Source organism: Cobetia sp. 3AK, assembly GCF_029846335.1.
In the GTDB taxonomy this organism is placed as follows: domain Bacteria; phylum Pseudomonadota; class Gammaproteobacteria; order Pseudomonadales; family Halomonadaceae; genus Cobetia; species Cobetia marina.
Map to the genome: position 1 here is coordinate 288,215 of NZ_JARWKR010000005.1, position 92,736 is coordinate 380,950.

69 protein-coding genes and 1 riboswitch (1 of these 70 running past the window's edge) are annotated in these 92,736 nt (G+C 62.1%); of the genes, 31 read left to right on the forward strand and 38 right to left on the reverse strand.

The window, feature by feature from the left end; genetic code table 11:
- The 6 genes in view from QD228_RS09435 to QD228_RS09460 are tightly spaced (at most 50 nt apart) and all read left to right on the forward strand, a layout consistent with a single transcriptional unit that may run on beyond the window.
- Window positions 1-1,012, forward strand: partial view of a pilus assembly protein N-terminal domain-containing protein gene (locus QD228_RS09435; protein WP_279875338.1) — the 3' portion only. Its footprint begins 971 nt before the window's first position; only the last 1,012 of its 1,983 coding nucleotides appear in the window; the start codon falls outside the window, past its left edge; its stop codon occupies window positions 1,010-1,012.
- A gap of 10 nt (window positions 1,013-1,022) precedes the next feature.
- Complete coding sequence (locus QD228_RS09440; protein WP_077371270.1) at window positions 1,023-1,790, forward strand: hypothetical protein; 768 nt, start codon at window positions 1,023-1,025, stop codon at window positions 1,788-1,790.
- Complete coding sequence (locus QD228_RS09445; protein ID WP_279875340.1) at window positions 1,787-3,223, forward strand: ATPase, T2SS/T4P/T4SS family; 1,437 nt, start codon at window positions 1,787-1,789, stop codon at window positions 3,221-3,223. The genes QD228_RS09440 and QD228_RS09445 overlap by 4 nt, the downstream gene beginning before the upstream one ends.
- Window position 3,224: 1 nt before the next feature.
- The gene (locus QD228_RS09450; RefSeq protein WP_167592994.1) at window positions 3,225-4,088 is read left to right on the forward strand and encodes a type II secretion system F family protein; all 864 of its coding nucleotides are present in this window, start codon (window positions 3,225-3,227) and stop codon (window positions 4,086-4,088) included.
- Window positions 4,085-4,966: a type II secretion system F family protein gene (locus tag QD228_RS09455; protein ID WP_279875341.1), complete on the forward strand. Its 882-nt coding sequence runs from the start codon at window positions 4,085-4,087 to the stop codon at window positions 4,964-4,966. The genes QD228_RS09450 and QD228_RS09455 overlap by 4 nt, the downstream gene beginning before the upstream one ends.
- Window positions 4,967-5,016: 50 nt before the next feature.
- Window positions 5,017-6,183 carry a hypothetical protein gene (locus QD228_RS09460; RefSeq protein WP_279875342.1) on the forward strand — a complete coding sequence of 389 codons (1,167 nt, stop codon included), beginning with the start codon at window positions 5,017-5,019 and terminating at the stop codon, window positions 6,181-6,183.
- Window positions 6,184-6,249: 66 nt separating this feature from the next.
- Here the strand turns inward: QD228_RS09460 and QD228_RS09465 are convergent, their stop codons facing one another.
- Entirely contained in the window at window positions 6,250-6,672 is a 423-nt protein-coding gene (locus tag QD228_RS09465; protein WP_136939296.1) for a VOC family protein, read from the reverse strand.
- A gap of 255 nt (window positions 6,673-6,927) precedes the next feature.
- On the opposite strand from QD228_RS09465, the gene QD228_RS09470 reads away from it, so the two are divergent.
- The 4 genes from QD228_RS09470 to QD228_RS09485 all read left to right on the forward strand — a co-directional run bounded on the left by QD228_RS09470 (window position 6,928) and on the right by QD228_RS09485 (window position 11,869).
- Window positions 6,928-7,599 (forward strand): SCO family protein, encoded by a 672-nt coding sequence (locus QD228_RS09470; RefSeq protein ID WP_279875343.1) that lies wholly within the window; start codon window positions 6,928-6,930, stop codon window positions 7,597-7,599.
- Entirely contained in the window at window positions 7,596-8,069 is a 474-nt protein-coding gene (locus QD228_RS09475) for a hypothetical protein (RefSeq protein ID WP_279875344.1), read from the forward strand. The genes QD228_RS09470 and QD228_RS09475 overlap by 4 nt, the downstream gene beginning before the upstream one ends.
- Window positions 8,070-8,180: 111 nt before the next feature.
- Window positions 8,181-9,698: a PepSY domain-containing protein gene (locus QD228_RS09480; protein WP_176494089.1), complete on the forward strand. Its 1,518-nt coding sequence runs from the start codon at window positions 8,181-8,183 to the stop codon at window positions 9,696-9,698.
- Between the two features lie 74 nt (window positions 9,699-9,772).
- Entirely contained in the window at window positions 9,773-11,869 is a 2,097-nt protein-coding gene (locus QD228_RS09485) for a TonB-dependent receptor (protein WP_279875346.1), read from the forward strand.
- A 161-nt stretch (window positions 11,870-12,030) separates the two neighbouring features.
- Here the strand turns inward: QD228_RS09485 and QD228_RS09490 are convergent, their stop codons facing one another.
- The 4 genes from QD228_RS09490 to QD228_RS09505 all read right to left on the reverse strand — a co-directional run bounded on the left by QD228_RS09490 (window position 12,031) and on the right by QD228_RS09505 (window position 16,036).
- Window positions 12,031-12,615: an NAD(P)H-dependent oxidoreductase gene (locus QD228_RS09490; RefSeq protein WP_176503883.1), complete on the reverse strand. Its 585-nt coding sequence runs from the start codon at window positions 12,613-12,615 to the stop codon at window positions 12,031-12,033.
- A gap of 133 nt (window positions 12,616-12,748) precedes the next feature.
- Window positions 12,749-14,167 carry an amidase gene (locus QD228_RS09495; RefSeq protein WP_279875350.1) on the reverse strand — a complete coding sequence of 473 codons (1,419 nt, stop codon included), beginning with the start codon at window positions 14,165-14,167 and terminating at the stop codon, window positions 12,749-12,751.
- A gap of 92 nt (window positions 14,168-14,259) precedes the next feature.
- A complete protein-coding gene (locus QD228_RS09500; RefSeq protein WP_279854681.1) occupies window positions 14,260-15,786 on the reverse strand; it encodes a sodium:solute symporter family protein in 1,527 nt (508 codons plus the stop codon).
- Window positions 15,787-15,796: 10 nt separating this feature from the next.
- Complete coding sequence (locus tag QD228_RS09505) at window positions 15,797-16,036, reverse strand: hypothetical protein (RefSeq protein ID WP_077371300.1); 240 nt, start codon at window positions 16,034-16,036, stop codon at window positions 15,797-15,799.
- A gap of 345 nt (window positions 16,037-16,381) precedes the next feature.
- Between QD228_RS09505 and QD228_RS09510 the strand changes: the two genes are divergently transcribed.
- Window positions 16,382-18,574, forward strand: a complete 2,193-nt coding sequence (locus QD228_RS09510; RefSeq protein WP_176494083.1) for an OsmC domain/YcaO domain-containing protein — start codon at window positions 16,382-16,384, stop codon at window positions 18,572-18,574.
- A gap of 136 nt (window positions 18,575-18,710) precedes the next feature.
- Here the strand turns inward: QD228_RS09510 and QD228_RS09515 are convergent, their stop codons facing one another.
- Complete coding sequence (locus QD228_RS09515; protein WP_077371304.1) at window positions 18,711-19,652, reverse strand: LysR substrate-binding domain-containing protein; 942 nt, start codon at window positions 19,650-19,652, stop codon at window positions 18,711-18,713.
- Window positions 19,653-19,821: 169 nt separating this feature from the next.
- Between QD228_RS09515 and QD228_RS09520 the strand changes: the two genes are divergently transcribed.
- Together QD228_RS09520 and QD228_RS09525 are read left to right on the forward strand one after the other, a co-directional pair.
- Window positions 19,822-20,526 carry an SDR family oxidoreductase gene (locus tag QD228_RS09520; RefSeq protein WP_240704314.1) on the forward strand — a complete coding sequence of 235 codons (705 nt, stop codon included), beginning with the start codon at window positions 19,822-19,824 and terminating at the stop codon, window positions 20,524-20,526.
- Window positions 20,527-20,834: 308 nt separating this feature from the next.
- Window positions 20,835-21,518, forward strand: coding sequence for a type 1 glutamine amidotransferase domain-containing protein (locus tag QD228_RS09525; RefSeq protein ID WP_279875354.1), 684 nt, complete (start codon window positions 20,835-20,837; stop codon window positions 21,516-21,518).
- A gap of 173 nt (window positions 21,519-21,691) precedes the next feature.
- On the opposite strand, the gene atzF is transcribed toward QD228_RS09525, so the two are convergent.
- The 7 genes from atzF to QD228_RS09560 all read right to left on the reverse strand — a co-directional run bounded on the left by atzF (window position 21,692) and on the right by QD228_RS09560 (window position 31,947).
- Window positions 21,692-23,524, reverse strand: a complete 1,833-nt coding sequence (gene atzF / locus QD228_RS09530) for an allophanate hydrolase (RefSeq protein ID WP_279875356.1) — start codon at window positions 23,522-23,524, stop codon at window positions 21,692-21,694.
- Window positions 23,524-27,345: an urea carboxylase gene (uca, locus tag QD228_RS09535; protein ID WP_279875358.1), complete on the reverse strand. Its 3,822-nt coding sequence runs from the start codon at window positions 27,343-27,345 to the stop codon at window positions 23,524-23,526. The genes atzF and uca overlap by 1 nt, the downstream gene beginning before the upstream one ends.
- A 194-nt stretch (window positions 27,346-27,539) precedes the next feature.
- Window positions 27,540-28,250, reverse strand: coding sequence for an urea amidolyase associated protein UAAP2 (locus QD228_RS09540; RefSeq protein ID WP_279875360.1), 711 nt, complete (start codon window positions 28,248-28,250; stop codon window positions 27,540-27,542).
- A 90-nt stretch (window positions 28,251-28,340) separates the two neighbouring features.
- Window positions 28,341-29,099, reverse strand: a complete 759-nt coding sequence (locus QD228_RS09545; protein WP_176494078.1) for an urea amidolyase associated protein UAAP1 — start codon at window positions 29,097-29,099, stop codon at window positions 28,341-28,343.
- Window positions 29,083-29,964 carry an ABC transporter ATP-binding protein gene (locus QD228_RS09550; RefSeq protein WP_279875363.1) on the reverse strand — a complete coding sequence of 294 codons (882 nt, stop codon included), beginning with the start codon at window positions 29,962-29,964 and terminating at the stop codon, window positions 29,083-29,085. The genes QD228_RS09545 and QD228_RS09550 overlap by 17 nt, the downstream gene beginning before the upstream one ends.
- Window positions 29,961-30,785: an ABC transporter permease subunit gene (locus QD228_RS09555; RefSeq protein ID WP_077371317.1), complete on the reverse strand. Its 825-nt coding sequence runs from the start codon at window positions 30,783-30,785 to the stop codon at window positions 29,961-29,963. The genes QD228_RS09550 and QD228_RS09555 overlap by 4 nt, the downstream gene beginning before the upstream one ends.
- Window positions 30,786-30,894: 109 nt before the next feature.
- Window positions 30,895-31,947, reverse strand: coding sequence for a putative urea ABC transporter substrate-binding protein (locus tag QD228_RS09560; protein ID WP_279875438.1), 1,053 nt, complete (start codon window positions 31,945-31,947; stop codon window positions 30,895-30,897).
- Window positions 31,948-32,096: 149 nt separating this feature from the next.
- Window positions 32,097-32,203, reverse strand: a riboswitch (guanidine-I (ykkC/yxkD leader).
- 530 nt (window positions 32,204-32,733) lie between these two features.
- On the opposite strand from QD228_RS09560, the gene QD228_RS09565 reads away from it, so the two are divergent.
- On the forward strand, window positions 32,734-34,029 hold the full coding sequence (locus QD228_RS09565; RefSeq protein WP_279875365.1) for an ATP-binding protein: 1,296 nt from the start codon (window positions 32,734-32,736) through the stop codon (window positions 34,027-34,029).
- Window positions 34,026-34,445, forward strand: coding sequence for a helix-hairpin-helix domain-containing protein (locus QD228_RS09570; protein ID WP_279875367.1), 420 nt, complete (start codon window positions 34,026-34,028; stop codon window positions 34,443-34,445). Before QD228_RS09565 ends, QD228_RS09570 begins: the two co-directional genes overlap by 4 nt.
- 1,010 nt (window positions 34,446-35,455) lie before the next feature.
- Here the strand turns inward: QD228_RS09570 and QD228_RS09575 are convergent.
- The 5 genes from QD228_RS09575 to QD228_RS09595 form a co-directional block, all read right to left on the reverse strand.
- Window positions 35,456-36,265, reverse strand: a complete 810-nt coding sequence (locus QD228_RS09575) for an ABC transporter ATP-binding protein (protein WP_279875369.1) — start codon at window positions 36,263-36,265, stop codon at window positions 35,456-35,458.
- Complete coding sequence (locus QD228_RS09580; RefSeq protein WP_279875371.1) at window positions 36,262-37,419, reverse strand: iron ABC transporter permease; 1,158 nt, start codon at window positions 37,417-37,419, stop codon at window positions 36,262-36,264. The genes QD228_RS09575 and QD228_RS09580 overlap by 4 nt, the downstream gene beginning before the upstream one ends.
- The gene (locus tag QD228_RS09585) at window positions 37,416-38,468 is read right to left on the reverse strand and encodes an iron ABC transporter permease (protein WP_279875373.1); all 1,053 of its coding nucleotides are present in this window, start codon (window positions 38,466-38,468) and stop codon (window positions 37,416-37,418) included. The genes QD228_RS09580 and QD228_RS09585 overlap by 4 nt, the downstream gene beginning before the upstream one ends.
- Window positions 38,428-39,492, reverse strand: coding sequence for an iron-siderophore ABC transporter substrate-binding protein (locus tag QD228_RS09590; protein WP_279875375.1), 1,065 nt, complete (start codon window positions 39,490-39,492; stop codon window positions 38,428-38,430). Before QD228_RS09590 ends, QD228_RS09585 begins: the two co-directional genes overlap by 41 nt.
- A gap of 130 nt (window positions 39,493-39,622) precedes the next feature.
- Complete coding sequence (locus tag QD228_RS09595; protein WP_279875377.1) at window positions 39,623-41,815, reverse strand: TonB-dependent siderophore receptor; 2,193 nt, start codon at window positions 41,813-41,815, stop codon at window positions 39,623-39,625.
- 573 nt (window positions 41,816-42,388) lie between these two features.
- On the opposite strand from QD228_RS09595, the gene QD228_RS09600 reads away from it, so the two are divergent.
- The 3 genes from QD228_RS09600 (at window position 42,389) to cydB (ending at window position 46,708) form a co-directional block, all read left to right on the forward strand.
- Window positions 42,389-43,672, forward strand: coding sequence for a histidinol-phosphate transaminase (locus tag QD228_RS09600; RefSeq protein WP_279875379.1), 1,284 nt, complete (start codon window positions 42,389-42,391; stop codon window positions 43,670-43,672).
- 626 nt (window positions 43,673-44,298) lie between these two features.
- A complete protein-coding gene (locus QD228_RS09605; protein WP_141392484.1) occupies window positions 44,299-45,705 on the forward strand; it encodes a cytochrome ubiquinol oxidase subunit I in 1,407 nt (468 codons plus the stop codon).
- A gap of 4 nt (window positions 45,706-45,709) precedes the next feature.
- Entirely contained in the window at window positions 45,710-46,708 is a 999-nt protein-coding gene (gene cydB / locus QD228_RS09610) for a cytochrome d ubiquinol oxidase subunit II (RefSeq protein ID WP_077375744.1), read from the forward strand.
- 1 nt (window position 46,709) lies between these two features.
- Here cydB and QD228_RS09615 read toward each other — a convergent pair whose 3' ends face one another.
- The gene (locus tag QD228_RS09615; RefSeq protein WP_279875382.1) at window positions 46,710-46,949 is read right to left on the reverse strand and encodes a hypothetical protein; all 240 of its coding nucleotides are present in this window, start codon (window positions 46,947-46,949) and stop codon (window positions 46,710-46,712) included.
- Here QD228_RS09615 and cydD point away from each other — a divergent pair.
- Together cydD and cydC are read left to right on the forward strand one after the other, a co-directional pair.
- Window positions 46,851-48,500 carry a thiol reductant ABC exporter subunit CydD gene (gene cydD / locus QD228_RS09620; RefSeq protein WP_279875440.1) on the forward strand — a complete coding sequence of 550 codons (1,650 nt, stop codon included), beginning with the start codon at window positions 46,851-46,853 and terminating at the stop codon, window positions 48,498-48,500. The genes QD228_RS09615 and cydD overlap by 99 nt on opposite strands.
- Entirely contained in the window at window positions 48,481-50,196 is a 1,716-nt protein-coding gene (gene cydC / locus QD228_RS09625; protein ID WP_279875384.1) for a thiol reductant ABC exporter subunit CydC, read from the forward strand. The genes cydD and cydC overlap by 20 nt, the downstream gene beginning before the upstream one ends.
- A 122-nt stretch (window positions 50,197-50,318) precedes the next feature.
- Here the strand turns inward: cydC and dkgB are convergent, their stop codons facing one another.
- The 6 genes from dkgB to trxA form a co-directional block, all read right to left on the reverse strand.
- Entirely contained in the window at window positions 50,319-51,125 is an 807-nt protein-coding gene (gene dkgB, locus QD228_RS09630) for a 2,5-didehydrogluconate reductase DkgB (protein ID WP_141392489.1), read from the reverse strand.
- A gap of 175 nt (window positions 51,126-51,300) precedes the next feature.
- Complete coding sequence (locus QD228_RS09635) at window positions 51,301-52,311, reverse strand: alcohol dehydrogenase catalytic domain-containing protein (protein WP_279875386.1); 1,011 nt, start codon at window positions 52,309-52,311, stop codon at window positions 51,301-51,303.
- A gap of 73 nt (window positions 52,312-52,384) precedes the next feature.
- Window positions 52,385-53,299 (reverse strand): TIGR03571 family LLM class oxidoreductase, encoded by a 915-nt coding sequence (locus QD228_RS09640; protein ID WP_279875388.1) that lies wholly within the window; start codon window positions 53,297-53,299, stop codon window positions 52,385-52,387.
- 108 nt (window positions 53,300-53,407) lie between these two features.
- Window positions 53,408-54,589, reverse strand: a complete 1,182-nt coding sequence (locus QD228_RS09645; protein WP_279854659.1) for an MFS transporter — start codon at window positions 54,587-54,589, stop codon at window positions 53,408-53,410.
- Window positions 54,590-54,801: 212 nt separating this feature from the next.
- The gene (locus QD228_RS09650) at window positions 54,802-55,920 is read right to left on the reverse strand and encodes an L-dopachrome tautomerase-related protein (protein ID WP_279875390.1); all 1,119 of its coding nucleotides are present in this window, start codon (window positions 55,918-55,920) and stop codon (window positions 54,802-54,804) included.
- A gap of 192 nt (window positions 55,921-56,112) precedes the next feature.
- A complete protein-coding gene (gene trxA, locus QD228_RS09655; RefSeq protein WP_077375765.1) occupies window positions 56,113-56,436 on the reverse strand; it encodes a thioredoxin in 324 nt (107 codons plus the stop codon).
- Between the two features lie 400 nt (window positions 56,437-56,836).
- Between trxA and QD228_RS09660 the strand changes: the two genes are divergently transcribed.
- The 4 genes from QD228_RS09660 (at window position 56,837) to chrA (ending at window position 61,186) form a co-directional block, all read left to right on the forward strand.
- The gene (locus QD228_RS09660) at window positions 56,837-57,286 is read left to right on the forward strand and encodes an ArsR family transcriptional regulator (protein ID WP_279875392.1); all 450 of its coding nucleotides are present in this window, start codon (window positions 56,837-56,839) and stop codon (window positions 57,284-57,286) included.
- 104 nt (window positions 57,287-57,390) lie between these two features.
- On the forward strand, window positions 57,391-58,494 hold the full coding sequence (locus QD228_RS09665) for an ArsJ-associated glyceraldehyde-3-phosphate dehydrogenase (protein WP_279875393.1): 1,104 nt from the start codon (window positions 57,391-57,393) through the stop codon (window positions 58,492-58,494).
- Window position 58,495: 1 nt separating this feature from the next.
- Window positions 58,496-59,815: an organoarsenical effux MFS transporter ArsJ gene (arsJ, locus tag QD228_RS09670; protein WP_279875395.1), complete on the forward strand. Its 1,320-nt coding sequence runs from the start codon at window positions 58,496-58,498 to the stop codon at window positions 59,813-59,815.
- A gap of 162 nt (window positions 59,816-59,977) precedes the next feature.
- A complete protein-coding gene (gene chrA / locus QD228_RS09675) occupies window positions 59,978-61,186 on the forward strand; it encodes a chromate efflux transporter (RefSeq protein ID WP_279875398.1) in 1,209 nt (402 codons plus the stop codon).
- A 91-nt stretch (window positions 61,187-61,277) separates the two neighbouring features.
- On the opposite strand, the gene QD228_RS09680 is transcribed toward chrA, so the two are convergent.
- The 7 genes from QD228_RS09680 to QD228_RS09710 all read right to left on the reverse strand — a co-directional run bounded on the left by QD228_RS09680 (window position 61,278) and on the right by QD228_RS09710 (window position 68,372).
- Window positions 61,278-62,570 carry a GAK system CofD-like protein gene (locus QD228_RS09680; protein ID WP_279875400.1) on the reverse strand — a complete coding sequence of 431 codons (1,293 nt, stop codon included), beginning with the start codon at window positions 62,568-62,570 and terminating at the stop codon, window positions 61,278-61,280.
- Between the two features lie 91 nt (window positions 62,571-62,661).
- Complete coding sequence (locus QD228_RS09685) at window positions 62,662-63,363, reverse strand: HAD family hydrolase (RefSeq protein WP_191237133.1); 702 nt, start codon at window positions 63,361-63,363, stop codon at window positions 62,662-62,664.
- Between the two features lie 7 nt (window positions 63,364-63,370).
- On the reverse strand, window positions 63,371-64,570 hold the full coding sequence (locus QD228_RS09690) for an ABC transporter ATP-binding protein (protein ID WP_176503906.1): 1,200 nt from the start codon (window positions 64,568-64,570) through the stop codon (window positions 63,371-63,373).
- A complete protein-coding gene (locus QD228_RS09695) occupies window positions 64,570-65,535 on the reverse strand; it encodes an ABC transporter permease (protein ID WP_218015083.1) in 966 nt (321 codons plus the stop codon). The genes QD228_RS09690 and QD228_RS09695 overlap by 1 nt, the downstream gene beginning before the upstream one ends.
- Complete coding sequence (locus QD228_RS09700) at window positions 65,519-66,367, reverse strand: ABC transporter permease subunit (RefSeq protein ID WP_176494211.1); 849 nt, start codon at window positions 66,365-66,367, stop codon at window positions 65,519-65,521. The genes QD228_RS09695 and QD228_RS09700 overlap by 17 nt, the downstream gene beginning before the upstream one ends.
- Entirely contained in the window at window positions 66,367-67,191 is an 825-nt protein-coding gene (locus QD228_RS09705) for an alkaline phosphatase family protein (RefSeq protein WP_084208519.1), read from the reverse strand. Before QD228_RS09705 ends, QD228_RS09700 begins: the two co-directional genes overlap by 1 nt.
- A gap of 92 nt (window positions 67,192-67,283) precedes the next feature.
- Complete coding sequence (locus tag QD228_RS09710) at window positions 67,284-68,372, reverse strand: extracellular solute-binding protein (RefSeq protein ID WP_240499713.1); 1,089 nt, start codon at window positions 68,370-68,372, stop codon at window positions 67,284-67,286.
- Between the two features lie 574 nt (window positions 68,373-68,946).
- Between QD228_RS09710 and QD228_RS09715 the strand changes: the two genes are divergently transcribed.
- On the forward strand, window positions 68,947-69,717 hold the full coding sequence (locus QD228_RS09715) for a UTRA domain-containing protein (protein WP_279854648.1): 771 nt from the start codon (window positions 68,947-68,949) through the stop codon (window positions 69,715-69,717).
- 150 nt (window positions 69,718-69,867) lie between these two features.
- Here the strand turns inward: QD228_RS09715 and QD228_RS09720 are convergent, their stop codons facing one another.
- Both QD228_RS09720 and QD228_RS09725 read right to left on the reverse strand, forming a co-directional pair.
- The gene (locus QD228_RS09720) at window positions 69,868-70,362 is read right to left on the reverse strand and encodes an NYN domain-containing protein (RefSeq protein ID WP_279875408.1); all 495 of its coding nucleotides are present in this window, start codon (window positions 70,360-70,362) and stop codon (window positions 69,868-69,870) included.
- 418 nt (window positions 70,363-70,780) lie between these two features.
- The gene (locus QD228_RS09725) at window positions 70,781-71,215 is read right to left on the reverse strand and encodes a hypothetical protein (protein ID WP_254696500.1); all 435 of its coding nucleotides are present in this window, start codon (window positions 71,213-71,215) and stop codon (window positions 70,781-70,783) included.
- A gap of 18 nt (window positions 71,216-71,233) precedes the next feature.
- Here QD228_RS09725 and QD228_RS09730 point away from each other — a divergent pair, with 18 nt between their 5' ends.
- Window positions 71,234-72,304 (forward strand): NAD(P)-dependent alcohol dehydrogenase, encoded by a 1,071-nt coding sequence (locus tag QD228_RS09730; protein ID WP_077375804.1) that lies wholly within the window; start codon window positions 71,234-71,236, stop codon window positions 72,302-72,304.
- Window positions 72,305-72,454: 150 nt separating this feature from the next.
- Window positions 72,455-73,318 carry a PA4780 family RIO1-like protein kinase gene (locus tag QD228_RS09735; protein WP_084208521.1) on the forward strand — a complete coding sequence of 288 codons (864 nt, stop codon included), beginning with the start codon at window positions 72,455-72,457 and terminating at the stop codon, window positions 73,316-73,318.
- Window positions 73,319-73,426: 108 nt separating this feature from the next.
- On the opposite strand, the gene QD228_RS09740 is transcribed toward QD228_RS09735, so the two are convergent.
- From QD228_RS09740 to QD228_RS09750, 3 genes are all read right to left on the reverse strand, one after another.
- Window positions 73,427-73,927: a DUF1456 family protein gene (locus QD228_RS09740; protein ID WP_279875413.1), complete on the reverse strand. Its 501-nt coding sequence runs from the start codon at window positions 73,925-73,927 to the stop codon at window positions 73,427-73,429.
- A 182-nt stretch (window positions 73,928-74,109) separates the two neighbouring features.
- Window positions 74,110-75,216 carry an endonuclease/exonuclease/phosphatase family protein gene (locus QD228_RS09745; protein ID WP_136939351.1) on the reverse strand — a complete coding sequence of 369 codons (1,107 nt, stop codon included), beginning with the start codon at window positions 75,214-75,216 and terminating at the stop codon, window positions 74,110-74,112.
- Window positions 75,217-75,310: 94 nt separating this feature from the next.
- Entirely contained in the window at window positions 75,311-76,240 is a 930-nt protein-coding gene (locus tag QD228_RS09750) for a DMT family transporter (RefSeq protein ID WP_084208522.1), read from the reverse strand.
- A 386-nt stretch (window positions 76,241-76,626) separates the two neighbouring features.
- Here QD228_RS09750 and QD228_RS09755 point away from each other — a divergent pair, with 386 nt between their 5' ends.
- Window positions 76,627-77,466 carry a cation diffusion facilitator family transporter gene (locus QD228_RS09755; protein WP_279875415.1) on the forward strand — a complete coding sequence of 280 codons (840 nt, stop codon included), beginning with the start codon at window positions 76,627-76,629 and terminating at the stop codon, window positions 77,464-77,466.
- Window positions 77,467-77,653: 187 nt separating this feature from the next.
- Here QD228_RS09755 and QD228_RS09760 read toward each other — a convergent pair whose 3' ends face one another.
- On the reverse strand, window positions 77,654-79,036 hold the full coding sequence (locus QD228_RS09760; RefSeq protein WP_279875416.1) for an NAD-dependent succinate-semialdehyde dehydrogenase: 1,383 nt from the start codon (window positions 79,034-79,036) through the stop codon (window positions 77,654-77,656).
- A 345-nt stretch (window positions 79,037-79,381) separates the two neighbouring features.
- Between QD228_RS09760 and QD228_RS09765 the strand changes: the two genes are divergently transcribed.
- The 3 genes from QD228_RS09765 to QD228_RS09775 form a co-directional block, all read left to right on the forward strand.
- Window positions 79,382-79,822 carry a low molecular weight phosphotyrosine protein phosphatase gene (locus QD228_RS09765; protein ID WP_254696498.1) on the forward strand — a complete coding sequence of 147 codons (441 nt, stop codon included), beginning with the start codon at window positions 79,382-79,384 and terminating at the stop codon, window positions 79,820-79,822.
- Window positions 79,823-80,264: 442 nt separating this feature from the next.
- On the forward strand, window positions 80,265-92,396 hold the full coding sequence (locus QD228_RS09770) for a VCBS domain-containing protein (protein WP_279875418.1): 12,132 nt from the start codon (window positions 80,265-80,267) through the stop codon (window positions 92,394-92,396).
- 34 nt (window positions 92,397-92,430) lie between these two features.
- The coding region (locus tag QD228_RS09775) for a VCBS domain-containing protein (RefSeq protein WP_279875420.1) at window positions 92,431-92,736 on the forward strand (306 nt) is incomplete at its 3' end.

Below are 92,736 nucleotides of genomic sequence, written 5' to 3' on the forward strand. Positions count from 1 at the left end.
AGGCTCGATCACCTCCAGCAGTGGTGTCGGTGGTGGCGGCAGCCTGAGCAACAACATTCGCAACAATATCGCCCGCTCCAAGGTGCTTTCCATCGCGGGCGGGCGCCTCATCTCGATGATCGAGGTCCGTGACGTGCCGCAGGTGCGGGTGGCGATCCAGATGCATGAGGTCAATCGCTCGCGCATGAAGGCCTGGCGTCCGGACCTGAGCATCATGACCAACGGCTACAACGCCAGTGGTCCGCTGGCGCTGGGCGAGACCGGCGCCGCCGGTGCCTCGGGGCTCGAGAATGCCCTGCAGATTCTGGATGGCACCCTGATCAACAACCTGCAGATCGGCGGCAGTGACATCGCCTTTGACCTGCTGTTCAGCCTGATGGAGAACGAAGGCATCTCGCGCACGCTGTCACGCCCGACCTTGACGGTGCTGGCCGGCGAGAGCTCGGTCTTCCAGGTCGGTGGCGAGATTCCGGTTCCCTCCGCCTTCGCGCCCTCCGGCGTGGGCCAGGATGACACCCTGGGCGCCAACACCAACGGGGTGTTCAGCGGGACTGACTTCAAGTCGTTCGGGGTCCAGCTCAGCGTGCGTGCCCTGGTCGACGAGAATGATCGCATCACGCTGGATGTGCTGCCCACCATCTCGACGCCGGACACCCTGCTGACTCAGCAGATTGCCGACAGCACCGGCTCAGAACTCAACAGTACCGCCTTTAATGTGCGTAGCCTGCGCACCACCACACGCCTGCGCGACGGGCAGCCGCTGATTCTGGGCGGGCTGGTCTCGCGTGACATGAGTGGCCAGGAAGATCGCGTGCCCGGCGCCAGTGATGTCCCGCTGCTCGGCTGGATGACACGCTCCTTCAATCGTTCCGATGTCGACAAGGAGCTGGTCATCATCGTGACCCCCACCTTGATACGGGAGCCGATCAATGAAGTCGCCCAGTGGAGTTTCCCGGATGGTGCCAGCCGTCTTGCCGACATGCCGCTGAGTCGTCTGCCATCTTCGCGTTGAGGAGTCCGTCATGAACATTCGTGAATCCGTGTGTCGTCTTGGGGTACTGGGCGTGATGGTGGGGTGGTTGGCTGGCTGTGGCTCCATCGACAGCATGCGGGAATCCCGCCCGGATGCCGGAGATCGCCTCGAGTACCTCAACGAGCGCTATCAGCAGTTGATGGTGCAGGGCCGGACCTGTCTGGAGCTTGAGGATGTGGCGAGCCCGATGGTGGATTGTCAGCGCCTGCTGCGGGAAGCGGAGCGGCTGCACGTCGAGTACCCGCGCAATCCCGAAGTCCTGTACTTCAATGCCTTGCTGAGTCATGCGGCGGGGCGTGGAGACAAGGCCCAGTTCTTCCTCGATCAGATGAGCATCGGGCCCTCGCACCCGCCGGAGGCCTTCGTGCTGCGCAGTCAGTTGGCGCTGGAAGAGGGCAACACGACCCTGGCGCGCAACGTGCTTGAACGTGGCATGTTGCTGCACCCGAATTATGCCGGTCTCTATGAAGGGCTGGCGGCGGTGGGCTATGTCGAGGGGCGTTATGACGATGCCGAGCAGCAGTTGACGCTGGCCTCGCGTCTCGGGGCGCCTGCCTGGCGGGTGGAGTATCACCGCGGCTTGATCAATGAGGCGCAGGGGCATCTGGCGGACGCCTGCCGTCAGTTCGATGCCAGTCTGGCCCGCAGGCAGGACCATCAACCGGCACGTGCCCATCTGCTGCGCCTGGCCACGGCAGGGCATTGTCGGGGCGATGCCCTGAAGGCAGCGGCTGGTGGGATGAGGATCTCCTCATGAACGGCGCACTGTCACGCATGCGACGTGGCCGAGCGTCCTCACAGGATGCTGAACGCCTCGCGGTGAGCGAAGTGGAGGAGGTCTCAGTTGCTGAAACACGTGTCTTGATCGCGCCCGAGATCATGGATCGTCTCAAGCGCGTACTGGTCACGCGTCTGGCCGATGAGCAGGGACAGGCCGTGCGTTATCGTCGCCTTGCGACTCGCCAGGGTGACCTGGAGGGAGATCATCAGACTGCCATGGAAGGGGTGCAGCAGCGTCTGGCCTCCTCGCTCACCGTGCTCTGCGAGGAGTACCAGATCCAGCTCGATGGGCCCAGTCGCGAGCGACTGCTGGCCAGTCTGACCAATGATCTCTGTGGTTTCGGTCCGCTCACCGAGTTGATGAGTGATGAGAGCGTCAGTGACATCCTCGTCAATGGCGCTGATGAGATCTGGGTGGATCGCGGCGGGCGACTGGAGGCCACCTCACTCAGTTTCGACGACGAGGCGCATCTGCAGCGCTTCGTCGCGCGCCTGATCACGCCGCTCGGCAAGCACCTGGATGCCTCAAACCCCATCGTGGATGCACGTCTGGCCGATGGCAGTCGTCTGCATGCGGTCTGCGCACCCCTGACCCCCGATGGCATCCTCGTCTCGATTCGCCGGTTCCGCCGGCACCATCTCACCGGGGCGAGGCTCGTGGACAGCGGATTTTTGAGTCCGGGCCTGCTGGCGTTGCTGGAAGCGGCCGTGATCGCTCGGCTCAACATCGTCATCAGTGGCGGTGCCGGGGCCGGCAAGACCTCCTTGCTCAACCATCTGGCCGGTTACATCAATGCGCGCGAGCGGCTGGTGAGCGTGGAGGAGTGCGCCGAGCTGGATCTGCAGCATCCGCATGTCGTCAGGTTGGAAAGCTATCCCGTCGCCGGAGATACGCCGCGCCCACAGGGGCTGGGGGAGCTTCTGCGCGCGGCATTGAGGATGCGCGCGGACCGCATCATCGTCGGCGAGGCACGTGGTGGTGAAGTCTTCGAGATGCTGCAGGCCATGACGGTGGGGCATGACGGCAGCCTGACCACCCTGCATGCCAATGGCGCGCTGGATGTGCCGGTGCGCATGCTGGCACTGGCCTTGATGAGCAGTGCTCACCCGGACCGTCAGGTGATCGAGGAGATGGTGCGTCTGAGCGGGGCGCTGATCGTGCATCTCGAGCGCGATGCCGACGGCCACCGTCAGCTTGCCAGCCTGGCCTGGCTGGGTGAGGCGCGTCCTCGTGAGCTGTTGCAGCGTCGTGCAGGCATGCCGGCCGGTGAGGCATGTGATGAAGACGCCTATCAGGCCGACCCGGAGGTGCTGGATGCCTTCCTCGCGCATCTGGCATCGCGCGGGGCCTCCCTGGCAAGCGGTGTCAGGGATGGCTGGTGCCAGGGCCCGTCACCGCAGGGGAACTGACATGCTGATCCTGCTGCTGGTCTGCATCGCGCTGTCTGCCCTGTGGTTGATCATCAGCATGATCAGGGCGCAGCGTTTCATGGGCGCGGATACCACGCTCGGGCTGATGCACCGCCGAGAGATGCCGCGTCTCGAGCGCCTGCTGGCGTTGCTGGACATCAGCATGCGGCCGGTGCTGTTCGTGGCGGGCGTGTGGGGAAGCAGCGTGATGATCTTCGTGATCTTCCTCGGCTGGTTCCCCGGCAACCTGTTGCTTGCCTCACTGGCATTGATGACGAGCCTGTTGCTGGTCGGCTTCCTGCTGCATGAATTCGCCAGTCGGCGCATCTTCCGCTTCGAGGGGGATCTGATCCAGGCGCTGGACATGCTGGAAGCGAGCCTGAAGTTGGGAGACAACCTGCGCAACGGGCTGCGCCTGGCGGGGGCATCGTCCCTCAAGGCCTCACGCCGCGAACTGATGCAGCTTGTCTATCGGCTGGACATGGGACTGTCACTGAACGAGGCCTGCGAGCGGATGCTGCGCCTCTACCCCTGCGAGAGCGTCAGGCTGTTCACGGCGGCGATGATCAGCGCCGAGCGGCGTGGCATGAGCTTCGCAAGCCTGCTGCCCTCTCTGCTGCCCACGCTGCATGAGCGTTACCAGATGCGCCGTCAGCTGCGTACCGAACTGTCCGGTGCGCGCTACTCCCTGCTGGTGATCGCCTTGCTTCCCTACGCCATCGTGCCCTTCATTCTCTGGAAGGAGCCGGACTGGCTGAGATTGCTGCTGGAGCACCCGCTGGGCAGCGTGCTGTTGCTGGGCGCCGTGTGCTGCCAGATTCTGGGCTTTGCCTGGCTGCGTCACATGATGAGGAAGCAGCCATGAATGGCCTTGCCTCGCTGCCGTCATGGTCGCTCCCCGACGCCTACCTGCCGGACATCATCATCCTGTGTGTGCTGGGCGCGCTGCTGGCGCTGTATCTGGCCCTGCAGAGCACCTTCAAGGTTCGTCTGGAGCAGAGCGGCATCGCGCAGGTGCTGCAGGAGCTGTTGCGCAATCCCGATGACATCCGACAAGGCCGCTCACTCACGCCATGTCGGCGCATGCGTCAGGCCGGGCTGGAGTCGCGTCGCGTGATCTGGTGGTGGGTAATCCAGCTGATGTTGCCCGTTCTGCTCGGCTTGCTGGTTCTGCGCGTGACGGGTACGGGGCTTGGTGGCCTGGCGGGCCTGCTGATGGGAATCCTCCTGCCGCATCTGTGGCTGGGGCAGCGTCGGCGTGAACGCCAGACACGCATCGCCGCGGCGCTGGGCCATCTGCTGGCTGTCTCGCTGGCGTATCAGCGCCATGGCCTGTCGCTGGCCGCATCGTTGCGGGAGGCTGCTCGTCAGGCACTGCCGCCTGCCCATCCGCTGGCCTTCGAGCTCGAGCTGTTCAGTGCAGAACTGGAAGGCGGGTTGTCGCTCAAGGAAGCCGCCTCGCGAATTTCCAGGCGCACTGGCAGCCGCGAATTGCACCAGTTCGCCATGTTGCTGGTGGCGGGCAACCGGATGGGCAACCCCTTGCATGATGTGCTGGAAGCCTTTGCCGCCCAGCTGGCGCGCCAACAGAGCGAGCGCCAGCGCAAGGCGATGCAGCAACGCAGTGTCAAGGCGCTGTTTCCGATGTTGCTCGTCGGCGGCCCCTTGTTCTTCGTGCTGGTGATCTTTCCGGCCAGTCTGCGCGTTCAGGAGGTTCTGATCCTGATGAGAGAGCTGTGGTAATGCGGCGAGGCCGACAGCCTCGCCAGCACAATCATCTCGGGGGAAAGCACATGGCGGCAGATAAGAGGTCGGTCACTCACGCATGCCATTCGCCTGGCAGACAGGGCGGTTTCATCATTACCATCGAGCTGATCCTGATCACCTCGATCCTGATCATCGGCTCGCTGGTCGGGCTGGCGGCGATACGGGATGCCCTGTTCAAGCATTACATGACCCAGCAGTCACGCGAGCTGGTGGTCGAGGATGCCAACGGGCGTGCGCTGGGTGAGGTCTTCGATGTCGATGAGCATGACGCCCCCCGCATTCTGTATTTCGATCGCAGCCAGCCTCCCGTGGTCAGTCGCGCCTTGATCGGGATACGGGATGACCGCTTCTCCAGTCGTGAGCCACTCTATTACGCCACTGCCAACTGCAGTGGTGACCCTTGTCTCAAGTCCGCCAGTGATGAAGCGACCGACAGCCGTGATATCGCCGGTGACGTGAATGCCGGCAGTGTCAGCTATCTGCATGCGCTGCAGGGCGGATCTGTCTATGCCATCGGCCCTGGCGAACCTGCCGCCTTGCCGGGATTTCTCTATCGCGGAACACCCCAGCAATGTCCTTTCAGCGGCAGAGACGTGCAGTCGCGCTGGATATCGCAGAAGGTGATCGCGGGGACGCCTTGCGAGACGTTCACGCTGGAAGAGCAACAGAATCCGCCGGCGGATACCAGCTGTCTGTTGAGCACCGGGGTGCTCGACCTGTGCACGCCACCCCCCGGGACCGTCGCGCAGAATGACATTCTCACCAACTACCTCGGCCCGGTGGATGCGTTGGTGGATGCGACCCTGGGCACGGTGAATGCATTGCCCACCTGTAGTCTGCTGGGGGTCTGCGTTCCAGAAGTGGAGGTGGGAACCTTGTACTGTCCCGTGGGGACGCAGCTTCAGGAGGACGGTGACCTGGTGACCGCACTGGTACGTTCGCTGTTCGATCAATTGCGAGCTACCACTGACCTGGGACTGATCGAGCCCTTGCTGCAGGAGGTGACGAACCTGCTCCCCGGCACGCTTGAATGCTCCGCGGAAGGGGGGTTCCAGCTGGCGGAAAGCGTGCCCTCTGCGGAGAATTCCTCCGACAATGCGCTCGAAGGACTGGCAGCGCCCTTCCAGTTGCGGTCACCAGGCAGCGCAGGCAATGTCTGGTTCAGAACCTCGCCGGATGGAGAAGGGCGCTAGCGGCATCAGTCATCGGCGCGTCTTTCACTGAGCGCCTTTTATTTCGTGTCTTTCACTGCGCGTCTTTCACTGAGCGTTCTTGACACCTCGGCTGATCATCGGCGCGCAGCGCTCGGGGTTGATGCTGACCACGCGCAGGCGATGCCCATCAGGCAACACACAGTCCAGGACCTGCCAGGCACAGCCCGGGGCGCTGCTGCCGTGGCTTTCCATCAAGTGTGCACCGTGGGCCTGCAGCAGGTACCTGACATGGGGGAAGTCATCGCGATCCACCTCCAGGGTCAATTTGCGGCTGTCCGGTTGCTCTGCGCTCAACTGCAACAACAGGACGCTGGTCTGCCCATCGGGTGCGTGATGCAGCTCGAGCGTCGCGCTGGTCGCGTTGCGCAGCAATGTGGGCAGGGCGAGAGTCTCCTGGAAGAAGCGGCAGGCGGCTTCCAGATCGCGCACCTCCAGAATGGCTGGGTGCAGGGACAGGCGTTGAATCATGGGGGACCTCATGACAAGAGGGAGGGAATGAGCCTAGTGTCGTGGCAGTCCGTGGGCGGCGCACTTTGAATCTGATGATGGTCATGATGGCTTGTCGCTATCGCAGCGTGCACCGAGCGTGGCGTGGCAACTTGTCGCATTTGTCGCATCTCGCGACTGAACCGTTAGCATCCGTGCAACTGACAGAGTCAGGACCCATCGTCCAGGCGCACCGCATCGTGCGGTGACGCTCATTGCCATGCTTCCGGGGCTTTCATGTCGCTGCGCAAACTGGCCCTCATGGGGCTCAGTGCTCTCGCTATCATGTTGATCGTGCTGGTGATGGGGTTCAATGCCTCCCATCAACCGCGCGAGGCCTGGCCGACGACGCTGGAACTGTCTTCAACGCGCGGCACCTTGACTCCCGGCACGCTGGCCGGTGATGAATCCGGGCATCTGAGCCTGTTGATCCCCGGCTTCACCCATTGCCCGGATATCTGCCCGCTGTCTCTGGCGCGTCTGCAGATGGTCTGGCAGCGCCTGGACCTTCAGGATCAACACAGGTTGCACCCGCTGTTCCTGACCCTGGACCCCGCCCGCGACACCCTGCCTGTCCTCACTCGCTATCTTTCCGCCTTCCACCTGCCGGTGACAGGCCTTCGCACGGCCCCGGACGATGAGCAGAGTCTCAAGACCCTGACGCAGCGATTGGGCCTCCAGTTTCATGTGCGTGAGCACGGTCCAGCCGTTCATCCTGCTGACGACTACATGATCGACCACAGCGTGGCGATTCTCGTCCTCGATGATCAGGGCCGTCTGCGCGATACCTTGCCGCTCAGTCAGACGCCGGCCCAGCTGGCCGATCGCATCGAACAGCTGCTCGACTCGGTGCACGACTCGATAGATCAGGGCGCGGGGCATGATATGCCTGCGGAGTCGGCCTCATGATGTCGGCTCCATGCTCGCGCCAGACTCGAGATGAGTCCGTCTCCTTCCACCGTGCACTGTCACGCCTGACGGCGGCCAATGGCCACGCGGTCTTCGTGATGTTGCTGGCGCTGGCCGCGATGCTGGTGATGCCACTGGCAGCGCCGCGTGTGGTGATGGTGAATGATCACGCTGTCTTCGAGAGTCCCGGTGCCGGGCATTGGGTCAGCGGGGATAGCGACTGGATCACTCGCGCGGCACGCGAGAGTGGCTCCCAGGCGCAGATCACCCACAGTTCTGCCGCCTCGGATTGCCCATTGGCCAGCATGGCCGCCTTCACGCTGGCATTGATCGCTGCCGTGCTGGTACTCATGCTGGCAGTCCTCGGGCGAGACGCCACGCCTCGCCCATTGCCGGTCTCCCGACGGGAGATCGATGTCCATCTACGTCCTCCCGGGCGGGCACCTCCTTTCCCATCAGTGTTTGCGTGAACGCTTCCGGGGCCGTCGTGACGGCTCCAGACCATGTTCGGTGACCCCGCGTTGACCGACGGACCCTGGATCCGTCGCACGTGGGGCGCCTGCTGATGGGTAATTTGTGCAATGAAGACCGCAACAGACACTGGAACCGCCAGCCGCGCCGGGCGGGGGTTCAGCGATATCTACCGGGCAGTATGGCGCTGGCACTTCTATGCCGGCCTGTTGGTGCTGCCGTTTCTGGTACTGCTTTCCGTGACGGGAGGCCTGTACCTGTTCCGCGATGGCATCGATCAATTCGTCCATTCCGACCTGATGAAGGTCAACACGCCCGTCACGCAGAGTGCTCAGAATCCGGCAGTGACAAGCCTGCCGTTGAGCGAGCAGGTGGATCAGGCGCTCGCGAGTCTTCCGGGCACGCCGGTGCGCGTCGTGCCATCTCCCGCCCGTGACCTGACCACGGAAGTCGATATCGTGGCAGCCGATGGCAGTGGCAAGCAGGCCGTCTACGTCAATCCTTACAGCGGCGAAGTCCAGGGGCAGATGGCCTACCGCGACAGCATCATGTGGACGGTACGTCGTCTGCATAGCCTCGCGATCACGGGGCCGATCGGTAACGCGGCGCTGGAGATCGCTGCCGGGTGGTCGATCCTGCTCGTGTTCAGCGGGCTATATCTGTGGTGGCCGCGGGGGCAGAAAGGGGGGGTGGTCACGCTGCGGACCACGCCGGCGCGCCGGCTGTGGTGGCGGGACCTGCACGCCGTGTGTGGCATCATCGCGGCCGGCTTCATCGTGTTTCTCGCCGTGACCGGCATGCCGTGGTCGATGGTCTGGGGGGCCAAGGTCAACGAGTTGGCCAATGGGCATAACTATGGGTACCCCGATGGCGTGCGCGTGAACACGCCGATGTCGGATGCCCGCCTGGTGGATCAGGAATTGACCAGCTGGTCGCTTGAACAAGCCGTTATCCCGTTATCTTCCTTGCCGGGTGACGCCGCTGATCCCATTGTCGACGAGGGTGAGCACGCCGGTCACGGCGGCTCTGGCGCAAGTTCCGCGCCGGTGAAAGCGGCTGTGCCACTGAGCGCTGCCGCGATTGCCCACGCCGATATCGGTCTCGACGAGGCAGAACGCATCTTCGCTCGCGAGGGCCTGGCGCCGGGCTATGCCATCAATTTGCCGAGCACCGCTCAGGGCGTCTATACCGGCTCCGTGTATCCGGATGCGCTGGAGCGCCAGCAGGTCGTGCATGTGGATCGTTACTCCGGCGATGTGCTGCTCGACATGCATTACGCCGACTACGGGCCGCTGGGACGGGCGCTGGAGTGGGGCATCAATGTGCATCTGGGGCAGCAGTACGGCCTGATCAATCAGCTGATTCTGCTGATGGCGTGTCTCGCGATGGTGATGATGAGCGTCGGGGCAGGCGTGATGTGGTGGAAGCGTCGTCCGGTGGGCGGTATCGGTATCCCGCCGCTGCCCAGGGAGCGCAAGCGTATCGCCGGTGTCTGGGGCTTGATGATGATCATCGGGGTGATCTTCCCGCTGGTCGGCCTCTCGCTGATCGTGATGGGCCTGCTCGATTGGCTGTGGATTCGTGTCAGTGCCTCTCGTCACCACGATGCGGCGGAGGCCAGCGCATGAAGCCGTCATCCGTCTTCCCATCACTTCCGTCAACTGTCTTTTCATCACTTCCGTCTTCTCCGCTCGCGCAGGTAATGAGCGGTCTGCCCAGTCGTCGGCGTCTGCCAGTGACGGTCGCGGCGGTATTGGCGAGCAGTGCCTCATTTGGCGTCCACGCCGAGAAGAGCTCCGTCTCGCAACTGCCTCTGGTGCATGTCGAGGCCGAGGCACCCATGGCCAGCCCCATCGTCGAGTCAAGCCAGGGGCATGCCAAGGGCAATCTGGATATCGGTGAGCAGTTGCGTGAGGTCAACGGCGTCAGTGGCTCTCGTCTGGGCAGTCATGGTGTCTCGGCCATCTTTCGGGCGCAGGGCGGTGAACGCCTGATTCAGGAGGTCGATGGGGCGCCGCTCTATCCGGCCTGCCCCGGCGGCATGGACACCACGCTGGGCTATGCGACCACCGGCAGTCAGTCGGATCTCACCCTCTACAAGGGCGCGCAGAGCGTCAGTCGTGGTCCCAGCTTTGCCGCAGGCACCGTCGAGGTGACGCGTCACACGCCATCACGCACCGACGATGACGGCGTGCATGGCACCTTGGGGGCCGGCTGGCGCAGCAATGATGATGCCACCAGCGAGACGCTGTCGCTGACCGCCAAGCAGGGCGATGTCTGGGCTGCGCTGGACGTCGAGCATTCCGAGCGCAACAACTACGAGGATGGCAATGGCGATACCCAGTCTGGTGCCTATCGCAGCGACAACGGCAGTATTCGTGTCGGGGCCTTCGCCACCGAGGATGTCGCCATCGAAGCGGGGGGCGCCGTGGTGCGCATCGATGATGCCTTGTATCCCACCATGGATGCGCCCCGCAGCGACATGGACCGCCAGTACCTCAAGCTGACCATCGACAACGTCGGGCCTTTCTCGCATACCGAATCGCAGATCAACCATGCTCGCGTCGTGCACGACATGGACAACGTCACCCTGCGTGACGTTGACGATTCCAGATCGAGCATGGACATGAGTTCCAGCATGGACATGAGCTCGGGCATGGACATGGATATGAGCGACATGGCCATGTTCTCCAGCGCGACCACCGAGACCTGGTATGCCAGCACCCAGGGCGATATCCCGCTGACCGTCGCCGGGCGTGACGCGACACTGACATTGGGCGCTGACGCCGAGCGTCTGGAAAGCAATGCCGACTCCCGGATGGGCATGTCGCTGGACAGCCTCTCGGACAGTCAGACCTGGCCGGATGTCGTGCGCACGCGCGGTGGCGTATTTGCCGAGCTGGATACCACGCTGGATCAGGACAATCGTCTGGTGACTGGCGCGCGCTATGACGTCTCCCTAAGCGATGCGCGAGATGCCGATGAGGTGGTGGGCAGCAATGCCTCGGCCATCTCCGCCTGGCGGGATCAGTACGGAGAGGATGTCGAGGCCAGTCAGCGGGATGGGGAATTCAGTGCGCTGGCGCGCCTGGAGCATCGCGTCAATGATGAGGTGAAAGGCTACGCGGCGCTCAGTCGCAGCGTGCGCTTCCCTACCGCCACCGAGCGTTATTACAACCGCCAGTCCGAGACTGACGGTTGGCTGGGCAATCCCGAGCTTGAGCCCGAGATCCATCAGCAGCTCGAACTGGGGGTGGCGGTCAGGCAGGGCGCCTGGCGTTATTCGGCGGACACCTACTACAACCGGGTGCATGACTGGATCGAGCTGACCGAAGGGGACTCGCTGACCACCTATGACAACGTCGAAGCCGAGATCTATGGTCTCGAGCTCGAGGCCAGCTGGCAGCAGCATGGCTGGCGGCATTCGGCAGGCGTCGCCGCCACCCACGGCACCAACCTGAGCGATGGCACGCCGTTGTCCCAGGTGGCACCGTTCAATGGCTATCTGGCGACACGCTATGACGCCGATGCCTGGTGGGCCGGTGCACGTCTCGATACGGCAGCACGCCAATCACGCATCTCCGACAGCGAACAGAAGACGGCAGGTTTCGGCATCGTCGGGCTGGAAGGGGGCTATCGTGTCACTGACGCCATCGAGCTGAGCGCCGGTATCGCCAATCTGTTCGACAAGGCCTACGCCTACCACGTCAATCGCTTCTACGATGATCCGTTGCAGGGCGACGTGCGCGTCAATGAGCCCGGGCGGATCTTCTGGACGCATGCCCGCTGGAGTTTCTGAGGTCCGCGTCACTGCAACAGTGAGCGCTGGACGCTGGTCGTTATCCGCAAGAGTGCGAGAAGCCCGCCATCGGTCGTCAAACATGACCGATGGCGGGCTTCTTGTTCAAGGCAAGTTACAGCTTGATGGCTCTCAGCGCTGGTGGGTTCTCCTCTGAGCCTTCAGGCGCGGCCGATATGCTCGCGCAGATGCTCACGATAGGCCCGCGTGTAGGCCTCCAGATCGGGATTCTTGATCACATCAGTGGCCAGATAGGTCGGAAGTGCCGACATGCCCAGGAATTCCATCGCCTTGTGCACGGGATAGTAGACGGCGTCGATGCCTTTGCCTTCGAAGAAGTTGCCCGCTTCATCAAAGGCTTCGAGGGGCGCATTCCAGGTCAGTGACAGCATGTAGCTGCGGCCCTGCATCAAGCCACCCGTGCCGTAGCCCTGGGTCGGGTTGGTGCGGTGACGGCCATCGCTGGCATACAAGGCACCATGGCCTTCTGTCAGGACATCATCGAGATACTGCTTCACGGTCCACGGCAGGCCCATCCACCAACCCGGGGTCTGATAGATGATCAGGTCCGCCCACAGCTGTTTCTCCACCTCCGCCTTGGCGTCAAAGCCTTCCACGATGACGGTTTCGCGCACCTCATGGCCCAGCTCGGCCAGCTCACCGCGTGCCAGCTCATGCAGGGTCGCATTGAGCTCGCCATTGGAATGGGCAAAGGCCTTGCCACCGTTGATCAATAGAATCTTCATGCCAGGTACTCCAGAACTGTTGGCTTTTCAGCAATGGAGCGCAGCATGAGCGTTCGCAAGTCATTGATAAAGCGGCGCTGGCGTAAAACACCTTTGCTGTGGGTGCAACAATCTTGGCGCTTTACCCTTTATGTCATGAATTCAAACCGGCGTAGTCCAGTCTGGGCATGACGCGCTCCAGCAACATGGCGGCATGCATCACCTTCATGTCCTGGAATTTTCCTCCGACAATGTGCAGGCCGACAGGCAGTCCCTGGTCATCCAGCCCACAGGGGAGGGAGGCTGCGGGTTGTTGAGTGAGGTTGAAGGGGTAGCTGAAGGGGGTCCATTCCATCCAGTCGTGATATCTCCCCTCCGGCGGTACGTTGTGGCCGGCAGTGAAAGGTGAGATGGGCAGTGTAGGAGTGATCAGCAGGTCCCATTGCTCGTGGAAGGATTGCATGTGTGTGCAAAGCGCAGTTCGCTCTCGTCTTGCCGCCAGATATTGCGACAAGGAAATGTTGCTCCCGCGCGCTGCAATGTCCAGCAAGCCCGGGTCCATCTGATCTCGCTGGCTGTCGGTCATCTTCTCGAGCACCTGGGTGGCACCCGCGAACCACAGGGTATTGAAGGTCTCCAGCGGGCAGGAGAAGCCCGGATCTATCTCGATGACCTCCGCGCCCAGTCGGGACAGCTGAGCGACGGCGTTATCCACTCGCCTGCGTATGTCTGGCGCGACTTCCACGTAACCCAGGGTCGGGCTGTAGGCGATCTTCCAGCCTTGCAGCGAGACTGGCGTTCGGGTGTCCATTCTGAGGCTGTCCGGATCGCCAAGCAGACCATCACGGCTATCGGGCTGCGCCATGCTCTCGAGCATCAGGAGGCTATCGGAGGCCGTGCGCGTCATTGGTCCCAGGTGTGAGAGGGTCGACATGGCACTGGTCGGCCACTGGGGAATCCAGCCAAACGTGGGTTTCAGGCCGAAGGTGCCGGTAAAGCTGCAGGGAATGCGGATCGAGCCACCTGCATCACTGCCCTGATGGAGCATGCCCAGGTTGAGCGCGGCCGCTGCTCCAGCTCCACCCGAGGATCCACCTGAGGTCAGCGCGGTATTCCAGGGATTGCGTGTCACGCCGTGCAGCGGGTTGTCCGTCACTCCCTTCCAGCCGTACTCCGGTGAGGCTGTCTTGCCGAGAAACACGGCGCCTGCCTTGCGAAGACTCGCAGCCACCGGGGCATCGACATCACTGCCTCCGTCCGGGGATGTGGTGGCGGAGCCGTACCGGGTCGGCATGCCGCGCGACAGCGTGAGGTCCTTCAAGGTGGTCGGGATGCCATCCAGTGGGCCGCAGGGCGTGCCCTTCATCCAGCGGGTTTCGGCGTCTTTCGCCGCCTTCATTGCCCCATCATGGGCGATGTGCACGAAGGCATTGATCTTGGGGTTGAGCGTGTCGATACGTTCCAGGCAGTCTCGGGTCAGCTCGACGGGGGAGAGCTCGCCTCGTCGAAACAGTGCCAGGGCATCAATCGCTGTCAATTCAGGTAATTGCGTGGGAGTAGAGACTGGGTTCATGGCCGATCCTGTCCATTGGGTAGCAATCAATCGAGTGGCTGAATGTGTTCGGAAACGAAAAGGGCCTGCGTGATGCAGGCCCTTTGTTCTGGTCAGCGGGCTTCGATCACCCGAGATGGACCAGCCTCGGCGTCTTCCAGCTGCTCCGGGTGATACTCGGCGGTGTAATCCCGACGCGCCTGGGCGAAGCGTTCCACCACCTCGGCATCCTTGCGCTGCAGGGCGAGGCTGAGGATCACGAAGGCTGACGCATTGAGAATCAGGCCCCAGATGCCGGCATGCAGGCCAAGCGGGTTGCTGACACTGGCGCCGTAGGACAGCCACAGGACGGTCACGATGCCCAGGCTCAGGCCCCAGAAGGCCGCTTGCGGGTGCGCCTTGCGCCAGGTGATGGCGCCCAGTGTAGGCACGATCAGCTGAGCGGTGCCCGCCAGTGCCGCGATGCCGATGGTGACCAGCAGTCCCGGAACGGTCAGGGCCAGGATGTAGGCTGCGAGAGAGAAGCCCACCAGGGACAGGCGCCCGATATGGACGATGCGTTCCTGATTCGCCTGCGGGTTCACGTAGCGCTTGTAGATATCCATGGTGACGACGGTCGATACCGCATGGATCTGGGAGTTGGCCGTGGACATCGCCGCGGCGGCCCCAGCCGCCATGATCAGCGAGGCCAGCAGGTACGGTGCATAGTTCATCAGCATGACGGGCAGAATCTGGTCAGCATTCTCCAGGCCCGGCTCCAGCAGTACGCCCGTATAGCCCGTCAGTACCGAGCCGAAGTAGGCGAAGGCGGCAAGCCCCAGCAGGAAGGGCATCAAGCCGAACAGCTTGCCGCTTTTCACCGAATACATGCGCAGCCAGATCTGGGGGCCCATGAAGGCGCCGATGGCGACGATCACGAACAGCGAGAACCACATGGAGTAGCCCATGTTGCCATTCGGCCCCGGCAGGGTCAGATGCGCGGGCGAGTCGCTGGCAAGCTGCGCGAACATGCTGGTCGGGCCACCGGCCTGGCCGGCGATGTAATAGCCCGCATACATCATGCCGAAGAACAGCAGCGCCCCGTAGATCACATCCGTCCAGGCGATGGCGCGGATCCCGCCGACCCACACATAGACGATGATGATGAAGTAGAACAGCAGCGCGGCCAGCCAGAAGGGCACGACGCCACCCGAGGCAACCTCGATCAGATACGCACCGCCGGTCAGCTGGATCTGCAGATACGGCACGGTGAAGATCAGCGTGATGACGGCGACGAGAATTCTCAGCGCTTCACTGTTGTAGAAGTCGCCCATCAGGTCTGACGGCGTCAGGTAGTCGAAGCGCTTGCCGAGATACCAGACACGCTTGCCCACCCAGTAGTACATGAAGCCGAAGAGCAGGTTCCACGCCAGCGCCGTGAGATAGATGGGGCCACTGGTATAGAAGGTGGCGTTGGAACCGAGGAAGGCAAAGGCGCTCCACCAGGTGGCCGCCACCGTGAAGAACACGGCAATGCTGCCCATGGCCCGCCCTTGCACGAAGAAATCTTCACTTGTCGTCTGGGACTTTCGCGCGGACACGAGCCCGACGATCAAGGGGATGATCATGAAGGCCGCGATGATCAAGATACTTCCCGTCATGATGAGCTCCTCAGCGCTTGCCGCCGGTGGAAGGGGCCTTGGCGCTACCCCAGTTGGTCAGGTAGGCATACAGGAACACGGCGGTCAGGAAGCCCCACCACACCAGGTTCCAGACGAGGAAGAACGGGATTCCCATCACCATGGGCTCGATCTTGTTGGCCATCAGGATCATCGGGCTCTCGAGCATGAAAAACCCGAACAGCATGCTGCCGTAGATGGCGACCTTGCGGGTCGTGAAGCGCTTCATCATTGCATACCCCTTTATTGTGGTTGGTGGGGGGTGTTGTGACCTGTCGTGGACAACGACAGGGGGCGGAACATGGCAATGCATCAATTATTGTATTTATGCGTATAAATTAACCAATAGGTGACAATCCCCGTACCGTCAAGAAAGTGGCGGCGATTGCACCGGATGTTTCAGGAAGTGAAGAAGATCCGCCGGCCTCCCTCAGAGGCTGGTGACAGCAGGAGTGTGCAAGTCTTCCGCTTTTCGTCTCACCCGCGACGCAGGCCCCCAAAATCTGGATAATGGCGCCCATCGCGTAGCCGCCTCCGGCGTGCTGGCGCCCATACTCTTCACAGCGGTGCATCGTTCATGGAAATCAAGGTCAACTTTCTCGACAACCTGAGGCTCGAGGCGAAATTCGACGACTTCACGGTCATCACCGATCAGCCCATCCGCTACAAGGGCGATGGGTCGGCGCCGAGCCCGTTCGACTACTTCCTGGCGTCGTCGGCGCTGTGCGCGGCCTACTTCGTGAAGGTGTACTGCGTGGCGCGCAACATCCCGACCGAGAACATCCGTCTGTCGCAGAACAACATCGTCGACCCGGAAAACCGCTACAACCAGATCTTCAAGATCCAGGTGGAGCTGCCGGAAGAGCTGTCCGACAAGGATCGCCAGGGCATCCTGCGCTCCATCGAGCGTTGCACGGTGAAGAAGGTCGTCCAGACCGGCCCGGGCTTCGAGATCGAGACGGTCGACAACCTCGACGAGGACGCCCAGGCCCTGCTGATGGCGGAGCCGCCGGAAGGACAGAGCACCTGGATCGAGGGCAAGGACCTGCCGCTGGAGCAGACCATCGCCAACATGACGGGCCTTCTGAATGATCTCGGCATGAAGATCGAGATCGCCTCCTGGCGCAACATCGTGCCCCACGTCTGGTCGCTGCACATTCGTGATGCCGCCTCGCCGATGTGCTTCACCAACGGCAAGGGCTCGACCAAGGAGAGCGCGCTGTGCTCGGCGCTGGGCGAGTTCATCGAGCGTCTGAGCTGCAACTTCTTCTACAACGATCAGTTCTTCGGCGAAGCCATCGCTGACAGCGATTTCGTGCATTACCCGAACGAGAAGTGGTTCCAGCCGGGCCCGAACGACGAGATCCCGGAAGGCGTGCTGGACGATTACTGCCTCGAGATCTTCAATCCGGACGGCGAGCTGGGTGGCTCCAATCTGATCGATACCAATTCCGGGCGTGCGGACCGTGGCATCGTGTCTCTGCCGTTCACCCGTCGCTCGGATGGCGAGACGATCTACTTCCCGTCCAACCTGATCGAGAACCTTTACCTCAGCAACGGCATGAGCGCCGGCAACACCTTGCCGGAAGCCCAGGTGCAGTGCCTGTCCGAGATCTTCGAGCGTGCCGTGAAGCGCGAGATTCTCGAGCAGGAACTGACCCTGCCGGACGTGCCGCAGGAGGTGCTGGCCAAGTACCCGGAAATCGTCGAGGGCATCGAGGCACTGGAAGCCCAGGGCTTCCCGATTCTGGTCAAGGACGCCTCGCTGGGCGGCCAGTTCCCGGTGGCCTGCGTGACCTTGATGAACCCGAAGACCGGCGGTGTCTTCGCCTCCTTCGGCGCGCATCCGAGCTTTGAGGTTGCCATCGAGCGCAGCCTGACCGAGCTGATGCAAGGCCGCAGCTTCGAGGGGCTCAACGACTTCATGCCGCCCACCTTCAACTCGCTGGCCGTCTCCGAGCCGAACAACTTCGTCGAGCACTTCATCGACTCATCAGGCCTCGTCTCCTGGCGTTTCTTCAGCTCGAAGACCGACATCGAGTTCGTCGAGTGGGACTTCTCCGGCAGCAATGAAGAAGAGGTCGCCAACCTGTTCGGTATCCTCGATGAGATCGGCAAGGAATCGTACATGGCGGTGCACGAGGACCTCGGCGCGCCGGTGTGTCGTATCCTGGTGCCGGGCTATTCCGAGGTCTATCCGGTCGAGGACCTGGTGTGGGACAACACCAACATGGCGCTGGATTACCGCGAGGACATCCTCAATCTGCATCGTCTCGATGACGATCAGCTGGCGGACCTGGGCGAGCGTCTCGAAGAGAGCCAGCTTGATGAGCACATGGACATCAAGACGCTGATCGGCATCGAGTTCGACGAGAACACCATCTGGGGCCAGCTGACGATTCTCGAGCTGAAACTGATGATCAATCTCGCGCTGGGTCAGCACGAGGATGCGCTGGATCGTGTCGAGATGTTCCTGCAGTACAACGACAACACCGTCGTGCGCGGCCTCTATTATCAGGCCATGAAGGCCGTGCTGGAGATCACCCTCGACGATGAGCTGGAGCTCGAGGACTACCTCTACAACTTCCGCCGCATGTTCGGTGAAGACACCATCGCTGCCGTGGTCGGCTCCGTGCAGGGTGAGGTGCGCTTCCATGGTCTGGAGCCCACCAACATGCAGCTGGAAGGGTTGGATCGCCACCTGCGCCTGATCGAAAGCTACCAGAAGCTGCACGCCCATCGTGCTGCCTTGGCGGCCGAGCAGGCCTGATGCTCGCCTGCTGAATCCTGTGGCATGACCTGTGGCATGACCTGTGGCATGACCTGTGGCATGAAAAGAACGGCCCCTCACTGGATGGTGAGGGGCCGTTTTCGTTTCCGGGTGCTTGCGTATGCGTACCAGTGGCTCAGGACAGCACCTTCTGACCCTCTGCCAGACGCTGACAACACGCGATGATCTGCTCCCTGATCCAGCGGTGCGCCGGGTCCTTCTGATAGCGGCGATGCCAGCTCAGATGGAAGGGGAAGGAGGCGAAGGCCACGGGTGGCGGCACGAGGGTGACGGCGAACTGACGACAGAAATGCTGGCACAGTCCGGTGGGCAGGCTCGCGATCAACGGCGAGCGTTCCAGCAGGGAAGGCACGGCCATGAAGTAGGTGACGGCCAGCGCCACCTCGCGCTTCAGCCCCTGACCCTCAAGCTGCTTGAAGATGCCGCTTTTCAGGCGGGCATGCGGTTGAACCAGCACATGGGCGTGGTGCTCGAAATCCGCCTTGGTCATGCGGCCCTCGCCATCCAGCCGCTCCAGCAAGGGATGCCCGTTGCCGACCAGGCAGTCGATGCCTTCCGTGATCACTTCCCTGACCACCAGATTCTCGGGCGGATCGACCTGACGCCCGAAGGCGAGATCCGTCGTGCCGCTCATCACGCCAGCCTCGCTCATGTCCTGTGACAGTCTGCGTACCTGCAGCGTGATGCCGGGGGCCTGCTCACGCAGGATCGTCGCCAGTTGCGGCAGGATCAGCACCTCGAAGTAGTCGTTGGCGGCGATCTCGAAATGACGGCTCTCGGTGGTGTGGTCGAAGTGTCGCTCGCTGTTGATCAGGCCATCGAGGTCGGTCAGCGCCGCCTCGATGGTCGGGAACAGGTGGTCGGCCTTCTCGGTGGGGCGCATGCGCTGGCGGTCGCGAATGAACAGCGGGTCATTGAACAGTTCGCGCAGTTTCGACAGCGCCGCGCTCACCGAGGGCTGACTCAGGTGCAGACGCTCGCCGGCGCGCGTGACGTTCTGCTCGAGATACAGCGCATGAAAGGTGCGCAGAAGGTTGAGGTCGTAATTGAGCTTCATGATGACTACCAGAGCAGGCGGAGTGTCGCGGCTGCACTCGGACGAGTGAGCACTATTTGTCTGGATGATAGCAGCTATCCGGACTATCGATTATCACGATGGGAGGCTCAGGCGGTAGGGTGGTCTCAAGGACACGGCGAGAGATCAATGCGACCCACAGGAGCGATCCATGAGTGATGTGAAGCAGATGCAAGCCGAAGGGCAAAAGATCATTCTGATCACCGGTGCCTCCAGCGGTATCGGTGAGGCCACCGCACGCACTCTGGTGAAGGCCGGGCACAAGGTCGTCGTGACCGCCCGCCGCAAGGAGCGCCTCGATGCGCTTGTCGAGGAGCTGGGCAGCGACAAGGTGCTGGCGATCGCCGCGGATGCGACGGACTACGATCAGCTCGCCAAGGTCGTCGAGCAGGCCGTCGCCCATCATGGCCATCTGGATGTGGCGTTCGCCAATGCCGGTACCGGCGTCAGCCAGGCTGGCACCGAGAACGGCGATCCCGAGGAGTGGAAGCGAGTCGTCGACATCAACATCAATGCGCTGCTGTGGACCGCCCACGCGACCCTGCCGCATCTGAGAGAGCGCAAGGGCCACTTCATCCTCACCAGTTCCGTGGCCGGGCGCGCCAATCATGCGGGCTCCATCTACAGCGCCAGCAAGTGGTTCGCCTACGGTTTCGGCCAGAATCTGGCGATGGAAATGGCCGAATGGCAAGGCCGCTGCACCACCATCACGCCGGGCATGGTCAACACCGCCTTCTTCGATGAGCCCAAGCCGGACAAGCTGGACCCGCAGGATGTGGCGGATGCCGTGCTCTACGCCATCAGTGCCTCACCCCGTGCCAATATTCGCGAAGTGCACCTGGTGCCGACCTGGTGAGCCGGTTCGCTCGACAGCGGGCTTCCGCCTTCGCTGAGCAGACCTTCGCAGGACAGCTATTTGTATGAGCGATAGTGGCTATCTGGACTATCGATTATGACGATGGTGACGTGAGCCGTAAGCTTGATTCAACACGTGCCGAGCATCACGTGGTGACCATCACAGGGCGAGCACCACGTGCCGATCGTCACAGGGCGAGCATCACGTGCCGATCATCACAGGGCGAGCATCACGTGGTGACCATCACCTCGCCGACAAATTTCGTGAAGTGACCGTTGCGGGCTATCCCGCACGTAAAGGAGAGCATCATGAGCAAGGTTCTGGTGGTAGTGACATCCCACGATACGCTGGGTGACACGGGCAAGAAGACAGGCTTCTGGCTGGAAGAGCTGGCGGCTCCCTACTACGTGCTGAAGGATGCCGGTGTCGAGGTGACACTCGCGTCTCCCAAGGGCGGTCAGCCGCCGCTGGACCCGGCAAGCCAGGGCGAGGACTTCCAGACGGATGCCACTCGCCGCTTCGACAAGGACACTGCCGCTCAGCAGGACCTCGCCACCACTGCCGTGTTGGCAGACATGAAGGTCGAGGACTTCGACGCCATCTTCTACCCGGGTGGCCACGGCCCGCTGTGGGATCTGACCAATGACGCCGATTCCATCCGTCTGATCGAGCAGTTCCACGCGGCCGGCAAGCCGGTCAGCTCTGTCTGCCACGCCCCGGCCGTGCTGCTGAATGCCCGCAAGCCGGATGGCACTCCCTTCGTGGATGGCGTGCATGTCACCGGTTTCACCAACGGCGAAGAAGAAGGTGTCGGCCTCACTGACGTCGTGCCGTTCCTGGTGGAAGAGGCGCTGCAGCAGAAGGGCGGCATCTATGAGAAGAAGGACGACTTCACCTCCTACGCCATCCAGGATGGGCTGATCATCACCGGTCAGAACCCGATGTCGTCTGAAGGTGTCGCGGAACTGCTGCTCAAGAGCCTCGAGCAATAAGCGCCCTGAGCGACAAGCACTTCGGGACACAAGCACTTCAAGACACAGGCATCTCATGATTCGGGCGCTGCCTGATCTGACGAGTGCATGAAAAAAGCCGCTACCGGTCATCCGGTAGCGGCTTTTGCGTGTCTGGCATCCAGCTTCGACGAGAGGTTGTCAGCGAGTGCGGATCACCCGCGCTCCATCCACGCCTTCCAGCCGCCGTACTCGCTGATGTCCGTCATCGGTACGTCGCTGTCAGCGAAGACCGAGCAGATGAAGCCCGCGACCCAGCGGCCGTCTTCGAGCTCGATCTGACCCAGACCCAGCGGGAAGGGGATGCCGGCGAGGAAGCTGCCGACACTGGCGATGGGCAGTGACCAGACTTCCAGCGCGATGCTGGTGCCGCCCTCTGGCGCGCGCAGCATGGCCGGTTTGGCGGGTGTGGCGTCATCCAGTTGATACAGGCGGTAGCGGGGGGCGCTGTGAGTACGGGCGACCAGGCGGGCATCGCGCTGGGTGAGCTGGTGATTGAGCGGCATGCCAGTGAGATGCGCACCGCAGACCGCGATCTCGAGCCGGCCATTCTTCGCCATCGGCAGATCGCTGTCGGCGAGGCGTGCCTGGGGACGGGCAACGGCGCTGGCCCCCAGTGGCAGCGAGAATTCCTTCTCGAGCAGCCGCGCGATGCTCAGCAGTTGCAGGTCTTCGAAGGCGGGCGCGAACAGCGTCACACCGCCGGGCAGGCCTTGGCTGTTGAAGCCGACCGGTACGGCCAGTGCGCTCAGATCCAGCAGGTTCATGAAGTTGGTCCAGGTACCCAGCTCCGAATTGACCGCGATCGGCGCCTCGGCCAGCTCCGCCTTGGTCGGCAGGCGCGGCGTGGTCGGCGCCAGCATCACGTCCACCTGCGCGAGCAGGGCATCGGCCTGACGGCGGTATTCGGCCAGCTGATAGCGGGCATCGAAGGCATCCACGGCCAGCGGCGTGGCACCGCCGAGGGTGATCTCGCGCGTCACCGGATGCAGTGCCTCGGGGTTGCGCTCGATCAGCTCGCGCACCGCGTGATAGCGCTCCGCCACCCACGGGCCTTCATAGAGCAGGCGCGCAGCGGCCAGCAGCGGGCTGCAATCCAGCTCGACCAGCTCGGCCCCCGATGCCTTGCACTGACGCATCGCCGCTTCCATGTAGCCGCTGTAATCGGCGTCGGTATGCCACTGGGTACGCGGCGGCACGCCGATGCGCAGGTCGGCGAGATCCGGCAGGAGGCCGTAGGCCTGGCCATGCACGGCGAAGTCGTGCTCGCGCGCCCAGCGGTTGTCGGCATCGAACTGTGCGGTGACGGACAACACCCGCGCGGCATCATCGCAGCCGAGTGCGAAGATCGAGATGGTATCCAGGGTGGCGCAGGCCGGCACCACACCGCCTGCGCTGAGCAGTCCGAGGGTCGGTTTCACGCCCACCAGATTGTTGAAGCAGGCCGGCACACGCCCGGAGCCCGCCGTGTCCGTGCCCAGCGCGAAGCTGACCTGCCCCTGGGCGGTGACGACGGCGGAGCCACTGCTGGAGCCGCCCGGGACATAGGCGGGGTCGAAGGCATTGGCCGGGGTACCGTAGACCGCCAGGGCGCGCTCCCCGACCAGACCGGTGGCGAACTGATCCAGATTGGTCTTGCCCATCGGGATGGCACCGGCCGCGATCAGCTGCTTGACCACGAAGGCGTCATCGTCTGGCGTATAGGCGAATTCCGGGCAACCGGCGGTGGTGGTCACGCCGGCGAGATCGATGTTGTCCTTGATCGCGAAGGGGATGCCGTAGAGCGGCAGTGACTCGGGCGCCACGTCGTCCAGACGCGCCAGATAGGGTTCCAGCTGATCTGCACTCAGGCGGGTGATCCAGGCGGCGTCTTGTTCGGGCTGCGCGGCCAGCAGTTCATTCACCAGCTGGCGTGGCGTCAGCTCTCCGGCCTGATAGGCCTTGCTCAGCGCCGTGATGCTCAGGTTGTGCGGGGTATGGGTCATCATCACAGCGTCTCCTCGGAGGACAGGGTCGATTGGGCGTTGTCTGTTGCGCTGGCACCAGCTGGATCAGTGGCTTCCACGGCGGTCGACAGCACGATCAGCGGCTGGCCGGGGGCGACGCCGCTGCCTTCCTTGATCGGCAGGCGAACGACACGGCCTGCGGTGTGGGTGCGAATCTCGACTTCCATCTTCATCGACTCGACCAGCGCCACCACCTGGCCGGCCTCGACGAGATCGCCCTCGGCGACCTCCAGCTTCCACAGGCTGCCGGTGACCGGCGTCTCGATGCCCAGCTCGTCGTCGCTCAGGCTGTCGGCTTCCTGCACCTCGTTGATCTGATCCTCGAAGGTGAACTGGCCGCGTGCATGCCAGTCGTCGATTTCCTGCTGGAAGGCGGCCTGACGGCGTTCACGGAAGGCATCGGTCTCGGCCTGATGCTCGGCGATCTGCGCCTGATAATCGGCGAGGCGGAAGCGGGTCTTCTCGATCTTGAGGTCGTAACGCCCCTGAGGGTGATCACGACGGATCTGCTCGAGCGCCTCATGGCTGACCGGGTGGAAGCGCAGTTGATCGAACACGCGCAGCAGCCACGGGCTGGTGAAGTGTTCGGTGCGGCGATAGCGATTCCACATCTGCAGCGTGCGGCCGACGAACTGATAGCCGCCCGGACCTTCCATACCATAGACGCACAGATAGGCGCCGCCGATACCCACCGAGTTCTCGGCGGTCCAGGTGCGTGCCGGGTTGTACTTGGTGGTCACCAGGCGCTGGCGCGGGTCCAGCGGCGTGGCCACCGGCGCACCCAGATACACATCGCCGAGGCCCATCACCAGATAGCGGGCGTTGAGTACGGTCTCGCGCACGGCGGCTTCATCCGCCAGACCATTGATGCGGCGAATGAATTCCAGATTGCTCGGGCACCAGGGGGCGTCCGGGCGCACCGAGCGTTGGTACTTGTCGATGGCCTGCTGACACGCCGGGTCATCCCAGGACAGCGGCAAATGCACGGTGCGCGCCTCGATCTCGATGTCCTCGACATCCTTGAGCGCGACTTCCGCCTGTTCGAGGTGCGTCATCAGCGTGGCGAGGGCAAGCTTGCGCGGGTCGTAATGCAGCTGCAGCGAGCGGATGCCCGGTGTCATCTCCATCAGGCCGGGCAGCGGATGCTCCTTGAGCCACAGCATCCAGGCGTGGGCGCGGAAGCGCAGCGCGATATCCAGCTCCATCTGGCCGAATTCGATCAGCAGGAAGTCATCCCCGGCGCGGCGATAGACGATCTGCTCGCCGCCTTGCTCGGCGCTCAGGCGCTTGAGTACTGGGGAGTCGTCCGGACGCGGACGTTGCTCGGCGATGGCGCTCAGCGTGGTGCTGGTCGCCGCCGGGCGCTGTTCCAGAGTGTCGAGCTGGCCACTGGCGAGGGCGGTGATCACGGCGTCCTGCTGCACCTCGATGGTGCGGGCTTCGTCCAGAGTCAGCGCGACGAAACGGATGCGATCACCGGCGGCCAGCTGGCCCAGCTTCCAGCGCTCGGCGCGGACCACGGTGGCCGGACATACGAAGCCGCCCAGTGACGGGCCGTCCGGGCCGAGGATGACCGGCATGTCGCCGGTGAAGTCGATGGTGCCGAAGGCGTAGGCGTTGTCGTGAATGTTGGAGGGGTGCAGACCGGCCTCGCCGCCGTCGGCACGCGCCCACTGCGGACGCGGGCCGATCAGTCGCACGCCGGTACGGCTGGAGTTGTAGTGCACTTCCCAGCGGTGGCCGAAGAAGGTGCTGATGTCGTCTTCGGTGAAGAAGTCAGGCGCACCGTGCGGTCCGTAGAGCACGCCGATCTGCCATTCGCGGCCTGCGGTCTTGCCTTGCGCCTCATTCACTGCGCCAGCGCCCTGCGGGATCAGCGCCTCGGGCAGCCGGGTCAGGGCGGGCTGGGGGCACTCGGCGAGATCAGCCAGCGGCAGGGTGTCGCCACTGCGCAGGGCACGTCCGGCATGGCCGCCGAACTGGCCCAGGGTGAAGGTCGCGCGCGAGCCCAGATACTGCGGGCAGTCGATGCCCCCGGCGATCAGCAGATAGCTGCGCGCGCCGGCGGCGACCTTGCCCAGGCTCAGGGTGCTGCCAGCGGCGATCTCATGCACCTGCCACAGGGCAAGGTCGTGAGTCGCGGTGTCATCGGAGCCGCCTTCAAGTGCTGGAGCGGAAAGCGTGGCGGGCAACGGCGCACCGGCCAGCACCACGCGCGTGGCGCGGTGGAAGTGCAGCGTCGGGCCGTTGAGGGTGATCTCGAGACCTGCGGCATCGGCCGCGTTGCCCAGCAGCGCATTGCCGAGACGGAAGGCGTAGTCATCGAAGGGGCCGGAGGGCGGCACGCCCACATCCCAGTGGCCCTGGCGACCCGGCATGTCCTGCACGGTGGTCAGGGTGCCAGGGACGATCACTTCAAAGGTCGGTGCGGCCCACTCGAGGCCTTCCAGCCAGCGGGTATAGATCTCGACATTGCGGAAGCGCGGGTCTTCCAGCAGGTGCGACAGCCACTGGCGGTTGGTCTCGATGCCGTAGAGGCGAGAGGCGGCCAGTGCCCTGGAGAGATCGCCGCGTGCCTGCTCGCGGGTCGGGGCGTGCACCATCACCTTGGCCAGCATCGGGTCGAACCACGCGGGGACCTCGAAGCCGGCCTCGATGGAGTGATCCACCCGCAGCTGGCTGCCCTCGGCGAGGGCGGCGGTCACGGCGTCATTGGCGAACTCCACCTCGGTGAGCAGGCCGCTGGAAGGGCGGAAATCGTGCTGCGGATTCTCGGCATAGACGCGTGCCTGCATGGCGTGGCCGCGGGGCGTCAGCGGCGCGACCCGCTCGCGCAGGTTGCCCAGCTCACCGGCACCCAGCTTGAGCATCCAGGCGACGATGTCCACGCCCCACACTAGCTCCGTGACACCGTGCTCGACCTGCAGGCGCGTGTTGACCTCCAGGAAGTAGAAGGCCTGACGCTCGGCGTCATAGATGAATTCGACGGTGCCGGCACTGCGGTAATTGACGGCTTCGCCCAGGCGGATGGCGGTGGCGATCATCTCTTCGCGAACGCGCTCGGGCAGGTCGGGTGCCGGGCATTCCTCGATGACCTTCTGGTGGCGGCGCTGACTGGAGCAGTCGCGCTCGCCCAGCGCGATCACCGTGCCTTCACCATCCCCGAACAGCTGCACTTCCAGGTGACGGGCGCGGGCGATGTACGCCTCCAGAAAGACACCGCCATCCCCGAAGTTGCGCTCGCCCAGACCCTTGACCGAATCGAAGGCACGGCTGAGGGAGGCGTCATCCTCACACACCTGCATGCCGATGCCGCCGCCGCCGGCGGTGGACTTGAGCATCACCGGATAGCCGATACGGGCGGCCTCGCTCAGTGCGCTCTCGACGTCGTCCAGCAGGCCGGTACCGGGTACCAGCGGCACGCCGGCATTCTCGGCGATGGTGCGCGCCTCGTGCTTGAGGCCGAAGGCGTGGATCTGCTCAACGGTCGGGCCGAGGAAGACCAGGCCGGCGGCGTCACAGGCCTGGATGAAGCGGGTGTTCTCGGACAGGAAACCATAGCCCGGGTGCACGGCCTGGGCGCCACTCTCGCGGGCGATGGCGATCAGCTTGTCGATGTCGAGATAGGTATCGGCGGCGGCACCTTCGCCGAGGCTGTAGGCGTCATCGGCCTCGCGCACGAAGGGGGATTCACGATCGGCTTCTGCGTAGACGGCGACGCTCTGGACACCGAGGGCACGCAGCGTGCGCTGGATTCGGGTGGCGATGGCGCCACGGTTGGCAATCAGGACCTTGTGGAACATGACGGAGTCATCCTTCCGGCGGCGGGTCGTCCCGCCTTCAAACTGTGAGCTGCCGGTCGTCCGGTAGCCGGGCAGAGCCTTGAGGGCTGACGAGTGATGCAAGAGAGATGACATCGTCAGGTATGGCTCGGCCGTTTCTTGTCGTATGCGTGTTCGAAAGCGTCGCTGTCAGCTCGGCGGCTCAGCTCAGTGGCTCAGCTCAGCGGCGAGTCGCTGATGCGGATGGCGACCGGTGTCGGGTCATAGCCGTTGCAGGGGTTGTTGAGCTGCGGGCAGTTGGAGAGCAGCACGTAGACGTCACGTTCGGCGACCATCTCGACGTACTTGCCCGGGGCGGACAGTCCGTCCTCGAAGCTCAGGCCGCCATCGGCGGTGACCGGCACGTTCATGAAGAAGTTGATGTTGTGGCCGATGTCGCGCTTGGTCAGGTCGTATTTCGGGTAGCGGGCGATGGCCAGCATCCAGTTGTCACGACAGGAGTGCATGTGACGCTTTTCCAGGTCGTAACGCACGGTGTTGGACTCGCTGGAACAGGCACCACCCAGGGTGTCATGACGGCCACAGGTATCGCCGGTGATGGTCAACAGCGCACGGCCACGGGTGGAATAGAGCACGCTGCCGGTGGTCAGGTAGACCTTGCCCTGCTCGCGCACGGTGTCCATCGCGCTGTAGCGCTCGGCGGTGTCGTCGGCCGAGAAGAACAGGGTGTCGGCGGCCTGATTGCCGTGCAGGTCAGTGATGCGCAGGTGCTGACCGGCGCGCACCAGCCCGATGAAGTGATCGCCGGCCTCGACGGTGCGCTCAAGCTCGCGCGGCTGCTGTGCCGGGTCTGCGTAGCTCAGCGGGGCGTCGTCCGTCGTGGCCGGGGTGTGGGCATGGGGGTGTTCAAGCGTCGAGGTGCACATGGGATTGTCCTTTGTCCTTGTCATCTTGGGCGTCGTTTCCAGTTGCCACTAGCCCGTCGCCGTGGCGTCAGTCTGCTGTCGGGGAATGCCTCAGCCCGCCAGGTGATAGAGCTGATTGTTGGCGTAGGCGCGGGCATTCTCGGGGCGCGACAGATAGCAGGCGTCGTGCTCATCCATCGGTGTCGCGGTGCCGAAGGTCATGTCCACGCCGCGCAGCGGATATTCCTCGGCGGGGTCCAGCGGATGCGGACAGGTGTGCAGCAGGACGAGGGTGTCCATCTCGAAGCGCAGGGTGACGCTGTCGCCGGCGGCGCAGTGGTCGGTGACGTAGTGCAGGTTGGCGTCTTCATCGGCGCGCACGCGGGAGAACAGATTGAGGTTGGCGCACAGGTCGCGCTCGCTCAGGCCGTACTTGGCCATCTCGATCAGCAGGCTGTCGTGGCCGGTGGGCGTGAAGTCATTGAAGGCTTGCTGGTAAGCCTTCTTGTGCCAGCCCTTGGCGGCGAAGTGCTGCTCCATCAGGTTGCCGCTGGCGCTGTCATGCCAGCCGAGATCATCCTGGATGATGGAGGCGAAGATGCGGCCCATGTCGGAATACAGGCAGTGCCCTTCGGTGAGGCGGAAGGTGTGCTGACCCTTGAGGGTATCCGGCAGATTGAGGCGCTCAAGCAGATCCAGCGGGTTGTACATCACCAGGCCGACATTGGCGTTGGCCTCGCGGGCGGTCAGCTTGAGCGCGCTGCCACGCGGCATGCGCATCGACCAGTGATGGCCGCCGGGCAGATGGGTCTGATACTTCGCGGTGAAGCTGGCGCGGGCGGTGGTTGCGGCATCAAGCGGTATGTTCATTGATTTGGCCTCCGGTGAGAGTGGCTTGGGAAACGGAGTGGGCTGGCGTCGTCAGCGTTTCGTGCTCGGGCGTCGGTTGGTCAGCGCCCGCTTGGACAGAGCTCGTTTGGACAGAGCCCTGCTGCTGAGACGACGCCTTGGCCTTGCTGCGCTCTGTGGGCAGGTCGTAGGTGATGGTCGAGCCATAGGCCTGCGGGGCCTGCGGGTCGACACGCACCTTGTCGAACACCCAGACGCGTGAGCCCAGCTCGAACGCTTCCTTGAGGTCGTGGGTGATCATGAAGATGGTCAGCTGCTGTTCTTCCCACAGACGCAGGATGAGCTGGTGCATGTCCTTGCGGATGCCCGGGTCCAGCGCGCCGAAGGGCTCATCCAGCAAGAGGATGCGCGGCTTCATCATCAGCGCCTGGGCGATGGCGAGACGTTGCTGCATGCCGCCGGACAGCTCATGCGGGTACTTGTCCAGCGCGTGGGACAGGCCGACTTCTTCCAGGCGTTTCTCGGCGGCGACCCGTGCCTCGCGACGTTTGGCCCCGAACAGCTTGCCGGTCAGCGGGGCACGCGCCAGCTCCTCGGCCATGATCACGTTGCCCAGCACCGTGAGATGCGGGAAGACGGAATACTTCTGGAAGACGATGCCGCGGTCCGGCCCCGGCTCGCCGGGGATGGGCTTGCCGTCCAGCAGCAGCTCACCGCGCGAGACGCCCTCGGTGCCCAGCAGCAGCTTGAGGAAGGTGGTCTTGCCGCAGCCGGAGGCGCCGACCAGGGTGATGAATTCCCCGGCCTCGACGGTCAGGTTCATGCGTTCCAGCACGACCTGCTGGCCGTAGTGCTTCTCGAGACCCTTGGCGTGGATGAGGCTCATGATTGGCTCTCCTCAGCGTGGTACCAGGGGAAGGCGCGGGTCGAGACGAGCACCAGCAGACGGTCGAGCAGGAAGGCCAGCAGCGTGATCCAGGCCACGTAGGGCAGGATGACGTCCATCGCCAGATAGCGGCGCACCAGGAAGATGCGATAGCCGAGGCCGTCCTGGGCGGCGATGGCTTCCGCGGCGATCAGGAACAGCCAGGCGCTGCCGAGTGCCAGGCGCGTGGCGCTCAGAAGGCGCGGGGTCAGCTGGGGCAGCAGTACGCGGGTCAGCACCTGCCAGGAGCTGGCGCCCAGCGTCTGGGCCTTGATCAGCTGCTCATCGGGCAGGCGCAGGGCCTGATTCTGCAGGTCGCGAATCAGGAAGGGCGTGATGCCGATGACGATCAGCGCGATCTTGGCCAGCTCACCCGTCCCGAAGGCGATGAACAGGATCGGCAGGATCGCCATCGGCGGAATCAGGGACAGCACGGTGATCAGCGGGGACAGCTTGGCGCGCAGCAGCGGCAGGCCGCCGGTGAGCAGGCCGACGCTCAGGCCGATCAGCGCGCTGATCAGCACGCCGGCCAGCAGGCGTTCGAGGCTGGCGAAGGTGTCGGTCCACAGCGGCAGGTCACCGGTGCGCACGTTGACCTCGGTGGCCAGCTTGGCGAAGGACTCGCCCATGGACGCGAAGGACGGCAGCAGGCGGTCGTTGGGGTTGTCGAGCAGTCGCTGGTTGGACTGCACGATGTAGAGGATGGCCAGCAGCGCGAAGGGCAGGCCACCGAGCAGCCAGCGGCCACCACGGGAGGGTGTCAGATTGATCAGGCGTTTCATGCGCGGGCTCCACGGGTGCGAACGAGAGGTGCGGTCGAGGGAGGCGGTCGGTTCACCAGCCACAGAGACAGCTTTCCTGCGGCTGGTGCGCGGCATCCACCGCGTGGCGTTACTGGCTGTCGGCCAGTGCGGCGGTGTAGCTCGGGTCGAAGCGCAGCATCACGTTGCCCTCATTGCCGACGATGCCGGCAGGCGTCTCGATACCGATGAAGCCGGCATCCGGCGCGCCTTCGCCCAGCAGCCCCTGCGCGAAGCTGAAGTCGGCGATGTGCTGCATGGTGTCCTTGAGGCTCGGCGCATTGAAGGCGGCCACGGCCTCGGCGGGGGTGTAGTACATGTGGGTCGCGGCCAGCTGGGCCTGATAGCCGGCGAGGTCGGTGCCGGCGGCATCGGCCATCTGGGAGAGCGCGGCTTCGTCACCGGCCTTCATCTTCTCCATCACCTCATACCAGGCGCCGACCAGCGCGTGGCCGAAGTCCGGGTTGTCCTTCAGTGTCTGGGTATTGACGACCATCAGGTCGAGAATCTCGCCGGGGATGTCACTGGAATTGAAGACTTCGGTGTAGCCGGGCATGTCCTTGAGCGTGGCCAGCTGGGGGTTCCAGGTCACCACCGCCTGGGTATCGGTGTTGCTGGCCAGCGCCACGATGTCGGCATCGCCGGTATTGGTGGTGGTGAGATCGCGCTCGCTCATGCCGACGCTGTCCAGCGCACGTGCCAGCAGGTAGTGGGAGACACTGAACTGCACCAGATTGACCTCGCGGTCTTTCAGGGACTCGATGGAATCGCCATCGCGTACCATCACGCCGTCATTGCCATCGGAGTAGTCACCCAGAATCAGCGCGGTGGAATCCACACTGCTGGCGGCGGGGAGGGTGAGGGCGTCCATATTGGTCATGGCGCAGCCATCGACATTGCCGGAGGTGTACTGATTGATGGACTCGACATAATCGTTGACCTGTACCACATCGATATTGATGTCGTACTTCTTGGCCCACTTGTCGACGATGCCCTGGGTGTCCGCGTATTCCCACGGCATCCAGCCGGCATACACCGACCAGCACACGCTGAAGGAATCCTGCGCCATGGCCTGCGGGCTCAGCGATGCGCCAAGCAGCAGAGCGCCGGCCAGCGCAGCACGTCTGGAAGCGTTTCTGGAAATGGTAGATGAAGCAGATGAGACAGCAGCGGATGACACCTGGGCGCTGGCATCCGAGAGGGAAGTCGTAGACGGGGAAAGGCGAGTGGGCTGGGTCATTGTCGTTATCTCCGGCGGAAAAAGTGAGAGGCGCCGACCTTTTCAGGCGTTGCGTCTCCCGGGCTTTTGTCCCGCCGTGTAACCCCCAGCTTGGAGGTCGAGTGCTCTCGGACCAGTCGTGACGGCAATGCCGATCACCGGAACCCTAGCGCTCTATTGGTCTAGATTTTCGATTGTTGTATGCCTATCGGTGCCTCGGTGAATTCTTAGCAAGAAATATGACCGTTGTATTTTAGATTATTAAAAACAGTTAGTTAGCGTGATTTTCTGCTTGTGGTTAGCCGCGAAAATCGTATCTTGCGCACCAATCGAGAAGATCTAATTCATATTTGCACCAAATCAATGCATATGGTTTTTTTGACAGCAAGATAACCTTAGTCATCACTAAGTTATATTTAGTGTTTGGTTTATTTGGTTGTTGAAAATTAGTTGAACGGTGTGCCTGAGAGGAGGGGATATCATGAGCTTCATATATCGATGTAGTATGCTAGCCAAACCATTTTTATTGCTTTCGACCATTGTATATAAAAATATAGAGATTGGACTCTTCTGGTGTCATACTAAATGACGAGCAATTAAATGTTGACTTTCTTTTCTCTGATTTATATTTTCTAAAAAGTGTAATGTTTAGGGATTCGCTTGCTAGGACTAATGTAAGCGTATGTTTGCTCTAAGGATGGGGTTCCGATTATGCATGAAAAATTATCTATTCAAGATTTTTTGGTTATTAAGTCTGCCGTATTGGAAATAAAAGAGCTAAATATTATAGTTGGACCTCAAGCTCATGGTAAAAGTATTATTGCTAAGCTTGAATTCTTTTTTAAAGCTATTTCTAAAGATTTTCTCGAGTCAATAAGAAGTAATACAACAAAAAAAGAATTAGATCGCAGTATATTGGATAGGTTTGAGTTATATTTTCCAAGATATGCATGGGAAGGAAAATCCTTCAAGATAAGCTATACAATCGATAACATCGATATTTCTCTTTCGGGGGAAGTTAATTCTAGGGGTAAGACGAGTGTCAAAGTAAGATACTCGGATAATCTTTACAAAATCTATAGTGCAAAGAAAAGGGGTTACAAAAAGAAAACTGACACTGAAGACGATTCGTTTACTGCTAAAAATGAGTATGATAACTTTATGAATGATAGAATCATATTCCATGAATATGTGTTCTTAGAGCTTATTAAAGGAGAGTTCTCGCATTTCTTCGCAAATAGCATCTTTATACCCGCTTCTAGATCTTTTTTTGCTAACTTGCAAAAAAATATTTTCACATTCATGGCTTCGAATCTTGAAATCGATCCATTCCTGAAAGAGTTTGGTAGCTTGTATGAGAGCTCTAAGAAAATACAGCGATCAAGTTTCCATCGTCGTAATGCGAAGTATGCGCCTTCTCTTGAAAAAATAGATCGTGCAGTGGGCTCTATAGTCGGCGGTACCTATGACTACGATAAAGATCAAGATTGGATAGTTAGCAAGCGTGGCAAAATTAATTTGGCTAATGCTTCTTCAGGACAACAAGAAGCATTACCTATGCTGCTATCATTACTAGTATGGCCTTTCCGAAATAGTAGCGGTGAGGGTAGCATGCTCTTTATTGAAGAGCCTGAAGCTCATCTATTCCCAACCTCTCAAGCTCATATGGTTTCAGTGTTTTCAATACTGAGGAAGTGCCCAGGATCTAATTTTTTCATTACTACACACAGTCCCTATATACTCACTGCAATAAACAACCTCATGCTAGCGCATGACGTTATCGAGTCAGGTAAAATTTCACGCAAAGATTTTGACAAGATGTGTGAGATTGGTGACCCAGAACCAATAGATTATGACTCAGTATCTGCTTATACTATTGTCGATGGCGTGTTGAAATCTATTAAGGATGATGAGTATAGAATAATTGGTGGTGAAATATTAGATCGTGTTTCAGATAGCTTTGAGTCTATCACAAACACTTTGCTTGAAGCGAGGTACATGGCATGAGTTATAGTTCATGTACTGAAGAGTGTTACGATTCTAAAGTTACAGTAAAGGAGAATAGAAGTCGATTTGTATTAAATAATGAAAGCCGTTATAAAGTATTGAGGACTAAGGTTGATGGTTGTTTTATACAAGGCCATGAAGAGCGCTGTGATTGGTTATTGAGCACTGATCAGCCAGAAAAGATGGCTTATCTTGTTGAGTTGAAAGGTAAGGATATAGATAAGGCTATATCTCAATTATCTGCCACGTTAGATAAGCTACCCCAGTCATTAGCGAGTCACAAAAAAATATGTGTTGCGGTGACTACTAGAATTCCAAAGTACGGTCCTTCTATGCGGAAGAAGTATGAAGACTTTATGAGAAGAAATGGAGTAAAGCTAACTGTTAAGAATTCAAATTACGAAGTGTCTTTGTGATTTGTAATGTTAGACAGAGGGCGGATGCCTTGCTATTCGCCCTTTTGATAGTTATTTTATATGGTTTTATCATGTCACATATGACTTACACCTTGTGATTAATTATATTTTTTTTGGTTTGTGGGGTAATTGTTTTTATAATAAGTATTTGAGTGTAATTTTGTTTATGAATATTGGTTTGCAAATGGTAGGTAAAGGTATTTTGACGGTTTAGTAAATAGAGGGTTGCCTGTTGACCTGTTTGTTTTATTAAATTAAGTAGAGTGTGTTTATAAGATTGCTTGGAATGTCGGCCGTAATATCTCTGTCAGTGATGACGGCCTGTCATAGTCAGTGGAACGTGGTTAAGTCGTGAGGTAGGGTACTAAGAGCAGCTGATTTTCGTATTCATCATAGAAACGAAACATCGGGAAGGATGGGCTTTTAAAGGTTATGTGCTTTCCCAGCTTCTAGTATACATATCACCTTAGTCTTCAGAAGTATTTTGGGGGGCGACTCGAATGTGTCGCTCCTACCTTACCAATCCCTCTCAATACATCGCAGGACTATCCACGGGGTTGCCCTTGCCGCGGCGCATGGTTGCGCCATCCGGCGCGTCGTTTCATTGTGCCTCTCACCAAAGTCTTATACGTTTGTGGTGCTTTATTAGCACATACAAAAACAACGGCTGGCTCCCGATTCCCCGTGTGGCTTCATATGAGACGGAAGGGCAGCAGCGACAGCCAGAGGACACATGGTGCCAGTCAGAGTCGAGAAGAGTCTTCTAATGTTCAAGCGGTTGAGAAGGGCTCTCCATCATCGCGTTCGCGTCGTGGTGTCCTGGGCATGAGTGGGGCGGCAATTGCCGGGGCGGCGTTGGATCACTTCCTGCCGGGTATTCCCAGTGTTTAGCTGATGAAGTGCCGCTTGTAGCTGGCGCTCTCAAGTACCGGACAATGGACTTCCATGACCTGCCCCTTTTACAGGGGGCAGGTCACTTTTCTTTGCCCGCGAGCATTGCGACTGAGTTTTCAGTATTTCTTCGCTTTCATCCCATGACGCCCGACGGGCACCATCATCGGCTTGCCGGTGACGGGGTCCGGGGTGATGTGGCTTTCCAGCCCGAACACCTCCTTGACTATCTCGCGTGTGAGTACCTGCTCGGGCAGGCCACTGGCATGAATCTGGCCGTCTGACATGGCGATCAGTACATCCGCGTAACGTGCGGCCAGGTTCAGTTCATGCAGCACCATCACGATGGTGGTCCCGCGAGCGTGGTTGAGGTCCGTCAGCAGGTCGAGCACTTCCACCTGATGATTGATGTCGAGGAAGGTGGTGGGCTCATCCAGCAGCAGAATGTCCGTCTGCTGGGCGAGCGCCATGGCAATCCAGACACGCTGACGCTGGCCGCCGGAGAGTTCATCCACCGCGCGTTCGGCGAGTGCGGCGGTGTCGGTGGCGTTGAGGGCTGCCAGCACCGCGGTGTCATCGTCACGCGTCCAGCGCTGGAATAGCCCTTGATGCGGATGCCGCCCTCGGCTGACAAGATCCAGCACCGTGATGCCTTCCGGGGCGATCGGTGACTGGGACAGCAGCCCCAGCTGGCGGGCCAGTTGACGTGCTGGCAGGCGGTGGATCGACCTGCCATCCAGCAGCACCTCGCCTCGCGAGGGAGGCATCAGGCGCGAGAGCGTGCGCAGCAGGGTGGATTTGCCGCAGGCATTGGCGCCGACGATCACGGTGATCTCGCCCGGAGCGATGTCGAGGTCTATCGACTCGAGCACCGGACGCTCGGCATAGCCTGCCGTCAGGCCATTCACGCACAGGGAAGGGTGGGTCATGAGGAAACGACTCGCTGAGATGACGGGCGGTGAGGGGGGGAGGAGGAAGATGGCGGCGTCGGCTGCCTGCCGCGTCGTTGTCTGCGCCCTGAGGGGCCGGGCCCTTGATGTTCCCGCATCAGCAGCAACAGCAGCACCGGTGCGCCCAGCACGCCTGTCACCACGCCCACCGGATAGCGCGCAGGCAGCAGGAACTGGCCGATGAAGTCGGCGACCAGCATCAACAATGCCCCGATCAGGGCGGCCGGGATCATCATGGAGCCGCGCCGCCGGAACAGGCGCGTCGCGATGGGCCCGCTGACGAAGGCGACGAAGGCCACCGGGCCGACCACCGCCGTGGCGCAGGCAACCAGCCCGACCGCCGAGAGAATGATGATGAAGCGCGTGAGCGAGAGCCGCACGCCGAGACCGCTGGCCATGTCATCGCCCATGCGCATGACGTCCAGATGCCGACTCATCATCAGCAGCAAGCTGCCCAGCAGGCCCAGCGCCAAGGCAAGTGGCGGTAGCTGATTCAGGGTGATGCTGTTGAGGCTGCCGGTCATCCAGCGCAGCGCCTCCTGCAATGACCAGCTGGGCGCCTGCGTCAGCAGATAGGCGGTGATGCTCTGCAGCATGGCGCCCAGTCCGATACCGACCAGAATCAGCCGTGCCCCGGCCACTCCCTTGCGCCAGGAGAGGGTGTAGATCAGCAGCGCCACGCCAAGCGAGGCGGCAATCGCCAGCAATGACACCAGCGTGCCGCTCAGCGACAGCATCACGATGGCGAATACCGCCGCTGTGCTGGCGCCGGCACTGATGCCGATGATGTCCGGGCTGGCCAGCGGATTGCGCAACATGGCCTGGAAGGCGGCGCCGCCCAGTCCGAAGCAGCAGCCCGCGAGAATCGCGACCAGCGCACGCGGCAGGCGCAGCTCGGTGATGATGAAACAGGCCCCCGGCACGTCCTCGCCCAGCAGTACCTGAAGCACCGTGAGTGGGGGAATGAAGCGCTGTCCCTGCATCAGGACCAGGCTGAAGACGGCGAGCACCACGGCCAGCAATCCCCAGAGGGTGAGGCGGCGCTGACGCTTTCGGGCACGCCGCAGGCGCGTCAGGGTGGCACGCGAGGTGGGGTGCGTCGCAGACGAGGCGTCAGGCAGGAGAGGGCTCACAGTGATTTCACCTTGTGGCGACGGACGATCCAGATGAAGAACGGTGCGCCGACCAGTGCCGTCATGATGCCCACGTCCAGTTCGGCGGGGCGTGCGATCAGACGTCCGAGAATGTCCGCCGAGGTCAGCAGTAGGGCGCCGGCCAGCGCCGAGAGCGGCAGAATCCAGCGGTAATCGCTGCCCACCATCAGGCGACAGACATGCGGCACCACCAGCCCGACGAAGGCGATGGGGCCACATACCGCGGTGATGCCACCACATAGCAGAATCGCGCCCAGTGCCGCCATCACCCGCACCCGCGCCACGCGTTCGCCCAGCCCGCTGGCCATGTCATCGCCGAGCGCCAGCAGGTTGAGTCGGCGCGCCGAGAGCCCGCAGATCAGCAGGCCGCTGAGCAGGAAGGGCAGCGCCGGGGTGATCTGTGCCCAGGTCGCGCCGCCGACACCGCCGATCAACCAGGACTGGATCAGCCCGCCGATGTCGGCGCGCGGCAAGATGATGGCCGTGCTCAGAGAGCTCAGCGCCGCGGAGATGACGGCCCCGGAGAGTGCCAGGCGCAGCGGGGTCGCTCCGCCACGCCCGAGACTGGCGATCAGATAGACCACCACGGCGCTCAGTCCCGCCCCGAGAATGGCCAGCCACAGATAGTTGCTGGCCTGCTGGATGCCGAACCAGGCGATGCCGATCACCACGGCGAGTGCCGCCCCGGCATTGACGCCGAGCAGCCCCGGGTCTGCCAGCGGATTGCGGGTCAGGCCCTGCATCACGGCGCCCGACACGCCCAGCGCCGCCCCGGCCAGCATGGCCAGCAGGGTGCGCGGCAGGCGGCTGGCCACGGCGGCCTCGGCCATCGAATCCAGCGAGCCGTCCAGCAGCCCCGTGATGTCGGCCCAGTGGGTCACCCGCGCACCGAAGGCCACCGACAGGGCGAGGCTTGCACACAGCGCCAGCCACAGCAGCAGAGTGCCTAGCCAGCGCCGCTGACGGCTGGCCGACAGCGGCGTGAGATCACTCGCCCTTGCGGGCGGCGACGGACAGCTGGTCAACATAGTCGTCGAGTACCCAGGGAATCGAGAGAGGTGTGGGGTTGGCGGCAGTGCCCATCGGGCCGTTCTCCAGCAGCACCACGGCGTCCTGCTGGATGGCGGGCAGGCGGGAGGTCAGCAGATGCTCGTTGAGGCGGTCGATCAGCGGCTGGCCACCGTAGGTCAGCACGATATCGACATCGGCCAGCTCATCGAGGCGCTCGGCGCTGATCTGACCGGCAAAGCGACCCTCGACGGCGGTCTCGCTGACGAATGGCGGCGAGACCATGCCCAGCTCGTGGAAGAAGCGCACTCGGGCATCGTTGTCGTTGTAGAAGGCGATGCGGCTCAGATTGGTGGGGTCGATGTGGCTGATCACGATGATCGACTTGCCCTGGATCTCGGGATGATCCGCGATGTTCTCGGCGATCCGGGCCTCGAGACGCTCGATCAGCGCCTCACCCTCGGTGGCCATGCCCATGCCGGCACTGTCGTGGCGGATCATGTCGCGCCAGCTGGAGGACCAGCGCGGCCCCGGACGTGCCACCACCGGCGCGATCTTGCTCAGTGTCTGATAGTCGGCTTCGCTCATGCCGGAATAGGCCGCCAGGATGACGTCCGGCTGGCTGGCGGCCACCGCTTCGAAATCGATGCCATCGCCCTCGTCGAACAGCGTGTACTCGCCGGCGTCAAGCTCCTCCAGGCGCGCCTTGACCCACGGCATCATGCCGTCATCGTCATCATCCCCGAAGGCCTGGCGCGGAAAGCCCACCGGTACCACGCCGAGTGCCAGCGGCACCTCATGATTGGCCCAGGCGACGGTGGCGATGCGCTGCGGCTTTTCCTCGATGATCGTCGTGCCGAAGGCGTGCTGTTGGGTGATCGGGTAGTGCTGGGCGTGTCCTGTCGCTGCCGAGGCGTCAGACGCGGATACCGTGGAGGGGGTGTCAGCGTGAGATGTCGCTGATGCCTGTGCCTGGGCGGCAGGCACGAGACTGGCGGCCATGATGGTCAGGCCAATGGCGCAGGAAAGTCGTGTGAGTCGCAAGGGAGAATCCTTTTTTCAATCGGGTCGCGGATGACAGCCCCTGCACCTGAGGGGCTGTCCAGAGGAAAGGCTGTCCGGAGGAAAGGCTGGCCATCGGAAGGGCTGGCCATGAGAAATGATGCGCCTGTCCTCAGAAGTCGTAGGTCATGCTCAGCAGGGCACTGCGCGGCGCACCATAGAGGTACTGGCTGTAGAAGCCTTGCTGGGTGTAGTACTCCTCATCGAAGAGGTTGGAGACGTTGAGCTGGGTGCTGAAGTGGTCATTGATGCGATAGCGCGCCATGGCGTTGGCCAGGAAGACATCGCCCTGACCGACCTTGTCGGTGCCGGTCGGGGTATCGGCGTCACGATAGGTGTCGCCCTGCCAGGTGCCGCCGGCACCCAGGGTCAGACGTGACCAGTCACCGGGCAGCTGCCAGGTGGCGTAGACCTTGGCCTGCTGGCGTGGATAGCTGGTATTGAGCTGGGTGCCATCGGAATCCTCGGCATCCACCAGCGCGTAGCTGGCGGAGAGGTTGATGCCCGGGGCGACTTCACCGGCCACTTCCAGCTCGAACCCTTCCACCACCGCGCCGTCGGATTCGGTGTAGGCCTGATCGGTGGTGCCCGCGACATAGACGCCGGGGATCTCGACGGCCAGATTGTCCTGCTCGCTGCGGAAGACGGCGAAGGACACGTCAGCGCGATCATTGAACAGCTCGGCCTTCAGGCCTGCTTCATAGCTGGTGCCTTCCAGCGGATCGAGCAGGGCGCCATCGGGGGCGCGTTCGCTCTGGGTGTTGAAGATCTGCGTGTAGCTCGTGTAGGCGGTGAGGTTGTCGGTGATGTCGACGATCAGGCCGGCATAGGGCGTGAACTCGTCGTTGTACTCATAGCTGCGCTCACCGCGGTAGTCCTGGTCGATCTCCCAATCCGTCAGGCGGGCACCGAGGATCAGATGCACGGGGTCTGCCAGCGAGAAACGCGTAACGGCGTAGAAGCCTTCCTGCCTGGTCTCGGTGTCATCGCTCAGGCCCCATTCGCCCCATTCGGGCTCGGCCAGCGCCGGGTCGTCACGATCGGTGAAGCTGCCCAGCGCCGGCACGCTGCTCGCCGGAGTGCGACTCCAGATCTCGTACTCTTCCTTCAGCTGCATGTAGCCGAAGCCCAGTTGATGCTCGCGACCGAACAGCTCGAAGGGACCTTCGGCGCTCAGGTTGAGGTTCTTCTGGGTCCGGTCTCCGCGGTAGTCCAGCAGATAGGAGCCGGTGGGCACCTGGCGGTTGGTGTCGTAGTAGAGGATGCCGTTGTCACGGTCGACGTAACCGCCACGGTAGTTGTAGGTCAGCCCGTAATTGGCGTCGCCGTGGCTGTAGGCGGCGGTCGCCTTCCAGCCATTGGCGAAGTAGTGGGTCAGGTCCGCGAAGCCACGCGTATTCTCGGTAAAGAAGTGGGCCCACTCGGTATTGTTGGCGACTGACTGATCGAAATCGGTCCGCGAGCCGTCGGTGTAGTAGAGCGGCACGCCCAGATAGGCGCCGTCCTGGTCGTAGCGCTGGTATTCGACGCCGACATTCAGTTCGGTATCCGGTGTCAGTTCCGCGGCGATCACGCCGTAGAGGGTCTCGCGGTCATTCTCCACGTCATCCATGAAGCTGTCGGAGCGGTCCTTGGCGACCACGAAGCGTACGCCGACCTTGCCGGCGTCATCCAGCGGCGTGCTGACATCCACCACACCACGGCGGCGGTCCCAGCTGCCCACCGCGCCTGTCACGCTGGCGGCGGCTTCCTCCAGCGGCTTCTTGCGCACGAAGTTGACGGTGGCGGAGGGATCGCCCACCCCGGTCATCAGGCCGGTGGCCCCGCGAATCACCTCGACGCGATCATAGATGGCGGTGTCCCACTCGGCGTCACCGAAGGGCCAGAAGCTGCTGGTGTTGCTCTGCTGACCATCGAACTGGAAATTGCGGATCGAGTAGCCGCGCGACTGGAAGTTGGTGCGCGTGCCATCGAGACGATTGGAGGACACCCCCGGCAGGCGGTTGACGGCTTCCGTGGTGCTGGTGAGCGCCTCATCCTCCATCTGCTGGCGGGTCAGGAAGCTGATCGACTGCGGTGTCTCGCGCGGTGACAGCGTCAGGCCATTGGCGCGGGTGCTGGCGCCGACCGTGTAGTCACGGGTCAACTCGGTGGTGGAGGTCTGCGCTTCACCGACGATGGTCATGGCTTGCAGCTCACGCGTCTCGTCAGCCGACACCAGGCTGGGAGATGCAGCGCTAGCCAGCGCGATGGCGAGGGTCAGTCGTGACAGTGGCAGTGCAGATGGCGCGGATGGATGTGACACGTTGGCGTTCCCTGAGTGCTTTTATAAGAATGATTATTATTCACTGTGAGGGGCGGCCGATGTTTTGCGAAATGCCAGAAAACCTTTGCGCAGCGCCAGACTTTGCACGAATCGAGGAACTTTTCGCACGTCGATGCCCATGCTGCCGGCGTTGGTGAGAAGAACTGCTGAGAAGAACTGCTGAGAAGAACTGCTGAGAAGAACTGAAGGGAGGCATTGAAGAAAGGCGCTGGAGAGAGGCGCTGGAGAGGTGCTGGAGAGAGGCGCTGGAGAGAGGCGCTGGAGAGAGGCGCTGGAGAGGTGCTGGATAGGTACTGAAGAGAAGTGCGAGGGAAGAGCCGGCGAAAAGCGGCCGGCGAAAAGCGGCCGGCGAAAAGCGGCTCGCTGATAACGGGCAAGGGAAAAGGGGCAAGGGAAAGACATGCCCGCCGGCAGTGGCCCCTGGCGGCGTTGCGAGAAGCGGGGCATCGGGTTACGGCGGCGCAACCGCGTGATGGATTGTGAGGCTTACGAAAGTCTTATATGTTGGTTTTGCTCATAAAGTATCAATAAATATAACGACAAGGACATGACATGACTGACGTTTCAGAGGCGGTGGTAGCAGAGGCGGTTGGGCCACAGCAGAGCCTTCATGAGCAAGGCATGACAGGGCAGGGCGCCGGCGAGATGGCGCGCAAGGCGCGGCCGGCGTCTCCCTCACGGCGCGGCTTTTTGGGCATGAGTGGCGCAGCGCTTGCCGGCGCGGCCCTCGGACAGTTCCTCCCCGGCATTCCGCAGGCCTTCGCCAAGGAGGCCCCCGCGACGGCGGCCACGCTCACGCCTTCCGCCAAGGCGCCGGTGCGACTCAACTACAACGAGAATGCCCTCGGCATGGCCCCCTCGGCGCAGCGTGCGGCCTCGGCGTCCATCGCGCATTCCAATCGTTATCCCTTCGCCCACATGGGCAAGTTGCAGTCACTGGTGGCGACGCATCACAAGGTGACCCCTGAAAGCGTGCTGTTCACGCCGGGCTCTTCCGATGCGATTCGGGCCAGCGTGCTGGCGCATGCGACCCCGGACACTCAGCTGGTCATCCCGGAACTCACCTACGGCGATGGTGCCTTGTACGCCGGCTTCTATGATCTGGCGATCAACAAGGTGCCATCCTCGCGTGAGGACTGGTCGTTCAAGCTCTCCGACATGCAGCAGGCCGTGGCGGACCACGCCGGCCCGTCCATCGTCTATCTGGTGAATCCCAACAACCCGACCTCGACCATCATCTCCAGCGATGCGCTCTACGCCTGGGTCAATGCCAGCCGCTCCGACACGTTGTTCATCATCGATGAGGCCTATGCCGAGTTCGTCAATGACCCGGCCTTCCGCTCTGCGGACAGTCTGGTGGCGGGGGGCGCGAAGAACGTGCTGGTGCTCAAGACCTTCTCCAAGATCCACGCCATGGCGGGGCTGCGGGTCGGCTATGCGGTGGGCGATGCCGAGCGCCTCGAGCATGTCTCGCATTACGTGGAAGATGACGCCATGACATTGTCCTACCCCGGGGTCATGGCGGCGACGGCCTCGATGCAGTCACCGGAGTTTCTGGCCCACAGCAAGCAGAGCAACGACGAAGCGCGTGCCATCTTCACCGCGACGCTCGATGAGCTGGGTTGGGAGTATCTACCCAGTCAGACCAACTTCGTCTTCCACCGCATTTCCAGGCCGCTCAAGGAATTCCAGGCGGACATGAAGGCGCGTCATGTGCTGATCGGCCGTGCCTTCCCGCCGGCAGACGGCTGGTGTCGCATGTCGCTGGGCACCCCGGCGGAAATGCACTACGTGTCAGCCGTGTTGCGCGAGATGAAGGCGAAAGGCGTGGTGTGATCCGCATCGGCTCTTGCTGAAGCCAGCAGAAACCGGCATGCATCGAGACACCCCGGCAATCAGGTGTCTCGATGTGTTCGGTATGGTTCGCTCGGTTCTCGCGTGACCTGCTTCTCTGTTCTAAACCTCCTCATTATCTTGACCCCGTTTCTCTGTCGCAAGGCGCTTCGCCGTTATTCGCTCTTGTACTTGCTTTCACATCCCAGATTATTCCCACAACATTCCCACTTGCGCTGATTCAACTCAGCGCTTGATATGGATCAAGTCGTGAAGGCCTGCAGGCGCTCATCATGGCGATGAGCGATCAAGGAGAGCTTGCCGCCTGAGGCAATGTTCATGGTCAAATATTGCGAGAAGACCGTCTTATTGAGTTTTTCTATATGGGGCATCGGGTCGCTGCGGCAATTTGTCCTGCGACAACATGCTATGCGACACCGACCTGCCAGACTTCTATGCTTGGACTCATGACCTCGTGAGTGCCGGATCATTTCTCTTTCGATGTGGGATATCTCCGAGAGATCTTTCCGCCCTCGATGCGTCAACAACTTGAAACCGCTGTCGGACAAGTTCCCGCCAGAAGGAACATGCCCAGCCATCCTGATGATCGTTATCGTGAGGAGTTGCCCATGGAACTGGATCCCGTGATCCTGTCGCGAATACAGTTCGGATTTGTCGTGTCATTCCACGCCGTCTTTCCGGTGTTCACCATCGGATTGGCTTCCTATGTCGCCTTGTTGCACGGTCTTTATTACAAGACCGGCAATGCCGCCTGGGACCGACTTGCCGCCTTCTGGGTGAAGGTGTTCGCCGTCGTGTTCGCCATGGGGGTGGTCTCGGGCATCGTGATGGCCTTCCAGTTCGGCACCAACTGGAGCAACTTCAGTTATGCCAGCTCCAACTTCATCGGGCCGATGCTCAGCTATGAGGTGGTGACGGCGTTCTTCCTTGAGGCAGGCTTCCTGGGCGTGCTGCTGTTCGGGCGTGGCAAGGTGCCGGAAGGGGTCCATCTGTTCGCGGCCCTGATGGTGGCGCTGGGCACCTTCATCTCCGCCTTCTGGATTCTCTCCACCAACAGCTGGATGCAGACACCGGCGGGAGTGGAGATGGTGGACGGCCACTTCTTCGTCAAGGATTGGGCCGCTGCCATCTTCAATGCCTCCCTGCCGTATCGCTTCGCCCACATGGCGATCGCCTCCTTCCTGACCGGTGGCTTCGTGGTGGCGGGGGTCAGTGCCTGGTATCTGCTGATCGGGCGCGATGTCGACGCCAACAAGCGTGCGCTGTCCATGTGCATGTGGCTGCTGCTGGTGCTGGCACCGGCGCAGGCGGTGGTGGGTGACATGCACGGCATCAACACGCTGGAGCATCAGCCGACCAAGGTCGCCGCGATGGAAGGCAACTGGGAGACCCAGTCGGGCGCGCCGCTCCTGCTGTTCGCCTGGCCGGACAAGGAGGCGCAGATGAACCACTTCGAGATCGCGATCCCGAAGCTGGCCAGTCTGATCCTGACCCACGACCCCGATGGCGTGGTGCCGGGGCTAAAGGAGGTCGCACCTGACAAGCAGCCGCCGGTGTGGTTCGTGTTCTGGTCGTTCCGCGTGATGGTGGCGATGGGGCTCTTGATGATCGCCGTGGCCTTCATCGGTGTCTTCCTGCGCCGCGATGGCAAACTCTATCGCTCGCGCCCCTTCCTGCAGACGTTGCGTCTGATGTCCATCGCGCCGTTCTTCGCCGTGCTGGCGGGGTGGTTCGTGACCGAGGCCGGGCGCTCGCCGTGGCTGGTCTACGAGATGATGACCCAGCAGGAGGCCGTCACGCCGTCACTCACCGGCTGGATGGTGCTTACCACGCTGATCGGCTATTTCCTGGTCTATCTGGTGGTCTTCGTGACCGGCAGTTACTACCTGACCCGCGTCATCCGTGGTGGCATGCAACCGGAACTGCCCCATGACGATGTCGAGACCGCGATGCGCCCGCTGTCCGCCGCGCACGAGAGTCTGGACGATGATGCCAGCCGCACGGTAAGGAGTTGAGCTGATGGAAATGATCAATCTGACAATGATCTGGGCGCTGATCATCGGCTTCGGCGTCATGATGTACATCCTGATGGATGGCTTCGATCTGGGGGTGGGCATCCTGTACCCCTTCGCACCCGATGAGCACGCCCGTGACGTGATGATGAACTCGGTCGCGCCCATCTGGGACGGCAACGAGACCTGGCTGGTGCTGGGCGGGGCCGGGCTGCTGGCGGCCTTCCCGGCGGTCTACACCATCCTGCTGCCGGCGCTGTATCTGGGGGTCTTCCTGATGCTGGCGGGGCTGATATTCCGGGGGATCGCCTTCGAGTTCCGCTTCAAGTCCTCGCGCAATCGTCACTGGTGGAACATCGCCTTCAGTGGCGGCTCCTTCCTGGCGACCTTCTGTCAGGGCGTGGTGGTCGGTGCCTACATCCAGGGCTTCGCCACCGAAGGGCATGTCTACGTGGGCGGCGCCTTCGACTGGTTGTCACCGTTCACCGTGATCACCGGACTTGCACTGGTGGCGGGGTATGCGCTGCTGGGCGCCACCTGGACCATCATGAAGAGCGAGGGTGAGGTACAGGAATGGGCCTATCGCATCACGCCGAAGCTGCTGATCGCCGTACTGGTGGGCTTCGCGGTCATCAGCCTCTACACCCCGTTCGTGGATGAGTATGTGCGGGAACGCTGGTTCGACCATCTGGGCGTGTTCTGGGTCTTCCCGGTGCTGGCGCTGTGCTGTGCGGCGCTGATCTGGCGGGCGGTCAACAAGCGTCAGGAAGGGCAGCCCTTCGTCGCGACGCTGGGACTGTTCCTGTTCACTTATCTGGGGCTGATCTTCAGCAAGTGGCCGTATCTGGTGCCGCCGGACATCACCCTGTGGGACGCGGCCTCCGCGCCGGAGTCGCAGCTGTTCCTGCTGCTGGGCGTGCTGTTCGTCATTCCGATGGTGCTGGGCTATACCGCCTGGAGCTACTGGGTGTTCCGCGGCAAGGTACAGGGGGTCGGCTATCACTGAGTCACTCAAGGCCCCGGTCGGCAAGGCTGACCGGGTCACGCCAGACCGGGTCACGCCTGACCGGGTCACGCTTGACCGGGGCACCCGGGAACGACGCCAGGCAGGCAGATGGCTCCGACAGCAGGCGACGCGAGAGCGTCGCCTGCTTGGGTTTGCGGCCTTGTCCGGGGTCGTGGCGGGTATCCTGACGGTCGCCCAGCTGGTACTGACGGCCTGGGTGATCACCGAAGCCATCGAGCATCCCGAGTCATTGGGGGCGCTGTGGTGGCCCTTCGTCGGCCTGCTGGGGTTGCTGGGCGCGCGGGTATTGGCGAGTGGTGGTCAGGAGCTGCTGGCCCAGCGTGCCAGCCAGCGACTGCGACAGGCCATTCGTGGCGAGGTACTGACGGCACTCGAGACGCTGGGGCCGGTGCGCGCCGCCCAGTATCACAGCGCCGATCTCGCCCAGCGCTGGGTGGAGCAGGTGGAGGCCCTGGAAGGCTACTTCGCGCGCTTTCATGTGCAGATGCGTCTGGTGGTGATCACGCCGCTGCTGATTCTGGCCATCGTGGTCAGTCTGGACTGGCTGGCGGCCATCCTGCTGGCGCTGACCGCGCCACTGATACCGCTGTTCATGGCGCTGGTCGGCATGGGGGCCGAGTCGCTCAATCGTGACCAGTTCCAGGCGGTCGCGCGGCTGTCGCGCCACTTCGTGGATCGCGTGCGTGCCATCACCACCCTGCGCCTGTTCGGGCTGGGGGAGCTGGCGACTCGCGAGGTGACGCTGGTGGCCGATGACTACCGCAAGCGCAGCCTGCGCACCTTGCGGCTCGCTTTCCTGTCATCCGCGGTGCTGGAGTTCTTTGCCTCGGTGTCCATCGCCGTGGTCGCCATCTACATCGGCTTCGGCCTGCTTGGTGACATTCCCATCGGGCCGGCCGATGAGCTGACCCTCTTCAGTGCGCTGGTGATCCTGCTGCTGGCCCCCGAGTTCTTCCAGCCGCTGAGAACCCTGTCGCAGTTCTACCATGATCGCGCCTCGGCGCTGGCCGCCTCCGAGACGCTGATGGAGATTCTCGAGGCTGCCGACATGGCGCCGCCTCGCCACGCCGATACCCGCCCAGACGCGACGGGCGAGCTGATGTGTCTGACGGATGTCTGTCTGAGCCACCCCGAGCGCGGGCAGGTACTGGGCCCGCTGGAGCTGGCGCTGAGGCAGGGCGAGGTGCTGGTCGTCAGCGGGGCCTCCGGGGCGGGCAAGTCGACGCTGCTGCAGGTGATGGCCGGATTCGTCGCCCCGGACAGCGGGCAGCGTCAGATAGCCCCCGCCACGCGTCTGGCCTGGATGGATCAACGTCCGCTGCTGATGCAGGGCAGTCTCGCCGACAATCTGCGTATCACCGCGCCGCAGGCCAGTGACGCCGAGATCATCACCGCGCTTGAGCGCGCAGGGCTCAAGGCCGAGCTTGCCGCCTTGCCGCAAGGCATCGCGACACCGCTCGGCGAAGGCGGGCGCGGGCTGTCCGGTGGGCAGGCACAGCGGCTGGCGCTGGCGCGGGTGTTTCTGAGCGATGCCTCGCTGGTGCTGCTCGATGAGCCCACCGCCAGTCTGGATGCCGAGACGGAACGTTATCTGATCGCGGGCTTCGAGCGGCTGAGCGCTCAAGGGCGGACCCTGGTGATCGCGACCCACCATCCGGCGCTGATCGCCATGGCAACGCGGCATCTGGTGCTGGAGGAGGGGCGAATCCTGCCAATGACAGCCACGGCGACGAGCCAACAGGAGGACGAGCGTGACGCCCCCCGAGACTGACGGCGTGACCCTGCGCGAGGCGCTCACGCGTCTGGCCCCCTGGTGGCGCCTGCATGATCAATACCGTCGCCGTCTGATACTCGGCGTGGTGCTGATGATGCTGACGGCCTGTTCGGCGCTCGGCCTGCTGGCGGTCTCCGGCTGGTTCATCACCGCCTCCGCCCTGACGGGGGCTGCGCTGGCCGCCGGTGCGGGCATGACGCTGGATGTCTACACTCCCGGCAGCGGCATTCGGCTGTTCGCCGTCTCGCGCACCGTGTCGCGCTATCTGGAACGGCTCTACAACCACGACACCATCCTGCGTCTGCTGGCCAGCCTGCGCGGCACTGCCTTCGCCGCACTGGTGACGATGGACCCCGCGCGGGTGGCGGCGCGGCGTTCCAGTGACTGGCTCAATCGCCTCACCGCGGATATCGACACCCTGGATGCGCTCTACCTGCGCCTGGCGGCTCCGCCACTGATGGCGCTGGGTCTGATCGCGGTGCTGGTGGCGCTGGTCGCTGTCTGGCTGCCGACAACGGCGGCGTGGCTGGCGGGGTTCCTGTTGCTGGGCTGGGCCTGGCTGACGCTGGGGCAGGCGCGCTGGGGGCTGGTGGCCAGTCGGCGGCGCGTCACGACATTGGAGTCGTTGCGCTCGGCGCTGATGGAGACGTTGCGTGGTCAGGCGGAGCTTGAGGCCTATGCGGCGCTGGGCAGTGCCCGTCAGCGCCTGGATGAGATCGAGACCTGCCTGTTGAGAGATCAGTGGCGACTGGCGGTGATCACGGCCATCGGTAATGGCCTGGCCAGTCTGGTGATCGGCCTGTCGTGGTTGCTGTTGCTGGCGGCCGCCATGCAGGGAATGACGGATGAGCGACTGACGCCGGCGGTGATGGTCATGCTGCCGCTGGCGGCCATGGCCTTGAGTGAGGGCCTGGCGGGATTGCCGGCGGCCTTCACTCAGGCCGGTGCTACCCTGGGCGCTGCCGAGCGACTCAATGAGCTGTCCTCCGCCATGCGGCCGCTGGAAGGTCGGCAGACCCTGGCCAGCGGTGCCGTGCAGGTGCAGATCCAGCAGGTGTCGTGGCGCTATCCCGGTGCCTGGTTCGAGGCGCTTGACGAGATGACCCTCGAGATCACCCCCGGCACCCAGATGGCCATCTGCGGTGCTTCCGGCTCCGGCAAGTCCACGCTGGCGGCCTTGCTGACTGGCCAGACCCGGCTGCAGAGCGGCAGCATCACGCTCAACGGACAGCCCATCGACGCCTGCTCGCCCGAGTCACTGGCCCATGCCGTGGGATGCCTGACCCAACAGGTGGAATTGCTGGATGCCAGCCTTGCCGACAACCTGCGGCTGGGTGCGCGTCAGGCCAGTGATGAGGATGTCTGGCAGGCACTGGAGGCGGTGGATCTCGCCGAATGGGTGGCGCAACTGCCTCAGGGCCTCGCCACCCGAGTGGGTGAGGGCGGTCGGCAGGTCTCGGGCGGGCAGGCGCGGCGCCTGGGACTGGCGCGCCTGGTACTGACGGATCCGGGGCTGCTGATTCTGGATGAACCCTTCTCCGGGCTGGATGCGCGCACGGCACAGCGCATGGCACAGCGTCTGGAGGGCTGGTTCAAGGCGCGTACGGTGATCTATCTGCTGCATGAGCATGACCTGGCATCGCCGCGTCCCGGTACGCAGAGCATCACTCGGGTCTGGCGGCTAAAGGATTGAGCGATTGCCGGCCGCGGCGTCGAAGTCTGTCGGCCAGTATCCATGGACAGCAACGCAAAAGGCCTCCCGAGGGAGGCCTTTTCATTTCTCTGACGCGGCATCAGGCACAGGCCTGAGGGCCATCAGTCCCAGTCAGGGGCGAAGTCCGGGTTGGCGATGCGCTCACCGCGATCCAGCTCGGCGATCTTCGCCATATCTTCACCGGTCAGTGACATGGAGAAGGCCTCGAAGTTGCTCTTGATGTTCTTCGCCTTGGTGGAGGACGGGAAGGTGACGATGTCCTGCATCTTGAGCCATGCCAGGGCGATCTGCGCCGGGCTGGCGTCATGACGTTCGGCGATGGCCTTGAGGGTGTCATCGTCCATCACCTTGCCGACTGCCAGCGGCATGAAGGCAGTGACTTCGATGCCCAGCTCGTGGCACTTGTCGATCACCTTGCGGTTTTGCAGGAACGGGTGGACCTCGACTTGGTTGGTGAGCAGCTCGTCACGCCCCACGATGCCCACGGCACGTTCCAGCTGTTCGCAGGTGAAGTTGGACACCCCGATGTGGCGCGCCTTGCCCGCTGCCTTCAGCTTGGCCAGTACCGGCAGGTAATCTTCCATCGGCACTTCATCGTTCGGCGACGGCCAATGGATGAGCAGCAGGTCGACGTGATCGGTCTGCAGGCGTTCCAGGCTCTCCTCGACACTCTTCTCCATGTCACCCGGCACCAGGCGGTCGTGCCAGATCTTGGTGGTGATGAAGAGCTCTTCGCGCGGCACCTTGCTGTCGGCGATGATCTGTCCGACTTCCGCTTCGTTGCCATAGAACTGGGCGGTATCGATGTGGCGATAGCCGGTGTCCAGTGCGGTGTTCAGGCTGTCACGCAGCGTCTCGCCCTCGAGACGGAAGGTGCCAAAGCCGGGATTCGGTAGGGTAGTCGACATGCAATAACTCCTGTTGAGCGCGCCCGATGTCTGGTGCAGTGAAGGGCGCGTATCCATGTGTGTTCCCCTCATGACTGGGGCTTGATCAGCGACATGACAACCACGCGGCGCTGCATCAGTCCTGTGCCACTGTCGCAACAATCGCACCCAGGCCGCGTGCCTTCTGCCTTTCCGCTCATTCGTTGGCCGTGATCACGAATTTCAGCGCTCGGCGTTCGCCACGCTTCAGCTCGGCAAGGCAGGCTGGCAGCGCCGTGAATGATTCGATGCAGGGCGCCGGCTGGTTCAGGGTGCCATCGGCGATCGCTTCGAGCAGACCTTCCCCCGCCGCGACCAGGCGTGCCCAGTCCTCGTCGTCACCCGCCCAGTGCAGTGCCCCGAGTGCGACTTCGTGTTGCGAGATGGCGCGATCGAAGGCCGGCGCGGCCGCCTGCTCCAGACGGTCCTGGATACAGACGATATGGCCGTTGGCTCCCAGGTGGCGGGTCATCTTGCGGGCGTGATCCCCATTGATGGTATCGATCACGGCGTAGACCGGGGCGTCCAGCTGCTCGGCGTCCGTCAGGGTCTCGTCGGCGCCCAGCGCCTTGAGGACCGCGTGGCGCTTCTCGGAGGCGACGGCGATGACGTGGAAGTCGCGCTGTCGGGCCAGCTGGATCAGCCTGCGGCCCACGCTGCCGGAGGCACCGGTGATCAGCAGGCGTCGACCGGCCTTGATGGGCAGCTTCTCGATGGCGAGCCATGCGGTCAGCGCCGGGCACGGAAAGGCGGCGGCGTCATTGAAGCCCAGGGTAACGGGCAGACGCATCACGGCGCGCGCCGGAACCCGCAGGCGTTTGCTGAAGGTGCCCGGCCCCGCCAGGGTGGTGTGGACCGCGATGCGATCTCCGGGGGAGACGTGGGAGACATTCGCGCCGCAGGCGATCACCTCACCCGAGGCATCGACCCCGGGAATCTGACCGGCTTGCCACAGCTCGCTGTCCATCGCCATGAACTTCCAGTCGACGGGATTGAGGCCGATGGCACGCGTGGCGACCAGTACCTCGTCATCTCCCGGTGCGCCGATGTCCACCTCTGTCTGCTCGAGCGCCTCAGGCTCTCCCGGCCCCTGCCATACCCAGGCGGGCGCTCGGGTGGTGCCGTGACGGATGTCTTGCGGGGTGGTGGTTTCCGTGGAATCTGACATGGGATCTCCTTCAAGCGTGAATGGTGAATCCTTTCCGCCATGGCGGGGACAGGTCAGTGCGACCCGTCAGCCCTCATGAAAAGTGCGGCAGCACCTCACGGCCCAGTTCCTCGAGGGTTTCCGTGAGCGGGCGGCGATTGCGGCGCAGATGGAAGCCGATGTGATTCACTCCGGCATCCTGCATGGCTGACAGTTCTTCCATGAGGGCAAGGCGGCCACTCGACAACCCGAAGCGATGACGACGCACCGGGGCGTGAGGGTCGTCTTCCAGATTGAGGTGGATGAAACTGACGTAGGGCTTGTCGCCGGCGACCTGACGCCAGAGTGCCACGCGGCGGATGTGATCCTGTGGCGTGCCCGGGTAGGCCAGCCAGCCGTCCATCTCGCGACCGATCCACTCGGGCGTCTGCTGGGAAAGCCCGGCGCTCAACATCGGCGGACGCGTCGCGGCAGGCAGGATGGCCTGACCGTCGCGCAAGGCGTCATCCGCCTGGCCCTTGATGATGTCCACCGCGTGGCGGAAGGCGGCACCGCGGGTGGAGAACTCCTCACCGAACAGCGGGTATTCCGCCGGTCGGTCGCCACTGGCGACGCCCAGCAGCAGGCGGTCTTCGCTCAGGGCCTGCACGCTGGCGGCGGCCTTTTTCACCAGCCACGGCTGGCGCAGCGGCAGCACCGCGGCGGCAGTGCCCAGCAGCAGGTTGTCGGTGTGACTGGCCAGATAGCCCAGATAGGTGAACAGCTCGAAGACCTGGCCGGCATCGCCGAAGGCGGGGTCGAACAGCGGCACGTCACGCAGCCAGGCGGCGCGGAAGCCGAGTCTGTCGACCTGGCCGATCAGCTCGGCATGGGCGCGCATGTCAGGGACACCGAAGGGTGTGGAGGGGGCTCTGTCAGTCCGCACCCAGTCATTGTCCAGGGGCAGTTCGACGCCGAGGGTCAGGGGGCCCTGGGTGAGGCGATCCAGCGGGCGGGTCGGGGAGATCATGGTGGACTCCTTCAGCAAGCAGGTGGGTAGACGACGGTGCCCCCGAGCCAGCAGGCTGAGCTGTCGGAATCGGGGGCACGTCGTGATGGCGGTAGGCTGCAGGGCGGATCAGGCGGTCGCGATGGAAGACGCGTGACGCTTGTCGAGGCGACCGGCCAGCAGGGTCAGCAGCAGGGCGGCGGTGACGATCAGAGCGCCGATCCAGGCGGTGTCGGTCAGGGCCATCCCGGAGACCACCTGGCCGCCGACGATGGAGCCCAGCGCGATGCCGATGTTGAAGGCCGCGATGTTGAGGCCGGAGGCCACGTCAACGGCCTGCGGCACGAAGCGTTCGGCCTGCTGCACGACGTAGACCTGCAGTCCCGGCACGTTGCCGAAGGCGAAGGCACCCCAGATCAGGATGGTGATCACGGCCGTGATCGGGTTGGCGGCAGTGAAGGTCAGCACGCCGAGGATGACGATCAGGCCACCGAAGATCAGGGTCAGGGCGCGAATCGGGCCCATGCGGTCAGCCAGCTTGCCGCCCTGGATGTTGCCGATGGCCACCGAGACGCCGTAGACCAGCATGATCAGACTGATGGCGCCTTCATTGAAGCCACTGACGTCCTGCAGCAGCGGGGCCAGATAGGTGAAGGCCGTGAAGGTGCCGCCGTAGCCGAGAATGGTGATCAGGTAGACCAGCAGCAGGCGCGGATGGGTCAGCACCTTGAGCTGTTGGGCGAAGGTGGCCGGTACGCTCTTCTTGAGGTTGTTGGGCACCAGGATGGCGCTGCCGATCAATGCCAGCACGCCGAGCACCGAGACCACGAGGAAGGTGGCGCGCCAGCCGAAGTGCTGGCCGATCCAGGTGCCCAGCGGCACGCCGGTGACCAGTGCCACGGTCAGGCCGGTGAACATGATGGCGATCGCACTGGCTTCCTTGTCCTTGCTCACCAGGCTTGTCGCGATGGTGGAGCCGATGGAGAAGAACACCCCGTGGGCCAGGCCAGTCAGGATGCGCGCCGTGATCAGCGAGCTGTAGCTGGGTGCCTGCCAGGCCAACAGGTTGCCGGCGATGAACAGCGCCATCAGTCCCAGCAGCACCAGCTTGCGATTGAAGCGGCCGGTCAGGGCGGTCAGCACGGGGGCACCGATGGCGACACCGACGGCATACAGGCTGACCAGCAGGCCAGCGGAAGGCAGAGAGACGCTCAGATCCTGAGCGATGGTGGGCACCAGTCCGACGATCACGAATTCGGTGGTCCCGATGGCAAAGGCGCTCAACGTCAGCGCCAGCAGGGCAAGAGGCATGGCAGTTCTCCATCAGCAATGGGTGGGTCTTGGATGCTGTGCAGTCTGCCGTGGTTGAGTTTTGCGATAAACGGAGTGATTCGCAAAAGACCTTTGTGATTATTGAAAATATCCGCGTGTGGACATGGCCTCCGCCGTTCAGGGGACCAACACGACAACGCCCGCACTCCACTGAAGGAGCACGGGCGTTGTCGTGTCGAGAGGCTGCTGGCTCAGTCGTCCGTCGGCCAGACCTTGTAGATATGGTAGGGCGGCTGGCCCTCGTCCTCTCCGCCTGCGAAGGGCGGCGTGCTGTCCAGCTGATTGACGGTGACATACAGCCAGCCGTCAGCGGCCATGCGCACGCCATCCGGCCAGTCGAGGCGCTCGTCGCGGACCAGCGGCGTCAGTTTGCCGTCCGCCCCCAGCACATCCAGCCCATGCTGATTGAGGTTGGTGAAGTAGTGGATGCCCCCGGCGGTATCCGCACCGTCCGAGATGGGCTTGTCGCCGACGCGCGTGATGGCAGCGGCAATGGTGTCGTGATCGGCTTCTTCACGCAGCAGTCTGGCCGGGACGCTGTACCAGCTGTGGCCGGTCATGGCACCGAAGAAAACCGTCTCGCCGTCATCGGACAGGGTGATCGGGTCAACGCCGACCTTGGCGGGCTTGCCATTGAACGGGATGTCACGGCCATCGATCTTCAGGGTGGCGTCTGGCTCAGCTTGCAGTGCGGCGTGTTGGCTGAATCGGGACGCCTCGCCGGAGGCCAGATCGACGGTGATCAGGCCCGGGTTGGCGATATCGGCCAGATACGCCACGCCGCGACTGCGATCCACTGCCAGGTCCTGCACGAAGCTGCCTTCAGGGGCGATACCAGTGGGCAGGGTCAGCTTGGTGATCAACTTGCCCGAGGCAATGTCGAAGCCCCACAGGCGGGTCTTGCCCAGATGCAGGCCCATGTCGGTGATCCAAAGGCCTCCCTGGCCGTCCTGATAGATGCCCAGCGGGGAGTCGATGGTGGCGTCGCTGTAGCGGCCGGCGTGGGTCTGGAGGGCGGGTGAGGGCCAGGCACGATAGCTGTTCTGTCCGGTGATCTCGACCAGCTGCACATCATGATCGCCATCCATCGGGTGGATGGTCGCGAAGACTCGTCCAGCGGGTGTCACGGCGACGTTGCCGGGACGTATCTGCATCACGGCCACCGAGCGCATCTCACCGTAGGCCGGGCCGGGTTTGAGTGACGAGGTGGTGGCGGGCAGGGTGGAATGGCCGGTGGCGCAGCCCGTCAGCAGGCCTGAGAGCAGGGCGAACACGCCCAGATATCGGGTCGAACGGACGGCGTTGTGCATCAATGCTTCCTTGTCTGGTGAGGCGGTTGTGACGGTCGTCTTCAGCGTCTCGTTTCGGGAGACGGCATGTTTCATCGTCTGCAATTATCAATGAAATCAAACAGGTAGGGTAACTCAAGTCACAGTGCTGTCCAAAAAAAACGCCCTGCGAGAGGGCGTTTTCGAGGCCGGGCAGACCCGGGGCTGATGTGATCAGGCGTGACGCGCGATCATGGCATCGAAGTTTTCCTTCGGCTGCACGCCGGTCAGGGCTTCGATCTTCTCGCCGGACTTGAACAGGGCGATGGTCGGCAGGCCGCGGACGCCATTCTGCGCGGCGAGATCCGGTGCATCGTCGACATTGATGGCAACGACCTTGAGGGCGTCACCCTGTTCTTCGGCGATGGATTCGACGATCGGGTCGAGCATCTTGCACGGGCCGCACCACGGCGCCCAGAACTTCACCAGCACCGGCTGCTCGCTCTCGATGACTTCCTGGGTGTAGTTGCTGTCTACCACTTGCGCAAAATCAGCCATTTGACTCTCCTGTGCACCCCTGAGGATGCGTGATTCAGATTGGCACCGCACGTGCCGGATGGGCACACACTAACGCCCCGGGACTTTCGTTCGCAAGCGCATTCTCTCATGTCAGCAGAAACATATGCGTGCCGATCAAGCAACAGTGAGGGCTTGCGGCGACCGCTGGCGAGGAGGATTTTCCGCCTGTCTTCTCTTCTCTTCTCTTCTCTTCTCTTCCGTTCTAATACCGAACGAGCCCAGCGAGTGACGCCAGCGTGTGACATCAGTGAGACATGCACGCCGTCACGCGCCTGACATGAGAATGTCACTTGATATATGGAAAAACGTATATATGATTTTCCATATATCAGATCGTCACCGATCTCGCGTCTCTCGCACTCTGCCCAAGGAAGCTGTCATGAAGTCGTCAAGTCGCGATGCGGCGCTGGAGGATGGCGCTGCCGCTTCCCTGACCCCGTTGGGGATATTCAAATGTCTGGCCGAAGATACCCGCTTGACCATCATGCAATTGCTGAGCGAGACGGGAGAATTGTGTGTCTGCGAGCTGATCTGGCTGCTGGAGCGGCGTGAGCAGGACATGCCGGCACACGAGACGCCCCACGCAGGAGGAGAGCGCCCCGGCATCTCGCAGCCCAAGGTCTCGCGCCATCTCGCACAGCTGCGCGACTGCGGACTCCTGAGCAGCGAGCGACGCGGCCAGTGGGTGTATTACCGGCTGAGCCCCGCCATGCAGGGCTGGCGGCACGCCATCCTGATGGCGGCCTGCGAGGCACAGCAGGTGGAGGTGGCGCGCTGGCGTCAGTGGCTGGCGGCCATGCCCAATCGTCCCGAGCGCTGCGCCAGTTGACGCGCCTGCCGATATCCATCGCAGGCAGGGAGGCGTCTGCCCAGCCCCCCGCCTGAAACACGTCACACCCCTGATCCCACATTGACCCTCACGAGGAAATTACGATGCTTGCTCATGATGCTCCGTCCTACAGCGCTTCACTGACGCTGTCCGCTGGCCTGCCACCTCTGCGTATCGGCATCAATGGCTTCGGCCGTATCGGCCGGCTTGCGCTGCGCGCGCTGTGGAAGCTGCGCGAGGATGTCGCGCTGGACGTGGTGCGCATCAATGACCCGGGTGGCGATGCCGCGACCTTCGCACACCTGCTGGAATTCGATTCCGTGCATGGCCAGTGGTCGCCGGGCGTGGGAATCACCAGTGACGATGAGAGCATCATCATCGATGGTCAGCGCACGACGTTCTCCAGCCAGCGTGAGATCAGTGACACCGACTGGTCGGGCTGCGATGTGGTGATCGAGGCCTCCGGCAAGAAGAAGAGCACCGAGGTGCTCAATGCCTATCTTGAACAGGGCGTGGCGCGTGTCGTGGTCTCCGCGCCGGTCAAGGAAGCGGGCGTACTCAATATCGTCATGGGCGTGAACGATCATCTCTATGATGCCCAGACGCACCGCATCGTGACGGCGGCCAGCTGTACCACCAACTGCCTGGCGCCGGTGATCAAGGTGATCCAGTCGCAGTTCGGCATTCGCCATGGCTCCATGACCACCGTGCACGACATCACCAATACCCAGACGATTCTGGATGCGCCGCATAAGGATCTGCGCCGTGCGCGGGCCTGCGGCATGAGCCTGATTCCGACGACCACCGGCTCCGCCAAGGCGATCAGTGCCATCTTTCCGGAGCTGGAAGGCCGCCTGAACGGCCACGCCATTCGCGTGCCGCTGGCCAATGCCTCTCTCACCGACATGGTGTTCGAGCTCGATCGCGAAGTGACGGTGGAGGAGGTCAATCAGGCGCTGCAAACTGCGGCAAAAGGCGAGCTTTCCGGGGTGCTGGGGTATGAGACACGCCCGCTGGTGTCGATCGATTTCCGTACCGATTCCCGCTCCAGCATCATCGATGCGCTCTCGACCATGGTGGTCGCGGGGACCCAGCTCAAGCTGTACGCCTGGTATGACAACGAATGGGGCTACGCCAATCGCACCGCGGAACTGGCACTGAAAGTCGGCCTGGGTGATCTGACCGACCCCAGCACACAGGAGCGCTGACATGCTTGCCCGCCTGCGAGAGCTGCCCCATGAGGTGCGCCAGTACCTGCTGGTGACCGGCAACTACTGGGCCTTCACGCTGACCGATGGCGCGCTGCGCATGCTGGTGGTGCTGCACTTCCACTCGCTGGGCTATTCGGCGCTGGACGTGGCGATGCTGTTCCTGTTCTACGAGGCCTTCGGTGTCGTCACCAATCTGGTCGGCGGCTGGCTCGGGGCACGGCTCGGCCTCAATCGCACCATGAATGCAGGGCTTGCGATGCAGCTGGTGGCGCTCGGCATGCTGCTGGTGCCGGAATCCATGCTGACGGTCATCTGGGTGATGATCGCCCAGGCGCTGTCCGGCATCGCCAAGGACCTCAACAAGATGAGCGCCAAGAGCGCCATCAAGGTGCTGGTGCCCAAGGGGCAGCCGGTGGAGGAATCGCAGAGCGCGCTGTATCGCTGGGTCGCGTTGCTCACCGGCTCCAAGAATGCACTCAAGGGACTGGGCTTCTTCCTGGGCGGGGCGGCGCTCAGTCTCATCGGCTTCCAGGGCACCGTCATGGCCATGTGGCTGATGCTGGCAGGCGTGCTGGTGCTGTCACTGCGCAAGCTGTCGGCATCACTGGGGCAGAGCAAGGCCAGTCGCAAGCCGGCATTCCGTGAGATGTTCTCGACCTCGCGGGCGGTCAATGTGCTCTCGGCGGCTCGACTGTGCCTGTTCTCGGCCCGTGACGTCTGGTTCGTGGTGGCCTTGCCGGTCTATCTGGCCGAGGTGCATGGCTGGCATTTCTGGACGGTCGGCGTGCTCATGGCCGCCTGGGTGATCGGCTATGGCGGTGTCCAGACCCAGGCGCCACGCATCACCGGTCCGCTCTCACGCCGCTTGAACGGCGCTACCGGCGTCCGCTGGGTCACGGTGTCGCTGGCGGCCGGCCTGGCCCTGCTGCCGGCGCTGATGGCCAGCCTGCCGCTGGATGCGCCACAGGCGGCCGATATCAGTGGTGCCATCCTGTTGGGGTTGGCGCCACTGGAATGGTTGATCATCGGCCTGTTGGTATTCGGGGCCGTCTTTGCGGTCAATTCCAGCTGGCACAGCTATCTGATCGTGCGCTTCGCGCGCAGTGAAGGCGTGTCGATGGATGTCGGTTTCTATTACATGGCCAATGCCATGGGGCGTCTGTTGGGCACCTTGCTGTCCGGTTGGCTCTATCAGGCCTATGGGCTGGAAGCCTGCCTGTGGTGGTCGGCCGGATTGGTGGCGGCGAGTGCCGTGATGGCCTTAGCCTTGCCGCAGGAGTCACACGCAACATCCGATTCGCCTGCCGGCAGTACCTGAGTACCTGAGTACCTGAGTACCTTGCAAGGTGTCGCCTGAGGGATCACTTCCTGATCCCCCGACGCCTGTCCATGCACCCAGCGCCACCTTCTACAGAGACGCCACATGTCATCCAGTCACGATCGTGTTTCAACCAGGCAGGCGCCGCACGAGGCCGACGGTGTGACCGCCGTATCCTCTCGCGAGCGATATCGGGACGTGCTGCTCACCTTCCTCACGCTGGGGCTGACCAGCTTCGGCGGGCCGATCGCGCACCTGGGCTACTTCCACGCGGAGCTGGTCCGCCGGCGCGGCTGGCTGAGTGATACGGCCTACGCCGAGCTGGTCGCGCTGTGCCAGTTCCTGCCGGGACCGGCCAGCAGTCAGGTCGGCTTTGCACTGGGCATGGTGCGTGGTGGCGGGGTGATGGGTGGGGTGCTTGCCTGGGTCGGCTTCACCTTGCCGTCTGCGCTGGCACTGCTGGCATTGGCGCTGGTGGCGGGCAGCCTCGAAGGGCCGCTGGCTTCCGGGGTGATCCACGCCTTGAAGCTGGTGGCGGTGGCGGTCGTTGCCCAGGCGATCTGGGGCATGGCGCGCACGCTGTGCCCGGACCGACGGCGCGCCGGGCTGGCGCTGTTGGCCATGCTGGGCCTGGCGCTGGCGCAGAGCGCCTGGACGCAGGTCGGAGTGATCGCGATGGGTGCAGTGCTCGGCAGCCTGCTGTGTCGTGATGACAGTGCGGCCCTTGTTCGCCAGCAGGCGGGGGCAGCGGGGCTGTCGCTGCCGGTCTCGACGCGCCTGGCTCGCGCCTGTCTGATCACCTTCTTCGCGCTGTTGATCGCGCTGCCGCTGCTGGCCTCCGGCAGTCTGGTCGATATCTTCTACCGTGCCGGGGCGCTGGTATTCGGGGGCGGGCATGTGGTGCTGCCGCTGCTGGAGGCCTCCACCGTCGAGACGGGGCGTATCGCGGCCGATACCTTTCTCACCGGCTATGGGGCCGCGCAGGCGGTGCCGGGGCCACTGTTCACCTTCGCCGCCTGGCTGGGAGCGGGCATGGCCCAGGTGGGCGGGGATTCGGCAGTGCTCGGCGCCATCATTGCGCTGTTGAGTCTCTTCCTGCCGGGGATTCTGCTGTTGATCGGCGTGGCACCCCTGTGGGGGCGCCTGCGTGCACGGCCCGCAGCACGCGCTGCGCTCGCGGGCGCCAATGCGGCGGTCGTCGGCGTGCTGGGCATGGCGCTGTATGACCCCTTGTGGACCACCAGTGTGCTGAGTCATCTGGACGTCGTCATCGCGTTGGCGGCCTTCATCGCGCTGACCCGCTTCGCGCTGGCACCCTGGAAGCTGGTGCTGGCGATGGTGATTCTCGGGGCGGTACGTGGGGTGATGTAAGCCTGTCCTCCCGTTCAGAGCACAGCCTGAAAACGAACGCCCCCGTCTGCAAGTTGGCAGGCGGGGGCGTTCTGTTCATACGAGGCGGTCGTCACACCAGTGACAGCAGGGCGGTGACCAGCAGTTCGTTGTCGTAGTAGGGCGCGCTCTGCTCGCTGATCAGGCGAGTGTCGATCACGGTCAGTCCCATGCGCTCCAGCGCGGGGACGGAGACACCGCCGGGGTAGTCGCCACGCTGACTGTCCAGCAGCACGATGTTGAGCAGATGCTCGTTGGGACAGTCGTTGCGCGAGACATCCAGGTCCGCACACAGGGTGTCGATCAGGGTCGCGACCAGTTGCTCGAGTGTCTTGCCGGTCTGCTCCGGGTCCGGACTGCAGTTGGGGATGTAGACCTTGGGACAGGGGTTGGCCAGTATCGCGCGTCCCACCCCGCTGGGCAGCAGGTTGGCGATGACGCTGGAGTAGAAACTGCCCGGCGGAAAGCAGATCAGTTCCGCGGAATCGATCAGCTGACGGTTGTTGAGGTGCAGCGCAGGCCGCACGGGCACGATGGCACCGCCGTCATTGTGCGTCTCTCTCTCTGTGGTGCTGTCCGTCGTATTGTCCTTGGCACTGGCCTTTGGACTGGCTTTTGGACTGGCCTTCGCGCTGGCCTCGACCAGCTGGATGCGCGCGATCGGGCTCTCCAGTGGCGCGACTTCCTTGCCGGTGATCTGGTGCTGGCCGATGATTCTGCGCCCATCTTCCAGGGTGACGGCCAGATGGCAGTCGGCATTGATGATGGCGCGCACCGTCCCGCGTACATGCACCAGCTTGGAGAACAGGAAGATGATCTGGTCGAGCTGCTCATGATGGTTCAGGTAGCCGCCGGCGATGATCAGATTGCCGATGCTGGCGCCGCGCAGATCGAAGCCTGCCGGCATGGCCTCGATCAGGAAGCCCAGCTGATGACAGATGAGCGTGCGCATGGGCTCCGCCACGGCCATGCTGAGCGGATGACGGCCCGCCGCCAGTTCCCGCAGAGTGGCCTGCAGCATCTCCGGGCGTGCTTCGGCAGGCAGACGGTGCGTGAACAAGCGGTAGATCTCCGGGTGCCCCAGCACGCTGTCATCCGCCAGCGCCATCAGGCGTGAGCGAAGGTCGCCGATGGCCGGCATCGAGAAGGCGTCACGCAGCTTGGCGGAGCTGCCACCGGAATCGAAGGGCGTCACCAGATGGATGCTGTGATGGGTATAGCGCGTCAGGGTGCGCGAGATGCCCGTCAGCGCCGTGCCCCCGCTGAAGAACAGCACACGGGGGCCGACCTCCGGTGCCTTGTGATAACGCCTGACGCGTAATGGATCCGGGACCCTTGCGGTCCGACTGACCCTGACCTCTGCCATGTTGCGGCTTCCTTTGCCTTTCGTCTTGGGCATAGAGTGCCTTTTTTTGCGTCAGTCGTCGCCTGTTTCGGGAGTGAAAGCGCTCAGTCCCTCAGTCGTAACCTTGCCAACGCAGGCGCGGCCAGTGGCGCTGCGTGGCGATGGCTTCCAGGGTCGGGTCGGCACAGACCGCATGCGGGTGATCGACGAACTCCAGCAACGCCAGATCATTGCGTGAATCCGAATAGCCCCAGGTGGGGAGGCTGTGTCCACCGGGGCCGAGATGCTCTGCCAGCCAGTGCCTCAAGGCCGCAAGCTTGCCATCGCGGAAGGTACGGATGCCCCGGGCGCGTCCCGTGTAGCAGCCATCCTTGACCTCCAGGCGAGTCGCCAGCGCGGCATCCAATGCCAGTCGCTCTGCCAGCGGTGCCACCAGCTGGGCTGTCGAGGCCGAGATGATCACGACCTGATGGCCCTGATCACGATGCCAGGCGATGCGCTCGCGACCCTCACGGTAGAGGCGCGGCAGCAGTTCGGTATCGAGGAAGGTGTCCACCTCGGCCTCGACTTCACTGACGGTGCGACCGGCCAGCGGGGAGAGCAGATGGCTCAGGTGCGCTTCCATGTCGAGTCGGCCCGCGGCGTAGTCTGCCATCTGTTGCGTCCAGATGGCGCGGTATCGCTCGGGGTCCGTGATCCAGTCCAGCTGGATCAGCCACTCGGTCCACAGTCCCGTGGCGTCGCCATCCAGCAAGGTGTCATCGAGATCGAAGATGGCCAGCCCGCGCACTTCCCCCCCAGGCACTTCACTCATGTGCATTTCACCCATTTGCCACCCGTGACCTGTCGCCAGTGTCGTGCGTACCCAGCGCCTGGACTTCGTCGAGATCGGCATGCACCTGCACGCGCAGATGGTCGGGCAGCAGCTGGCGGGCACTGCGGTTGAGCACATCGACGTTGAGACGCAGCCCCTGACAATCCACCTCGTAGCGCACGATGTTGCCCAGCAATTGATGGCGCAGGATGACGCCGGGCAGCGCTGGCCCCACATTAGTCGGCAATGGCTGGAGCGGGAAGTCGAGGCCAGCCTCCAGGTGCCCGGGGAGGAGGGGACGTGTCATCTCATCCGGCTGCAGATAGAGCGCCTCCGGCCGCAATGCGACCTGCGGGCTATCGCACAGGTAGCCGAGCAGGGGCCGGGCAAGCTCGCTGCCGATCAGATTGTAATGGCCCATGAAGCCTGCGGCCGTGGCGTCTACCGGTCGGGTGTAGAGCGATGCAGCGTTGCCCTGCTGGAGAATGCTGCCCTGATGCATCAGGAAGATGCGATCTGAGAGCAGCAAGGCCTCTTCCTGATCGTGGGTGACGAACAGGGTGGTGAGGCCGAGACTCTTCTGGATGTCGCGAATCTGATCGCGCAGATGACGGCGGATGCGCGCATCCAGCGCCGAGAGCGGCTCATCGAGCAGCAGGATCTGGGGCTCGACCACCAGCGCGCGCGCCAGTGCCACGCGTTGTCGCTGGCCACCGGACAGCTGATGTGGATAGCGCTGTGCCTGGTCGGTCAGCTCCACCAGTCGCAGTACTTCCGTGACGCGGCGCTCGCGCTCCTCGGGGCGCACCTTCTTCATGCGCAGGCCGAAGGCGACGTTGTCCGCCACGCGCATGTTGGGGAACAGCGCATAGTGCTGGAAGACCATGCCGATGCCGCGCCGCTGGGGCGGCAGACGGGTGATGTCGTGACCATCGACGATGATCTCGCCGCTGTCCACGTCGTTGAGCCCGGCAATGGCGCGCAGCAGGGTGGATTTTCCGCAGCCAGAGGGCCCGAGCAGGGTGATGAACTCGCCACGGGCGATCTCGGCATCGATGTCGGAGAACACGCGCGTCTTGCCGAAACGCTTGGCCAGGCCCTTGAGCGTTAGGTACTGCTGGTCGGCGGCCTGTTCACGCAACGCGCTGGTCAGCAGGCCATCGCTGTCGTGGCGAGAGTGGGTCTGCGGGATATCGGTGGCAAGCATCAGCGGTGCCCTCGTGAATCGGTACGGGAATGGGGGGCGGCAGGGCCAGCTTTCGCGGGCGTGGCGGGCAGACCTTCCGTCATGGCGGTGGCCAGCGCCTCCTCGGGGTCATCTTCCGGCATCGCCTGCTCGGCGGGCTGGCGGTTGCCCAGCCAGGTGAGAATCAGGGTGAACACGAACAGCGTGATGACCAGCGCACTGGTGAAGTGGCCGCTGGCCCCGCGAATGTTGTTCAGGTAGACCTGCAGCGTCTCGAAACGAGTGCCGACCAGCATGTTGGCGAACACGAATTCACCGGCCAGAAACGAGAAGGCCAGGAAGACGGCGATCTGGATGCCGACCCGGATATTGGGCAGGACCACCTGGAAGAAGGCCTGCAGCGGGCTGGCGCCCAGCAACTGGGCGGCTTCCATCAGCGATGCCACATCCAGTGCTCGCAGGCTGTTGGCCAGCGCTCGGTACATGAAGGGCAGCACGATGGTGAAATAGGTGGGAATCAGGATCCAGGGCGTGCCGATGATCGGCAGTGGGCCGCCGGCATACAGCTGCAGCAGACCGACCGAGGATACGATGGGCGGCACGGCGAAGGGCAGCAGGATCAGGCCATTCATCCAGCCATCCAGACGCGGATAGCGGGTATGGGCCAGGAAGACCACCGGCACGATCAACAGCAGTGACAGGATCAGGGCGCCGACGGCGACCAGCAGGGAGCGCCCGAATGCGGCGAGAAAGCGGGGGGTGGTCCACAGCTCCAGAAACCACTTCACCGTCAGGCCATCGGGCGTGAGGCTGGCGCCCCAGCGGGTGGCAAGGGCGTAGAACAGCGTGGCCACCAGCGGCAGTGCCAGCAGCGTGAAGACGCTGCCCACCACCACGCTGTAGGGATTGAGCCCGCGTAGACGCGCCATCAGGCTGGGCAGCAGCGGCTTGCCATGGCGATACGGCAGTTCAGCGGGAAGTGACATGGTAGCTCCTGCGCATGAGCCACTGCTGGATCAGCGTGACGATGACGAGAATGACCACCAGTACCATCGCCAGTGCGCTGGCCAGTTCCGGTTGCAGGAAGAGGTCGCCGGAGACCAGATTGGCGATGCGGATGGTCATCAGGTTGTAGCTGGTGTTCACCAGCGCATAGACGGTGGCATAGGCGCCCATGGCATTGGCGAACAGTACGGTGAGCGTGCCGGCCAGCGACGGCCAGAGCACGGGCAGGCCGATGTGCTGCCAGTAGGCCAGACGGTTGGCACCGAGCAGGCTGGCGGCTTCGCGCCACTCGCCCTTGAGCGTGCTGAAGGCCGGGTAGAGCAGCAGGATGCCCAGCGGGATCTGGAACCAGGTGTAGATGACGATCAGGCCGGTGCGTGAATAGAGATTGAAGTCATCGATGATGCCCAGACGCTCCAGCATCAAGGTCAGCATGCCGTTGGCCCCCATCAGGATGATGAAGGCGAAGGCCAGCGGCACGCCGGCGAAGTTGCTGGTCATGTTGGTGAAGGCGATCATCGCGCGCGTCAGGCCCGGCCCGCAGCGGTGCATGCTGTGACAGGTCACGGCGGCGATCGCCAGTCCCAGCACGCTGGACATCAGCGAGATCTCGAGACTGCGGCCGATGGCCTGGCGGAAGAAGGGGGAGGTGGCGATTTCCTGAAAATTGGCCAGCCCCCAGCCTGCGGGGGTCTTGAAGGCGCTGATCATCACCCAGATCAGCGGGGCGATCTGGAAGGCGAAGAAAAGGATGGCGAAGGGCAGCAGCCACATCGCGGGACTGGTCAGCACTCGCCTGAGGAATGTCGGCATCACGCGTCCCCTCCAGGGCCTGCCAGCAGGGATGTGTTGCTGGCCTTGTCGTGCTCAAGCCCCAGCACGCTTGCCAGGGTGCCGCAGAGCTCGCGCTGGCGAAGGTTGCGGGCGGGACTGCGGGCGAAGGCGCTGCCGAAGGTCCAGAGCGGCACACGGCGCTCTTCTTCGAGAAGCCCGGAATGTGAGCGGTCGGCGTTCATGCCGTGATCGGCGGTGACCATCACCTGATAGCCGGCCTCCAGCCAGCAGGGCAGGTAGTCGGCCAAGGCGACATCGGCATGACGCGCCGCATTGCGATATTGCGCGGACTCACCGCCGTGGCGGTGGCCGGCGTCATCGATGTTCATGCTGTGCACCAGCAGGAAGTCCGGGTCGTGACGCAGTCTCAGCATCTCGGCATCGCTGAAGACGTGGTCGTCCGGGTAGTGATCCTGCCAGTAGAAGATGCCCGCCTGGATGGCGGATTCGGGATTGTCGAGCAGTCGGTGTCTGGCCGGCACGAAGGGGGCGGCGACGTAGAGTTCGCTGACCCAGTGATAGGCGGCTGCCGCGGTGCGTCGCCCCTGCTGACTGGCGAGATCGAACAGGCTCACGCCACGCGAGCGTCGCACGATGCCATTGTTGACGATGCCGGAGTCGACGGGCAGATCACCGGTCAGCAGGCACTCATAGAGCGGTCGCGACATCGCTGGCAGCTCGCACTCCAGCGACTGGTACTGCCCGCGACCGGCCTCGACCAGGGCACTCAGATAGCCCATGGCATGCCGGCCCACGGCATGGTTGAGGCCATCGAGCACGACAAGAATGACACGCTGGGACATGAAGACTCCGTGAAGCTCAAGACGGCACCGTGTGGACGGTGCCGTCTGTCAGGATGGTGCGCGCTCTATCCGCTCTGGACAGAGGCCGGGGGTCACTGCTGGTGGATCAGTACCTGGGACTGCCACTGACGCGGCAGCTGTCGGGCACTGGCTTCCCAGCCGGCGAAGTCCTGTACCGGGCGGGCATTGGCGTACTGCTCGTTGGGCAGCAGCTTGGCGGCGATGTCTTCCGGCAGGGTCAGGTGCTCGGCGCGGATCGGGCGGGCGTAACCTGCCGCCAGGTTCAGCTGGCCGGCATCTGACAGGATGTACTCACGCGCCAGCTTGGCGGCGTTCGGGTGAGCGGCATGCTTGTTGATGATGGTGGCGTAGCCCGAGGTGACGGAGGCATCCGAGGGGATGACCACCTCGAAGGTGTCGCGGTTGATCTGATCGCGATAGTTGAGCGCGTTGAAGTCCCACAGCAGCGCGACCTCCACCTCGCCCTTCTCCAGGTTGGCGATGCTCGGCTCGGCCAGTGACAGGCGTCCCTGGCGGGCCAGTTCGGCGAACACTTCCAGACCCGGCGTCAGGTCTGACTCGCTGCCGCCATTGGCGAAGGCTGCGGCCAGGATGGCGTTGTTGGCCTGGGAGGCCTTGCCGACCGCGCCGACGGAGACCTTGTAATCGCCATTGGCGAGATCCGCGAAGGAAGCGGGGCGCTGATCTTCACTGACGAGTGTCTTGTTGATCATCAGGGAGATGGTGCCGGTGTAGCCCAGCATCCACTCGCCATCTTCATCCTTGGCCCAGTCGGGAATCTCGTCCCAGGTGGTCGGCTTGTAGGCTTGAGTCACGCCCTGCTTGACCGCGATGGGGCCGAAGGCGAAGCCCACGTCACCGATATCTGCCGTGGCGTTCTCGCCTTCGGCCTTGAACTTGGCGACTTCCTCGGCGGAGCTCATGTCGGTATCGCTGTGCGCGATGGAATACTTCGACTCGAGGTCTGCCCAGGTGTCCTTCCAGTTGGCCCAGCTGTCCGGCATGCCGACGCTGTCGACGCGGCCTTCTGCCTGGGCGGCCTTGAGCAGTGCTTCCGGCACTTCAGCGGCACTGACGGAGGCGCTGCTCAGCAGGGTGGCCATGAGGGCCGAGACCATCAGGCCGGCGGTACGGGGCGAGGTAGCGGTGAACGACTTCAATGACAATCCTCCCAGACGGGGTAATCAACGGATGCGAGAGTGCATTCCTGGCCAGCGAGTCGCCGAGGCGAGCAGGCAGGCGAGATGGGGTCAAAGCTGGTTCTTGTCCTGCGCAGTCTTCCTCGAGACCTGCCACCTCAATTTCTGTGGTCTAGTTCAGTCTCGGGGCTGACATGACTTTACGCAGCGGTTGTGACAGTCGCGTGTCGTCACTATGTCAGTGTCGTGATGTCAGTGTCGTGGCAATGAGCCATCAGCCATCAGCGCTACATGTTTTGACGCAACGCTGCGTGGTGCCGGCTGATTTCCTGACAATTCCCTGCATGACAGCGTGCTCCTGTGCTAGATATCCGCCTCGGATTCTCACGCGCAGCACACAGGAAAGCCTTGCGCTGTCACCGGATCGTCATGCCTGTGTCATGGTGCTCGGCGAGCGTGGGCTGACTCGCCTGGCGACGTCTACACTAGACCACAGCGATCGCGATTCTCGAGCCTTGTCATGATGGACACCTTGGATGACATGCAAGTGACTCGCCAGAAATCGCTCTCTTTCGTTATCTTTCAGGAACTTCGCATGCCTTCATCATCGATCGAGCCCACAGGTGACGATGCAACTTCCCTGACGCGCACGGCGGATTTGCCCGTCACCGGGCTCAAGGGCAGGCTGCTGAACCATCTTGAAGCAGCGCCGCTGCATGCCTCGCAGCGTCTGCCGTCCGAGCGTGAGATGATCGAGCGGTTCGGCACCACACGAGTCACCTTGCGAGATGCCTTGCTGCAGCTGGAAGCGGAAGGGCGAATCTATCGCGAGAACCGCCGCGGCTGGTTCGTCTCGCCGCCGCGCCTCAGGTATGACCTGCTGGCATGTCTGCCTTTTCACGAGATGGTGCAGTCGCAGCAGCGGGTCGCTTCCACCGAGGTGCTGGCCGCTCAGGAAGTTCCCGCTGATGAGGTGATCGCCCAGCGTCTGGGAATTGCACGGGGCGCCGGGGTCTATCGCATCACGCGGGTGCGGCGCATCGATGGCCGGCGGGTGCTGCACGTCTGTCATCACCTGCGACGCGACTGCTTCCCCGGCATTCTCGATTTCGACCTCTCGGCGCATTCGCTGACGACGCTCTACCTTCACCAGTACGCCATTCGCATCCGGCGCGTGAGCTTCGAGCTGGCCTCCAGCGTGTTCGACGCCGAGACGGCCGTCGCCCTGAATGCGGCACCGGGTAGCCCGGCGCAGCGCATCACGCGAATCAACTTCGATCAGAATGGCCGCGCAGTGGACTGCGATGATGAACACTGGCGTCACGATGCCATCGAGTTGACGTTATCCGCCGCACCACAGCGCTAGAGGGCAATCTGGGGACACACGCCACCAGTCTCCGGGACTTTCCTTCAACTCGACGAAAACGCCCGCAAGTCCTCCTCTGACGGGAAGGCTTGCGGGCGTTGTGGTAATGGCGTGCGTGATGTGGCCGTGGGGCATCGTGGGGGCAAGCCCTCAGCGCATCAGCAGCGTGTCATCTATCTCGCGGAAGTGATCAGAGCTGCGCATCAGGGCGAGGGCAGTGAGTGCCTCGACGCCGTAGACACGCGTCGTGACGGCATGGCGCGCTGCGACATGCTCCAGCAGCAGGGCGAAGTCACCATCGCCGGAGGCGAGAATGATCTCGTCGACCTCGGGGGCGGCTTCCATCACGTCGATGGTGATGCCGACATCCCAGTCGCCCTTGGCCGAGCCGTCGCCGCGCTGGATGAAGGGCTTGAGTTTGACCTCAAAGCCTATCTCGCGCAGGCGTTGCTGGAATTGCTGCTGCTTGGGGTCACCACGGTCAATCGCATAGGCGTAGGCATGCGTGATGCTGCCCAGGGATTCCAGTTCGGCCCACAGTCGGCGGTAATCGAATTGCCGGCCAAAGGTGTCGCGGGTGGTGTAATAGATATTCTGGACATCGATGAAGACGGCGAGGCGCGTGGGCGAGTCGGATGTCGGCAAGGACGGTTGGATTGCGGGCGTGGGAGAGTTCGACATTGGCTGTCACAGGGACCGGAAGGCTGAATGATGTGCCTGAAGCAGAGCAGGCAGGTACTGGAGGCGCGTGCGGCGTGGGAGTCGTTCAGGTGTCGCGGGATGACTCAGGCATTGCGCCTGGCTCCGACGATGAGTGCTTGTGCTGCTGACACCATGCAAGGAGAGCGGATCTGTCTTTCTCTGACCTGTCTGCTGTGATCTGTCTACCCTGACCTGTCTGGTGCTATCGGTTGAAAGCAGAGCTGTTGAAAGCAGCGCTGTTCCAGATAGCGCCATCTCGAGAGGAGGGCAGAGACCGGCCGCTGCCAATCATGGCGAGCAGCGGCTGGCGATCTTCTGACAGCTTGCCACGATCAGGCCGAGTCTGGGCCTGATGGAAGCATCAGTTGCCGGCAGCGGGATTGGAGGGCTTGGTCGGCTTGTGGCCGATGATCTGACCGCTGACGCCGGATTCAATCACTTCAACCTTGCCGCCACGATCGAGGAAGGCTTGCATCTGGGCTTCCAGCGAGGCGGATGTTTCAACAGCAGCGGGTGCTTTCTTCTTGGCAGCAGTACGAGTGTTGGCCATGCGGGACTCCGTTCCGAGACGTGAGGGGTGGAAGAGCATGATAACACGACTGCGTTTTTCCTGCTTGATCGCGTCAGAAGTAATTAAGAAGTGGTGATTTCGCTGCGTGATATGTTCGTGATGTCGTGAGACGACAGCGGCGCTGTTGCGATCACACCAACACAGAGATGCCAGCAGACAGTGAGTCAGGGCGTTGAAAAGTGATCCAGGCGGCGACATCTCCTTCTTCACGTTGATACTTTTCATGATGCAAGGAGAGCTGGCATGGCGAACACCTTTGACGGCAACACCCGAAGCTACGCACTCAAGTCCGATTCCGCCGATCTGGCGCCATGGAATTTCGAGCGCCGTCAGCCGCGCCCGGATGATGTGGCCATCGAGATCCTGTATTGCGGTGTCTGTCATTCGGACCTGCACGTCGGTCGCAATGACTGGGGCTTCACCCAGTATCCCATCGTGCCGGGTCACGAGATCGTCGGGCGAGTTACCCAGGTCGGCGATGATGTCAGCCAGTACAAGGTGGGTGACATGGTCGGTGTCGGCTGCATGGTAGATTCCTGCCGTGAGTGCAGCGCCTGCCACGAGGGGCTCGAGCAATACTGCCTCGAGGGCATGACCATGACCTACGGCAGCCCGGATCGCCACGATGGCAGCCTCACGCAAGGCGGCTATTCCGACAGGATCGTCGTCAGCGAGCGCTTCGTGGTGTCCATCCCTGACAAGCTGGACCCGGCGGTGGCTGCGCCGCTGCTGTGTGCCGGTGTCACGACCTATTCTCCGCTGCGCCACTATGGCGTGAAGTCTGGCGACAAGGTCGGTGTGATCGGCATGGGTGGCCTGGGCCACATGGGGATCAAGTTCGCCAAGGCGATGGGCTGTGAAGTCACCCTGTTCACGCGCAGTGAAGCCAAGGTAGCGGAAGCGCGCGAGAATGGCGTCGATCACGTCATCGTGTCCAGCGACGATGAGCAGATGGCCGCCGCGACCGAAACCTTCGATTTCCTGCTCGATACGGTACCGGTGCCGCACGATCTCAACCCCTACCTCAATACCCTGAAGTACGACGGTACCCATATTCTCGTCGGGCTGGTGCAGGAGGTAGACCCCGCACTGCAGGGCGGCAATCTGGTCATGAAGCGTCGTGTGCTGGCGGGCTCGCTGATCGGCGGCATGCCGGAGACCCAGGAAGTGCTCGATTACTGTGCCGAGCATGACATCACCTGCGATATCGAGATGATCGACATCCAGAATATCAACGAGGCGTGGGAGCGCATGCAGCAGGGCAAGGTGAAATACCGCTTTGTCATCGACATGCAGAGCTTGAAGAACGCCTGACACCTGTCGTCATACCATGCCAGGTCTGGTGTGGTGGCATGAAAAAAGCCCCCGGTATCCCTCTGGATGCCGGGGGCTTTCGCGTCTGTCATGTCACAAAATTGTGATGGGGTGATTCCCGATCGAGGCGAAAACGCGTATAAGAACGCGATGAAAACGCCAAAGAGAATCCAGCCGCTCATAGATGACGGACTGGTCGATGAAGTGCTTCGCCCCTTGATGAGTGGCAAGGAAGCCTCGGTCTACGTGGTGCGCTGCGGAGAAGAGATTCGCTGCGCCAAGGTCTACAAGGATGCTGCCCAGCGCAGCTTCAAGCAGGCCGTGCTCTACCAGGAAGGCCGCAAGGTACGCAACAGCCGTCGTCAGCGGGCGATGGAGAAGGGCTCCGGTTTCGGACGCGACCAGCAGGAAGCCGCCTGGCAGAACGCCGAGGTGGATGCCCTCTATCGTCTGGCCGATGCCGGTGTGCGCGTGCCTCAGCCATACGGCTGCTTTGACGGTGTGCTGCTGATGGAGCTGGTCACCGACGACGATGGCAATGTGGCACCGCGCCTCAATGACGTCTCGATGTCGGCGGAACAGGCGCGTGAAGACCACGCCTTGATGATGCATTACATCGTTCGCATGTTGCATGCCGGCCTGGTGCACGGGGATCTGTCCGAGTTCAATGTGCTGGTCGATGACTACGGCCCGGTGATCATCGATCTTCCGCAGGCGGTGGACGCAGCGGCCAACAACAATGCCAAGAGCATGTTGGCGCGCGATGTCGCCAACATCACCGCCTACTATGCGATGTTCGCTCCGGAACTTGCCCAGACTCGCTACGCTGATGAGATATGGGCATTGTTCGAGGCCGGTGACATGGACCCGGATGTCGAGCTGACGGGTCTCTTCGAGGATGACCCTGAGGCGCCGGACGTGGATGCGCTGCTCGAGAACATCATGGCCGCCATGGAAGAGGAGCAGGAACGCAAGGCGCGTCTGAAGAGTGCCGAAGACGGCGATGATGATTAGATGCTGAGCGGGTGGAGCGCCGGGCATCAGGCCCGGTGATGATGCCTTGAGACACGACAACGCCGCTTCACGATGAAGCGGCGTTGTCGTGTCTGGCTAGCGAAGGCTTCAGGCGGGGTCGACGGCGTGCTGCTCGGTCTCCGGGTCGTGGCGACGGTGACGCAGCTCGATGCCCCTGAGCAGATTGCGCAGGATCTGGTCCTTGCATTCGCGGTAGTGGCGATGGTCCGGCTTGCGGAAGAAGGCGGACAGTTCCGACTTGGTGATCATCTCGAAACCGGCCAGCGCCAGCAGATCCAGCATGTCATCGTCCTTGAGCTCGAAGGCGATCTTGAGCTTGCGCAGGATCAGATTGTTGTCGAGACGCTTTTCCGGTGCGGGCTGAGCACCCTCGCGCTTGCCCCGGCGCACGTTGATCAGGCCATTGAGGAAGCTGGCCAGATCGATGTCCTTGATGCGCTGCTGGGCATCGTCGTCATCACGCTTGAGCCAGTCACTGACCTGGGCGCGGGTGACTTCGTGGTCGGCGGCGGCGAAGGTGTTGATCATGTCGCTGTCGGAGAGATTGAGTGCGTAGCGCAGGCGACGGATGATGTCGTTGTTGGTCACGGGCGTGGGTCCGGTCTTTGAGGATGTCTTGAAGTTGCGTGGCGCGCCATGCATGGCGTCAATGGCGCGCAGCATACCAGATCAGGGTGGGGTGCCGCTCCATCCCGGCGCGCTTCCCGGCCGGGGTGGCAGGCAGGGCGTGAGTCAGGGCGGCAGGCAGAACCGCGAGCCGACTTCGGTGATCAACGTCCGGGCGTCGGGACATCCTGATGACTGACGTCTTCGTCTTCTGCGGTCTCGCGTGCTTCGGCGTGATCCTCCGCGTCAGGCTCGGGCCTTTCATCGACGTGATTCGTCTTCTGGTTCGGGGTCAGTGCCAGCTCCGTCAGCAGCGGGAAATGATCGGAGCCGAAGGCTTCCATGCGAGCCACGCGCACCACGCTGAAATGCCGGCTATGGAAGAGGTGGTCCAACGGCCAGCGCAGCAAGGGAATGCTGGCATGGAACGTATTGAACATGCCACGGCCGACGCGTGGGTCCAGCAGGCCGGACAGTTTGCGGAACAGGCGTGTGGTGCGAGACCAAGCCACGTCGTTGAGATCTCCCGTCACGATGATGGGCTGCTCGCTCTCGGCCACGCTCTTGGCCACGATGACAAGCTCCGCGTCTCGTTCACTGGACTCCTCGTTTTCGGTCGGGCTGGGCGGTGCGGGATGCAGGAAATGAGCGCGTATGCGATCGCCGCTCTTGAGCTCCAGATGGGCATGCATCGAGGGCACGTCATCTTCGACCAGGTAGTCGATGCTGGCGTCGTGCAGGGGCAGACGAGAATAGACATGCATGCCGTAGAGGTTGTCCAGCGGGCACTTGAGCGTATGCCGGTAGCCATGCTCCGGCTCATCTCCCTCCAGGACATCCAGGCGGCTTTCCCACCAGCCATCGGACTCCAGGGTGACGAGAACGTCGGGTTGCTCGCGCCTGACGATCGCCAGCAGGGCGTCGCTGTCGTGGTTGCTGGTCAGCACGTTGGCGGTCAACAGACGCACATGACGTGCGGGATCACTGTGCTGCGCGACGCCCGATTCACAGCGGGCGAGCCGGGTGTAGGGAATGATCCACTGCGCCTGGTAGATGAGCCCTGCCAGTGCGATGAAAGCCAGCGTCAGCCGCAGTCCTGTCGCGAGCTCGCCAACGAGAAGGTCGGCCACCAGCAGGGCCGCCCAGAGTACCGCCAGCTGCAGGCGGGGAAAGTCCATGATGCGGACGGACCAATGCCGCAGGCGCGTGAGTGGCAGCAGGGTGAAGGCTGCCATCAGCAGCGTGAGTACGCCGAGTAGCGTGGGGATCATGGGGGCTCCGGTGACAGGAATGGGGCGGGAAATCAAACGCTCAAGCGTCAGACATGGTGGCGACATGCCTGACACTCAAGTCAGGACGCTTTACTCACGAGGCAACCCGTCGCTGACGCCAGAGACGCGCGATCCATTGCCAGCGATTGATCAGCAGGGCCATGAAGATCAGTCCGCAGCCTGTCATCTGGATCAGGGTCATGCGCTCTCCGAACCAGGCCGCCGACATCAGGGCCGCCCAGACCGCTTCGAGCATCAGGATGACCGAGGCATGGCTGGGCGTGGTCAGGCTCTGTGCGTAAATCTGCAGGAAGAAACGCAGGGTGCTGGCGATCAGAGTACTGGCCAGAAACCAGCTCAGGATGTCGAGACTGATGCCGGCCGGCCAGCTTTCGCTGATGGCCGACAGCACCAGGCAGGTGACGCCGGTGGTCATCAGCTGGATGGCTGTCAGCGGCAGGGCCGGGATATTGCGCACCAGACGTGAATTGAAGTTGAACACCAGGGCGAACAGGCAGGCAGCCCCGAAGATGAGCCATTGTGCCGGTTCAATATGAAAGCTTTCCGTAGCGCCGGGTTGTCCCATGCCCAACAGAGCGAAACCGAGCAGGGCGGTGGGCAGGGCGATCCAGGTGCTCATCGGCGGCCTGTCCTTGAACAGCAGGCGGGCGAGCACCGGTACCATCAGAATCCCGAAACTGTTGATGAACGCGATCACGCCGAGCTGCTCGGACAGTGCCACCCCCAATGACCAGCAGGCCATGGCACCGCCAAACAGGACGCCGACTCCACTGGCGCGCAGCTTGCGAGTAGTGGAAAGCTGTCTCAGCGAGCGAGCGTCGAAGATCGCCAGGATGAGGCCTGCCAGCAGGAAGCGGCTGCCGATGAACAGTAGCGGAGGCATACCGGCCATGGCTTCCTTGGAGAAGATCCAGCCGGCGGCGGCGATGATGGTGACCAGCAGAAGCAACAGATCGGCCTTGAAAGGCGAGCGTGAAGGCGTCGTCTCGGTAGTGGTGCTCATGGGGTGGCGTCGGTTCCTTTGGGCATGGGAATGTCTGATCTCTATCCTAACAAGCTGATACAGGCGGTGCTGTCATATATCGGAACTTGCAAATTCAACAATGGAGCTTGAATTCCGTGGCAGGATAAGCCTAATGCAGAGGGAATCGATAGCGTTGCAGCGATTGATCTCGCGGCTTTTCACGAATGCAGGAATGGTGGTCAGGAGGCTGGATGGCGACACCGTCGCAGGACACGACATCGAAAGATCATGGGCATGAATCCGGGCACGTGCATGCGCATGGTCATTCACACGGTCATCACCATGGTCATTCACACGGCCATTCACATGGTCATGGACATCATGACCATGCACCTGAGGTGACCGCTGACAGCGAAAGGCGGGTCATGCTGGCGATGTGGCTGACCGGCGGGTTCATGCTGGCGGAAGTCGTCGGCGGACTGGTGGCGGGCTCTCTGGCCTTGCTGGCGGACGCCGGCCATATGCTCAGTGATACCGTGTCGCTGGCATTGGCGTGGGGAGCGTTTCGCCTCGGACATCGCGCAGCGACCCGCAAGCTGACCTTCGGCTATGCGCGTTTCCAGGTGCTCGCCGCGTTCGTCAATGGCCTGACATTGCTGGTCATCGGTGTCGCGATCGTGATGGCTGCCCTCAAGCGCCTGTGGCTGCCGTCTGAGGTGCTGGCAGGGCCGATGCTGGCGATTGCCGTGCTCGGACTTGTCGTCAACATCGCGGCATTCTGGATATTGCACAAGGGAGATCAGGACAATCTCAATCTCCGCGGCGCCCTGTTGCATGTCATGGGCGACCTGCTGGGTTCCGTGGCGGCCATCATTGCCTCGCTGGTCATCATGACCACCGGCTGGAATCAGGCCGACCCGTTGCTGTCGATGCTCGCAGCGGTACTGATACTGCGCGGTGCCTGGTCGCTGGTGAAACGCTCGGCGCATACCTTGCTGGAAGGGACGCCGGAGCAACTTGACCACGAGGAAATCCAGGCGGGTCTGCTGACACTGGAGGGAGTGGATGGCGTGCATGATCTCCATCTGTGGGGCCTGACGCCTCAATCCCCGGTTGCCAGCCTGCATGTGGTGGTGACCGATACCGGCATTCCCGGTGAGGTGCTTGAGCGGGTCCAGGCCTATCTGCTCGATACCCACGCGATCTCGCACGTCACGGTGCAGCTGGAAGGCGAAGCCTGTCTGCAGGGCTGCGTGTCTCGTTGATGGAGACGGCTGACGGCACGCAGACAGGACAAGTGATGCCGGCGCTCGTGCAGAGCCTGGGAGCCTTCTGACGCAAGACGCCCCGCTGAAAAGCGGGGCGTTGTTGATTGCAGCCCATGGGCTGCCTGACGTCGCGACATCGATGCCTCGAGAGCTCAGTGCTCAAGGACGTCGATGACGTGTCACCTCAGTGCTTGGCGACATAGACGGTGCGGATGTTCATGAAGGCACCGAAGCCATATTCGCTCTGCTCACGACCATAGCCGCTGCCTTTGACACCGCCGAAGGGCAGTTGGGCGAAAGGCGTGGTCGGGCGATTGACGAAGCTCATGCCGGCTTCCAGCTGACGCGAGACACGTTCGCCGCGCTCGTCGTCCTTGGCCACCACCGTGCTGCCCAGACCGTAGGGGCAGTCGTTGGCGAGCTCGATGGCATGCGCCTCGTTCTCCGCGACCACCACGGAAGCGACCGGGCCGAACAGCTCTTCATTGAAGGCTGGATTGCCCTGGGTGACGTTGGTCAGTACCGTCGGCGGATACCAGGCACCCTCGCGATCCGGAATTTCGCCACCGCATTCCAGCTTGGCGCCAGCCTTGATGGCACGCTGCACCTGATCATGCAGGTCATCGCGCAGGTCCTTGCGTGACATCGGACCGATGTCGACCCCTTCGCTGAGCGGGTCATCCATGCGCATGTCCTTCACTTTCTCGATCAAACGTCTGGAGAAGTCCTCGGCGATCGACTTGTCGACGATCAAGCGCTTGGAGGCGGCACAGCTCTGGCCGGTATTGTCGAAACGTCCGGCGATGGCGAGATCCACCGCGCGCTCGATGTCGGCGTCATCCAGCACGATCAATGGATCGATACCTCCCAGTTCCAGCACGCTGGGCTTGAGCGCCGCACCGGCCTGCTCGGCGACCTTGCGGCCTGCCTCTTCGCTGCCGGTGAGGGTCACGCCCTGCACGACAGGATCATTGATGATGTCTTCGATCATCTCCGAGCCCACCGGCAGCCAGGTGAAGACGCCATCTTCGAAACCGGCCTCGTGGAACAGCTGGGTGATCAGCTCGGCACAACCCGGGACGTTGGAGGCATGCTTCATCAGGCAGACGTTGCCACCTGCCAGTGCCGGGGTCGCGAAGCGGATGACCTGATAGAGCGGATAGTTCCACGGCATCACGCCCAGCACTGCGCCGATGGGGTCCTTGACGATCTTGGCTCTGACGGCACCCTCGACGTCGCGCTGCTCGGTTTCCATCAACGTGGGCAGGTTGTCGGCGTAGAAACGCGCGATGCTGGAGGAGATCTGTGTCTCGCTGATGCCCTGCTGATACGGCTTGCCCATCTCATGGGCGATCAAGGTGGCAATGTCCTGCTGGCGCTGATCTATCAGATCTGCCAGTGCGTGCAGACGTTTCGCACGTTCTTCCAGCGAGAGCTGACGATATTGCGGATAGGCAGTGCGCGTCTGTTCCAGTTTCTGCTGAACCTCGTCCTTGCTCAGCGTGGCGTATTCATTGAGAACCTTGTCATTGGCCGGATTGGTCGCGGTCAGTGTCTTGTTGCTCATCTTGCCTCCCTATCTGGGTGCTGGTTCAGCGAGTGGCCGAGCGGCGAATATCACATGAGCGACATCGACCTTGGATCAGCCACCTCATTGGCTACACGACAAGAACTGGAGATGCCGCCGCTGACCTTCAAGAGCCGAGGTGATCGATCTGGCGTCATCTCAGTGTTGCCATTCGAGCACGCGCGTCCCCCTTGAAACGTCACAGGCTGCGTCCATCGAGCCTCGCAAGCCTGCCGCACGGGCTGCCAGCATGCGACAATGGCCCTCTGGTGTCCGGGCGCGGGAAAGCGTCTCCCCCCGGGCCATCGACATGAGTGCAAGCGTCACAAGGAAGAGGAAGTCAGCGTGTTCAACAATATTCTGGTGGTGTGTACCGGCAATATCTGTCGCAGTCCGGTCGGTGAGGCACTGCTGAAGCAAGCGTTGCCGGGCAAGACGGTTCACTCGGCGGGTGTGGGCGCATTGGTCGATCATCCTGTCGAACCCACGGCGGCTAGATTCGCTCTCGAGTCCGGTCTGGAGGTTGATGGGCATCGTGCGCGGCAGGTATCGGTTGAGATGTTGACGGCGGCGGATCTGATTCTGGTCATGAGCGATGGTCATCGTCGTGCCATCAACCAGATGGCCCCGCAAGTCAGTGGCAAGACGATGATGTTCGGCCGCTGGCTGGCGGGGGGCCAGGGCGAAGAGATTCCGGATCCCTATCGCAAGAGTGAAGAGGCCTTCCGGCACGCGCACCAGAAACTCGTGGACGCTGCGGCGCTGTGGGTGAGTAAACTCGGTTGATGTCTAGATTACGTATGTAAGAGAGTGTTTCGAGAGTTGTTGACAAGTAAGAGGAAGGGGCGCCGTAAGATTGCGGTCCTTCCTTTTTTTGTGCATGGAAATGCCTTTGTTGCACAGGCAATTAGCATTTCATCAATTTTTTTGTATATTCTATATCTCTTAAGCCATATAGATGCCTCAAGGTTCTCAGCCTCGCAGAAGGTCCTTTGTTGCGGGTTTTTGCTACGAACTGTATATTTTTGTTACCAGTCGTCTCATCACAATTACATTGGTGCCTTCTCTCATGCGCGAACTCGACCTCCAGGCTCTTGAGCCTCGTCTACTGTTGGATGCTGCTGCTGCTGTCACTGTCGCCGAGAGCGCCGACGTTTCGGCTGATGGCGACTCTCAGGCAACTCTCTCTGGCACGGAGGATGAGAGCTATTCGCTGTCGAGCTTGAGCGTGACGGATAGCGGGGATACCGATGAAGATGGAAATTCGGATGAGTACAAGCTTGAGCTGACGCTGGATGACGATGCCATCGCCGCCGGCGCTGCGTTCAGTACTGGTGGCACCAGTGTAGAACTTGAGGGTACGGCCGAAGAGATCAGTGCTGCGCTGGCCGACTTGTCCGTGACACCGGGTCAGGATTACACCACTGATATCACGCTGAGCATGACCCTCACCGAAGATGGAGAGGCGCGTGATAGCTTCGACTTCGTGGCTACACTGAGTGCGGTGAATGATAACCCGGTTCTCGTTGACCCGAGTGCCACGGTCACCGAAGAGGGCAGCTATACCTTCTCCATGGAAGCGCTGGGGTTGAGTGACCCGGATGTCACCAGTGGAGAGCAGAGTTATGATCAGCTGATCATCGAGATCGATACTCTGCCGACCAACGGTACGCTGACCTTCAAGGGCTCGCCAGTGGCGGTGGGTTCCACCTTCGATGCCACCCAGCTGGGCCAGTTGGTCTATACCCAGGATGGGAGCGATGTCGCGGCGGGAGATACTGACAGCTTCGCGATTTCCGTTGTCGATGGTGCTGGCGGTACGGCCAGCAGCACGCTGAACATAGCTCTGGAACCGCTCAACTCCGCGCCGAGCATTGAAGGCGAGCCTGTCCAGTTCGAAGGCGAAAGCACCTCACTGGGGCTGACCTATTCCGACGAGGAATCCGCACATGCGGACGCGGCTGAAAACGCCACCGTTACCATTACCGATTTCGGTAATCTTGCCGAGCGTGGAACCTTGTTCCTGGATGTCGATGGTGATGGTGAGGTGGATGCTGACGAGATCATCGATAGCCAGGATTCCGATTACGCTACCTTCAACGCCGACCAGTTGGAACTGCTGTCCTTCGCCCACGATGGTGATGAGCCCGATGCCGTCTCGCCATATTTCACCATTTCGGTCACCGATGCCGGTGGCGGTGAAGTCTCTGGTGCCGAATTGACGACGGTGCGCACCGTCGATATCACCATTCTCGAGAATGATGATGACCCGACGCTGACGCCCAGCACGGTTGCGTTGGATTCCACTGCGAACGCCGATAGCACCGTCGCCATCACTACGGCTTCCTTGAATGCCGAAGACCCTGACAGCACCGCGGCGCAATTGGCCTATTCCATTGCGACAGAGCCTACCTACGGTCAGATTCAGCTCAACATCGGGACGCAGGCCTCTCCGCAGTGGATTGAGCTGATTGCGGGGACAACCTTTACGCAGGAACAGATCGATGATGGGCTAGTGCGTTATGTCCAGACCGAAACGGCGCCCGAGGGCACGACCAGTGATACTGGCTTTACCTTCACGCTGGTGGACTCCGAGTTCAAGGCATTCGATGAAGCCGGCGATGCCGGTACCTGGGGTGGTGTTGCTACTCCAACTGTTGGCACCTTGACCTTTACCGTTGACGACGGAGACGGCGGCGAGGGAGTAGATCCACTGGCTGAAATCGCTTTCGTGCCTACCAATACTGGCCTGGCGGTGAACGAGGCGATCTCCTCCACCGAATCCACTACCATCACCAATTCAGACCTGCAGTATTCGGTCACGGCTGGGGCCTATACCTTCCCGACCAACCAGATCGTCTACACCGTGTCTTCGCTGCCGGAGAACGGTACGCTCTATGTCGATGGTGTGGCACTGAATGCCTATGGCAGCTTCACTCAGGCGGACATTGACGCAGGTCTGGTGACCTTCCTGCAGGATGGCAGCGAAGACCACGATTCCAGTTTTGCCTTCATCGTTACCAATGGTGGTGACTTCTCTGAATCCGATACCTTCTCCCTCTCTTCGACGCCAGTGAATGATGCCCCTGTCGCGGGTGACTCCACCGTCGGTGTGCTGGAGCAGACCGACGATATTCTCGACTCTGATGGCAATATCGTCTCTGAGGGCAACGATGGCATCGTCTATCTCACCGAAGAGGATGTGGTGTTCTCGGACGTGGATGACAGTGAAGAGGGGCTTGATGGAGAGGGAGAGGTCGATGATCTGTGGTTCCAGATCAGCACGACGGAACTCAGCGGCGGCATACTGGAAGTCTGGAATGGCAGCTCATGGGAGTCTGCCTCTTCGGATGTGTGGTATTCCCGGGACCTGCTGACGACGTCCGCTGATGGCGAAGACAGTGGCCTGCGTTATGTCCATGCCGGTGGAGAGCAGGTCGATCAGGATGATGCGACCAACAGCGACATCATCGACAGCTTCGATTTCATCGTGCGTGATGACCTGGATTCCCCGGACAACTTCTACGATACCGTCACTACTGACCCTGCCGATACGACGGCTGAAACCGGCAACGTCTCCAATACCGGTACCGTGACCATCGAGGTCACGCCCTTCAATGATGCCCCGCTCATCCCGCTGACTGCAGACGCAGATGATCAGACCGTCGTGGATTCTGATGGTGTCTCGAGCACCTCTGCCAACAATGTGCTGACGCTCGGCGAGGGTGAATCCTCCGTCATCAGCAACAGCCTGCTGCAAGCGGTTGATAGTGATAACACCACCAATCAGTCCACCTACGTTCTCACGTCGGTGCCGGATAACGGCACTTTGACCTTGAATGGCAAGGTGCTGCGTGTCGGCAGTTCCTTTACCCAGACCGATATCGACAATGGCCTGCTCAAATATGAGCACGATGGCGGTGAGACCCGAGCGGATGACTTCACCTTTACCGTCAGTGATGGTCCGCTGACGACCCAGGAAGCCACCTTCAGTATCGAGATAGCTCCGCTGAATGACTCGCCGGAGATCACCTCGGCACAACCTGACGACAGGCTGATTCCATCAGGTGCGCTCGAGACACTTTCACTTGCGGGAGCCTTCACGGTAGGAGACGTCGATATCCTGGACAGCGAGACGGGTCTTGGTGTCGATGAGGGCGAAACCGACAGCATTACCGTCACCTTGACCCTCAAGGACGAGAATGGCGATGTCGTCCCTGTCACGGATGCGTTGCTGACGGCCTTGCCGACAGGCAGTGATTCTACCGTGACCACTGATGGCAATACTCTGGTGATCGAGGGAACGCTGTCTGCCGTGCAGTCGTCGCTTGATTCTCTTGAAGTCCAGATGGTGCTGACTGGTGAGGCCGGAGACTTCGATGAGCGCTGGACCGTCGAGGCTGTCGTCGATGATCGTCTTGATGACGGCTCCTTGAATGGCGGCGACACCAATCAGGACAATGAGACGATCGGTGACGACTTCAATACCGCGACCGCGAGCATCGAACTGTGGGTGTCAACCGTCAATGACGCGCCGGTGGTGACGCTGCCGGATACTGACGGTCTGACCGTGACTGAAGACGGCGGCTATCAGAATATCGGCACCATCACGGTGACGGATGCTGACAGCTTCGATACCGATATCACCGTCGTACTGAGCGTCCCGAATGGCACGTTGCAGATCACGGATGCGGGTGATGTGACTGTCAGCAACGATGGCACTGACACCATCACCCTGGTGGGAACTCAGGAAGAGCTCGCGACCGCCTTGGCAAACGTCCAGTACCAGCCGGATGCCAATGACAATGGCACCGTCGCGCTGACCGTCACCGCGACGGATACCGACCTTCATGGTGACAGCACCGCTCTCACCACGGTCGCCACCTCAGATATCACCATCACTGCCGTCAATGATGAGCCGGTACTGACCTCCACTACGCCGGTGCAGACGATGGATGATGGTCAGCCCCTGACCATCACTGGCGTGACAGTCTCTGATCCTGATGACTCCGCTCAGGATGTCTTCAACGACGTCCAGACCATTACCGTCAGTATCGATGAATCCGGTGCGCAGGGTGCGCTGAGCATGACGGATGGTATCGTCAGCGCTGATGGCACCGAGGTGACGCTGACCGGCACTCTGGATGACATCAACGACGCACTGGCAACGCTGGTCTTTACTGCTGATGACACTGATGCCGATGCGACGGCCACGCTCAATTTCAGTTTCAGTGATGATGGTAATGGTGATCAGGCAGTGCTGACAGCCCTGACCGCGACTGCCGCCGTGACCATCAACATCTCCGGCACCAACGATGCACCGACCATCTCTGCCCCGACTGGTACAACCACCGTGGTCGAGGATGGCAGCCTCACGCTGTCAGAGCTCGGAGTGACCCTGGATGATGCCGATGATTTCGGTGCTGACAACCTGACGCTGACGCTGACGGTGGAGCACGGCACCTTCAGCAATGGCACCAACACCATCACCTTCACGGGTACCGTCGCATCGCTTCAGGCCTCACTGGATAGCGAGGTCTATACTCCCGCAGCCGACTTCTATGGTGAAGATACCCTCAGCATCGTGTTCAATGACGCCGGCAATACCGGCCAGGGCGGTGCACAGATAGCGACCCGTGATATCACTCTCGCGGTGACACCGGTCAATGATCGTCCGCTTGCCGCCGGTACAGCGGAAAGAGTGACCTCCGTTGCAGAAGACACCGCGGCTGAAGATATCGCCGGCACGGGTCTCTATGCGCTACTGGTCAATCAGTACGATGACACCACCGATGATCAGACCGATGAGAATGGCAATACCGATGCCACCACCGAGACTGACCTGAGCTACGTTGCCATCACTGGCAACAGCTCTGACAGTGACCAGGGCACCTGGCAGGTGCTGGTAGGTACTGAGTGGGTCGATGTCCCGACGGATGTGTCTGACAGCAGTGCACTGGTCGTCGCTGCAGATGCCGATATCCGCTTCGTGCCCGCCGATGATTTCAATGGTGAGCCGGGCGCGTTGACCGTTCGCCTGGGCGATAACAGTGATACCGATATCGACACCAGTGATTCCGCGACTGACCTGTTTGACTTGAGCGATGATGCCAATGGCAATCTCGGTGATCAGACAGGCGTCTGGTCAAGCCGCACCATTGCCATCAATACCAGCATCACTGCCGTCAATGATGCCCCGACGACACCTGATGACAGTGTGATTCTCGCGGCCATCAATGAAGACGATACCGATCCGGCTGGCGCGACCGTCGCTGATCTGGTCGGGGACAATTTCGATGACGCCTCCGCCGATGATCAGACTCAGGAGGCTGTGTCGGGTGGCAGCTCTGCCAATGCGCTGGCGGCTATCGCCATCACCTCCAATCCTGCTGACGATAGCGAAGGGACCTGGCAGTACTCCACCGATGGCGGTGCTAGCTGGACCGATGTCCCGGCTGATGTCAGCGCCAGCAATGCGCTGGTGCTGTCGGCGACTGACTCTGTGCGCTTCCTGCCGGCGGAGAACTACCACGGTGATCCGGCTGGCCTGACCTACGTCGTAGCCGATGATAGCAGTGCTATTACTGAAGCCACCGTGGACGTGTCCACCTTTGATGAGACCGGCATCTGGTCCAGCGTGGCCGATGCCGACACCCTCAATACGACGGTCAATGCGATCAATGATGCACCGGTGCTCACTGGTAGCACGGCGCCCCAAGCCTTTGCCATCTCTGTTGCAGAGAATGATGGCGCAGGCACCGGCAGTGCCGAGGTAGCGTTGGTATCAGGCGCGTCGCTTTCGGATGTCGATACTGCCTTGGTCGGCGACAACTTCGGTGGCGGCACCATCACGGTCAGCATCGATGCGGCGACGGATGCCGATGTGTTCTCGGTCGATGATTCTCTTGATGGCTTCGCCAGCGCGACTCTGGTCAACGGCACCCTGACGGTGACGCTCGACTCCGGTACCACGGCAGCTCAGGTCTCGGCATTGATCGATTCACTGACCTACCAGAACACCAGCGATGATCCCGACACCGACACACGCGCCTACACCGTGGTCGTCAATGACGGCAACAATGATGGACTGGCCGAAATCGACGGCGACTCGCTGGCCAGCAACACGCTGACCGGCTATCTGAAAGTCGTCGACAACAACGACGACCCGGTAGCCGTGGCGGATGCCGACTCAACCGATGAAGGCGTCGCGCTGTCCACCGCTGACACTACCAGTCTGCTCGACAACGACACCGACCTGGACACTCCCACTGCCGACTTCACCATCACTCAGGTGAATGGCAACACTGCCGGAGTCGGTAGCGCTGTCTCGGGCAGCACCGGTGGATCCTTCACGGTCAACGCCGATGGCACCTGGAGCTTTGATCCGGGCGCCGATTTTGATGGCCTTACCGATGGCGAGAGCGCCGTCACCACCATTACCTATCAGGTCAGCGATGGCGAGGGTGGTGTCTCTACCGCCACTGTCAGCGTGACAGTCAATGGTGTGGATGACATTCCCACGCTGACCCCGGACACCGGCAATGTCACCGAAGACACCAATGTGTCAGCGGATGATGAGCTGACCACCAGTGGCACGCTGGATGCTGGCACCGGTGGCGACACCGGGGAAGACAAGTTCAGCGCTGAGACCGTGACCGGCACCTACGGCGAACTGACTGTCGATGCCGATGGCAACTGGACCTACAGTGCCGACAATACTCAGTCTGTCATCCAGCAGCTCAACCTGGGTGCCACGCTGACGGATACTTTGACGGTCACCAATGCGGACGGTGTCACCCAGACCACCGTCAGCATCACCATTACCGGCGTCAATGATGCACCGGTCGCTGTGGCGGATACTGGCACGACCGCAGAAAACGCTGATCTGAGCGTCGCGGCTGCCGCTGGCGTGCTGGCCAATGACATCGATATCGATACGGGCTCCACCAGCACTGTCAGCCAGGTCGCGGGGTCTAGCTCTGGCATAGGCACCGCTGTCGCCATGACGGGCGGTGGCACTGTCGCCATCGCTGCAGATGGCAGTTATGTCTTTGCGCCGGGCACCGACTTCGATGATCTCGCCGTGGGTGAGGCTGCGACCACCACCGTTGCCTATACCGTGCGTGACGACAACGGCGCTGAATCCAGCAATACCCTGACCATCACTGTCATCGGTGCTCAGGATGCTCCTGAAATTGCCGTGGAAGGTGCTGACAGCGCAGCGGAATCGTTGACCGAAACGAATGCATCGCTTGCGACCTCCGGCACCCTGTCCGTGAGTGATCTCGATACCACTGATACCGTGACTGCCAGTGTCACCACGGTAACTGCGGACGGTGACGCGGATACTCTCGACAATGCTGATCTGCTGGGCATGTTGAGTGTCGATGAAGGCACCCTCGTGGATGCTGCCAGCAATGACGGCACTCTCAGCTGGAGCTTCGACAGCTCAAGCGTCGAAGGTGAGGCCTTCGATCATCTGGCGGCAGGGGAAAGTCTGGTGCTGACCTACACCGTCGAGGTGGAGGACTCTCAGGGAGGGACGTCCCAGCAAGACATCACCATCACCATCAACGGCACCAATGACGCGCCTGTCATCGCCCTTGAGGACGGCGACAGTGATTCCGCTGCATTGACGGAAAGCGATGCGCCGCTGAGCACGTCCGGCACTCTCTCGGTGAGTGATCTCGATACCACGGATGAAGTGACGCCGAGCGTCGAATCGGTTGCCTCCACCGGTGATACCAATGATCTGACCAATGCCGAGCTGCTGAGCATGCTCAGCGTGGATGCGGATGCGATCATCGATGACGCCAGCAACGATGGCACCCTGACATGGGAATTCGACAGCAGCAGTGTCGGGGGTGACGCCTTCGACTACCTCGCCGTCGGCGAGACCCTTGAGCTCGCCTACACCGTGCTGGTGACCGACAGCGAAGGCGCGACGGCCGAACAGGTCGTGACCATCACCATCACCGGCAGCAATGATGCACCGCAGCTGGTAGCGGGTGAGCAGCCGGAGAATCAGAGTGGCAATGATGGTGAAGCCATCACGCCGTTCATCGTTGCCGACGCTTTCAATGACATCGATAACGATGCGGACCTGACTTACTCGGCTGCCAATCTGCCTGACGGTATCGAGATTGATCCGACCACCGGTGAGATCAGCGGTACCTTGTCTCCCGATGCCTCGATTGGTGGTGACAACGATGACGGCATCTACACCGTCACGTTGACTGGCACTGACGAGAATGGTGCCACCGTTACCACGACCTTCACCTGGACTGTGGCCAACGTCGCCCCGCAAGCCTTCGACAACACTGCTGAGCTTGATGAAGGCGTTGCCATCAGTGATACCAGCACCACCACCGGTAATGTGTTGAGCGATGGCGACACCAATGGCGATGTGGATGTCGATGGCGGCAACGACACGGATACGCTGATCGTCAGCGCAGTGGGCGCCGGCGCCAATGCCGGGACTGACACGACAGCGGGGTCTGCAGTCACTGGCACCTACGGCAGCGTCACCATCGCCGAGGATGGCAGCTATACCTACACCCTGGACAACACCAACGCGGATGTTCAGGCGCTGGCCGTCGGCGAAAGCCTCAACGAGACCTTCACCTATCAGATCTCTGACGGCCAGGGTGGCTTCGATACCGCGCTGCTCACCATTACGACCAACGGCACCAATGATGCGCCGGTCATTGCCATCGAAGGGGATGACGCCGCAACCGCCGCGCTGGATGAGTCAGATATTGCGCTGAGTGCGACGGGTACGCTTTCTGTCAGCGACCTGGACACCAGCGATACAGTGACGCCGAGCGTCACGGCCGTCGCCTCCAGCGGTGATACCAATGACCTGACCAATGCTGAGCTGCTTGCCATGCTCAGCGTGGATGCTGATGCGATCATTGACGGTGCCAGCAATGACGGCACTCTCAACTGGGCATTCGACAGCAGCAGCGCTGATGCGGAAGCCTTCGACTATCTGGGAGAAGGTGAGACGCTGGTACTGAATTACACCGTGTTGGTGACAGACAGCGAAGGGGCGACTGCCGAGCAGGTTGTCACCATCACCATCACTGGCAGCAATGATGCGCCGGTGCTCTCTGCGGACCCGGATGACCAGCCGGAAGATCAATCCAATGTCGACGGTGAGGCCATCACGCCCTTCACGGTGGCTGACGCCTTCACGGACATCGACACCACCGCGACGTTGACCTACAGCGCTGACGTGCTGCCGGATGGCTTGTCCATCGACTCCGCTACCGGTGAAATCAGCGGCACCCTGACCAGCGATGCCTCTCAGGGCGGTGTGGAGGGTGTCTACACCATCACGCTGACCGCTACGGATGAATTCGGTGCAGATGTCAGCACCACGCTGACCTGGACCGTTGCCAATGTCGATCCTGTCGCCGAGAACGATGCTGCCTTCATTGATGAAGGTGTCGCCAGCAGCGATACCAGCGACGTCACCGGCAATGTGCTGGGCGCGACTGGTGCCGGTGCCAATGATGAGGCCGACAGTGATGGCGGTAACGATGATGATGCTCTGATCGTCAGTGGTGTCGCCTTCGGTGCAGTGCCGGCCGCGTTCTCGTCTGCGGGTGACAGTGTGTCCGGCAACTATGGCTCCGTCGTCATTCTGGACGATGGCTCCTATACCTACAGTCTCGACAACACCGATGAGGACGTTCAAGCGCTCGCGGTCGGTCAGGTGCTCAGTGAGACCTTCACCTATCAGGTATCTGATGGACAGGGTGGCTTCGATACCGCCTTGTTGACCGTCACCATCAATGGCACCAATGATGCCCCGGTCATTGCCCTGGGCGGTGATGACAGCGCGGAGGAATCTCTGACCGAGACAGACGATACCCTCGCCACGTCTGGCACCTTGTCAGTCAGTGATCTGGATACCTCGGACAGCGTCACGCCGAGTGTCGAATCCGTGGCCACGACCGGCGATGTCGATGGCCTGAGCGATGCCGACCTGCTGGGCATGCTCTCCGTCGATGCCGATGCGATCATCGATGGCGTCAGCAATGATGGCACCCTGAATTGGGACTTCGATAGCTCGAGCGTCGCTGGTGAAGCCTTCGATCACCTCGCCGTCGGCGAAAGCCTGGTGCTGGATTACACCGTCCTCGTGACTGACAGCCAAGGTGCGACCGACGAGCAGGTCGTCTCGATCACCATCAATGGCACCAACGATGCACCGATCATTGCCATCGAAGGTGATGACTCCGTTTCCGCTGCACTGACCGAGTCTGACATACCGCTGAACGCGACCGGCACGCTTTCCGTCAGTGATCTCGATACCAGCGATGAGGTCACTCCGAGTGTCGCCTCTGTCGTCTCCACCGGGGATACCAATGATCTGACCGATGCCGAGTTGCTCGACATGCTCAGCGTGGATGCTGATGCGATCATCGATGCTGCCAGCAATGACGGTACTCTCACCTGGACGTTTGACAGCAGCAGTGCTGCGGGCGAAGCCTTCGATCATCTCGCTGTCGGTGAGACGCTCGAGCTCGATTACACCGTGGTGGTCACCGACAGTCAGGGCGCGACCGCCGAACAGGTCGTGACCATCACCATCACCGGTACCAACGATGCGCCGGTGCTGGTGGCGGATGAACAGCCGGCGGATCAGAGCGACAACGATGGCGATACCATCACGCCGTTCTTCGTGGCGGATGCCTTCACTGACGTCGACAACGATGCCGTGCTGAGCTTCTCTGCGGATAACCTGCCGGACGGAATCGCGATTGATCCGACCACCGGTGAGATCAGCGGCACGCTGTCTCCGGATGCCTCCATCGGCGGTGACAATGCTGATGGCACCTACACCGTCACCCTGACCGCGACGGATGAAAATGGCGCCACCGTCACCACGACCTTCACCTGGACCGTGGCCAACGTCGCGCCGGAAGCCTACGACAATGTGGCGGACCTCGAAGAGGGCGTCGCGACTGGCGATACCAGCACCACCACCGGCAATGTCCTGACCGATGCGGAACCGGATACCGACACGGATGGCGGCAATGACAGTGATGCTCTGATCGTCAGTGGTATCGGTGCTGGCGCCAACGCCGGGACTGCGAGTGCCGTTGACACTGATGTGACTGGCACCTACGGCAGCATCACCATTGCAGAAGATGGCAGCTACACCTACACGCTGGACAACACCAACGCGGATGTTCAGGCGCTGGCTGTCGGGGAAAGCCTCAACGAGACCTTCACTTACCAGATCTCCGATGGCCAGGGCGGCTTTGATACCGCGCTGCTCACCATCACCATCAACAGCACCAACGACGCCCCGGTCATCGACATTGATGCGGATGACAGTGCATCCGCAACCTTGACGGAAACCGATGCGACTCTGAATGCCTCTGGCACCTTGTCGGTCAGTGATGTCGATACCACCGATGAAGTGACCCCCAGCGTCGCCTCCGTCGTTTCTACCGGTGACACCAATGGCCTGAGCAATGCTGAACTGCTGAGCATGCTCTCTGTTGATGCCGATGCCATCATCGGTGACGCCAGCACCGAGGGTACGCTGAACTGGGAGTTCGACAGCAGCAGTGTTGAAGGTGAAGCCTTCGATCATCTCGCTGTCGGCGAGACGCTCGAACTCGATTACACCGTGTTGGTCACCGACAGCCAGGGCGCGACGGCCGAACAGGTCGTGACCATCACCATCACCGGCACCAACGATGCGCCGGTGCTGGTGACTGACGAACAGCCGGCAGGTCAGAGCGACAACGATGGCGATACCATCACGCCGTTCTTCGTCGCGGATGCCTTCACTGACGTCGACAACGATGCCGTGCTGAGCTTCTCTGCGGACAACCTGCCGGACGGTATCGCGATTGATCCGACCAGTGGCGAGATAAGCGGCACGCTGTCTCCGGATGCCTCCATCGGCGGTGACAACGATGACGGCATCTACACCGTCACCCTGACCGCGACGGATGAGCATGGCGCCATTGTCACGACGACCTTTACCTGGGCCGTGGCCAATGTCGCGCCGGAAGCCTACGACAACGTGGCGGACCTCGAAGAGGGCATCGCAACCGGTGATAGCAGCACTACCACCGGCAATGTCCTGACCGATGCGGAACCGGATACCGATACGGATGGTGGCAATGACAGCGATGCTCTGATCGTCAGTGGTATCGGTGCAGGCGCCAACGCCGGCACTGCCAGCGCAGTGGATACTGAGGTGACTGGCACTTATGGCAGCATCACCGTCGCTGAAGACGGCAGCTATACCTACACGCTCGACAACACCAACGCGGATGTTCAGGCGCTGGCTGTCGGAGAAAGCCTCAACGAGACCTTCACTTACCGGTGACACCGATGGTCTGAGCAATGCCGAGCTGCTGGGCATGCTGAGTGTCGACGCCGATGCCATCATCGATGGCGTCAGCAACGACGGCACGCTGAGCTGGACCTTCGACAGCAGCAGTGTCGCTGGCGAAGCCTTCGATCACCTCGCCGTCGGCGAAAGCCTGGTGCTGGATTACACCGTGGTTGTCACCGACAGCCAGGGTGTGACCGCCGAGCAGGTCGTCAGCATCACCATCAACGGCACCAACGATGCGCCTGTCATTGCCATTGAAGGCGACGACAGTGCGGCCGAGTCGCTGACCGAGACGGATGACACCCTGACCACCGCCGGCACGCTCTCCGTG

What these genes read in the sequence shown, in the direction of transcription:
- QD228_RS09440 (WP_077371270.1), top strand. Translation starts at nt 1,023, where the DNA reads ATGAACATTCGTGAATCCGTGTGTCGTCTTGGGGTACTGGGCGTGATG.
- QD228_RS09445 (WP_279875340.1), top strand. Translation starts at nt 1,787, where the DNA reads ATGAACGGCGCACTGTCACGCATGCGACGTGGCCGAGCGTCCTCACAG.
- QD228_RS09450 (WP_167592994.1), top strand. Translation starts at nt 3,225, where the DNA reads ATGCTGATCCTGCTGCTGGTCTGCATCGCGCTGTCTGCCCTGTGGTTG.
- QD228_RS09455 (WP_279875341.1), top strand. Translation starts at nt 4,085, where the DNA reads ATGAATGGCCTTGCCTCGCTGCCGTCATGGTCGCTCCCCGACGCCTAC.
- QD228_RS09460 (WP_279875342.1), top strand. Translation starts at nt 5,017, where the DNA reads ATGGCGGCAGATAAGAGGTCGGTCACTCACGCATGCCATTCGCCTGGC.
- QD228_RS09465 (WP_136939296.1), bottom strand. Translation starts at nt 6,672, where the DNA reads ATGATTCAACGCCTGTCCCTGCACCCAGCCATTCTGGAGGTGCGCGAT.
- QD228_RS09470 (WP_279875343.1), top strand. Translation starts at nt 6,928, where the DNA reads ATGTCGCTGCGCAAACTGGCCCTCATGGGGCTCAGTGCTCTCGCTATC.
- QD228_RS09475 (WP_279875344.1), top strand. Translation starts at nt 7,596, where the DNA reads ATGATGTCGGCTCCATGCTCGCGCCAGACTCGAGATGAGTCCGTCTCC.
- QD228_RS09480 (WP_176494089.1), top strand. Translation starts at nt 8,181, where the DNA reads ATGAAGACCGCAACAGACACTGGAACCGCCAGCCGCGCCGGGCGGGGG.
- QD228_RS09485 (WP_279875346.1), top strand. Translation starts at nt 9,773, where the DNA reads ATGAGCGGTCTGCCCAGTCGTCGGCGTCTGCCAGTGACGGTCGCGGCG.
- QD228_RS09490 (WP_176503883.1), bottom strand. Translation starts at nt 12,615, where the DNA reads ATGAAGATTCTATTGATCAACGGTGGCAAGGCCTTTGCCCATTCCAAT.
- QD228_RS09495 (WP_279875350.1), bottom strand. Translation starts at nt 14,167, where the DNA reads ATGAACCCAGTCTCTACTCCCACGCAATTACCTGAATTGACAGCGATT.
- QD228_RS09500 (WP_279854681.1), bottom strand. Translation starts at nt 15,786, where the DNA reads ATGACGGGAAGTATCTTGATCATCGCGGCCTTCATGATCATCCCCTTG.
- QD228_RS09505 (WP_077371300.1), bottom strand. Translation starts at nt 16,036, where the DNA reads ATGATGAAGCGCTTCACGACCCGCAAGGTCGCCATCTACGGCAGCATG.
- QD228_RS09510 (WP_176494083.1), top strand. Translation starts at nt 16,382, where the DNA reads ATGGAAATCAAGGTCAACTTTCTCGACAACCTGAGGCTCGAGGCGAAA.
- QD228_RS09515 (WP_077371304.1), bottom strand. Translation starts at nt 19,652, where the DNA reads ATGAAGCTCAATTACGACCTCAACCTTCTGCGCACCTTTCATGCGCTG.
- QD228_RS09520 (WP_240704314.1), top strand. Translation starts at nt 19,822, where the DNA reads ATGAGTGATGTGAAGCAGATGCAAGCCGAAGGGCAAAAGATCATTCTG.
- QD228_RS09525 (WP_279875354.1), top strand. Translation starts at nt 20,835, where the DNA reads ATGAGCAAGGTTCTGGTGGTAGTGACATCCCACGATACGCTGGGTGAC.
- atzF (WP_279875356.1), bottom strand. Translation starts at nt 23,524, where the DNA reads ATGATGACCCATACCCCGCACAACCTGAGCATCACGGCGCTGAGCAAG.
- uca (WP_279875358.1), bottom strand. Translation starts at nt 27,345, where the DNA reads ATGTTCCACAAGGTCCTGATTGCCAACCGTGGCGCCATCGCCACCCGA.
- QD228_RS09540 (WP_279875360.1), bottom strand. Translation starts at nt 28,250, where the DNA reads ATGTGCACCTCGACGCTTGAACACCCCCATGCCCACACCCCGGCCACG.
- QD228_RS09545 (WP_176494078.1), bottom strand. Translation starts at nt 29,099, where the DNA reads ATGAACATACCGCTTGATGCCGCAACCACCGCCCGCGCCAGCTTCACC.
- QD228_RS09550 (WP_279875363.1), bottom strand. Translation starts at nt 29,964, where the DNA reads ATGAGCCTCATCCACGCCAAGGGTCTCGAGAAGCACTACGGCCAGCAG.
- QD228_RS09555 (WP_077371317.1), bottom strand. Translation starts at nt 30,785, where the DNA reads ATGAAACGCCTGATCAATCTGACACCCTCCCGTGGTGGCCGCTGGCTG.
- QD228_RS09565 (WP_279875365.1), top strand. Translation starts at nt 32,734, where the DNA reads ATGCATGAAAAATTATCTATTCAAGATTTTTTGGTTATTAAGTCTGCC.
- QD228_RS09570 (WP_279875367.1), top strand. Translation starts at nt 34,026, where the DNA reads ATGAGTTATAGTTCATGTACTGAAGAGTGTTACGATTCTAAAGTTACA.
- QD228_RS09575 (WP_279875369.1), bottom strand. Translation starts at nt 36,265, where the DNA reads ATGACCCACCCTTCCCTGTGCGTGAATGGCCTGACGGCAGGCTATGCC.
- QD228_RS09585 (WP_279875373.1), bottom strand. Translation starts at nt 38,468, where the DNA reads ATGTTGACCAGCTGTCCGTCGCCGCCCGCAAGGGCGAGTGATCTCACG.
- QD228_RS09600 (WP_279875379.1), top strand. Translation starts at nt 42,389, where the DNA reads ATGACTGACGTTTCAGAGGCGGTGGTAGCAGAGGCGGTTGGGCCACAG.
- QD228_RS09605 (WP_141392484.1), top strand. Translation starts at nt 44,299, where the DNA reads ATGGAACTGGATCCCGTGATCCTGTCGCGAATACAGTTCGGATTTGTC.
- cydB (WP_077375744.1), top strand. Translation starts at nt 45,710, where the DNA reads ATGGAAATGATCAATCTGACAATGATCTGGGCGCTGATCATCGGCTTC.
- QD228_RS09615 (WP_279875382.1), bottom strand. Translation starts at nt 46,949, where the DNA reads ATGCTCGATGGCTTCGGTGATCACCCAGGCCGTCAGTACCAGCTGGGC.
- dkgB (WP_141392489.1), bottom strand. Translation starts at nt 51,125, where the DNA reads ATGTCGACTACCCTACCGAATCCCGGCTTTGGCACCTTCCGTCTCGAG.
- QD228_RS09635 (WP_279875386.1), bottom strand. Translation starts at nt 52,311, where the DNA reads ATGTCAGATTCCACGGAAACCACCACCCCGCAAGACATCCGTCACGGC.
- QD228_RS09640 (WP_279875388.1), bottom strand. Translation starts at nt 53,299, where the DNA reads ATGATCTCCCCGACCCGCCCGCTGGATCGCCTCACCCAGGGCCCCCTG.
- QD228_RS09645 (WP_279854659.1), bottom strand. Translation starts at nt 54,589, where the DNA reads ATGCCTCTTGCCCTGCTGGCGCTGACGTTGAGCGCCTTTGCCATCGGG.
- QD228_RS09650 (WP_279875390.1), bottom strand. Translation starts at nt 55,920, where the DNA reads ATGCACAACGCCGTCCGTTCGACCCGATATCTGGGCGTGTTCGCCCTG.
- trxA (WP_077375765.1), bottom strand. Translation starts at nt 56,436, where the DNA reads ATGGCTGATTTTGCGCAAGTGGTAGACAGCAACTACACCCAGGAAGTC.
- QD228_RS09660 (WP_279875392.1), top strand. Translation starts at nt 56,837, where the DNA reads ATGAAGTCGTCAAGTCGCGATGCGGCGCTGGAGGATGGCGCTGCCGCT.
- QD228_RS09665 (WP_279875393.1), top strand. Translation starts at nt 57,391, where the DNA reads ATGCTTGCTCATGATGCTCCGTCCTACAGCGCTTCACTGACGCTGTCC.
- arsJ (WP_279875395.1), top strand. Translation starts at nt 58,496, where the DNA reads ATGCTTGCCCGCCTGCGAGAGCTGCCCCATGAGGTGCGCCAGTACCTG.
- QD228_RS09680 (WP_279875400.1), bottom strand. Translation starts at nt 62,570, where the DNA reads ATGGCAGAGGTCAGGGTCAGTCGGACCGCAAGGGTCCCGGATCCATTA.
- QD228_RS09685 (WP_191237133.1), bottom strand. Translation starts at nt 63,363, where the DNA reads ATGAGTGAAGTGCCTGGGGGGGAAGTGCGCGGGCTGGCCATCTTCGAT.
- QD228_RS09690 (WP_176503906.1), bottom strand. Translation starts at nt 64,570, where the DNA reads ATGCTTGCCACCGATATCCCGCAGACCCACTCTCGCCACGACAGCGAT.
- QD228_RS09695 (WP_218015083.1), bottom strand. Translation starts at nt 65,535, where the DNA reads ATGTCACTTCCCGCTGAACTGCCGTATCGCCATGGCAAGCCGCTGCTG.
- QD228_RS09700 (WP_176494211.1), bottom strand. Translation starts at nt 66,367, where the DNA reads ATGCCGACATTCCTCAGGCGAGTGCTGACCAGTCCCGCGATGTGGCTG.
- QD228_RS09705 (WP_084208519.1), bottom strand. Translation starts at nt 67,191, where the DNA reads ATGTCCCAGCGTGTCATTCTTGTCGTGCTCGATGGCCTCAACCATGCC.
- QD228_RS09715 (WP_279854648.1), top strand. Translation starts at nt 68,947, where the DNA reads ATGCCTTCATCATCGATCGAGCCCACAGGTGACGATGCAACTTCCCTG.
- QD228_RS09725 (WP_254696500.1), bottom strand. Translation starts at nt 71,215, where the DNA reads ATGAAAAGTATCAACGTGAAGAAGGAGATGTCGCCGCCTGGATCACTT.
- QD228_RS09730 (WP_077375804.1), top strand. Translation starts at nt 71,234, where the DNA reads ATGGCGAACACCTTTGACGGCAACACCCGAAGCTACGCACTCAAGTCC.
- QD228_RS09735 (WP_084208521.1), top strand. Translation starts at nt 72,455, where the DNA reads ATGAAAACGCCAAAGAGAATCCAGCCGCTCATAGATGACGGACTGGTC.
- QD228_RS09745 (WP_136939351.1), bottom strand. Translation starts at nt 75,216, where the DNA reads ATGATCCCCACGCTACTCGGCGTACTCACGCTGCTGATGGCAGCCTTC.
- QD228_RS09750 (WP_084208522.1), bottom strand. Translation starts at nt 76,240, where the DNA reads ATGAGCACCACTACCGAGACGACGCCTTCACGCTCGCCTTTCAAGGCC.
- QD228_RS09755 (WP_279875415.1), top strand. Translation starts at nt 76,627, where the DNA reads ATGCTGGCGATGTGGCTGACCGGCGGGTTCATGCTGGCGGAAGTCGTC.
- QD228_RS09760 (WP_279875416.1), bottom strand. Translation starts at nt 79,036, where the DNA reads ATGAGCAACAAGACACTGACCGCGACCAATCCGGCCAATGACAAGGTT.